Here is a 106046-nt window from a genome sequence, read left to right on the forward strand (position 1 = left end):
CTGCTTCGTGAGGGCTTATAGGAGAGGACGGCGACTGCGTCAAGGCGCGTGAAATGTCGGAGAGCTATCAAAATCCAGCAAAAACAACGCCTTGGATGAAAGGTATTATTTTACCACACCATCAATCCGCTTTGGCGGGATCGAATAGGTGCCCGTTGCGTGCGCCACGGTCTGTCCATCCGAGCCGGCGACGATGTCGATATCGAACACCATCAGGCTCTTGCCCAGCTTCAGGATGCGGCAATGGCCGTCGATCGGCCCGGCCTCGGCCTTGCGGACGAAATTGATGTTGAGGCTGGTGGTGACCGAAAGCGCATCCGGTCCGGCATGCGATAGCACGCAGACATAGCCGCCTATGTCGGCCAGCGTGAACAGCGCCGAACCCGACACGGTGCCGCCGGGGCGCAAATGGCGCTCGTCGGCATTGAGTCGCACGATACAACCGCCTGGAAACACCTCCAACGCCTCATAGAAGGTGAACTGGTCGTTGAGCTGCGGGAAAACGGTTGCCATCAGCGTGTTGATTTCGGCAGCCGTCAGCACCGGCTGGAGATTGCTTTGGGCAGGCATTTCAGTCTCCCGGTTTTGCGCCCTGCTTGTATGAACGCGACGTGGCGTTTCTTGCAACGGCCATTCATTAGGGCAGAAGCGGACGAGGGAGTTGGACGAAGCGAGACGGCATACTAGATTAGTTCATCACCGATCCGGAATCGCAGAGGAACGATTATGGCCGAAATCGTCGCCATCAAGCCTGCCGTTGCCGAAGGGCCGGTCGTCTCCAGGCTGGACAACGGCGTGCTGCGCCTGACGCTCGCCAATCCGCCGGCCAACGCTCTTTCGCTTGCAACGATGGCGGCGCTGACGGCGGAACTCGACCACGCCAAGGCCGACAAGTCCGTCCGCGTCATCGTGCTGGGGGCGACCGGCAAAGTGTTCTGCGCCGGGCACGACCTCAAGGAGTTGAGCGCGCACCGCGCCGATGCCGATCGCGGCAGGGCCTTCTTCGAAAAGACGTTTTCCGCCTGCGCTTCCCTGATGCAGGCGATCGTTCGCCATCCTAAGCCGGTGATCGCCGAAGTCGATGGCCTGGCGACAGCGGCCGGATTGCAGCTGGTCGCCAGCTGCGACCTCGCCATCGCCTCGCACGAGGCGACCTTCTGCACGCCTGGCGTCAATATCGGCCTGTTCTGCTCGACGCCGATGGTGGCGCTGTCGCGCAACGTCTCGCGCAAGCACGCCATGGAGATGCTTTTGACCGGCGAGACGATCGATGCGGTAACCGCCAAGGAATTCGGCTTGGTCAACCGCGTCGTGCCGCGCGAATATCTGAATCAAATCGTCACCAAATACGCGCAAACCATTGCCTCCAAATCGTCCTTGGTCGTCAAGATCGGCAAGGAAGCGTTTTATGAGCAGGCCGAGATGGGGCTGGCCGAGGCCTATGACTACACCGGGCGCGTCATGGTCGAGAACATGCTGGCGCGCGATGCGGAAGAGGGCATCGGCGCCTTCATCGGCAAGCGCAAGCCGGAATGGCCGGAGGAATAGGAGGCGGATATGGAACCGCGCGTCTCCATCATCACCATCGCCACGGACGATCTCGACCGCGCCGTGCGCTTCTACGAGGCGATGGGCCTGAAGCGCCATGCCGGGATCACCGAGGGCGTTGCCTTCTTCCAGATGGGCGGCGCCATTCTCGGCCTGTTCCCGCGGCAAAGCGCCGAAGAGGATTCGGGCGTTACCTTCTCCAAGGCGCCGTCGGCCGTCTATCTCGCCTACAACACCCGCTCCGACGCCGAGGTCGATGCAGTGCTGGCGATGGCCGAGAAAGCCGGCGGCCGTATCGTCAAGCCGGCTGGCCGCGCATTCTGGGGCGGCTGGTATGGATATTTCGCCGATGCCGATGGGCATGTCTGGGAAGTCGCGCACAATCCGGCCTTTCCGATTGCGGAAGACGGAACGATCTCGCTGCCCGGCTGACGAGGTTCCCCTCTGGCCCATTGCAAGCCACTTGCTCGGCTGTTGGCACCTCACTCCGAAGCGCTGTATGACGAGGCATGAACCACGACGCCTACGACAACGCCTATATCGCCGGCATCCTTAATTCGGTGAAGACCATCGCCATGGTCGGCGCGTCGGCCAATGACGTGCGGCCGAGCTACTTTGTGCTGAAATATCTGCTCGGCAAGGGGTTTTCGGTGTTCCCGATCAATCCCGGCCAGGCCGGCAAGGAAATCCTCGGGCGGATGACCTATGCCAGGCTGGCCGATGTTCCAGAGCCAATCGACATGGTCGACGTCTTTCGCGGCTCCGTGGCAGTGCCGGGCATCGTCGAGGAGGTGTTGCGGCTCGATCCGCTGCCGAAGGTCATCTGGATGCAGCTTGGTGTGCGCAATGACGAGGCCGCCGCGCGCGCCGAGGCCGCCGGCATCAAGGTAGTGATGAACCGTTGCCCCAAGATCGAATACGGCAAGCTGTCCGGCGAGATCGGCTGGACCGGCGTCAATTCCGGCGTCTTGTCGTCGAAAAAGCCGCTGATGCGCCCGGGATTCCAGAGCTTCGGCGTTCGCCAGAAATAATCTTCCAGTTCTGCCGTATTTTTCCGCCAGCCGCGCCCGCCGTTATCACGGGGAAGGGCATTTTCTTCTTTGCATTCGGAGCCGGGCTCCGCCAAGAATGCGGCGCGCTTTTCAGAAGGTTCCAAGGGAGGTTTTCGATGGCCCGCACGCCCGGTTTCAACACGCTCGCCGTCCATGCCGGCGCCAAGCCGGATCCGGCGACCGGCGCGCGAGCGACGCCGATTTACCAGACGACCTCCTTCGTCTTCGACGATGCCGACCATGCCGCCTCGCTGTTCGGGCTGAAGGCGTTCGGCAACATCTATACCCGCATCATGAACCCGACCCAGGCGGTGCTGGAAGAGCGCATCGCGGCACTCGAAGGCGGCACGGCAGGCCTTGCGGTCGCCTCCGGCCATGCCGCGCAGGTGCTGGTCTTCCACAATCTGATGCAGCCCGGCGACAATTTCGTTTCAGCGACAAAGCTTTACGGCGGCTCGATCAACCAGTTCGGTCATGCCTTCAAGAATTTCGGCTGGCAGGTGCGCTGGGCCGACACCAATGACATCTCGAGCTTCGAGAGCCAGATCGACGACAGGACCAAGGCAATCTTCATCGAAAGCCTGGCCAATCCGGGCGGCGTCTTCGTCGACATCGAGAAGATCGGCGACGTTGCCCGCAAGCACGGCCTGCCACTGATCGTCGACAACACGCTGGCCTCGCCCTATCTGCTGCGGCCGATCGAACATGGCGCCGACATCGTCGTGCATTCGCTGACCAAGTTCATCGGCGGTCACGGCAATTCCATCGGCGGCGCCATCGTCGACGGCGGCACGTTCGATTGGTCGAAGTCGGGCAAGTATCCGATGCTGTCGGAGCCGCGCCCCGAATATGGCGGCCTCGTCCTGCACGAAACCTTCGGTAATTTCGCCTTCGCCATTGCCGCCCGCGTGCTCGGGCTGCGCGATATCGGCGCGGCGATTTCGCCGTTCAATGCATTCCTTATCCTGACTGGCCTGGAAACCTTGCCGCTGAGGATGCAGCGCCACTGCGACAATGCGGCCGTAGTCGCCGGGTGGCTTTCCAACCATCCCAAGGTCGCCTGGGTGTCCTATCCCGGCCTGCCCGGCGACAATAACAATGCGCTGCAGAAGAAGTACTCGCCGCTTGGCGCCGGCGCGGTATTCACCTTTGGGTTGAAGGGCGGCTATGCGGCGGGCATCAAATTCGTCGAAGCGCTCGAATTGTTCTCGCACCTGGCCAATGTCGGCGACACCAAGTCGCTGGTCATCCACCCGGCATCGACCACGCATCGCCAGCTTTCCGACGAGCAGAAGATCAACGCGGGGGCAGGGCCGGACACGGTCAGGCTTTCGGTCGGTATCGAGGACGTCAACGACATCGTCGCCGATCTGGAACAGGCTCTCGCCAAGGTTTGATCGCCATGACCCCGCCGAAATTTCTTTCCGTCGGCGTCGACACCGTCGAACCGGAACTTGGCGCGCCGGCGCCGGATCGCCTGATTTCGGGCGATCCAAAATTCCGCACCTGGAATGTCGAGGAACAGGACGGCGGCCTTTATGCCGGCGTCTGGGAAGCGACGCCAGGCAAATGGCGCATCGAATATGATGAGTGGGAGTTCTGCCACATCCTGTCAGGGGTTTCGGTGATCGCCGAAGACGGCGGCGATGCGCGGACTGTCAGGGCAGGCGACAGCTTCGTGCTGAGGCCGGGCTTTAAGGGCAGCTGGGAAGTGCTTGAAACGACTCGCAAGGAGTATGTGATCAAGCTTTGATCACCCCTGCGGCTGAGCCTGCCGGACCGAATGCTCAAAAGCGCACGGCGAGCGTTTCCAGCCCATGGAAATGATAGGTGTCGCGCAAGCGCGGCTGTTCGGCAAGATGCAACTGCGGTAGCCGGTCGAACAGGGTTTTCAGCGACACCTGCAATTCGAGCCGGGCGAGCGGCGCGCCGATGCAGAAATGAATGCCGGCGCCGAACGATACGTTCTTCTGGTCGGCGCGGCCCGGCCTGAAGGCGAAGGGCTCGGCAAAGGCCGCCGGGTCGTGATTGGCCATGCCGAGCAGCAGACCGATCGTCTCGCCCGCCTGGACGACGATACCAGGCCCGGCCTCGACCTTCTGATAGGCGTAGCGCGTGAACATGTGCAGCGGCGCGTCGAAGCGCAGGCACTCTTCGACCGTCGCGGCTGTTGCTTCCGGCGAGGTGAAGAAGCGGCGTGGATCGCCGCCTTGTGCGAGGATCGACCGCACCGCATTGCCGGTCTGGTGGACGGTTGCCTCATGGCCGGCATTGAGCAAAAGGATGGCCGAGGATACCAGCTCGTCCTCCGACAGTTTCTGGCCGTCCTCCTGGGCCGCAATCATCAGCGACAGAAGATCCTCGCCCGGCCTCTTTCGCCGCTCGGCGACGTAGCCGCGCAAAAAATGCGAAAAGTCCCGCGCCGCGCGATTGGCGGTCTCTTCGGTCTCGCGGGTGCGGCCGTGCATGTACATGGCGACCATCCGATGCGACCAGTCGAGCAGCTGCGGCCCCATGTCGACCGGCACGCCGAGCATCTCGGCAATGATGGTGATCGGCAAGGGAGCGGCGAACGCCGGCAGCAGGTCGACTCCTCCTGGTCCTGGTTCAAAACGGTCAATCAATTCATTGGCCAGCGCCTCGACACGCGGCCTGAGCCGCTCGACCTGGCGCGAGACGAAGGCGCGGTTGACCAGCGTTCTGAGCCGTGTGTGGACGGGCGGCTCCAGCTCCAGCATCGAATTGGCCTCGACGCCGTCGAAGGCGCTGAGATGAGTGCGGTCCTGGCCGATGTCCCGGCTGTCCGGAATGCCGGCCGGGTTCTGCCGGCCGAAGCGGCGATCGCGCAACAGACGGTTGACGTCGTCGAAGCCGCCAAAGCACCAGAACCCAAATTCTTCCCAGAAGAAGGCGTTCGATGCGCCATGCAGGAAGGCGTAGGCTTGGTAAGGGTCCTGGAAAAAAGCCGGCTCGTGCGGATCGAGCCGCAGGCGACGCGTGGCTGGATCAAAGGCAAGGTAGGGCGGCTTCAATTCGGTCATGCCAGATCATTAGCGCGGCTTGCCAGTCTGGTGCCAGACCGTATGTTGCCCTCCCGTGAGGTGAGCCGCCCGAAGCGGTTGCGGAAGGACAGTTTTCATGAATGTGATCGTGGTCGGTGCAGGCATTGCCGGGCTTTCGACGGCGTGGTCTCTGGTCAAGGCCGGTCACCTTGTCTCGATCGTCGAGCAGGGATCGATCCCCAATCCGCTCGCCGCCTCCGGCGACCACCATCGCATTATCCGCCGCGCCTACCGGGCCGGAACGGGCTACGGCAGGCTGATCACCGAAGCCTACGAAGCCTGGGACGAGATGTGGGCCGATCTCGGCGAAAGCCATCTCGATCCGCGCGGCTTCATCTGTATTTCGCGGGAGCCGGGAGATGAGGCGGAGGAATACCGCGAGGGCATGGAAACGGGAAATTATCCGTTCGAATTGTTCGAACCGGACGCCGCGGTCGAACGCTGGCCGTTCCTACAGCCCGGTTCGTTCCGCTATGCGTATTTTTCGCCGGACGGTGGCGCGTTGCATTGCCGCAAGATCGCCTCGGGCCTCGCCCGATGGCTGCGCGCGAATGGCGCCAATGTCTACGAAAACAGCAAGGTGGTCGAGATCGACGCCGACGCCGGACATGTCGTGCTTGCGAGCGGCGAAACGATGCAGGCCGACCGGATCATCGTCGCTGCCGGCGCCTGGGTGCTAAAACTGTTCCCAGAGCTGGATGGCGAACTGAAAACCTGGCGCACCGCGCTCGCCTATGTCGAACCGCCGGCGGATTTGAAAGCAGCCTGGCAGGCAGCACCCGTTGTGCTCGACGTCGGCGGCACTGTCGACGGCTATGCTATCCCGCCCACAGGCGGGGCCGGCATGAAATTCGGCTCGGGCCTGCACAGGGTGCCGACCAGTGATGCCGACTGGAACCGGCAGCCGGTACCGGGCGAGGGTGAGGCGATCCGCAACCTGTTTTCGCCGCCGATTGCCCGCATCGAAGAGTACAAGGTCACCGAAGTGGTCACCTGCGCCTATACCTTCACCGCCGACGAGAAGTTCCTGGCCCACCGGAAAGGCAAATGCCTGGTCGTCTCGGCCTGCTCCGGCCACGGCTACAAGTTCGGCGCGGCAGTTGGCAAAAGGGTTGCGGCCTGCGTCGGCAATGGCGATGTCGACGGCCTGAAGAAATGGCTCAGGGCCGAGGCGGCCTGAGCGCCTAGTATCGGCAATGCCTCGGAATATGCACGCGCCGCCAGCTCGACGAACCCTCCCTGACCACCACGCGGCGAGCCACTGTCTGATAGGACGCCGGAACGTCGATGATGCGTCGCTGCTCCGGCCGCACCAGCACCTCTTCGGCGACGCTCTCGTATTCGGCGGGGAGGACAACGCGCCGCCGGCGTTCCGGCTCAACCACGACGATTTCGGCGACGCGTTCATAGCGCGCCTTGTGCTTGACCTTGCACAGCACCTTGCGGCCATGAATGATGCGCCATTCCCAGGAATAGCCGCCGTCAGCAACCCTCACGGTGCGGTAGATGGTGCGGGTGATGGCGGGCACGATCTCGTAGCTGACGCGCGCCGGTGCGATCTGCACCACGCGCTCGCGCGTCCCGTAGATTGGCGCCTCGTATTCCACCTGCTGGCCGGCCGGGCTGACGAGCACGTCCTCATAGACCGTGTCGTAGACGGCCGGCCGGTTGACCTGCTCGTAGCATTCGACCGCGCGTCCGCCGGCGGCCGTTTCGGACGCCATGCCGAGAACGGTGATGCCGGTAAGGGCCAAGGAAGCAGCTTTCCTGATCATTGCACTCCCCTGTTTGAACTGCGTGAAGCGAGTTCAACGTTGAATTGTAGGGTAAGCCGTGGCCGGAAAAAGCGGTTTCACCACTTTTCGTTAAGCGATGTGATTAAGAAACTGCTAAGAGCGCCCCGTCCCACGGCAGGAGAGGGGCTGCCGGCACGGCGACGGGCGAAACTTGCTTTGGAAACCTTGATTCGACTTAACCGGATGGCTAGGGGAGGCGGCCTTGCGCTAGGGTGAGCCGGCATCCTATTTACACAATAACGATCCAGAACCGATTCTGCCCGATTGCAAATCTCCGGCGCCGGAATCCCATCCTCAAAAAGGGATAGTCCATGAAGAACCCCGTCGAAACCTACATGAACCTCGTTCCGATGGTGGTCGAACAGACCAATCGCGGCGAGCGGGCCTACGACATTTTCTCGCGGCTCCTCAAGGAGCGTATCATTTTCATCACCGGCCCGGTCGAGGACGGCATGGCGACGCTGGTCTGCGCGCAACTGCTGTTCCTCGAGGCGGAGAATCCGAAGAAGGAAATCAACCTCTATATCAACTCACCCGGCGGCGTCGTCACCTCCGGCATGGCGATCTACGACACCATGCAGTTCATCAAGCCTGCCGTGTCGACGCTGTGCATCGGCCAGGCCGCATCGATGGGTTCGCTGCTCCTGACTGCCGGCCACAAGGACATGCGCTTTGCCACGCCGAACGCCCGCATCATGGTCCACCAGCCTTCCGGCGGCTTCCAGGGCCAGGCCTCCGACATCGAGCGCCATGCCCAGGACATCATCAAGCTGAAGCGCCGCCTCAACGAGGTTTACGTCAAGCACACCGGCAAGAGCTACGATGAGATTGAAAAAACGCTCGACCGTGACCATTTCATGACTGCCGACGAGGCCAGGGATTTCGGTCTCATCGACAAGGTCATTTCGTCACGTGAGCCGGTCGAAGGTATTGCCTTATAGGTCCGCGGTGGCCCCGCGGTGGCAATGAGTGGCGGGATCACGCGCTTTTGGCGCAGCTTGCGGCATTTCGGCCACAATTGGCTGTTCCCTCGACGGGTGCAATTGCCTACGTTAAGGCTATGTTGATTTTCGACGGCTTAGCTTTGCGTGGGGTTGTTCGAATCATTGCCCCGTTTTCCGATTTGTGTTTCGTACGGAATGCGTTGCGGGAGCCGGGGCACTGGCGGCAGCGGATTCCCGCGATAGATTGAATATGCGCCCTTTCAACCAGACCATCGGCGGGCGGCCATGAAAGGACAGGAAAATGAGCAAGGTCGGCAACAACAGCGGTGATTCCAAGAACACGCTTTATTGCTCGTTTTGCGGCAAAAGCCAGCACGAAGTGCGCAAGCTGATCGCCGGGCCGACGGTGTTCATCTGCGACGAATGCGTCGAACTGTGCATGGACATCATCCGCGAGGAGAACAAGACCTCGATGGTGAAGTCGCGCGAGGGCGTGCCGACCCCGCAGGAAATCCTCAAGGTTCTCGACGACTACGTCATCGGCCAGCCCTACGCCAAGCGCGTGCTGTCGGTGGCCGTCCACAACCACTACAAGCGCCTCGCCCATGCCGGCAAGAACAACGACGTCGAGCTGGCGAAGTCCAACATCCTGCTGATCGGCCCGACCGGTTGCGGCAAGACGCTGCTGGCGCAGACGCTGGCCCGCATAATCGACGTCCCCTTCACCATGGCCGATGCGACGACGTTGACCGAGGCCGGCTATGTCGGCGAGGACGTCGAGAACATCATCCTGAAGCTGTTGCAGTCGGCCGACTACAACGTCGAGCGCGCCCAGCGCGGCATCGTCTATATCGACGAGATCGACAAGATCTCGCGCAAGTCGGACAATCCCTCGATCACCCGCGACGTGTCGGGCGAGGGCGTGCAGCAGGCACTTTTGAAGATCATGGAAGGCACTGTCGCCTCCGTGCCGCCGCAGGGCGGCAGGAAGCATCCGCAGCAGGAATTCCTGCAGGTCGACACCGCCAACATCCTGTTTATCTGCGGCGGCGCTTTTGCCGGCCTGGACAAGATCATCTCGGATCGCGGCAGGAAGACCTCGATCGGTTTCGGCGCCATCGTCGCTTCGCCCGAGGATCGCCGCACCGGCGATGTTTTCCGCCTGGTCGAGCCTGAGGATCTCTTGAAGTTCGGCCTCATTCCCGAGTTCGTCGGTCGTCTGCCTGTCCTGGCGACGCTGGAGGATCTCGACGAGCCGGCACTGATCCAGATCCTGACCGAGCCGAAGAACGCTCTGGTCAAGCAGTATCAGCGGCTGTTCGAGATGGAGAATGTCGACCTGACCTTCCACGAGAACGCGCTGTCGGCGATCGCCAAGCGCGCCATCGAGCGCAAGACCGGCGCTCGTGGCCTGCGGTCGATCATGGAAGCGATCCTGCTCGACACCATGTTCGAGCTGCCGGCGCTGGAAGGCGTGCGCGAAGTGGTTATTTCGGAAGAGGTGGTGTCAGGCAACGCCAGGCCGCTCTACATCTATTCCGAGCAGAAGGAAAAGAAGGGCAACGTCAGCGCCTGACGTGAGCCGGCAATGGATTTTTCTGAAACGGCGCCGCAGGGCGCCGTTTTGCTGTCGCACACAGCCTACGGCGCCGCGTAATGGCCGCGGATTGGAGGGACGGACCGTGTTGACCCTTGATCTTTACCCCCTGTGCCTCCAACTAATGGCAGAAGGCCGTGGTGCCGAATTCTGTGCTGTAAAACTCCCGTCACAAACGGTGGTAGGCGGAACGATCCCCGGTCGTTAATATGAGATTCGCGGTTGGCCGATTGGCGGCCGCGACATGAAAGGTTGGACAATGGCCAAATTATCCAAGGCTCCCAGCGACGGCGTCTTCGCAGTCCTCCCACTGCGCGACATCGTGGTGTTCCCGCACATGATCGTTCCGCTCTTTGTCGGGCGTGAGAAATCGATCAAGGCGCTGGAAGAAGTGATGGGTCAGGAAAAGCAGATCCTGCTCGCGACCCAGATGAATGCCGCCGACGACGATCCGGAGCCCGATGCCATCTTTGACATCGGCACGCTCGCCAACGTGCTGCAATTGCTGAAACTGCCGGACGGCACCGTGAAGGTGCTGGTCGAAGGTGCATCGCGCGCGAAAATCGTCGCGTTCACCGACCGTCCCGATTTCCATGAAGCCCGTGCTGCGGCGCTGGTCGAACCGGATGAAGAAGAGGTCGAGGTCGAGGCGCTGGCGCGTTCCGTGGTCACCGACTTCGAGAACTACGTCAAGCTGAACAAGAAGATCTCGCCCGAAGTGGTGGGTGCCGCCAGCCAGATCGACGACTATTCCAAGCTCGCCGACACGGTCGCTTCGCATCTTGCTATCAAGATCCCCGAGAAACAGGAGATGCTCGCCACGCTGTCCGTCAAGGAACGGCTGGAAAAGGCGATGGGCTTCATGGAAGCCGAAATCTCGGTGCTGCAGGTCGAGAAGCGCATCCGCTCGCGCGTCAAGCGCCAGATGGAGAAGACGCAGCGCGAATACTACCTCAACGAGCAGATGAAAGCGATCCAGAAGGAGCTCGGCGAAGGCGAGGACGGCCGCGACGAGGCCGCCGAGATCGAGGCGCGCATCAAGAAGACCAAGCTCTCCAAGGAGGCCCGCGAAAAGGCGGAAGCCGAACTGAAGAAGCTGCGGACGATGTCGCCGATGTCGGCTGAATCGACCGTCGTGCGCAACTATCTCGACTGGCTGCTGTCGATCCCGTGGGGCAGGAACTCCAAGGTTAAGCAGGATCTGGCCTTTGCCCAGAATGTGCTCGATACGGATCATTTCGGCCTCGACAAGGTCAAGGACCGCATCGTCGAATACCTCGCCGTGCAGAGCCGCCAGAAGAAGCTGAAGGGGCCGATCCTGTGCCTCGTCGGACCTCCAGGCGTCGGCAAGACCTCGCTCGGCAAGTCGATCGCTAAGGCGACCGGCCGCGAGTTCATCCGCATGGCGCTGGGCGGCGTGCGCGACGAGGCCGAGATACGTGGCCACCGCCGCACCTATATCGGCTCGATGCCCGGCAAGGTCATCCAGTCGATGAAGAAGGCGAAGAAATCCAACCCGCTCTTCCTGCTCGACGAGATCGACAAGATGGGCCAGGATTTCCGCGGCGATCCGTCATCGGCTTTGCTCGAGGTGCTCGATCCCGAGCAGAACTCGACGTTCATGGACCATTACCTCGAGGTCGAATACGACCTGTCGAGCGTGATGTTCGTGACGACGGCGAACACGCTGAACATCCCTGCGCCCTTGATGGACCGCATGGAGATCATCCGTATCGCCGGCTACACCGAGGACGAGAAGATCGAGATCGCCAAGCGTCACCTGATGCCCAAGGTGATCCGCGACCACGCGTTGCAGCCGAAGGAGTTCTCCGTCGGCGAGGATGCGATCCGCGGCATCATCCAGACCTACACCCGTGAAGCGGGCGTCAGGAGCCTGGAACGCGAGCTGATGAAGCTCGGTCGCAAGGCGGTGACCGAGATCCTGAAGACGAAGAAGAAGACGATCAACATCACGGCGGACAATCTTGCCGATTACCTTGGTGTTCCGCGCTTCCGCTTCGGCCAGGTCGAGAGCGACGATCAGGTCGGCGTGGTCACCGGGCTCGCCTGGACGGAAGCCGGCGGCGAGCTGTTGACGGTGGAAGGCGTCATGATGCCCGGCAAGGGGCGCATGACGGTGACCGGCAATCTGCGCGACGTGATGAAGGAATCGATCTCTGCGGCGGCCTCTTACGTCCGCTCGCGGGCCATCGATTTCGGCGTCGAGCCGCCGCTGTTCGACAAGCGCGATATCCACGTCCACGTGCCGGAGGGTGCAACCCCGAAGGACGGACCGTCGGCTGGCGTGGCGATGGCGACGGCGATCGTCTCTGTGCTGACCGGTATCCCGGTCAGGGCCGATGTGGCGATGACCGGCGAGATCACGCTGCGCGGCAGGGTGCTGCCGATCGGCGGCCTTAAGGAAAAGCTGCTTGCCGCGCTGCGCGGCGGCATCAAGAAGGTGCTGATCCCGGAAGAGAACGCCAAGGATCTGGCGGAGATTCCGGAAAACGTGAAGAGCGGCATGGAAATCATTCCGGTCTCACGCGTTGGCGAAGTGTTGCGCCATGCGCTGGTGCGCATGCCGGAACCGATCCAGTGGGTGGAACCCGTTAATGCGCCGGCCGTGGTCGATGTCGGAGACGAGGCTGGTAAATCGCTGGCGCATTAGCACTTGCTAAAGTTGCAATGCACAAAGAGAGAGCCGGGCCTTGAGCCCGGCTTTTTCATGTGAAGAACCGCGGATTTCCGGGCTTTTTTCAACTTTCTTGGCGCTTTTCGACTTGGTTGCCGGGGCGCTTCTTTCTAAAGTCCGTTTCCTGCCGGATGAGTCGAGTGTTCCGGTTTTCTCATGGAAGGGAATTTTTATGAACAAGAACGAACTGGTATCCGCTGTCGCCGATGCCGCGAGTATTTCGAAGGGTGACGCGCAGTCGGCGGTTGATGCGGTGTTTTCCGTCATCACCGGCGAACTGAAAAAGGGCGGCGATGTCCGGCTTGTCGGCTTCGGAAATTTCACCGTGTCAAAACGCGCCGCGTCGACCGGCCGCAATCCGCAGACCGGTGCGGAAGTGAAGATCCCGGCGCGCACCGTGCCGAAGTTCTCGGCCGGCAAGGGCCTCAAGGACGCGGTCAACTAAGCGCCTCCTTAAGTCTTTCAGAGAAAAGAAAAGCCGGCATATCCGGTTTTTCTTTTCTGTTGGAAAAAGCGGCGCTATGCCGTCGGCGCGTCAGTGCGCATCAAGCCTTCCTTCTTGAGATCGGCCCACAGCGCCGATGGCAGCTTCGCGTCGAGCAGCGAGCGATTGCTTTCGACTTCGCCCGGCCGCTGGCCGCCGGGGATTACCGAGACGACGGAAGGATGCAGCAGCGGGAACTGCAGCGCCGCCTCGATCAGGCGCACGCCGTGGCGCTTGCAGACGGCCTCGATGCGAGCGACGTGGTCGATGATGTCCTGCGGCGCCTCCGAATAGTTGTAGTAGGCGCCGGGCTTGGGCCCGGTTGCCAGGATGCCGGAATTGTAAGGCCCGCCGAGAACGATGCCGATGCCGCGTTGCTGGCATAGCGGCAGGAAAGACTGCAGCGCTTCCTGCTCCAGCAGCGTGTAACGCCCGGCAAGCAGGAACAGATCGAAATCGCCGCGCTCGGCCAGCGTCTGGGCAACCTGCCACTCGTTGATGCCGCCGCCGAACGCCTTGATCACGCCCTGGTCGCGCAATGCCAGCAATCCGTAATAGCCGGAGCTCATGAATTCCTGGATCCGCTGGTCCGAGGCTTCCTTGCTGCCATGGGTGAAGATGTCGACATCGTGCACGAAGAGGATGTCGATGCGGTCGACGCCGAGCCGTTCCAGCGAGGCCTCGAAGGAGCGCATGACGCCGTCATAGCTGTAATCGTAGACCTCGCGGCGCGATGGGGTGTCGAAGAATTTGCCGATGCCGGTGCGCTGTTCCGGCGGGCAGGCGCGCATGATGCGCCCGACCTTGCTGGACAGCACGTAGTCGTCGCGCTTCTTCGAACGCAGGAACGGATTGAGCCGCGTTTCGGCTAGCCCCAGCCCATAAAGCGGCGCGGTGTCGAAGTAGCGGCAGCCGACCCGCCACGCCGCCTCCAGGGTGGCATTGGCATCCGCATCGGAGACGGCGCGGTAGAGATTGCCGAGCGGCGCAGTGCCGAAGCCGAGCTCGGTGAAGTTGATGCCGCCATTGCCGATGCGGTCGAAATGCCGTGTCTTCATATGCTGTCGTTTCCTCATTTGGATTTGCCGTGACACTATCACGGCTGCGGCGCATCAAAAGCACTGCGTGTCGTTGGACACCGATTTTCGCGGTGATAGCATGAATGAAAACAAGCCGTTCGGGGCAGATGTGACTGAGATATTCAAGTGGTTCTCCGGCACCTGCAAGCTGGTGCAAATGTGATGACGGACGCCGGCGATAACCTGTTTGGGATTGCGCTGAGCGAGCTTGGCACCGTGCTGGAGCGCATCGACGCAAGCCGCATCGACGCCGCTTGCGCCATCTTGGCCGGCGCGAAAAAGATCGTCACCTATGGCTGCGGCCGCGAGGTGCTGCAGGTCAAGGGTTTTGCCATGCGGCTCTACCATCTCGGTCTGCCGGTGTCGGTCGTCGGCGACATGACCACACCGCCGCTGGGCGCGGGCGATGTCTTCCTCGCCAGTTCCGGCCCGGGGGAGACGTCGACGGTGCTGACCTTGATGCGGGTCGCACGCGATGCCGGTGCCGCCGTTCTGCTGCTCACCGCGCAAGCCGACAGCACTGCCGCGAAGCTGGCCGACTTCACACTGCTTATCCCGGCTCAGACCATGGCCGACGACCAGGGCCCGGAAAAGACATCCGTGCTGCCGATGGGCTCGGTTTTCGAAGGCGCGCTGTTCGTCCTCTTCGAAGTGATGGTGCTGAAGCTCAGGGATCTGACCGGCGTCTCGCCGGAAGCGATGCGCGCCCGCCACACCAATATGGAGTAGGTGTCATGCGCTACGAATTGATGCTGCCGCATCAGATCCGCAAGGCGATCGCCGAGAACCGGCCGGTCGTGTTGCCGCTCGGTGTGCTCGAATATCATGGCGAGCACATGGCCGTCGGCATGGACACGCTGGTGGTGGTCAAGAGCCTGGAACTGTTCGAAAAAGAAGCCGAGATCGTCATTCTGCCGCCCTTCTATTACGGCGCGGCGAGCTATGCGGTTGCAGCACCGGAGGGCAGGGGTTCGGTGCAGGTCGGCGGCAATGTGCTGACGCCATTTGCGGAAGAACTGTTCTATAGCCTGCTGCGCATCGGCTTCCGCAACATCCACGCCATCATTCACCACCAGACCGAAAATTTTGCCGCCGGCATGCCAACCGATCTCGCCTTCAAGGCCGCCGGCCGGCAGGCGATCTTCCGCTTCCTGGAGAAAGAACGCGGTGAAGGCTGGTGGGGCTCTGCGGCGATGGCCGACTATTATGCCGAGCACGCCGAGGGCATCAATTTCTTCAACTGGGTGCAGGTGCATCCGCTGATGCCGGCTTCAATGCACAGCCGGTACCCGTTCGATCATGCCGGCATCGGCGAGACGTCACTGATGCTGGCGCTGTGCCCGGAAGCGGTCGATGCCGATCGCTTCGCCGACAACACCGGCTGGTACACGGCAAGCGCCTCCGAAGCCTCGGCGGAACTGGGGCAAAAAGGGGTTGCCATGATCCTCGAGCATTTGCGGGCAACACTTTCGGGTTAGCGCGCTTTTCCCTTCTCCCCTTGTTGTGGAGAAGGGAAGGCTGGCGCAATTACTTCACCGCGCCCGCGGTCATGCCCATGATCAGGTAACGCTCGAGCGCGATGCCGATGACGGCGAGCGGTGTGATGGCGGCGGTGGCAAGCGCTGCCATCGACCACCAGTTGATGCCTTGCGAGCCGGTCTGGCTCGCCACCATGACAGGAATGGTCTTGGCGTCGGTCGAGGTCAAAAGCGCGGCGAAGAAATACTCGTTCCAGCACAGCACCATCGCCAGGATGAAGGCGGCGACCATGCCCGGCAGCGCGATCGGCATGACGATGCGCAAGAACGCGCCCCAGATCGACAGGCCGTCGACGAGGGCTGCTTCCTCAAGCTCGACGGGAATGGAATTGAACTGGTCGCGCATGATCCAGATGACGATCGGCAGCACCATCAGCGTATAGAGCAGGATCAGCCCGACGCGCGTGTCGAGCATGCCGACTTCCCGGTAAAGCACGAGAAAGGGCAGCGCCAACACGACCGGCGGCAGGATCAGCTGCGACAGGAAGAAGAACGAGATGTCCTCGTTCTTGAACCAGGCGAAATGGTAGCGATAGCGGGTAAGTCCGTAGGCGGCGAGGCTGCCGATGATGATGGCGAGGCTCGATGCGCCGACCGAGGTGATCACCGAATTCATGAAGCGCTTGAGGAATTCCTCGCGCACGGTCGAGGTCTGGAAGATCGAGTCCGGTGAAAGGCCGAGCGAGCGCCAGCCTTTCCAATCCGGCTGGAAATCGACGAACGGGATCAAATGACCTTGAGTGACGTCGACCGCGGTCTTGAACGAGGTGGTTATCGTCCAATAGATCGGGAACAGGCAGATGAACGCCCAGAAGGCGAGCGCGCCGTAGATGAAGACGCGACTGGCGACGAAGCTCGCCGGCGAGCGGATCTCCGAGGCGACATATTCGGTGGTCTGGACGCTCATCTTGTTTCAATTCACCCGATCTTGCTTCAATTGACATTGCGCACGAAGCGGTTGGCAAATTTCAACAGCCACGTGACGAACACAATGATGATGACCAGATAGGCCATCGCCAGCATAGTGCCGTAGCCGACATTCGAGCGGTCGCGATACTCGCGATAGATGAAGCTCGACACGGAATCTGTCGCACCGCCCGGACCGCCGGACGTCACCGTGATGATGATGTCGGCAAGCTTCAGCTTGAAGATGATGCGCAGGATCACCGCCGTCACCGACACCGGCAGCATCAGCGGGAAAGTGACCTGCCAGAAGGTCTGCCAGGCGTTGGCGCCGTCGACCCGCGCGGCTTCGAGCACCTCGCGCGACATCGCCTGCAGCCCAGCCAGCAGCATGATCATCATGAACGGGATGAAGGTCCACGCGTCGAGCACCATGATCGAGATGCGGGCAGTGATCGGGTTGGAGAAGAAGGCCGGGTTTTCCCAGCCGAGATGCCGCGCCAGCGTCGCGGCCGGTCCGAAGCGGTACTCCATCAGCGATTTGCCGATCATCCACGACACCGCGACGGGTGACAGCATCAAGGGCAAGAGGAAGACAACGCGGAAGAATTTTCGCGCCCGGATCTGCGCGTTGAGCAACAACGCCAGGCCAAAGGCAATGATATATTCGACCGACACCGCCAGCACATAGAGCGCCATGTTGAACAGCGCGTTGCGGTAGTAGGGATCGCCCAGCATCTGCCAGAAATTGGCGAGCCCGTTGAACGTGCGGCCGCTGAAGGAACTGAGGTTCCAGTCGGTGAGCGCGATGTAGAAACCGAACAGGGTTGGGAAGATCACCATGGCGATGGTGAACAGCAGCGCCGGCAGCAGGAACAGGGCACGCTGGCCGTCCTCGCCGCGGGTCAGCACCTGGCCGGCGCCAATCGCCAGGCCCCACAGAACATAGGCATAGACGACGGGCCGCCAGGTCTCGAAGCCGATGGTGTCGGCTTCGGTCTTGTACAGGATCTCCAGCGCGATTACCGCCAGCAAGCCAAGCGTCGCAACGGCCATCAGCCCCCAGCCGAGCCGTTTGCGGCGAGGGGAAATCAGATCGGAAGGGACGGCATCCGCCGGCCACGGGTTTACGGTCGAAGTCTGGTCAGCCACAAATTTCGCCCGTTTGAAGGCTCATCGAGGAGCCGGAGCTGTCTGGGGTGGTCGGGCGGTGCCGCCGGACCACGGTTTCACATAGCCTACATGCCGAGCGAGGCCTTGTAGAGCTTGATCTGGTTGTCGCGGCCGATCTGGTCGGTCAGCTTCTCCCAGGCCGCCGCAATGGCATCGGCGCCTTCCTGTGCCTTCATCTTGCCGGCGAAGGTGTTGGCCAAAATATCCTCGGCGGCGCTGTAGTATTGGAAGATGCCGGGGATGCGTGGCTCGATCGCCGCGTTCGGATGGTTGTAGCTGTCGGATTCCGACTTGAGGTACGAGGTGATGAACGCCTCGTCGTAGCCGGCCGCCACCCACTCCGGAATATCGAAATGGCTGTTGCGGTAAGGCTGGAAGCCCGACGGATACGCCGCGCACCACAGTGACAGGTCCTTGCCGCCGAGATGGGCGGCGGCGGACCAGGCTGCCTTCTTCTTCTTCTCGTCGCTGTCGACGCGGGCCATGACATAGACGCCCCAGCCGAGATAGGCGCAGTTTGGCGCATAGTTCGGGCCGCTGGCGAGCTTGTCCCACTTGCCGGTCTTGGAATTATAGACATCGTCCGAGCCCGGCAGGATCGAGAAGCCTGTGACGTCGCCGACGACCGAGGAGTCGTTAGTCTTCGCATTCGAGCCAGCGTCTCCCCACCAAGCCAGCATCGAACCAGTGCCGCCCAGGAATTGGGAGAAACAGGTCTGGTTCGGGTCGGCATTGATTTGATCCTGCGGTTCGAAGGGCAGCGCGTCGATCACGTCCTGGATCGCCCGCACCCAAGCCGGGTTGTTGACGCGCGGCTTCATCGTATCGGCGTCGAACAGCCACGCCTTGTCATCAGGGTGCTTAGCATAAGCACTGGCACGGCTGCCGAGGAAGTAGAAGCCGAATCCACCCCATGCCTTGGGCGCGTCGAGGTAGCCGTAGACGTCCTGGCCCTTCATCTGCTTGCCCTTGAGGAACTTGGTCACGGCCTGCACCTGCTGCCAGGTCTTCGGCACGCCCCATTCCGTCAGGCCTGCCTTGTCGCCGCTATCGGCTTTCCAGGCTGCTGCCAGATCAGAGTCGGAGAACACGTCGGTGCGGTAGTTGAAGTTGTGCGCGTCTCCGTCGACGGTCACGCGATACTGCTTGCCGTTCCAGGTGCCGACCGGCGGCTTCAGATAGGCCACCAGATCGTCCATATCGATCTGCTTCCTTACCCAGTCGGGCATCTCGGAAGTGAGGCCCTTGCCGCAGACATCGCCTTCGAAAGGAGCGCCCATCTCGACGATATCAAAGTCGATTGTGTTCGTGGCGATAGCCTGCTGCAGGCGCGGATTGTAGTCCGCCTGTGCAAGGTCGATCCAGTTGATCTTGGCGCCGGTATAGGCCTCCCACGGCTTCAGGAAGCCGCGGAAAAGCACATTGTGCAGGTTCTGGTTGTTGAGGCCCATGAAGGAGAGCTCGACGCCGGCGAATTCGCCTTCCTTAACGTTGGCCTTGGTGGCTTCGAGGCAAAGCTCGCCGACCTTCTGGAAGTCGGCATCGGTCGGCTGACCTTTGCCGACGCCAGGGATCTGCAGGATCTTGGTGCGCAGCTCGCTGGCAGCCGAAGCCGGCCGCGTCAGTGCGCCGAGGCCGGCGCCGGATGCCGCGGCGATCGCGGCCATGCTGGCCGCCCCCTTCAGCACGTCGCGGCGGGTGGCCCCGGCGCGGACAAGTTGGTTATAAAGGCTGATTTTCATCTCGTTCCTCCCAGAAGGTCAATTGTGAATAGGTTCAGATGGTGGAGCGCCGATTATGTTCCCCAACGACAGCGACTCCCGTAAATAGCGGCCCGAATTCTCCCTCCCGCGACGCTTGGCATTCAGTGCCGGACAAGCGTACCGGTGCGCCCGGAACAGGGTCATAAGCCGGGCAGTTGTCACTATTCGCACAACGAAGTGCGGTGTCAACGTGAATGGGTTTTTTATCTATAAGAGACTGACTTGCCCTCGCCGTTTGCGTTGTTTAGCTTCACGGCAAATGAAGGGGGAATGATGGCTCAAGTCGCGATCCGCAATGTGGCCAAGGCGTTCGGAACCGTCAAGGTTCTGCACGATGTCAGCGTCGACATCGCCGACGGGCAGTTCGTGGTACTGGTCGGGCCTTCCGGCTGCGGCAAATCCACGTTGCTGAGGATGGTAGCGGGGCTGGAAACAGTCTCCGGCGGCACCATCGCCATCGGCGAGCGCGTCGTCAACCATTTGCCGCCGGCCAAGCGCGACATTGCCATGGTGTTCCAGAACTACGCGCTCTATCCGCACAAGACGGTCGAGCAGAATATGGCCTTTGCTCTCAAGCTGCGCAAAACCGACCCGGCGGTGGTCACTGAGCGGGTCAAACGGGCCGCCGACATCCTCGACCTCAATCCCTACCTCAAGCGCTATCCGCGCCAGCTCTCGGGCGGCCAGCGCCAGCGCGTCGCCATGGGCCGCGCCATCGTGCGCAACCCGCAGGTGTTCCTGTTCGACGAGCCGCTCTCCAATCTCGATGCCAAGCTGCGTGTCCAGATGCGCACCGAGATCAAGGAACTGCACCAACGACTGAAGACCACCACCATCTACGTCACTCACGACCAGATCGAGGCCATGACCATGGCCGACAAGATCGTGGTGATGCGCGACGGTCGCATCGAGCAGGTCGGCGCGCCGCTGGAATTGTTCGACCGGCCGGCCAACCTGTTTGTCGCCGGCTTCATCGGCTCGCCCTCGATGAACCTGCTCAAGGGCGTCGTGCGCAAAGGCGACAAGCCCGTCGTCGAGATCGCCGGGACGCGGTTCCCGATTGCTGCCAAGAGTGCCGTGGAAGATGGCCGCAATGTCGTCTACGGCGTGCGGCCCGAGCATCTCGAAATCCATCCAGATGGTGTTCCGGCGAAGATTTCGGTGGTCGAGCCGACCGGTTCCGAGACTTTGGTGTTCCTGCGCTTCGGCGAGGGCGAGATGGTGGCGCTGTTTCGTGAGCGCCACGACTTCAAGCCGGGCGACACACTGCACCTGAAACCGCGGCTCGACCAGGTGCATCTCTTCGACGCAGCGACCGGAAAGCGTCTCTGATTTCGCCCAGCAAACTTCGCGAGGAATACCATGCTCAAAGGAATCAATCCCCTGCTCAATGCCGATGTGCTGCAGGCGCTGCGGGCGATGGGCCACGGCGACGATCTGATTATCGCCGACACCAATTTCCCGTCCGATTCGGTGGCGCGCCAGACCGTGCTTGGCCGGTTGCTGCGCATCGATGCGTCGGCGGCCGACGTGGTCAAGGCGGTACTTTCGCTCTATCCGCTGGACACCTTCGTCGACGACGCGGCCGCGCGCATGGAGATCGTCGGCAAGCCGGACGACATTCCCGCCGTGCAGCAGGAAGTGCAAAAAGAGGTCGATGCCGCCGAGGGCAAGGCCTGGCCGATGATCTCGGTCGAGCGCTACGCCTTCTACGAACGCGCCAAGAAGGCCTATTGCGTCATCCAGACCGGCGAGCGCCGCTTCTATGGCTGTTTTGCCTTCCGAAAGGGCGTCGTGCCACCGGATGCGGAGTAGGGGCATGCCGGCGAAACCGATCGTCATGAAGCCGGTTGTCATATTGGGCGTCTTCGTCGCCGACACGGCCTACCGCGCCGCCCGCCAGCCGCGGATGGGCGAGACGATCCTGGGCACGTCCTTCACGCTCGGCCCCGGCGGCAAGGGCTCGAACCAGGCGGTGGCAGCCGGCCGGCTCGGTGCCGATGTCACCTTCCTGACCCGCCTCGGGGCCGACCCCTTTGCCGATATGGCGAGACAGACCTGGTCGCAGGCCGGAGTGAAGAGCGCCGTCATCGACACGCCGGAAAGCTACACCGGTGCCGCCTATATCTTCATCGAGGAGACGAGCGGCAACAACGCGATCATCGTCAGCCCCGGTGCGGCGATGCTGATCACGCCCGCCGATATCGAGGCAAATGCCGGCCTGATCCGCGCGGCCGGCGTCTTCGTCACCCAGCTTGAGCAGCCGATCGAGGCGGCGATGCGGGCGCTGGAGATCGCGCGCGGGGCAGGGGTGACCACCATTCTCAACCCGGCGCCGGCGGCCAAGCTTCCGGACCGCATCTATACACTTTGCGACTATGTGACGCCGAACGAGACTGAGGCCGAGGAACTGACCGGCATCAAGGTGTCCTCCATCGACGATGCCCGCCGTGCCGCCGACAGCCTGCTTGAGAAGGGCGTGGGCGCTGTCGTCGTGACGCTCGGCGAAAAGGGCGCGCTGCTGCACACGGCCGACCGTTCCGAGCATGTCGCAGCGGTCGCCGCCGGCCCGGTCATCGAGACCACCGGCGCGGGCGACGCCTTCAATGGCGGCCTGGCCGCCGCGCTGTCGAGCGGGATCGAACCCCTGCAGGCGGTGCGCTTCGCCTGCGCCGTCGCCGGCATCTCGGTCACGCGCCCGGGCACCGCGCCGTCCATGCCGACGCTGCAGGAAGTCGAGGCACTGCTCGCCAAGGGGTGAAGCCCGGCGCTGCGGGATGAGACTGTGAGCGGGAGCGAATGGGTTAGACCCGGCTCTTGTCCGAGAAGCTATTGTCTTCTGGCTTGACCACAAACAGGCGGGCAGGTCGATGGATGAGGATCAATGCCAGAATTCGAAAGGAATGGACCTGGACTGGGTCACGAAAGAAGATGATTTTTGACAAATCAACGTCGACATTTCTCCGACATCAAGGGCACGTGGCCCTAAGGAGAAATGGCGCGAGTGACGGGGCTCGAACCCGCGACCTCCGGCGTGACAGGCCGGCACTCTAACCAACTGAGCTACACCCGCGCATGGACGAGCACGTGTCAGCCGTGTTCGTCGTTGGGGCGGTGGATAAGGGGTAAGCCACCGGGTGTCAAGCGGACCCGGACAGCATAACAGCAAACAGGAGAAGGTTTTTTGACAAGCCGAACTTTGTTGCCGAAACCGACTCCCGGCCAAGCCACTCGCCGTTCATTTGGCCTTGCGAAGCCGGTCCTAACTGCTTAAAGGTCCGGCCCGGAGCGGGCGATTAGCTCAGTTGGTAGAGCGCTTCGTTTACACCGAAGATGTCGGCGGTTCGAGCCCGTCATCGCCCACCACTTTCCATCGACGTGTTCATTCAGGCATTGTCTTTTTGCAATGTCCGGTTCACACGCCTGCACCGTCGGAGAATCGTCCAACTGGCGGTTGGTAGACGCAACTATCTGGCATCTTATCATTTCTCCTTGATCGCCCCGCCGCATCGGAAAGAGGCGGCGGGCTTCTTCGTTGCCAGGCACTGGTCTTCGCGATAATGTCGGCATGGTTTGGAGGTCGGAGCGTGAAAGAATTCCCTCGGAAGCCCGACAATAACCAAGTAGCACGTGCTCGTCAGGCCACTGAACACGGAACCGCGCTGATTGAAGAGCTTCGCTACACGATCGCCCTATCGCGTCGGCTGATCGAGGCGTCACATTCACTGCTGAAGAGGTCGCAGAGCCAGGGCAGGCCTCTCGAGAGTGATGGTATCGAGATTGGCTAACAGGCACGTGGTCGGTCGACGGTAAGGTCCCGCCGCAGTGCACATGGACCCTTCGATACTGAGTTGTCCCGGCAAACAAACCAGCAATCGACGCAACTGGCGGTTTCGTGATTGTTGCGGTATCTCCGCTCCCAAACGCTTCGCGGTCCGGGGTGCGCGCATAGACAGTAGGACTTTGGTCTGATCGAACTGTCTTTCCCGTGGGACCTAAGTCTGATCTGCTGGCTCCCTGGGTGGCAAACGATTGCCGAAAGTTAAAGCTTACAGTAATTTAAGGGAGCACAAAAGAAAGCTAAAATCTTACTGCACATGGGCATGGGTGGGCGCGAAAATATTCCTGGATGGCTTGCGAGTCATCTTCCGGATGATGCGGTGATCGCAGGAGATCTCGCCGATAAGATATCTAAGGAGGCCGAAGGAAACCGGCTTCCGGGCGAACGGGTTGTGGAGACAACCCGTAGCGCAGAAGACACCTTCAAGAAGGAAAAAGGCGAACCGTATCGCCGCGCCACGATTGCGGGAATCTTGGCCAGCGGCTCATTCCTCGCGCTGTTGGTGTTAGCGATCTATCTGCTTTATGTGTTCTCGATCGTGGCCGGGGAAACGGTCGCGAATGTTCCCCTGCCGCCCACAGTGAACTAGTAGCCGCTCCGCCAACACTCGAATTAGCCCCGCACTGTGTTGATGCTGGTAACTTTCGTGTCTGCGGTGGACCACGCGAGGAAGGTTTCGTTCCCGCGGCAAAGGTGTTCACACGGGGCAACTGGCTGCTGCAGAACGGCAGCATTGTACTTCCATTGGCCTCCCGGTTCTTTGCAACTTAGGCGATTGGCTTGTCGCAGATCAGCGTGCACTCGCCGGAGCGTGAGCAATCAGTTTCGCCACATAAACACAATGCTTCGATGAATCAGCGTCCTGCACGACCTCAAATCCAATCGCCTTATAGAACTTTAGCGCACCATCGTTCTCCGGCATCACTTCGAGGTGAATGCCGGTCGAGCCGCTCGCGGCAAGGCGCTGCTCGAGGAAGGCCATCGCGCGCCTGCCGATGCCTTTCCCGCGCGCTTGCGGCAACAGGTCGATATGGCCATGCGACGGGTAGGCCGCCAGCGCAGGCGAAACAGCGAAATCGGGATGATGGACCCGGTGCCGCGCCCAGTCGCTGCCACGCCAGCGTGAGCTGTCGGGTCCCGGGTCTGCCACGCGCCGCTGTAGGTCCGGGTACCAGTCTGATGCCAGGCTGGCATTGAAAGCGGCTGTTTCGGCTGCGCCAAGCAGATAGCCGGCCGCACCTGTCGGGCTATCGATAATAAAGGCCAGATCGGGTTCGAGGGCCTGGTAGGGAATGGTGTAGAGCAGGCCGAGCAGGTCCGGGTCGTCCTGTCGGCCGCTGGCGTCCTTGCCAGCATCGCCGGTCTTGAGACAGATCATCGCAAGTGCCGGATGATCGGCGGCGGTCGCCCGGCGCAGGAAGAAACCGCCGCCGAAATCGAGGATCATGGCGGTAGCAGCCGGAAATCCTTGCCCTCGGGCAAAAGCTGCCCGCCGTCGACGATGATGGTCGTGCCGGTGATGTAGCCGGCGTCATCCGAGGCCAGGAACAGGAAGGCATTGGCCACATCGCGTGGGCTGCCGAGACGGCCGAGCGGGATGGCGTCTTCCATGTTCTTGATGAAGGCCGCACCGCGATGCTGCTCTATGCCTTCGGTGAGGATGTTGCCGGGCTCGACGCCGTTCACGGTGATGCCGTACCCCGAGAATTCGAGAGCCGCCGAACGGATGAGGCCGTTGATACCGGCCTTGGTCGCCGAATAGTGGCCATGACCGGGGCTGGTGACGTGCGGGCCGGTGATGGAGGAGGTGAACAGCATGCGGCCAAAATGCTGTGCCTTCATCGGCACCAGCGCCGCGCGTGCGGCGATGAAGCTGCCACGCAAGTTCACCGCCATGACCCGGTCCCAATCGTCGGGACTCGTGTTTTCCAGCAATTGCCAGGGATAGATTCCCGCATTCTGTACCATGATGTCGAGCCGGCCGTGACGGTCGAGCGCCAGTGCAACAGCAGCCTCGGCATCGGCCATCTCCGAGATGTCGGTGCGAATGAAGGCGGCGCCAAGCTCGTCCGCAGTCGCTTGCCCGGCCTCAACCTCGGTATCGGCCAGGACCAGCTTCGCGCCCTCCTCGGCAAAGCGCTGTGCGATCGCCTTGCCGATCCCGCGTGCGCTTCCGACGACCAGCGCGACCTTATCTTCCAGACGGCCGGTCATGCCAGCCTCTGGCGAATGGTCTGCTTGAATGCGTCGAGCAGCACGGCGGCGAGCACCAGCAGGCCGTGGATCACCTGGGTGAAGTTGGCCGGCAGGCCCATCAAATTGATCGCTGTGTTGATGGCGGAGAGCAGCAGCACGCCGGCATAGACGCCGGGCAAGGTGCCGACGCCGCCCTTCAGGCTGACGCCGCCGATGACGACCGCGGCGAAGGCATTGAACAACAGGCCGACGCCGAGATTGGCGGTTGCGCCGGAGGTGCGGATTGCCAGCAGCCAGCCAGCAAGACCGGCAATGGCGCCGGCGAGAACGAAGGCTATGACCAGGTTGCGGTTGACGCGGATGCCGGCGCGAAAGGTCGCAGTCTCGTTGCCGCCGATCATGACCAGGTGCCGGCCGAAGGGCGTCTTGGCCATGATCAGCGAGAAGACGATGAAACAGGCGATGGCGATCCAGGCGGTCAGCGGCAGGCCGCCCAGGCGCTGGATGGCGAACCAGCGGATTGCCGGCGCAAGGTCCTGTGCCGAGCGGCCGCCGGAAATGACCAGCACCAGGCCGCGCACCCAGATGTAGGAGGCCAGCGTGATGATGAAGGCACTCATCTTCACCTTGACCACCAGGTAGCCGTTGATGACGCCGATGAGGCCGCCGACGGCAAGGGCGATGAGCAGCGAAACCGGAACCATCAGCCATTGCGGCTGCAACTGGATGCCAAGGCCGATGCCCGACGAGCAGAACAGAATGCCGACCGCCATGGCGCTGAGCGCCGCCACCGATTCGACAGACAGGTCCATATGGCCGGCGATGATGACCAGCGCCAAGCCAATCGACATGACGCCGAGCACGCTCGACGCCTCGATGATGTTGGCGAAGATGCCGAGCTGAAAATAGTTCGGGATAAGGATGGAAAAGACCACCAGCACGAAGACCAGCATGAACCAGACGAGATTGTCGAGGATGAACTCGAGGGTTTGGCGCGTGCGGGGGTTCATCTCAGGGTCCGGTTGGCGCCGACGCCGAAAACCATTCGGTTTTCGGACTATCAGGCGCGGTTGAAAATTGCTGCAGCATTCCCGTGCGCGTCCGTTCGAACGCACCGCGGCTGCAGGGCTGGGCTCCGGGCCGGCATGGCCCGGAGCTTCTGGTGAGTTCGCTATTCGACCGGCTTTATGGTTTCGGTCGGCGGCTTCATGTTGCCCCAGAAGGCCGGGTTATCGACGTTTTCCTTGGTGATCGCAGCGCCGGGGATCTTGATGTTCGGCCCCCACGCTTCCTTGGTCAGGGTCGATTTCAGGCCAAGCACATCATATTCGCCTGGCTTGATCTCCTGCTTGTTGACCACCTTGTCCATGAACATCGCGACCGCCGCGGCCTGAGCGTAGAGCGGCTGCTCGACTTCGACATTGAGCCAGCCCTTGCGGATCAGGTCGAGGCCGACCGGAGCGCCGTTCGAGCTCATCAGCATGACGTCGCCCGGTTTCTTGCCGGCGGCCTCGAGCGAGGCAACGGCGGCGACCGAAAGATGCGCCGCATGGCTGAAGATCAGGTCGATGTCGGGGTTGGCGAGCATCTGGTCGGCAACGATGGTGCCAGCGTTACTGGCCTCCCATTGCATGGCCGGCAGCGAGATGATCTTGACGTCCGGGAACGCCTTCATCTTCTCCTCGAAACCCTTCTGGATGTCGAGCGTGTAGGGGTCGCCCGGATCGCCAAGCACCTGCAGGATCTTGCCCTTCACCGAGCCGTTTTTCGCGGTCAGGAGCTTTTGCGCCTGATCGGCGGCGACGTAGCCGATCTCGACGGTTCCGGCCACCGAGGTGAAGTCGGACGGGGTCGAGGTTATCTGGCGGTCGAACTCGACGACCGGGATGCCGGCGGCACGGGCCGCCTCGACCGACGGCTTCAGCGCATTGAAATCGACGGCGGCAAGGATGATCGCCGCCGGCTTCAGCGCGATGACGTCGTTCATCTGCGATTGCTGCGCGTCGGTCTTGTTGTCCGCGTTCAGCGTCTTCATCTCGTAACCGACCTGCTTCAGGAACAGTTCCAGCGCGCTCACCGAGCCGGTCTGGAACTCATCGAGCAATGTCGGCACCATGTAGTAGACGGTGCCCTTCGACTGAGCGAATGCCGGCGTGAGCGTGGCAAAGGCCAGTGCCAGGATACCGAAGACGGAAAGAAGTATTTTCTTCATGTCGTTCGCTCCTCTTGCGCCGGACCCCTCATTTGTCCCTCAGTTCGCCGGTCCGGCACCGGCGAGCGTCTCTCCGGTGATCATGTTGATCACCGCGTCGGGACTTGTTTTGTTGCGTGCGACGTCGCCAGCCACGACACCTTGCCGGATCACAACGATCCGGTCGGCGACCTGGAAGGCCTGTTGCATGATATGGGTGATGATGACGACGCCGATGCCCTGGCTCGCCACCTGGCGTATCATGTCGAGGCCGCGCCGCGTCTGCTCGACGCCGAGCGCCGCGAACGGCTCGTCGAGAAGCACCAGCTTGCCGCCAAAATGCACGAACCGATTGAGCTCGATGGCCTGCCGCTGGCCGCCGGAAAGATGCTCGACATTGGTGCGAAGCGAGGGAATGCGGGTGCCGGCGCTGGCCAGTGCCCTTTGTACCACCTGCTCCATCGCGCGCTCGTCGAGTACCGGAATGCCGAGAACCTTCCTGGTGATCTCGCGGCCCATGAAGAAATTGGCGACCACGTCGACGTTGGTGCAAAGCGACAGGTCCTGGTAGACCGTCTCGATCCCAGCGGCCTTGGCCTCGGCGGGAGATTTGGCCAAGAATTCCTTGCCTTCGAACAGCATGCGGCCGGAGGTCGGCTCGAGGCCGCCGGCAATGATCTTGACCAGCGTCGATTTGCCGGCGCCGTTGTCGCCCAGAAGCGCCACCACTTCGCCCTTGCCGATCGAAAAGCTGATGCCTTTCAGCGCTTCGATGGCGCCGTAATTCTTGGCGACGTTGTCGAGCACCAGCAGCGGTTCACTCATGCCGCGATCCCCTTGTTATGCAAGAGATCCCGACCGCGTTCGCGTTCGGCGGTGAATATCTGGCCGAAGCGCGGCGAAAGCACCCCCGAAACGGCAAGTGCGGCGGCGCCGCGCAACACCGCATGCTGGCCGCCGCGTGCGACGCTGACGCGGGGCGTCGTGCGATCGCTTCGCGCCGAGACCGAATTGGGCAGGTGCGCGGCCGCGCCGGCAAGCCTTTCGAGCAGGTCGGTGGACGCCAGCCCGCCGAGGATGATGGTTTCGGGGTCGAACAGGTTTTCGATGATGGTGACGGCGTTGCGGAAGATCGGCGCAATCTCGCTCACCCACGCGGCGTCGGCGATTTTGCGGCGCCGCAGCGCCTCGAGCGAGAGATACCGTTCGAGGCAGCCGCGATTGCCGCACGGGCACGGCTCGCCGCCCGGCACAGCGGGAATGTGGCCGATCTCGCCGGCATTTCCCCAGGCGCCGCGCAATGCGGCCCCATCATGCACCATGACGCCGCCGAGGCCGACACCGAAATAGAGATAGTAATATTCGGAATACGCCGTCCCGAGGCCGTAGAGGCGCTCGCCGATAGCCGCCGCCGCCATGTCGGTTTCGAAAAAGGCCGGCAGCCCGGTTGAGGCGGCCAGCCGCTCGCGCAGCGCCACATCCTTCCAGCCGGTCATGGTGGTAGGCCCCACAAAGCTCATGGACTCCACGCCGAACGGTCCGGGCAGCGCCATGCCGATGCCGAGAACGCGGCCACCGGGCCGCAATGCCGTCAATTCGAGCACCATGGCGCCGATCAGCTCGAAAGCGTGGTCGGGCGTTGCATTTGGGGCTTCGCGGTAGGTGCTCTCGATAACATCGCCGCTTAGGTTGATCAGGGCGGCATTGATGCCCAGCGGGGTGACGTGGATGCCGACGGCATAGCCGCCTTCCGGATTGATGCGCAGCGTCGCCGGTGGCAGGCCGCGCCCCTTGGGCTCTTCGCGGAGCGACAACACGTAACCGTGCTCTTCCAGCTCGCGAACGATAGTCGACACCGTCTGCACGGTGAGCCCGACGCGTCTTGCAATGTCGCCGCGGGCAATCGGTCCGTGAAGGCGGATGGATTCGAGCACGATACGCCGATTATATGGCCGCCCGAACTCCTGATTGGTTCCCCGCAGTGCCATGCCTTGTGCCCCCGAGAGAGGCTAGACTGGCACCGAAGATTTATTCAGTCAAATGGAATTCAAAAATAAAATTGACCAGCCCGTGCAGAGCGAATCTGGCGTCATGCCGAGCCCGAAGGGAGCAGCCCGGCTCCCTAGAGGTACCGCTCGACCTTCTTGCCGATGGTCAGAAACCGTAGCGGATCGATTGCCTCGCCGTTGTGGCGGACCTCGTAATGCAGATGCGGGCCGGTTGAGCGGCCGCTGTTGCCGGTCTTGCCGATGATGTCTCCGGCATCGAGCTTCTGTCCGACGGCGACGTCGATTTCGCTGAGATGCCCGTAACGCGTCACAAAACCGTTGCCGTGGTCGACCTCAATCATGCGGCCGTAGCCGCCGTTCCAGCCGGCCTTGACGACCACGCCGGCTGCCGTGACCTTGGCCGGCATACCGACCGGCGCCCTGAAATCCATGCCGGAATGCAAGGCGGCCGTGCCGAGGATGGGATCGGTGCGCACGCCGAACGGGCTGGTGACGCTATGGCCGGGCGCGGGGTTGGCGAGCGGCAGCCGCCGCGCTTCCTTTTTAAGATGATCCAGCGCGTCAAGAGCCTCGTCCAATTCCTTGACCTTGCTGTCGAAGATCAACGAGCTGTCGAGTGGTATCAGCGGGCCGCCGACGTCGCTCTTTTCGAATTCGCTGTCGACGGGCAGGCCTGCGGCCTCGAGCGCCTGCGAGATCGCGTCGGCGCTCTTGTAGGCATTGTCGGCAAGTGTGGCGATGCGGGTGAGCTGCTGGCTCTCGATGGCCTTCAGCGAGTTGTTGATCGAAACGAAGAGCTTGTCCGCCCGGTCGGCCGCACTTTCGCTCGGCAGCGGATCGGCGCGGGTCGACCACAGTGAGAACGGCCTGGTGTCGTCAACGCCCACAGGAGCCGCAAGGGGGGCAGCAAGGCTGGCGACGGAATAGGCCATCGGCTGGATGCTGCCGGTCGCGTCGGCATGTTCGTCCGGCTTTGCCGTCGGCACGGGCGGCGTTGCGACCTCGTTTTCGGCTCGTTCGAGGATCGGCCCGAGGCGGCCGTGACGCAGGCTGAGCTGGCTCTGCCGTTCCAGCAACTCGCTGACCTTGGTTTCCATCAGCTGCTGATCGAGTAGCTGGCGGCTGGTGATGCGGTCGACCTGGCTGCGCAGTGCCGAGATGCGGTCTTCGTAGGCCTGCTGCATGCGCGCCTGCCGCGCCGTCGTGGCGCCGATCAGGTCGTCGCGCAGCACCAGATAAGAGGTCGCCAGCAGGTAGCCGATGACGATCGCCGCCAGCGCCGAGCCGCAAAATGCCGCAAGCCACGGGCGTATGGTGAAATGCCTTATCTGGTCGCCCCGGGCGATGATGACCGTGTGGGGCTCTTTGCGTCTGCCGAAGACCGCTGACTGACTGGCTACGTTCACGGGACCAAGCTTTCGTTACGACACCAACGACGAGCCTGATTACACATTATTAGGGTTAACAAAGTTTTGTCGGATCGAACGAAGGCAAAGGTCTTCGCGTAAAACGGGCATCGCATTGCAACGGCCTGGCGCAGATCTCAAAGCGCGCGAACCGCCTCCAGCACCTCTTCGGCGTGCCCCTTGACGCGGACGTTGCGCCAGATCCTGGCGATGCGTCCGTCGCGGCCGATCAGGAACGTCGCCCGCTCGACGCCCATATAGGTGCGGCCGTAGAGTTTCTTTTCCACCCACAAATGGTAAGCCTCGATCACTTTGCGCTCTTCGTCGGCGACAAGATCGACGCTCAGATCGTATTTCGCCTTGAATTTGTCGTGTTTCTTGGCGCTGTCCGGCGAGAGCCCGATGACGACAGCGCCGGCCTTTTCGAACTCCGGCTTCAACTGCGAAAAGCCGATCGCCTCGTTGGTGCAGCTTGTGGTGTCGTCCTGTGGGTAGAAATAGAGTACGATGGGTTTTCCCAGCAATGCGGCGAGGCTGAGTGAACCGCCGCCGTCGCGCGGAAGATCGAATTGCGGCGCAACATCGCCCACGTCGAGGTCAGCCATACCGATGCCCTTGTTTGAAGTTACGCGCCAGGCTGCACCGATATAATGTCGAGCGGGGATTCGTCCACGATCGAATTCGTCTCAACGGAAGATTGCGTGGATCAGGAGCTACCGCAGCACGAGAAGATCAGGTTCAGGCGTGACGAGATCACCGACCTGGGAACCTTTCCGTCCGCGTGCCGCGTCCCGCCGCTCGGCCAGGCGTCGATCGGTCGCGGCGTCCGTTTGATGGCGCGGCTGTTTGCCGGCCTCGTCGCCCTTGTGCTGCTGGCTGCCGCCGGCGTCTACGCGATCGGCGTATCCGGCTTCGGCTCGGAGCGGCTTCGCGCGGAAGCCGAAACGGCAATCGAGAAGTTGGCAGGCTTCGATGTCGACGTTGCCGTCGGGCCGGCCCGGCTGACGCTTGACGGGTCGAGCTTCATTGCGCTGCAGGTCAGCGACGTCAGCCTCAAGACCGCCGACGGAAAACCGATGGCCGACGCCGGCCGGGTCCGCTTTGGCATCCGGCTGATCCCGTTGCTTTCGGGCGAGGTGCGGCTGACCAGTGCCCGGATTTCCGACGCGCACATCGTCATGGCGGCGATGCCGTCCGGTGGCGACTGGACGGCCGAGCTACGCAACCAGGACGGCCTCATCGATCCGGAAAAACTTTCCGCCGCCGTCTTCGCCAACCTCAACCGGGCGCTCGATGCGGTGCGCGAGGATTCGATGCGCCAGATCGATCTGCGCAACGTCGAGCTGGTACTGCCCGAGACCGGATCTGTCGAGTCGGTCACCATCGCCGACGCCTCAGTCTCGCAATCGGGACCGGGAAGCATGGAGTTTTCATCCAACGCGGATGTCGACGGCAGGGCGCTCACCATCGCCGCTTCCGCCACCCGCGATCCGGCGACGCGACGCATCACCACGCTGGACGCCAGCATCCAGGCAGCGGACGCCGACACTGCGGCAGGTGGCAAATTGGGTGCGATCGCCTTGAAGCTGGCGGGGTCGGAAGGAACCGGCGACAACGGTTCGCGGCTGACCGCTGCCCTGTCGCTGACCGGATCGGTGCTCGATCTCGGTTCGCGCGGCCTGCTTCCGGCCGATATCGATCTCGATGCGACGCTCGTCGCCGGGTCGAACAAGATCCAGGTCGACAGTTTGCTGCTGAAAACCGGCCGCTCGACCTTCGATTTCGCCGGTTCGATCGGGCCGAAGCCGGCTACCGGCACAGCCGGCGAGGAGCCATCCTATCGTTACGACCTCACCAGCGACGGTTCGACCCTGGCGCCTTCGGATTCGCCGGAGCCGGCGCTCAGCTTCATCGCCCGTATTGCCGGCGTCTACCAGCCGACGAGCCAAAAGCTGATCGCCGAGCAGATCGGCGTCCGGTCCGGACCGGGCAGCGAAGTGCTGGGCACGGCTTCGGTTTCATTCGTCGCCAACCAGGCGCCGGGCATATCGGTGGCGCTCAATGTCCACCACATGCCGGTCTCGCACGTCAAGCAATTATGGCCGTGGTTTTCGGCGCGCAATGCCAGGCTGTGGGTGCTTAAGAACCTGTTCGGCGGTCGCGTCGTCGATGGCAGCCTGCAGTTCCAGGTCGTACCCGGACGGCTCGGCAACGGCGTGCCGCTTTCCGCCAATGAAGTGTTCGGCCGGTTCCAGGTCGAAGGATCGCGCTTCGATACGGCCGGCCGCATTCCGCCGATCCGCGATGCCGTCGGCGTCGTCGGCTTCCACGGCAACGACGTCGACGTCGCGCTGTCGTCGGGCAGCGTCTATATGCCGAGCGGCCGCACCGTGGCGGCAAGCAACGGCACGCTCACCGTCAAGGCGGCGAACCATCCGCCGGTGATCGGCGCGCTCGACATCGATGTCGCCGGCGAGGCGCCGGCAATCGCCGAACTGGCATCGTTTGACCCGATCAACGCCATGCGCCATGTCGGCCTGCTGCCGGACGACCTGTCCGGCACGGTGACCGGCCACGTCAAGGCTGATATTCCGCTGCAGTCCGGTGTCGACTCGTCCAAACTCGATTGGCTGGTGGCGCTCGACTACAAGGACCTGTCGCTGGGCAAGCCGTTCGAGGGCCAGACGGTCAGCCATGCCGACGGCTCGATCACGGTCGCGCCCGACCGGGCGGTGATCTCGGCCAAGGCACTGCTCAACGGGATTCCGGCCGAGCTCGACCTGATTGAGCCGCTGAGGGATGGCGGCCCGCCGCGCAGTCGTAAAGTAGCGCTGTTGCTCGACGACAAGACGCGCGCCAGCGCCATGCCTGGCCTGTCGACGCTGCTTTCCGGAACCATCAAGGTGGCGATCGACAAGAGCGGCGCCGGCAACCAGAACGTATCGGCCGACCTGACCAATGCCAGGCTGGACATTCCCTGGGCCGGCTGGAGCAAGGGCCCCGGCATTCCCGCCAAGGTCGTCTTCGCCATGGCGAAGACCGGCGACACCACGACGCTGTCCAATTTCGAACTCGACGGCAAGACCTTCTCCATCGACGGCAGCGCCGTGCTGATTAACGGCGCCTTGTCCTCGGCCCGGTTCAGCAAGGTCACGTTGAACAGGGGCGACGACGTCGCCGTCTCGGTGAAGCGGTCGGGCAAGACCTATGCGGTCGAGGTCAGCGGCAGCGCGTTGGACGCACGCTCGCTGATCAAGCAATTCACGTCCGATGTCGATACCGCGACCAAGACCACCGGCGTCGATGCGATCTCGGTCAGCGCCGACGTCAGCTCCCTGACCGGCTTCCACGACGAGGTGCTGTCGAATCTGAAGCTCGACTACAGCGCCGCCGGCTCCAGAGTGAACGGGCTCAAGGTGAGCGCCACCGCAAGTTCGGGAGCCGCGATCACCGTCAGCAACACGACCGGCGGCGGCCTGCGAACGCTCAACATGAAGTCGGCCGACGCCGGCGCCATACTGCGCTTCCTCAACATCTACGAGCATATGGAAGGCGGCTCGATCACGTTGGCGCTCACCGGGGCCGGCGACGGGCCGATGAAGGGCCAGGTCGACGCCAGGAATTTCGTTGTCGTCAATGAGCCGAAGCTCGCCTCGATCGTGTCGACGACGCCGGCCGGCGACAGCCGCAGCCTCAACGAGGCGGTCAAAGGCAATCTCGACACGTCGAGGGTGAAGTTCGAGCGCGGCTTCAGCGAGATCGACAAGGGCAGTGGCTATCTGAAGCTGCGCAACGGCGTGCTGCGCGGCCCGCGCATCGGCACCACCTTCCAGGGCACGCTCTACGACCAGAACAACAACATGGACATGACCGGCACGTTCATGCCGGCCTACGGCGTAAACCGCATCTTCGGCGAACTGCCGCTGATCGGCGCGCTGCTCGGCAACGGCCGCGACCGCGGCCTGATCGGCGTCACCTACAGGCTCAAGGGCAACGCCAACAAGCCCAACCTAGAGGTCAATCCGCTATCGGTGATAGCGCCCGGGATTTTCAGGTCGATCTTCGAGTATCGGTGAGGTCAAAACCCAATTACCTCGAGCGACCGAGTTTTGATCTCAAGCGGCCGCTCGTCCGCCCGCGAATTCACGCCCATGATCCAAAGGCGACTGACGTCAGCCCGGGCTTAAATGGCCGCTTTGCGCCGCAATCTCGGCCATTGAGGTGACTGTTACCATTGCCTGACAGCAGACATAGTTGGTGACCATGATGGAGGTCGCAGTTGCGCCATTTCTGGACATTCGGAACTAGCCATAAAGCAGACGTCGGTGCGAGTTCAGGATCACTCCTCGCCAGCGTGCCTTCGAGGAACGGCATTCATGATGGCCCCCGCCAGTTCTTCGAGGACGGAGGTATCGCCGTTCGATGCGGCAAATAGCCTGAACTCCGCTTCTGGTAACTCTGGCAGACCGTGGCTTTCGGGTACCCTGACCAGGCCGTTTCTCAGCTGACTGGCGATCATCGGCGCTACAGCAAAGCCTGAGATGGCAGCCGCCCTCAGGCTGGAGTTGCTTGCGCAGATCATCACCGTGCGCTGGCTGATCCCGGCCTTGGCAAGCCGTTCAAGAGCAACTTCCCTGTAGGGGCAAGGTTCCGGCAACACCGCCAACGGCAGCGGGTCCGGAAGATTCACGCCGGTACGATCCCCCCATGCCCAGACAAGAGGCTCGCGCCACAGGAGGCGCCCCATCTCCTCACCCTCACATTGTGATCCGAGCACCAGTTCGATGTTGCCCTCCTTCATCTTCGAGAGGAGCGCACTCGGAATCCCGACTTGCACCTCGACCTGCAATCCGGGGCGATCAGCGCCGAATGCCTGCAAGGCGCGAAGGATGGGGACCTGTGCGAAGTCTTCCGAGAGGCCGACGCGAACCCTGCCGTGAAAGGGTGCCTGCGCCAGATCGGCCAAAGCATCCCGGTTAAGGGCGAGCATCGCCCGGGCATAGGCGAGCAGGCGCTCGCCATCGGGTGTCATCTCCAGCGAGCGCGTCGTCCTGTTGAGTAAGGGCTTTCCGACCTGCTCCTCGAGACGGCGCAGGTGCCCACTGACGGCCGACTGCGTAAGGTTTAGTCGCGCTCCTGCCCGACTGAAGCCGCCTTCGTCGAACACGGCGACGAACGTCCTGAGCAGGACCAATTCCAACATATATTCTGATCCATGATTAATATCGTCGATAATCTCAATTTCTATATCGAATTGAAATATGACGCAATGTGGTTCGTCACAATGAGCAAGGGTGATCCATGACCAAGCTACTGCATATCGTTTCCTCGCCCCGCAAAGAGCGTTCCGCCTCGCGTGAGGTCGCCGACGCCTTTGTTCAAAGCTATCGTGCTCGACGACCCGACTTGGAGATTTCAACGCTCGACCTATGGGATGTCGACCTCCCAGAATTCGGTGTGGACGCGATGTTGGCCAAATATGCGGGGCTCAGCGGCGCGCCGCTTACCCCTTCTCAACAGCAGGCATGGGCCACATTGCAAGAGTTGGCGCAACAACTGCACTGGGCGGATATTGTCCTGCTGTCGACGCCTCTGTGGAATTTCAGCATTCCCTACAAGCTCAAGCACTTCATCGACCTGGTATCGCAGAAGGACATCCTTTTCTCGTTCGATCCTGAACACGGGTTCGGAGGACTGCTCCGGGATAAGATCGCAGTGGTAGTCTACGCGCGAGGTCTCGACTATGCAGCGCAATCTATCACTCCGGCGCAGCGCTTCGATTTTCAAAAACCTTATATACAAGCGTGGTTGCGCTTCATCGGTATCGAAGATGTCCGCAGTCTAATCATCCAGAAGACCCTCTTTGGACCCGATATTGATCATGCGGCTCGCCAGGATGCGCGAGAGGCCGCGTCACGGCTGGCGGAAGACCTCCTGTCACGCACAACAGAGGCGATTGCATGATTATGAAGCGCTTGCTGCGGACAAGCGCGTTGATAACCCGTTCTGACCCCAGCTTGCACGTGCATCCCCGTCCACCCGGCGTAACAACTTTGGAGAACGGACGTCCGCAACGTCGCCTAAGCCGGGGCAGGCGCACCGATTCTACCTACGTCCGCTTTCAGGCAATGGATCAGTCTCGGCAAGGACCGTTTTGGATCAGATCAGGAGGCTGCTCGCGCGGAACTTAATGTCAGCTTGTATAGATCTCGTTTCTACGAGCAGGCGGTCCGCTTCCGGCCCCGAACAAGACGTTCATCGAAGCGCCGCAGAACGTCCCGCGCTACCTGCTCCTTCCGATCGATGAGACGAATGGCATCTCGGCCATTCTCGGGAGCTAGCTGATTAACCTCGGCCGTGATTCCGAACCTAAGGTCCAGCGCCGCAAGATGAAACCGGTTTCGGAAAAGATCTAACAGGAAGGGCGGGCCCTGGTCAGACCGGCCGCACCAGAACGTGCTTCTTCTTGCCGAGCGACAGCTTTGCGACGTTCTCCGGGCCAAGATCCTGCAGCGTCACGATCCTGCGGTCGTCTGACACGGGCTGGTCGTTAAGGCGCACGGCGCCGCCCTGGATATGCCGCCGTGCCTCGCCGTTGGACGCAGCCAGCCCGGCGGTGACGAACAGCGACAATATGCCGACGCCGGCTTCAAGATCGGCCCTGCCCACCTCGACTGTTGGCAGTGTTTCGGCGAGCGCCCCTTCTTCGAACGTCTTGCGCGCCGTTTCGCTGGCCTCCTCTGCCGCCCCGCGGCCATGCAGCATGGCGGTGATTTCGGTGGCGAGGATCTTCTTGGCTTCGTTGATCTCCGAGCCGCCGAGCCGTTCGAGGCGCGCGACCTCGGCGAGCGGCAAGGTCGTGTAGAGCTTGAGGAAACGGCCGACATCGGCATCCTCGGTGTTGCGCCAATATTGCCAGAAGTCGTACGGGCTCAACATCTCCGCATCGAGCCAGACCGCGCCCGAGGCCGACTTGCCCATCTTGGCGCCAGACGAGGTGGTGAGCAGCGGCGTCGTCAGCGCATAAAGCTGCGCGCCTTCCATGCGATGGCCGAGATCGATACCGTTGACGATGTTGCCCCACTGGTCGGAGCCGCCCATCTGCAGCCGGCAACCGAGGCGCTTGTAGAGCTCGACGAAGTCGTAGGCCTGCAGGATCATGTAGTTGAATTCGAGGAACGACAGCGACTGCTCGCGATCCAGCCGGAGCTTGACCGAATCGAAGGCCAGCATGCGGTTGACCGAAAAATGCCGGCCGACATCGCGCAGAAAATTGACGTAGTTGATATCCATCAGCCAGTCGGCATTGTTGATCATGACGGCGCCGTTCGGGCCGCTGCCGAATTTGAGGTAGGGCATGAAGTTGCGGCGGATGCCGGCGAGATTGTTCTCGATATCCTGCGGCGTCAAAAGCTTGCGGGCCTCGTCCTTGAACGACGGATCGCCAATCATCGAGGTGCCGCCGCCCATCAGCGCGATCGGCCGGTGGCCGGTCTGCTGCAGCCAGTAAAGCATCATGATCTGGATCAGCGACCCGGCATGCAGGCTCCTCGCGGTGGCGTCGAAGCCGATATAGGCGCTCACCGTTTCCGTGGCGAAAAGCTGGTCAAGGCCGGCATCGTCCGAGGTCTGGTGGATGAAACCGCGCTCGCTCATGGTGCGCAGGAAATCGGATTTGAAGGCGGACATTTTCTTTCCCGAAAAGCTTCCGGCCGAACGCGGCCCGGCTATGCATGAAGGCGGGCGTTTAGCACTCAAGCGCGATCAGCAAAAGTGGAATCCGGTTTTGCGTCCGATCACGCTTCGGATGGTTTTGCGCGATCAGCAAAAGTGGAATCCGGTTTTGTGTCCGCGCGGATAGCGTGCGGCCTGCTTGCGTCATTGTTTCGGCTGGCGTAATGAGGCGCCGCGCCAGCGGGGCTCTTCCTCTGGACCGCGCGGCATCGATCGAATGCCATATCCTGTGACAGAGTCGAGATGCCGGAGATATCCATCGTCATTCCTTGCCGGAACGAGGCGGCGAACCTGCCGCTTCTGCTCGACGAGATCGGCACTGCCATGGCCGGGCGGGACTTCGAGGTCATCGTCGTGGACGATGGCTCGACAGACGATACGCCTTCGGTGCTTGCAGCAGAGGCAGCGCTTCGCCGGTTTCCGCTGCGCCATCTCAGGCATGAAAAATCCGCCGGACAGTCGCTCTCGGTGCGCTCAGGCGCCTGGGCGGCGCGGGGCGATATAGTCGCCACCATTGACGGCGACGGTCAGAACGACCCCGGTTATATCCCAGTGTTGATCGACGCGCTGCGGCAGGCTGGTCCCGAAGTCGGGGCCGCGCAGGGACAGCGTCTGAAGCGCCGCGACAGCAAGATCAAGCAACTGGCGTCGCGTTTCGCCAACGGGCTGAGAAAAGCCATCCTGCACGACGAGACGCGGGATACCGGCTGCGGCCTCAAGGCGATTCACACCGACATTTTGCGGAAATTGCCCTTCTTCGACGGCACCCATCGCTTTGTTCCAGCGCTGGTCATCCAGGAGGGCTACCGCGTCGTCCATTGCGATGTCGTCGACCGCTCCCGCCGTCACGGCAAATCGAATTACGGCATCTTCGATCGCGGCCTTCAGGGCGTGCTCGATCTTGCCGGCGTCTGGTGGCTGCGCCGCAGGCGCCGCAGAATGCCCAAAGTAGAGGAAATCAGGCATGGGTAACGTGCTTCAGGAATTGGCGACCTGGCTTCACGATGTTTTCGTCAAGCAATTCGATGCCTGGGTGCTGCTCGGCTTCGTCGCCCAGTTCTTCTTCACCATGCGCTTTCTGGTGCAGTGGGTGGCGTCGGAAAAAGCCAAGCGCAGCGTCGTGCCGATTGCCTTCTGGTTCTTTTCGCTGTTCGGCGGCGGCCTGCTGCTGATCTACGCCATCCAGCGTCAGGATCCGGTGTTCATCGCCGGCCAGGCCATGGGCCTGTTGATCTATATCCGCAATCTCTGGCTGATCGCCAACGAGCGCAAGGCGGCGATGACCAAGGTCGATTGAGCCCGCCACCGGCCTGAACCGGTCGAGCAAGCAAGCAAGACTACTTGCCGTCCAGCCCGCCGTAGGACCTTACCAACTGGACCATGTCGGCCGAGTTGGCGGTCTCGCTCTCGAGCCCCTCGGCGACACCGACGCGGTCGCCGGCCGGGCGGTTCTGGCTGACTTTCCACTTGCCGCTGATTTCGGTGATTTCGATTTCCAAGCCGACGATGCCCTTGATCTGTGACTGGATGAAGGGTGCCGGCGCGTCGGTCACCGCCCACGGCGCCGGGCGGCTGCCCTCCTGCGACATCGTCAGATCGGAAATCTGCTCGGCCAGCCAATCCTGGTCTTCGATCACCGTGACGATGCCGCGCACCTGGACGATGGCGTAGTTCCAGGTCGGCACCACCTTGCCGGTTTCACGCTTGGTCTCGTACCAGGACGGCGTCACATAGGCGTCGGCGCCCTGGAAGACGACCAGCACCGGCACCAGGGGATTGTCGGCCAAAAGCCGCCATTGCGGATTGGCCTTGGCCAGATGGGCGCGCAGCCTGCCGTTCGGCGGCACATCCGCGTTGAGCAGGGAGGGCGCGTCTAGAAGAAAGGGAATTGCGTTGGCGATCGGCCCCTCGGTGCCGTTCGACACCAGCAGGCCAAGCGGATGCGCCCGGATCAGCCCGTGCAGGACGTCCGGCCGTGTTTCCTGGAAGTGAGGCGGTTGGTACATCGCCGATTATCTCAGCCGCTTCGGCCGTGGGTCGGACAGTTCCCCGGCCAGCCGGCGGTCAAGGTAGTCCGCGCATTCCTCGATCAGAAGCTCCGCATGGTTGGCAAAGAAATGGTTGGCGCCGGGCAAGGTCTTCTGGGTGATGGTAATGCCTTTTTGCGTGTGCAGCTTGTCGACCAGGCCCTGCACGTCCTTGGGTGGCGCGACCTTGTCGGCGTCGCCGTGGATGATCAGGCCGGACGACGGGCATGGCGCCAGGAACGAGAAATCATAGGTATTGGGCTGGGGCGCGACCGAGATAAAGCCCTCGATCTCCGGCCGGCGCATAAGAAGCTGCATGCCGATCCACGAGCCGAACGAATAGCCGGCAACCCAGCAACTCTTCGAATCGGGATGCAGCGACTGCACCCAGTCGAGCGCCGCCGCGGCGTCGGACAACTCGCCGGTGCCGTGGTCGAACTCTCCCTGGCTGCGGCCGATGCCGCGGAAATTGAAGCGCAGCGTGGTGAAATTGCGCTTCTGGAACATGTAGAAGAGGTCGTAGACGATCTTGTTGTTCATCGTGCCGCCGAACTGGGGGTGCGGGTGCAGGACGATGGCAATCGGCGCGCTCTTTTCCTTCGAGGGCTGATAACGACCCTCCAGACGGCCGGCCGGACCGGTGAAAATGACCTCAGGCATGAAATACTCCACTTGGCATAAATTGCGCGGCGCCCGGAACGACTTTTCCTCTGGCCCCAGTTTTCCCTAGGCCTTGACGCAGGGCGAGCGTCTTTCTAGAAGCTAGTTTAGAATTGTTCAAAACTGGGCGGCCAAAACTGTGGCTCGGCCACCCGCGCCGCAAGCCGCGTAAATAGGACGTCTTGCCTTGCAATTTCAAGGAAATAACGCGCTATCTTCGCGGAACGGCTTTTGAAGGGACCAGTTGGACGGAAATGGCCGGAGCACGCGCCTATCTCGACTACAATGCCAGCGCGCCGCTGCTTGCCGCCGCGCGCGCGGCGGTGGTCGCTGCGCTCGACGTCGCCGCCAACCCGTCCTCCGTCCATGCCGAGGGCCGCGCTGCGCGGCGGCTGATCGAGGATGCCAGGCGCAATGTGGCGCGACTGGTCAACGCCAGGGCCGAGCATGTCGTATTCACCTCCGGCGCGACGGAAGCGGCCTCGACGCTGCTGACGCCGGACTGGCAAATGGGGCGCGGTGCTGTCCGTATGAGCCGGCTCTATGTGTCTGAGGCCGATCATCCTTGCCTGCTGAACGGCGGGCGTTTCCCAGCGGCGCAGGTGATACGGATCGGCGTCGACGCCGACGGCGTCGTCAGGCTCGACGTTTTGGCCGAGGCTCTCGCCCAGCATGACAAGGCCGAAGGCTTGCCGCTGGTGGCCATCCACGCTGCCAACAATGAAACCGGCGTAATCCAGCCGGTCGGCCGCATCGCCGAAATCGTCAAGGCGGCGGGTGGCATCCTGGTCGTCGATGCCGTGCAGTCAGCCGGCCGCATTCCGCTCGATATATCAGAAGCTTACGCAGACTATTTTATTCTCTCGTCGCACAAGATCGGCGGCCCCAAGGGCGTCGGCGCCATTGTCGCGGCGTCGGACCTGATGATGCCAAAACCGCTGGTCAGCGGCGGCGGCCAGGAAAAGGGCCATCGGGGCGGCACCGAAAACCTGGCGGCGATTGCCGGGTTTGGCGCGGCCGCTAGCGAGGCGTCTGCCGGCTTGCATTCGATCGAAGCGGTGCGGCAGCGTCGCGACGAAATCGAGGCGATCGTTAAAACGCTTGTTCCGGACGCCGAAATCTTCGGGACCGGCGCTGCAAGGCTTGCCAATACCACATTCTTCGCTATTCCCGGCATCAAGGCCGAGACGGCGCAGATCGCCTTCGACCTTGCCGGTGTGGCGCTGTCGGCCGGATCGGCCTGTTCGTCGGGCAAAGTCGGGCCGAGTCACGTGCTGAAAGCCATGGGTTACGGTGACGGCCTTGGCGCGTTGCGCGTGTCCATCGGCCACGCGACCAGCGCTGAAGATATCGAGCTGTTTCGTTCGGCGCTGGCGTCGATCGTCGCGCGGCAAGCCGGTAAGGAAAAGGCGAACAGGGAACGAGCCGCCTGAGCGCGGCAGACGAAATGTAGGGCCTTGCGGCCTGGTAGAGCCGTGCGTTCGAATTTGGCCGGGTGAATTTCCGGCATGAACGCACTATATGAAACTTACGCCGCCTCAGGAGCCTGATGGGTGCTCGTTTGCGGTGCCATAGTTTGAAAACTGCCGGGCCTTGACCCCGGCGTGGATGGAGAACGCTGATGCCTGCTGTGCAGGAGACGATCGATCGAGTTCGAAAGATCGATGTCGACCAGTATAAATACGGATTCCAGACCGAAATCGCGATGGACAAGGCCCCCAAGGGCCTGAGCGAAGACATTATCCGCTTCATTTCGGCGAAGAAGGACGAGCCGTCCTGGATGCTGGAATGGCGCCTGGAAGCCTATCGCCGCTGGCTGACGCTGGACGAGCCGAAATGGGCGCGCGTCCACTATCCCAAAATCGATTTCCAGGATCTCCATTATTACGCGGCGCCCAAGAGCACGCCGGGTCCGACTTCGCTCAGCGAGGTCGACCCCGAATTGCTGAAGGTCTATGAGAAGCTCGGCATTCCGCTCAGGGAACAGGAAATCCTCGCCGGCGTGCAGAAGACCGATGCCTCGGAGCTCGAGGAAGCCAGCGACAACGTCTACAAGTCGGGCCGCGTCGCCGTCGATGCGGTGTTCGATTCCGTCTCCGTCGTCACCACTTTCAAGAAGGAGCTGGCGCAGGCCGGCGTCATCTTCTGCTCGATCTCGGAAGCGATCCGCGAGCATCCGGAGCTGGTGAAGAAGTATCTCGGCTCGGTCGTGCCGACCACCGACAATTTCTACGCGACGCTGAATTCGGCCGTGTTCACCGACGGCTCCTTCGTCTTCGTGCCCAGGGGCGTGCGCTGCCCGATGGAACTGTCGACTTATTTCCGCATGAACGAGAAGAATACCGGCCAGTTCGAGCGCACGCTGATCATCGCTGAGGAGGGGGCTTACGTCTCTTACCTCGAAGGCTGCACGGCGCCGCAACGCGACGAGAACCAGCTTCATGCCGCGGTGGTCGAGCTGATCGCGCTCGATGACGCCGAAATCAAATATTCGACGGTGCAGAACTGGTATCCCGGCGACGCCGAAGGCAAGGGCGGCATCTATAATTTCGTCACCAAGCGCGGCGACTGCCGCGGCCATCGCTCGAAGATTTCGTGGACACAGGTCGAGACCGGTTCGGCCATCACCTGGAAATATCCGAGCTGCATCCTGCGCGGCGACGATTCTAGTGGCGAGTTCTATTCGATCGCCGTCTCCAACGGCTATCAGCAGGTCGACAGCGGCACCAAGATGATCCATCTCGGCAAGAACACGTCGAGCCGCATCATCTCCAAGGGCATTGCCGCCGGCTTCTCGCAGAACACCTATCGCGGCCAGGTCTCGGCGCACCGCAAGGCGACCAACGCCCGCAACTTCACCAATTGCGATTCCCTGCTGATCGGCGATCAGTGCGGCGCACACACCGTGCCCTACATGGAAGCCAAGAATTCGACCGCGCAGTTCGAGCACGAGGCGACCACTTCGAAGATTTCAGAGGACCAGAAGTTCTACGTCATGCAGCGCGGCATCCCGGAAGAAGAGGCGATTGCGCTGATCGTCAACGGCTTCGTCAAGGACGTCATCCAGCAACTGCCGATGGAATTCGCGGTCGAAGCGCAGAAGCTGATCGGGATTAGTCTTGAGGGGAGTGTTGGGTGAGTTAACTGGAACGGCGATCATGGATTTGTTCAAGCGGATGGAAGGCTTGATATTTGCCGTTCTGATGCTCTTGCTGACATTGGCTGTTGGTGGTGCTGTGATGGCGTTGATAGGCGCAGTGTTTGGCTTGAGTTCGACAAAAACTATTGGTGGTTCGATTGCAGGCTTAAGCGCGGCTGGGTTTTTTGGCTGGATGTTGGTCACCAGCAAGTTTGTACGCGCTTTTCGAGCTTTTAGAAAAGTTCCGTCGCAGGCCGGGCACCGCGAACAAGAAAGTGGAAAATAATGCTTGAAATCAGAAACCTCCATGCCCGTATCGTCGATGACGGCACCGAGATCATCCGCGGCCTGAATCTTTCGGTGAAGGCCGGTGAGGTCGCCGCCATCATGGGGCCGAACGGCTCGGGGAAATCGACGCTGTCCTATATCCTCGCCGGCCGCGAGGACTATGAGGTCACCGAGGGCGACATCCTCTACAACGGCCAGTCGATCCTTGAAATGGATCCGGCCGAGCGCGCTACCGCCGGCATCTTTCTCGCCTTCCAGTATCCGATGGAGATACCGGGCGTGGCGACGATGGAATTCCTGAAAGTGGCGATGAACGAGCAGCGCAAGGCGCGCGGCCAGGAGCCGCTAAAAATCCCGGAATTCCTCAAGCGCGTGAAGGACGCGGCGGCCTCGCTCAACATGGACATGGCGATGCTGAAGCGGCCGCTCAATGTCGGCTTTTCCGGCGGCGAGAAGAAGCGCGCCGAGATCTTGCAGATGAAGCTTCTCGAGCCGAAGCTTTGCGTCCTCGACGAGACCGATTCCGGCCTCGATATCGACGCGCTGAAGATCGTCGCGGACGGCGTCAACACGCTGCGCTCGCCGGACCGCGCCATCGTCGTCATCACCCACTACCAGCGCCTGCTCCAATACATCGTGCCCGATACGGTGCACGTGCTCTACAGGGGCCAGGTGATCAAGTCGGGCGACAAGTCGCTTGCGCTCGATCTCGAGGCCAATGGCTATGCCGGCGTGATCGGGCAAGCCGCGTGAGATGCCAGCAGGCCCGGAAGGCAAGCCAAACAAGGCGATACTGATGAATATGCACACGACACCCCAGCGGACACCGGCCGAAACGGCGCTGATCGACGCCTTTGGCGAGCGGCTGTCGCTGCTGCCCGGCGACGGCGCGGTGATGCTGAAGCGCGACGACGCCATCGAGGCGATCAAGAGCGGCCTGCCGACGCGGCGCGTCGAATCCTGGCACTATACGGACCTGCGCCGGCTGCTGATCTCGGTGCCGGACTTCGATCCGGCAGCGGTCGCGAAAGCCGTTGCGCCGATCGTCGAGGGCTCCAGCGTTTTGCCGGTGCTGAACGGCGTTTCGAATATGAAACTGCCCGATATCGAAGGCGTTGCCGTGCAGCGCCTGTCGGAGAAGCTGACCGACGGCAGCGCAGCATCTGGGCTTGATTCTTATGGCAGCGACGACGCCATCGGCGCGCTCAACACCGCCTTTGTCGCCGACGGCTATTTCGTCGACATCGCCGACGGTGCTCAACTGGAGAAGCCGGTCGAATTGCAGAATTTGCAGGCCGGCGGACAGTCGCATGTGCGGCTGACCGTCCGCGTCGGCACCGGCGCCAAGGCTGTCGTCGTCGAGCGCCAGACGGGCGAGGGGGCGGCACTGGTCAGCTCGGTCAGCCAGCTTGTGCTTGGCGAGGGCGCCGAAGTGACATGGCTGGTCGTGCAGGAGCAGCCGGATACGGCAACGCATCTTGCCCAGTTCAAGGCGCATCTCGGCAAGAATTCGAAGCTGACGCTGTTCATCATGAATGCCGGCGGCAAGCTTGTCCGGCAGGAGGTCGTTGTGAAGACGACCGGCGAGGGCGCCGAATTCACCTTGCGCGGCATCAATCTGCTCGCCGGCGATACCCATACCGATGTCACTATGGTGCTCGACCACGCCGTACCGCACACAGCCTCGACCGAAGTCATCCGAAACGTGGTGACCGGCAAGGCGCGCGGCGTCTTCCAGGGCCGCATCAACGTCCACCAATATGCGCAGAAGACCAACGCCAAGATGGCCTGCAACACGCTGCTTCTGTCGGATGACGGCGAGTTCTCGACCAAGCCGGAGCTCGAAATCTTCGCCGACGACGTCGTCTGCGGCCATGGCGCGACCGTCACCGAGATCGACCACAGCCATCTGTTCTACCTGATGGCGCGCGGCATCGACGAGAAGACCGCGCGCGGCCTGCTGGTCAAGGCCTTCGTCGCCGAGGTGATCGAGGAACTGGACGACGAGGCCATCGTCGAGGCGCTGGAAGCGAGACTCGACAACTGGTTCGCGGCGCACGGGTAAAGGGGAAGGAACGCGGCAGCGCGGCAAGGACTTCGAGATGGACCAGAAAGTCGAAAACATCCCCTACGACGTCGAGGCGATCCGCCGCGACTTCCCGATCCTGTCGCGGCAAGTCTACGGCAAACCGCTGGTTTATCTCGACAATGGCGCCTCGGCGCAGAAGCCACAGGCGGTGCTCGACGCTATCCAGCACGCCTATTCCCAGGAATATGCCAACGTCCATCGTGGCCTGCATTTCCTGTCGAATGCCGCGACCGACGCCTATGAGAAGGCTCGCGAGACGGTGCGCCGTTTCCTCAATGCGCCGAGCACCGACAACATCGTCTTCACCTCGAACACCACGGCGGCGATCAACACGGTCGCCTATGGTTTCGGGATGCCGAATATCGGCGAAGGCGACGAGATCGTGCTGTCGATCATGGAGCACCATTCCAACATCGTGCCGTGGTATTTCATCCGCGAGCGGCAGGGCGCGAAGCTGGTCTGGGTACCGGTCGACGATCTCGGCGTCTTCCACATCGAGGAATTCGAAATGCGGCTGACCGACCGGACAAAACTGGTCGCCATAACCCACATGTCGAATGCGCTGGGCACGGTGACGCCGATCAAGGAGATTGTGCGCATCGCGCATGCCCGCGGCATTCCGGTGCTGGTCGACGGCAGCCAGAGCGCCGTGCACATGCCGATCGACGTGCAGGACCTCGACTGCGATTTCTTCGTCTTCACCGGCCACAAGGTCTATGGCCCGTCGGGCATCGGCGTGCTCTATGGCAAGAAGGATATTCTGGAGCGCATGCGCCCGTTCATGGGCGGCGGCGAGATGATCGAGGAGGTGACGCAGGACATCGTCACCTACAACGACCCGCCGCACCGTTTCGAGGCCGGCACGCCGCCGATCGTGCAGGCAATCGGGCTTGGTGCCGCGCTGGAATACATGGAAAAGATCGGCCGCGAGCGCATCGCCGCGCACGAGGCCGATCTGAAGGATTATGCGCATCAAAAACTGCGCGCCATCAACTCGCTGCGCATCTTCGGCGATGCGCCCGGCAAGGGCGCCATCATCTCGTTCGAGCTGCAGGGCATCCACGCCCATGACGTGTCGATGGTCATCGACCGGCAGGGCGTGGCGGTGCGCGCCGGCACGCATTGCGCCCAGCCGCTGTTGAAACGCTTCGGCGTAACATCCACATGCAGGGCGTCGTTCGGCATGTATAATACCAGGGCCGAAGTCGATGCTTTGGCCGATGCGCTGGAAAAAGCGCGCAAGTTCTTCGGGTGACGATCATGGATGATGCCGGCCATACCGCCGAGACCACTTCCGAAACGGCCACCAATGCGGTGGTCTCCGGATCGGCCATTCCGGCCGAAGAATTGGCGCGGCTGACCGACGACATCGTCTCGGCGCTGAAAACGGTCTACGACCCGGAAATCCCGGCCGACATCTACGAGCTCGGCCTGGTCTACAAGATCGACATCGAGGACGACCGCTCGGTCAAGATCGATATGACGCTGACCGCGCCTGGCTGCCCGGTGGCCGGCGAAATGCCCGGTTGGGTGGAGAATGCCGTCGGCGCCGTCGAAGGCGTCTCCGGCGTCGAGGTCAACATGACCTTCGACCCGCCCTGGTCGCCCGACCGAATGTCGGAAGAGGCGCAGGTGGCGGTTGGGTGGTACTAGCATCCGACCAGCCAGAGGCTGGCGCACTTGCGCCGGGTACAAAACTTCACCATTTTAGGTGAGGAATCATTCGGCAGGCCTTGAACCTGCGCGCAATGGAGAAGGAAAACATGGGACGCTTCGCCGTCATCACGATGACCGAAAAGGCCGCCGACCGGGTTCGCGAGATCGTTGCGACCCGTGAGAATGCGCATGGCATTCGCCTTGGCATCAAGAAGGGCGGCTGTGCCGGCATGGAATATACGGTCGATCTGGTGACCGAGCCGAACACCAAGGACGATCATATCGAGCGCGATGGCGCCCATGTCTATGTCGCGCCGGAGGCAGCACTTTTCCTGTTCGGCACCGAGATGGACTTCGAGCAGACGACGCTGCGCACCGGCTTCACCTTCCGCAATCCGAACCAGAGCTCGGCCTGCGGCTGCGGCGAATCGGTCGAGTTGAAGCCGGCCGATTTGAAGGCACTGGCCGAGGCGCGCGAAGCAAGCGCGGCTTAGCGTCTCTGGTGATGAGTGCCGAGGCATATCGCTGGCGGTGTGCCTGTTGCGGTCAGGAATATACCGGGCTTCCAACAGATATGGCGTTCGGTGCGCCCGTGGACACGGACACGCTTGACGATGCCGCTCGAGCGACCTTTCGTAAGAATGAAGATTTCTGCGAGGTGCGCCGTGCGTCGGGGGTAACCGATCGGTTTGTTCGTTGCTTGCTGCCTCTGCCAGTGCCTCAGCTATCCAGCGAGTTCTGTTTCGGCGTATGGATGTCGGTCTCGGAAAAAAGCTGGGATCTATACCGAGATGGATATGACAGTGGCCAGTATGAAGAAGAACTCTGTTTTGGATATCTGATGCACAACATTCCTGAGTATCCAGGCTCGTTGCATCTGCATGCCAATGTTGTATTTCAGCCCGGTGATCAGCGTCCGAAGGTGTTTCTGCATGATGCAGATCATCCCTTGGTTGCGGCCCAACGCAGTGGGGTGGATGTGGCGCAGATAGAGCGCTGGGTGGCTCTCACGCACCGACCTAAGGCCGGGAGCAGCTAATCCACCCACATCCCCGTTCGCTTGTGCCAGTCTGCGATCGACTCCTCCGGGTAGACGTCGAAGACCTTGTCGCCCTTGCCGATATCCGGCTCGACCCAATTCGCCTTGTATTTCAGCATCAGATGCACCTTCTCCGGCGGTTTCGGCAGGTCTGTGTCGACAGCCGAGGCGAACGGATGCACAAGCTCCGGCCAGGTCGGATCGTAGAGCCAGAGTGCCGTCCCGCATTTCGTGCAGAAGTTCCGCTCGCCCGTCGAGGTCTCGCGTTGCGGGTGCTCGTCGTCCTCGATCTCGGCGCGGTAGACGCCGAGATGGCGCTTGCCCTGGATTTTCAGCGTCTCGTAATCGGCGCCGAGATTGATGGCAAAACCGCCACCGCCCTGCTGCTTGCGGCAGATCGAGCAGTAGCACAGCATGAACGGCACCGGCGTGTGGCTTTCCACCTCGAAACGCACGGCATTGCACCGGCAGGACCCTTTGAGCAGAAGCGGCATGAGAAACTCCGACTAAAGTGATTTGCACTTTGTCAGGATGGCGCCGGTTGCGGCGATGACAAGAGGAAATCCGGATGACATGATCGCCGCATGGACAACGAGCGCATAGAAGAGCTTTTCGAAGGCCTCGGCCCGATCAGCATCCGCAAGCTGTTCGGCGGCAAGGGCATCTATTTCGACGGCGTCATCGTCGCCATCGTCATCGGTGGCGAATTGATGCTGAAGGCCGACGCCGAAAGCGCGCCCGATTTCGAAGCGGCCGGCTGCCGGCAATGGACCTATACCGGCTCGCGCCACGGCAAGCTCGTGTCGATGCCCTATTGGAGCGTTCCCGACAGCGCCTTCGACGATCCCGACGAGATGGCGATCTGGGCGCGCCGCGCCTACGAGGCAGGACGGCGCGCCGGCAAATAGGCTGCGTCATGCTTCGGCAATTCCGGGCCGCACTTCATGCCAGGTCCCGCGCCTCGGGCACGAGCGCCAGCGCTTCGGCAAAGCCAGCGCTGGTGAAGGCGGCACTCTCGACGACGAGCATAGCTGCGGCAATGCCTTCGCGCAGTGCCGCGCGCAGCGTCAGGCCGCGCAGCAGGGCAGCGATCGTGGCGCCTGCCAATGCGTCGCCGGCGCCGGCAGCATCGGTCCGCTTTTGCAGCGGCGGTGGCGAGATCGAGAACGCGCTCAATTCGTCGAAACCGAGCACTGGTTCGTCGCCGGCGGTGATCACGCCGCTTTTCAGCCCGGCGCGTCTCAGGCCGTCGACGATGCCTTGATCGATTTGGACGCCGGCGAGCACGCCGGCCTCGGGCCGGTTCATGAAGGCCATCGCCAGACGGTCGAGCACCGGCGTCAGCCGCGCCGCTTTGTTGGGCGAGACCGCAAGCGCAAACACCGGCTTGCCGGCGGCGAGTGCCGCCAGCCGCTCCAGCGCGGTCGACGGCAGGTTGGCGTCGCACAGCACCGCGTCGGCCGAACCGATCGCTTCCCGCACCTTGGCGCGGCGGATCTGCTTGGGAAGCGCCAGCTCGTAGAGCACCATGTCGGCAAGGCCGGCGATCAGCCCGCCGTCGCTGTCGATCAGCATCGTATGGCTTGGCGTTGCTCGGTCGAGGAACACCGCCGACAGGTCGGCAACGCCGGCCTCGGTGACGGCGCGTAAAACCGTGTCGCCCAGGGCATCGCCGCCGCGTACCGAAAGCAGCGAGGCCGAGACGCCGCGGCGCACGGCACAGCGCAAGGCGTTGAAGACGGCGCCGCCGACATGCTCGCGCATCGTGCCCGGATTAGACGCTGCTGGCACGAAGGCGCCGGCAACCCGGCCGCGCCGCTCGATATAGGCGCCGCCCACGGCCAGGATCGTCGGGGATTTGATCATGCCGTCAAAATGCCCTTTAGCTGTTGCCCGGGGAGACTAGGTCGCCGGGCGGAACCCTGCAATCGCGGGTCCGATTCGGTTGGTAACGGCAACGGCGCCGCATGCGAGGCGAGACACATCGGAAGCAATAATTGCGAAACAAAAATAGAACAAATAGGGATATGCATTATTTTTCAAGCCCTTGGTGCTCATTGACAAATGAGAACAAATGAGGTACATTCTTTTAAGGATTGCGGGATTGTCCGGCCTCCATTGACGACCACGGGGTGATGTATCATGGCTCAGAATTCTTTGCGGCTTGTAGAGGACAAAGCGGTGGACAAATCAAAGGCTCTGGATGCGGCGCTGTCGCAAATCGAGCGTGCCTTCGGCAAGGGCTCGATCATGCGGCTCGGCGCGAACGAGCAGGTCGTCGAGATCGAAACGGTGCCGACCGGCTCGCTTGGGCTGGACATCGCGCTTGGCGTCGGCGGCCTGCCACGCGGCCGCATCGTCGAGATCTACGGGCCGGAAAGCTCGGGCAAGACGACGCTGGCGCTGCACACGGTGGCCGAAGCCCAGAAGAAGGGCGGCATCTGCGCCTTCGTCGATGCCGAGCACGCGCTCGACCCGGTCTATGCCCGCAAGCTCGGCGTCGATCTCGAAAACCTGCTGATCTCGCAGCCCGATACCGGCGAGCAGGCGCTGGAGATCTGCGACACGCTGGTGCGCTCCGGCGCCATCGACGTGCTGGTGGTCGATTCGGTGGCGGCGTTGACGCCGCGGGCGGAAATCGAAGGCGAGATGGGCGATTCGCTGCCCGGCCTGCAGGCCCGCCTGATGAGCCAGGCACTGCGCAAGCTCACCGCCTCGATCTCGCGCTCCAACACCATGGTCATCTTCATCAACCAGATCCGCATGAAGATCGGCGTCATGTTCGGTTCGCCCGAGACGACGACCGGCGGCAATGCGTTGAAATTCTATGCCTCGGTCCGCCTCGACATCCGCCGCATCGGCTCGGTCAAGGATCGCGACGAGGTCGTCGGCAACCAGACCCGCGTCAAGGTCGTCAAGAACAAGCTGGCGCCGCCCTTCAAGGTGGTCGAGTTCGACATCATGTATGGCGAGGGCGTCTCCAAGACCGGCGAGCTGGTCGATCTCGGCGTCAAGGCGGGCGTGGTCGAAAAGTCGGGCGCCTGGTTCTCCTACAATTCGCAGCGTCTTGGCCAGGGCCGCGAAAACGCAAAACTGTTCCTGCGCGACAATCCCGACACGGCGCGCGAGATCGAGCTGGCGCTACGGCAGAATGCCGGGCTGATCGCTGAGAAATTCCTTGAGAACGGCGGCTCCGAAAACAGCGATGACGGTTTCGAGGACGACGCTGGGGTGATGTAGGGCAAGCGACGCCTCGCTGAGCCTCAGCCAGGTTTCGATTTGATGTTTTGATTGTGAGTTTGCGTAATCGATGCGTTTCGAACCGCCGGCCCAGGGCCGGCGGTTCGCGTTTGACGGCGAGGCAGACGCATTTCAAGGCGCTGGTGAAGGCCGGGATTTGAGCCCATTTGGTGTTTCTGGACAGGCTGCGGTGCGACCGCTAAAAGGCCATGTCTATTTTCCGCCGGCAGCCGGCGGTTCTCTCGAAAAGGCAGTATTCATGAGTGGCGTCAACGAGATCCGGTCGGCATTTCTCGACTATTTTCGCAAGGAAGGTCACGAGGTCGTCGCGTCAAGCCCGCTGGTGCCGCGCAACGACCCGACGCTTATGTTCACCAATGCCGGCATGGTGCAGTTCAAGAACGTTTTCACCGGTCTGGAGAAGCGGCCCTATTCGCGCGCCACGACTGCCCAGAAGAGTGTTCGCGCCGGCGGCAAGCACAACGACCTCGACAATGTCGGCTACACCGCGCGCCACCTGACCTTCTTCGAGATGCTCGGCAATTTCTCCTTCGGCGACTATTTCAAGGAGCGGGCCATAGAGCTTGCCTGGAACCTAATCACCAGGGAGTTCGGGCTGAAGAAGGACAAGCTGCTGGTCACCGTCTACCACACCGACGACGAGGCGGCTTCGTACTGGAAGAAGATCGCCGGCCTTTCGGACGATCGCATCATCCGCATCGCGACTTCGGACAATTTCTGGGCGATGGGCGACACCGGGCCTTGCGGGCCGTGTTCGGAGATATTCATCGACCGTGGCGAGCATATCTGGGGCGGCCCTCCCGGCAGCCCCGAGGAGGATGGCGACCGTTTCCTCGAATTCTGGAACCTGGTGTTCATGCAGTATGAACAGGTGACGAAGGACGAGCGCGTCGACCTGCCGCGTCCGTCGATCGACACAGGCATGGGTCTCGAGCGCATGGCATCCATCCTGCAAGGGGTTGAAAGCGTCTTCGAAACCGACCTGTTCCGCCACCTGATCGACGCTGCGTCTTCGGCGCTTGGCAAAGGTCCGGATGCGGGCACCGTCGCATCGTTCCGTGTCATCGCCGACCATTTGCGTTCGTCCTGCTTCCTGGTCGCCGACGGCGTGCTGCCGTCCAACGAAGGACGCGGCTACGTGCTTCGTCGCATCATGCGCCGCGCCATGCGCCACGCGCAGTTGCTCGGCGCCCGCGATCCGCTGATGTGGCGCCTGGTGCCGGCGCTGGTCCGCGAGATGGGCCAAGCCTACCCGGAACTGGTGCGCGGCGAACAGATGATCACCGAAACGCTGAAGCTGGAAGAGACGCGCTTCCGCAAGACGCTGGTGCGCGGCTTGGGCTTGCTTTCGGAGGCGACGGAAAAGCTGGCCTCCGGCGACATGCTGGATGGCGAGACAGCGTTCAAGCTCTACGACACCTATGGCTTTCCGCTCGATCTGACGCAGGACGCGCTGCGTCAGCGCAACATCTCGGTCAACCTTGCCGGCTTCACCGAGGCGATGGAGCGGCAGAAGGCGGAGGCGCGCAAAAGCTGGGCCGGCTCCGGCGACGTGGTGACCGAGACGGTATGGTTTCCGGTGCGCGAGAACGCCGGCGCCACCGAGTTCCTCGGCTATGAGACCGAGCAGGCGGAAGGCCTCATCCAGGCGCTGGTCAGGGACGGCAAGACCGTCGACAGCGCCGGCAAGGGCGACGCCGTTGCCGTGGTTGTCAACCAGACGCCGTTCTATGGCGAGTCCGGTGGCCAGATGGGCGACACCGGCGTCATTTCGGGCGACGGGTTCTCGATCGAGATATCCGATACCCAGAAGAAGGCCGATGGGCTTTTCGTCCATCTCGGCAAGGTGGCTAACGGCACGGTCAAGACGGGCGCGACCGTCGAGCTGAAGGTGGACCACGCGCGTCGCTCCAGGCTGCGCGCGAACCATTCCGCCACGCATCTGATCCATGAGGCGCTGCGCGAGGTGCTGGGTACCCATGTGGCGCAGAAGGGCTCGCTGGTCGCGCCCGAGCGTCTGCGCTTCGACATCTCCCACAACAAGCCGATCTCGCCTGACGAGCTCGAAGAGGTCGAGCGCATGGCAAACGAGATCGTCGTTCAGAACGGCCCTGTAACCACGCGGCTGATGTCTGTCGACGACGCCATTGCCGAAGGCGCCATGGCGCTGTTTGGCGAGAAATATGGCGATGAAGTGCGCGTCGTTTCGATGGGCACGGGCTTGCATGGCGCCAAGGCCAACCGGCCTTATTCGGTCGAGCTATGCGGCGGCACGCATGTCAGGGCGACCGGCGATATCGGCCTGGTGCGCATCGTGTCCGACAGCGCGGTCGCTGCCGGCGTACGCCGCATCGAGGCGTTGACCGGCGAGGCGGCCAGAAAGCATCTCGACGAACAGGACAAGCGGTTGAAGGCGGCCGCCGCCGCGTTGAAGATATCGCCGGCCGATGTGCCGGCCCGCGTCGAGGCGCTGCTCGACGAGCGCAAGAAGCTCGAAAAGGAGCTGATCGAGGCGCGCAAGAAGCTGGCGCTGGGCGATCGCTCGCCAGCCGGTGTGCCGGCGGAAAACGAAACCATTGCCGGTGTCGGTTTTCTCGGCAAGGCGGTATCGGGCGTCTCGCCAAAGGATCTTAAGCCGTTGGCCGATGCCGGCAAGAAGTCCCTCGGCTCCGGCATCGTCGTCTTTGTCGGCGCCGGCGAGGACAACAAGGCAAGCGTCGTCGTCGCCGTCACCGATGATCTGACCGGCCGCTTCAGCGCCATCGATCTGGTGCGCGTCGCCTCCGCGGCATTGGGCGGGCAGGGCGGCGGCGGGCGACCCGATATGGCTCAGGCCGGCGGCCCGGACGGCTCGAAGGCCGAAGACGCGATCGCTGCGGTGAAGGCGGCTCTCGAAGCGGCGTGAACCTGCACCGGGGCGGCACGGCCGAAATGGCGTGCCGCCCAGCGGATATCTTTGAGGGCCGATATGCCGACGCTGACGATGTATCAGGTCGATGCCTTTGCCGAACGGGCCTTCCAGGGTAACCCTGCCGCCGTTCTCCTTTTAGAGGAATGGCTATCGGAGCAGGTAATGCAGGCCATCGCCAACGAAAACAATCTTCCTGAAACCGCGTTTGTGCGGCCGAATGGCAAAGGTTGGGATTTGCGCTGGTTCACGCCGGTCCATGAAGTCGACTTCTGCGGCCACGCCACTCTTGCGGCCGCCCATGTGCTGGCTACGGAATACAATGGTCAGGGCGAAATGGCCTTCGCCACCCGGGTCGGCGAGCTGCGGGTTTCCCGGTGGGAAGGGGGCTATCAGCTCGATCTGCCTTGTTTTCCGCCGCAACCCGTCGAGGAAGAGCTGAACTCGGCGCTGCAAGCGATATTGCCTCAGCGGCCGGTTGCGAGCTTCCGCAATTTCGAGAACCTGTTTGTCGAGCTTGCCGACGAGACAACCGTGCGATCTTTCGTTCCCGATCTGCTCAGGATCGGACGTTTTCATCCTCTCGGCCTGGTTATTACCGCGCCTGGGCGAGCCCACGATTTCGTCTCCCGTTACTTCGTGCCTGGGGCGGGCATTCCCGAGGATCCGGTAACCGGCTCCATTCATGCGACGCTGGTGCCTTACTGGTCTGAAAAACTCGGCAAGACGCATCTGTCGGCATTCCAATGCTCGCAGCGCGGCGGGCATTTGCTATGCGAACTGGCCGGAGATCGCGTGCTGATCACAGGCCGTGCGAAGACCTTCATGAAGGCGGAGATCTACCTTCCCGATTGAGCGGCTTGCCAATTCGGTGGCTGCTTCGCCTGAGCCAGGTGTCCAGATCACGGTATGGCGTTAGGGCCGGGCGGCGGCCCGATGGCGCAGGGCAGTGGCCCCAAAGAGGCGGCGCTAGAACGGCATAGCGCTCATCAGAGATGCCTTGATGCCTTCAGGGCACGCGTCATTCGCGTCGAGTCCCCCCAGGTCGACAGCCAAATCAGGCAGTCGGTGGTAACGGAGATCGCTGCGCGCAGGCGGTTCAGCAACGGTCCAGGCGAGGTCAGCTGCTCTTCGGCGTGACGGAGATGGGCAAGCTCTTCTTCACGGATGGACAGGATGATGCCGTGCAACTCGTGATCGCGTCCGGTGAGAAAGAACAGCTGATCATCGAGATGGCGGTGCACCGCCGCTTCGACAGCTGCGGTGCAGGCCCAGACGCCTTGCGGGCCGAGCAGGGCAGTGAGGAAACCCAGCAGCCAGCCGCCCCAGCTCCAGAATTGCATCACGCGACACGGTCGGGAATTTCGCAGTGGCATGGCTGCATGGAAACACGCGCAATGGGTGCGCTCGTGCCCAAGCATCTCCGACAAAGACGGCACGCAGTCCGGCCAGAAACGCTTCGCGACAAGAATCTGTGCCGAATAGATTCTGATCGCGCCGTACTCGCCGGCGTGGTTGACTCTGACTATTCTGGCCACCGTCAGTGCGTCCTGGTGAGAGAGCTTGGCCATGAATGCGCTCGAGAGTTAAGTCAGCCTGCCGGCAACGCTCGCACGCGCCGCAATGCGGGTCCACCAATTCTGGATCTCGGCGAACTCGGCCAGCAGGGCTTGTCCCTCGGCGACCTTGACGAAATAGCCGATGATCGGTGCGGCGTGCAGGTCGGCCAGCGTCAGGTCCGTTCCCAACAGCCAAGGCCCTTCGGCTTTCAGCGAGGAGAGCGCCTGCAATGCCGTTCTTGCCTGCCGCAACCCGTTGGCGATCACCGCTTCGTCGGGCGGCGTTGTTTCCAGCCGCTCGACAGCGACATCCCAGACCATGGTCCTGTAGGCATAGGCGTCGAGCAGGCCGGTGATCTGGTTCATGCGTGCTCGAGGCCGGGCTTCGACCGGTTGCAGCGCCGGGCCGCCAAAGGCTTCGTCGACATAACGGGCAATCGCGCCGGTCTCGTAGAGGCGAAAGCCGTCATGCTCGAAGGCCGGGATGCGGCCGAACGGCTGGTGCTCGAAATACCAGCCGGGAATGCCGTCCGCGGCAAAGATGTCGACGGGCACGAGCTCGTAGCCGACGCCCTTTTCCTCCAGCACCAGCTGGACGATGCGTACATAGACGCTGTAGTCCGCGCCGTAGACGACGGGCTTGCCCATGCCGGTTGGGCTCAGGCCATCGCTTTCTGCAAATTCTCGTCGATCTTGTCGAGGAAGCCGGTGGTCGAAAGCCATGGCTGGTCGGGGCCGATCAGCAGCGACAGGTCCTTGGTCATGAAGCCGGACTCGACCGTCTGGATGCAGACCCTTTCCAGCGTCTCGGCAAAGCGCCTCAGTTCGGCATTGTCGTCGAGCTTGGCGCGGTGCGCGAGGCCGCGCGTCCAGGCAAAAATCGAGGCGATCGAATTGGTCGAGGTCTCCTCGCCCTTCTGGTGCTGGCGATAGTGGCGGGTGACGGTGCCGTGCGCGGCTTCCGCCTCGACGGTCTTGCCGTCCGGCGTCATCAGCACCGAGGTCATCAGGCCGAGCGAGCCGAAGCCTTGCGCCACCGTGTCGGACTGCACGTCGCCGTCATAATTCTTGCAGGCCCAGACATAGCCACCCGACCATTTCAGGCTGGAGGCCACCATGTCGTCGATCAGCCGGTGCTCGTACCAGAGTTTCTTCGCTTTGAATTCTGCTTCGAACTCCGCCTCGTAGACCTCCTGGAAGATGTCCTTGAAGCGGCCGTCATAGGCTTTGAGGATGGTGTTCTTGGTCGAGAGGTAGACGGGGTAATTGCGCAGCAGCCCATAGTTCAGGGAGGCGCGGGCGAATTCGCGGATCGATTCGTCGAGATTGTACATGGCCATGGCGACGCCGGCGCCGGGTGCGTCGAACACATCGTGCTCGATCACCTGGCCGTCCTCGCCGACGAATTTGATTGTCAGCTTGCCCTTGCCGGGGAAGCGGAAGTCGGTGGCGCGGTACTGGTCGCCGAAGGCGTGGCGGCCGACGATGATCGGCTTGGTCCAGCCGGGCACCAGCCGCGGCACGTTCTTCATGATGATCGGCTCGCGAAAGATGGTGCCGCCGAGGATGTTGCGGATGGTGCCGTTCGGCGACTTCCACATCTTCTTCAGCTTGAATTCCTCGACGCGCTGCTCGTCGGGCGTGATCGTCGCGCATTTCACGCCGACGCCGTATTTCTTGATGGCATTGGCCGAATCGATGGTCACCTGGTCGTTGGTGGCGTCGCGGTGCTCGATGCCGAGGTCGTAATATTCGAGCTTGAGGTCGAGATAAGGGTGGATCAGCTTGTCCTTGATGAACTGCCAGATGATGCGGGTCATCTCGTCGCCGTCGAGTTCGACGACCGGGTTCGCCACCTTGATCTTCGCCATGGAAAGAATGCCTCGCTTTTGGGGAACGGAACGGCCTTGCCCGCACGGCTGCCGGCCCTGGGATGCGGCCCGTATATCAAAGGCTTTTTGGCCGCGCAAACGGCGAACCGCGCCGTAGTGCCGGCATTCCTTGCGAAAGCTTCATTTTCGCCGCCAAATGTGGCAGGGGACTGCGAAATGCCGCAAACAGCAGTTCACTGACAACCATGGCCGCTACCCAGGATCCCGCCACCCCTCTTGCCTCCGGAACGCCAGCGTCCGGTCCGGCGATCATCCTGGTCGAGCCGCAGCTCGGCGAGAATATCGGCATGGTTGCGCGCGCCATGGCCAATTTCGGCCTTTCCGAGCTGCGGCTCGTCAATCCGCGCGACGGCTGGCCGAGCGAGAAGGCGCGTGCCGCCGCAAGCCGCGCCGACCACGTCATCGATGCCGTCAAGGTGTTCGATGACCTGGCCTCGGCGGTTGCCGATTTGAACTTCGTCTTCGCCACCACGGCGCGCGCGCGCGACAATTTCAAGCCGGTGCGCGGTCCGGTCGAGGCGGGCAGGGCAATGCGCGCGCGGCAGCGGGCCGGCCAGCGCACCGGCATCCTGTTCGGCCGCGAGCGCTTCGGCCTCTATAATGACGAGGTCGGCCTTGCCGACGAGATCGTCACTTTCCCCGTCGATCCAGCCTTCTCCTCGCTCAACATTGCCCAGGCGGCCCTGCTGATGTCCTATGAATGGATGAAGTCCGGCCTGGAAGACGAGACCAGGACCAACTTCTCCGGCCCCGAAATGCCACCGGCCACCAAGGAAGAATTGCACGGCCTGTTTGCGTATCTGGAAGGTGCACTGGAGGCGCGCGGCTATTTCCGCCCGGCAGCGAAGAAGCCGAAGATGGTCGACAATTTGCGCGCTGTGCTGACCCGCCCCGGCTTTGCCGAGCCGGAGCTCAAGGTGCTGCGCGGCATAATATCATCGCTGGACAGGTTCTCGCCGGCCATGCCGCGCGGCGACGGATCGCCCGGCGACGATCCAAGGCGGCTCCCGGCGGCCGCGGCACGCGCTGCGAGGGCGAAAGACAAAGACTAGGCGCGCAAATGCAGCTCTCTTACCAGTAACCGAATTTTATTTGGTTTGATCCATGGTTTTCGAAACGATGGATCTCGGATGTTTAGCTCAAATATCGGTCGTCTTCGCTTTTTCTTCTATTCCGTGGCTCTGCTGGTTGCGGAAATCGTGACCTTTGTGCTGTGTGTCGTGCTGACCATCGGCATCGAGGGCTTGGCCAATTCGAAACCAGGTCCTTCCAGGGAAGGGCTGGCCGCGGCCGTTCTCGTCGCCTCGCTGGTGATCGTTCTGTTCCGCGCGAATTTCGCCTGGCGTCGAAGCCGCGACGCGCAAGGGTCGGGTTGGATCCTTTGGTCGTATATCGTGTTCTCGACCCTGTTTGCGATTCTGCAGGCCGGCACTGTTCTTGTCGTAAAATTCGACGGCGAAGATTCGCATTCCGGTCTTAACCTGCTGGGATTAGCTCTTGTCGGGCTGTGGGCCGTCATCTTGGCGGCCAGGCCGGCGGGCGGTCGCTCTTCCGATATGGCGTCATCCCTGAGTTTCGACGATTTCGACCCGCCCGGGCCGCTGCGCGGCACCGCGGCGCTTCATTCAGCGTCAGCCGCCGGCGTGACGGCCCAGGCTCCGCCCTACGCCATGCGCGCCGCACCGGTGCCGTCGAACCATGCTGCATCTCAACCTGCATCTCCGGCAGCCGGCCGGCCGCGGGCCGGCGGCTTCGGCAAGCGGGGCCTTGTGTGACCCGTCTCGCCGCATCAAGGCCATGATGGTTCCACATAGAAGCGGCCGGGACAAAGCATCATTGGCCGAAGCAAAATGCATGGGCCGGCCTTCTCTCGTGATCTCGTTTGTAATTCCCCAGCCCTTAGTGTTTCCCAGCCCTTAGTGACTCAATGACCATGACCGATCCGTCGAGCGCCCGTCCGATCCTGATGTTCGATTCGGGCATTGGCGGCCTCACCGTGCTGCGTGAGGCGCGCGTCCTGATGCCTGACCGCCGCTTCATCTATGTCGCCGACGACGCGGCGTTCCCCTTCGGCGCCTGGGAGGAAACGGCGCTGAGAACACATATTCTGGAGTTGTTCGCCAGGCTGCTCGAACGGTTTTCGCCGGCCATTTCGGTCATCGCCTGCAACACCGCCTCGACACTGGTCATCGATGCGTTGCGCGAGCGGTTTCCCGGCCACCCTTTCGTCGGCACCGTGCCGGCCATCAAGCCGGCGGCGGAACGCACGCGCTCAGGCCTGGTTTCGGTGCTGGCGACGCCCGGCACCGTCAAGCGCCAGTACACGCGCGACCTGATCAGCAAATGGGCGCAGAAATGCCACGTCCGCCTGGTCGGCAGCGACAGGCTGGCTGGATTGGCCGAAGCCTATATGCGCGATGGTTTTGTCGACGAGGACGCCGTGCGCGCCGAGATCGCGCCGTGCTTCGTTGAGCATGACGGGCTGCGCACCGACATCGTCGTGCTTGCCTGCACCCATTATCCTTTTTTGGTCAACCGCATGCGCAAGACAGCACCTTGGCCGGTCGACTGGCTCGACCCGGCCGAGGCGATCGCACGCCGCGCGCTGTCGCTGCTTGCCGATACCGAGGCCGCTTATCGCAGAGAGGCACTGCCGGAAGGCGCCGACCTTGCGTTCTTCACCTCGAACAGCGCCGATCTTCCGACGCGCCGGCTGATGCAGGGATTTGGCCTGGTGATATCCTGACCGCAAGTAATTTTCGCTTTGGGAACATCACACCAGACAATGCGTTTTCCTCTCATCGGAAACGGGAGAAACCATCATGCCAGCCACCTCAAAAGCCCAGCAGAAAGCGGCCGGCGCGGCATTGTCAGCCAAGCGCGGCGAGACCAAGAAGGGCGCGCTCAAAGGCGCGTCGAAGGGAATGTATAAATCCATGAGCGAAAAACAGCTCGAGGAATTCGCCGAGACCAAGCGCAAGGGCCTGCCGGAAAAGAAGTCGAAGCACTGATCGACTGACCATTCTGGCAGCGGATGCCGGCCAACAAAAGGCCCGCGGCTGAGCCGCGGGCCATGAAGTCTCAACGGGCGAGGGCGAAAATTACCAGTTCCAGCCGCAGCGCCGCACTTTGTAGCGGATGACCTTGCGATGACCGTGGCGCCACACCACCTTCTTCTTGACCACGATGCGGCAGATCTGGTGATGCCTGTGCCCATGCCAATGCCGGGCCTGCGCTGGCTCGGGCACAACCGCCATCGTGCCGGCCATCACCGCGGCTCCTACCAACGTAAGGAAGAACTTCTTCATGCGAATTCCTGCTCCTCTGACTTCAGTCCCTTCCTGATGCCGCTGGCGCAACCTCCCGCCACATCCGGCACGTTCTACAACCGTAACACTATCCGGTTCGGCGACTCGCGCCAGCCAGAAGCTTGACAGCGGTTAAATCTCCGTTTAACCAGCCCACCAACACCGGGCCGCAATGCCCGGTGGTTTTCTTTATGTGTGCAAGACGTTTGGGAAGCCGGTTTTACTTTCCCTATGTCTTGTTTGAAATGACGTGTCCCGTGGGTTTTCCGTCGCGTTGCGTGGAAAACCCTGTCAGGTCTCGAAAACGGAGGCCAGAGGAGGGCGCGTTTCCTTCACACGGACCATAAGGTTCCGGGTGTGTTGTTTTGAAAGGGAATGCGATGAGCAAGCGCGAATCCGCGAAGTACAAGATCGACCGCCGTCTTGGCGAAAACATCTGGGGCCGCCCGAAGTCCCCGGTCAACAAGCGTGAATACGGCCCCGGCCAGCATGGCCAGCGCCGCAAGGGCAAGCTTTCCGATTTCGGCCTGCAGCTGCGCGCCAAGCAGAAGCTGAAGGGCCACTATGGCGACGTTTCGGAGAAGCAGTTCCGCAAGGTCTATGAAGAGGCGGACCGCCGCAAGGGCGACACCTCGGAGAACCTGATCGGCTTGCTCGAATCGCGCCTCGACGCCGTCGTCTACCGCTCCAAATTCGTGCCGACCATCTTTGCGGCGCGCCAGTTCGTCAATCACGGCCACGTCAACGTCAATGGCAAGCGCGTCAACATCGGCTCGTACCGTTGCAAGCCGGGCGATGTCATCGAAGTGCGCGAGAAGTCGAAGCAGCTGGTCATCGTGCTGGAATCGGTGGGCCTGGCCGAGCGCGACGTGCCCGATTACATCGAGGCCGACCACAACAAGATGACCGCGACTTTCACGCGCATCCCCGGCTTGGCGGACGTTCCGTTTGCCGTGCAGATGGAACCGAATCTGGTCGTCGAATTCTATTCGCGCTGATCGGCGCGTTCGTCACGACAAAACCGAAGGCCGCCCCTCCAGGCGGCCTTTTCTTTCTTCGTCCTTTTCAGGGACGTGAGTCGGAAATCGATTTCGATTTTCGATCCGATGCGCTACTGCGGGCGGCAACAGGACTTTAGGGCCGACGCGCCGTGAACATGCAGCCAGACGCCAAAACGCTTGACCCGATCGCCGACGCCGAAGGCGGCTTCCATCCGCTGTTTGCCGATGTGCCGTCCTCCGTCGAGTTCAACAAGCTGCGCAAGCGGCTGTTGCGGCTTGCCCGCCAGGCGATCGACGATTTCGCCATGGTGAGACCCGGCGACCGTTGGCTGATCGCTCTGTCGGGCGGCAAGGATTCCCACGGCTTGCTTGCCGTGCTGCTTGATCTCAAATGGCGCGGGCTGCTGCCGGTCGAGCTGTTGGCCTGCAATCTCGACCAGGGCCAGCCGAACTTTCCCAAGCACATATTGCCCGATTATCTCGACAGCTATGCCATTCCGCATCGCATCGAATATCAGGACACCTATTCGGTGGTCACCGACAAGCTGGCCGAGGGCAGCACTTATTGCTCGCTGTGCTCGCGGCTGCGGCGCGGCCATCTCTATCGCATTGCCCGCGAGGAGGGCTGCTCGGCGCTGGTGCTCGGCCACCACCGCGAGGACATACTGGAAACCTTCTTCATGAACCTGTTCCATGGCGGGCGCCTGGCCGCCATGCCGCCGAAGCTGCTCAATGACGAAGGCGATGTCATGGTGCTGCGGCCGCTCGCCTATTGTGCGGAAGCCGATCTCGAGAAATTCGCCGGCGCCATGAAATTCCCGATCATTCCGTGCGATCTGTGCGGTAGCCAGGAAGGTCTGCAGCGCAACGCCATGAAGGCGATGCTCGACGACATAGAGAAGCGCATGCCCGGCCGCAAGGACACGATGATCCGCGCCATGACCAATGTGCGGCGTTCGCATCTGCTCGACAGGAAACTGTTCGATTTCGCCGCCCTCAACGAAACCCTCACCACTAGGCGTCCCGATGACATTTGAAGATAGCGCGATCGACTGGCTTGCCGACCTTCTGTCGGAAGCCGCCGTCGCCGAGATCATGCCGCGCTTTCGCCGTTTGAGCGAGGGCGACGTCCGTCGCAAGACCTCGGCCGCCGATCTCGTCACCGAGGCCGACGTCAATGCCGAACGGCTCATCACCGCCAGCCTGCGCCAGCGTTATCCCCACGCAATGATCGTCGGCGAGGAGGCCTGCTCCGACGACCCGACGCTGCTCGACGGTCTCGGCGATGCCGAACTCGCCTTCGTCATCGACCCGGTGGACGGCACTTTCAACTTCGCCTCCGGCGTGCCGCTGTTCGGCGTCATGCTTGGCGTCGTGGTCAAGGGCGAGACGGTCGCCGGCATCATTCACGACCCCGTCGGCAAGGATTGGCTGATCGGCGTTAGTGGCGCCGGCAGCCATATCCGCCATGCCCATGGCAATCTGGAAAAGGTCCATGTCGCCAAACCGGCGCCGATGTCGGAAATGACCGGTGCGGTCTCATGGCACTATGTGCCCGAGCCGGACCGCTCACGTTTGGCGCGCAACCAGACCAAGTCGCTATCGCAGTTCAATTATCGCTGCGCCGCCCACGAATACCGCCTGCTGGCCAGCGGCCACGGCCATTTCGTCGTCTACAACAAGCTGATGCCTTGGGACCACTTGGCCGGCGTGCTGATCCACGCGGAGGCCGGCGGCCATGCCGCGCGCTTCGACGGCAGCGCCTATCTGCCGTCGCATGTCGGGGGTGGCCTGCTGGTCGCGCCGGACCGGGAGAGCTGGCGGGAGCTGCGCCGCGAGCTCTGGGCAGAATAGCTCTTCGCTGCCAAAGGTGTCCAATCTTGTGCGAAACCGGAGATCTCGAATGAAACCTCGGTCCGCAATTGTTGCAACGGCCTTTGCCTTTGCCTTGGTTGCCGGTGTCAATGAAGCAAGAGCTGGGGAACGCGCATGTCGCAGTCCCGACTCCGTCGACACCATAGACGAGATGTTCTCCGCGATCTTCGCCTGTTGGAAGCCGCCGCCCGGAACCGCGGGCATGACCCTGACGCTGCAGTTCTCAATTCGCCGAAACGGTACGCTTATTGGCAAGCCGCGCGCCACTTTCTCCCATCTAGGGGGCGATGGTCCGCTCAACCGGGCCTTTGTGGCCTCCGTCCTCGAGGCGCTCGACAAGGCTCTTCCACTGCCCGTTTCCGACAGTATGGGTGGAGCAATCGCAGGACGTACGTTGTTCCCTCGCTTCACCGCGGTCAGTGAGGGTGCATCCTAGGCGCACGCGCAATGTGCATTAAACCGGCGGGTTATGCGGCTGGAATAGTCTGCCGCGCTCGGCCAGCAGAATCATCAGCAGCGCCGCCACCGACACGCTGCAGAACCCGGCGGCCAGCGGCGTCACCGTGCCGTTGAAGGCTTGGCCGATCAGCGTGCCGAGAATGCCGCCAAGAAATGTCTGCATGAACCCAAGGATCGACGACGCAGTGCCGGCCAGGTGCCCCAGCGGCTCCATAGCGAGCGCGTTGAAGTTCGCGCCGAGCGCGCCGAACGGGACCATGGCGCAGGCAAAGAAGGCAATGAAGAGCCAGAGCGGCATCTTCATTTCGATGGAAACGACCAGCCAGGGCAAGGCTGATTGCCAGAAACAGCAGCAGCGCGCTTTGCGACAGGCGGCGCATGCCGATACGGCCGACGAGGCGCGAATTGAGGTAGTTCGAAAACGCAAGCACGCCGGCAACCCCCGCGAAGATGACCGGGAACATCTCACCGACATTGAACACGCTGACATAGATCTGCTGGGCCGATGCGATGAAGCCGAACATGGCGCCGAAGATGAAGGTGCTGGCGAAGGCGTAGCAGAGCGCGATGCGGTTGGTGAGAACGATGCGGAAGCCGCCGATGACGGAGGACAGCGTTAGCGGCCGGCGATATTCGGGGTGTAGTGTCTCGGGCAGGCGCAGCAGCGACCAGGCGGACACGATCAGCGCGCCGGCTGCCATGGTGACGAAGATCACATGCCAGGTCGCAAACAGCATTATGAACTGGCCGATACCGGGCGCGACCACCGGAATGGCCATGAACACCATGAAGATCAAGGACATGACTTCGGCCATGCGCCTTCCGTCGAACGTATCGCGCACGATCGAGACGGCAATGACGCGCGTCGCCGCCGCGCCGACGCCTTGCACGGCCCGGCATAGCAGAAGCGTGGCGAATGACGGGGCGATTGCCGCAGCGCCGGCCGCCACGACGTAGATCACCAGCCCAGCGACAAGAGGCGCGCGGCGCCCGAAACGGTCCGAGATCGGCCCGAAGAACAGCTGTCCGCCCCCAAAGCCAAGGATATAGGCGGTGACCACATATTGCCGGTGGTTTTCATTTTCGACGCCAAGCGAAGCGCCGATCTGCTGCAGCGCCGGCAAAATAATGTCGATGGCCAGCGAATTGAGCGCCATCAGCGCCGCGCACAGCGCAATGAATTCCCAGCGCGGAATGGGCAAGGTGCTTGCCTTTTGCTGCGCTTGTGCTTGCTGATCCACGGCCAGTCCGATCCTCAACGAAAATGCGCCGGCTGGCCGACGCATCCATTCGTTGATTGCCCCGATGTCGGGCAGAACTTTTTGCCAAGGTGGGGGCTGCCCCGGCGCTTATCGCTTGACCCCCGAAAATCGCAGTCAGAAGGTCATACGCAGAAACAGAAATCAGGCGGCGCCTTTGACGCTGACGCCTTTTTCGACGAGGAAGGTCTGCAATTCGCCCGCCTGGAACATCTCGCGGATGATGTCGCAGCCGCCGACGAACTCGCCCTTGACGTAGAGCTGCGGGATGGTTGGCCAGTTGGAGTAGTCCTTGATGCCTTGCCGCAGTTCGGCCGACGTCAGCACGTCGACGCCCTTATAGTCGGCGCCGATATAGTCGAGGATCTGCACGACCTGGCCGGAAAATCCGCATTGCGGAAAGCCGGGTGTGCCCTTCATGAAGAGAACGACGTCGTTGCCCTTCACTTCATTGTCAATGTAGTCGTTGATGCCGCTCATGGAATACCCTTTCATGCCTGTGGGAGTCAGGCTCGAACATTACCCTTCAAATAAACCCATGGGTTGCGCGAAACAAGATGTTTGCCGCCTTGCCATGCAAATGGCGCAAAGGAAGGTCTGATCTTGGGCCAAGCCGTTGGCCACCATTCGTCCCGAGGCGCGATGAAAAGACGATATCTCGCCGGGGTCGTCCTCGCCGTTCTGTTCGCCGCACTGTCCTTGATCTGGTGGGCCAAGTCGCCGAGGCAGCCACCTCTCGTCGTTGGCGGTGAATTACCGGCGCCGTGCCGCGACGCGAGCTTCGAGGCGGTCGCCTATTTCGTCTGCGAAATCGATCTGCGCCGCTATGAAATCGGTGTGTTCCACGCAGGCATTGACGGCAAGGCTTTCGGTTCACTGGACAAATTCGACAAGGCGATGGCGGATCAGGGCCGGCCGGTGCTGCTCGCCATGAACGCCGGCATGTATCACCAAGACCTGACTCCGGTCGGCCTTCTCGTCGAGGACGGCCGGGAGAAGGCGCCGATCAACCTCGCCGACAGCGAAGGCAATTTCTTCCTGAAACCGAACGGCGTCTTCCTGGTCCGGAAGGATGGCAAGGCGGCGGTCATCGAGACAAGCGCCTATGTTGCGACCAGACTGGACGTGATGTTTGCCACGCAATCCGGCCCGATGCTGGTGATCGACGGCCGGCTTCATCCCCGCTTCGAGCAAAACGGCACATCGCGCTATATCCGCAATGGCGTCGGCGTGCGTGACGAAAACACTGTCGTGCTGGCGATCTCGCGCTCTGAGGTCAGCCTCGGCAGCTTCGCCCGACTGTTTCGAGACGCGCTCGATTGTCCCAACGCGCTTTTCTTCGACGGGGCCGTTTCGGCGCTGTCGAACGGCGAGCGGATGATTGTGGGTGGAAACTATCCAGCCGGGCCGATCATTGCCGTTTCGGCGAAAAGGTGAGGCAATATTTGTGCGCACGCACGCATATGAATGCAGGCGCCAAACTCAGTTCGGCAAAATGCCTGGGGTCGACCATTTCCATCTCAGGCGCGGGAAGTGGCTCGACGAAGCGGTCGAGCGTCCAGCCTGTATCGGCAAGGCCATTGAGGATATCGCCGAGCGGTCTTCGATAGGACTCGACATAGGGATTGGGCTCCCCAAAACCGCCCCAATGCATGCCCCAGCGGTTGATTTCAAAATAAGGTTTCGTTCCGCGCGTGCGTTCGTCCTGCCAGTCGCGCATTGGGTGGCCCATGGAGAACACCAATTTGCCTCCAGGCCTAGCAACGCGATGAAATTCGGCGAATACCGGCGCCAGCCGTTCGACATAATCGAGCGCCAGCGAACAGATTATGCGGTCGAAAGTGCCGTCTGCGAGCCAGTCGAGAGGCTTTTCGAGATCGCCGAGCCGGATATCGACTTCCAATCCCCCGCAGCGCTCGCGCGCCAAAGTCAGCATTTCCGGCGTGATGTCGAAGGCACTTACCCGCGCACCCGAGCGAGCCAGCTTCTCCGAGCAGATGCCGGAGCCGCAGCCCGCGTCCAACACATCCAGTCCAGCAACCTCGCCCAGCAATTCGAACGAGGCCGGACGTTCATAGAGGGCGTTGTGCGGCTTGGTCGGCGCCAGCGCATCATAGCGCTTGGCGAAGGAAGCATAGGCACTGACTGCAACCGGATCGCTGTCGCCTTTGGCCATGACTTCCCGCTTGCGTAGAATTAGTCCGGCACGCTGGTCTGCAGGGCAAGCGCGTGCAGCACGCCGCCCATGTTGCCCTTCAGCGCGTCATAGACCATCTGGTGCTGCTGGACGCGGCTTTTCCCGCGAAAGCTTTCGGCCACAACCTCAGCCGCATAATGGTCGCCGTCGCCGGCCAGGTCGCGAATGGTCACCTTGGCGTCCGGAATGCCTTCCTTGATCAGCCGTTCGATGTCGTGGGCGTCCATTGCCATATGAGGATTCCTTGTTCAGGTCGTGATCTCATAGATATGGTCGAAAAGGCGGATGAACCACACCGAAACGGCCCCGCTTGATCACATCACGGGTCCACGACCTCATTTGCCATGAAGCGAGGGAACCAGGATTCGTGGGCGGCGGTCAATTCGCTGACCGGTATCGCACGCGCCTCGCCCAGCTTCAATTCGCTGCCGCCGGTCGAGCCGATCCACGGTGCAAAAATGCCGAGTTTGCTTTGTTGTTCGCGAATGGCGTCCCATTCCTCGCTCTGCGGATCGATCGACAGCGTCAGCAGGTAGCGGCCCTGATCCTCGCCGAACCAGACGGGGATCGGATCCGTACCGATCAGGCCAGGAATGGTCGCGCCGATGCCGGAGGCCATCGCCATCTCGGCCAGCGCCACCGCGATGCCGCCGTCGGAAACGTCATGCGCCGCGCTAACGACACCGGAACCGATCAGCGCCCGCACATGGTCGCCGACCCGCTTCTCGTGGTCGAGATCGACCGGCGGCGGCGGGCCGTCGGCGCGGCCATGGATGTCGCGCATATAGGCGGACTGGCCAAGATGCGTGCCCCACATGGTCGGCGCGCCGACCAGCACGATCATCTGGCCTTCGGCGGCAAAGCCGATCCGCACCATTTTCGACCAGTCGGCAATCAGCCCGACGCCGCCGATGGTTGGTGTCGGCAGGATGCCTTGGCCGTTGGTCTCATTGTAGAGGGAGACGTTGCCGGAGACGATCGGAAAGCCAAGCGCCCGGCAGGCATCGCCGATGCCTTTCACGGCACCAACCAGCTGGCCCATGATCTCCGGCCGTTCCGGATTGCCGAAATTGAGGTTGTCGGTGGCCGCGAGCGGCAGAGCGCCGGTGGCGGTAAGATTGCGCCAGCATTCGGCAACGGCCTGTTTGCCGCCCTCGTAAGGGTCGGCCTCGCAATAGCGCGGCGTCACGTCGGAGGAGAAGGCGAGCGCCTTAGTCGGGTGGCCATCGACGCGCACGACACCGGCGTCGCCGCCGGGAAGCTGCAGGGAATTGCCCTGGATCAGCGTGTCGTACTGCTCCCACACCCAGCGGCGTGAGGAAAGGTCCGGTCCCCCCAACAGCTTGAGCAGTGCGTCGGCCACATCGGCTTGAGGTGCATCGCCGGCCAGCGGCGCCGGCTTCTTCGGTTCGACCCAGGGACGGTCATATTCCGGCGCTTGATCGCCGAGATCCTTGATCGGCAGATTGGCGACCTCATCGCCCTGGTGCAGCACGCGGAAGCGCAGATCGTCGGTGGTCTTGCCGACGATGGCAAAGTCTAGGCCCCATTTGTGGAAGATCGCCTCGGCCTGTTTTTCCTTTTCGGGGCGCAGCACCATCAGCATGCGCTCTTGGCTCTCCGAAAGCATCATCTCATAGGCGCTCATGCGCTCTTCACGCACCGGCACCTTGTCGAGATCGAGCTCGATGCCGAGGTCGCCCTTGGCGCCCATCTCGACCGCCGAGCAGGTGAGGCCGGCCGCACCCATATCCTGGATGGCGATAACGGCGCCGGACGCCATCAGTTCGAGGCAGGCTTCGAGCAGGCATTTTTCGGTGAACGGATCGCCAACCTGGACGGTGGGGCGCTTCTCGTCGATCTTGTCGTCGAACTCAGCCGAAGCCATGGTGGCGCCACCGACGCCGTCGCGCCCGGTCTTGGCACCGAGATAGACGACCGGCAGGCCGACGCCCTTGGCCTCGGACAGGAAGATTGCGTCTGTCTTTGCGAGGCCTGCGGCAAACGCATTGACCAGGATGTTGCCATTGTAGCGGGCGTCGAAATTGACCTCGCCGCCGACCGTCGGCACGCCGAAGGAATTGCCATAGCCGCCGACGCCGGAAACGACGCCGGCAACGAGGTGCCTTGTCTTGGGATGATCAGGCGCGCCGAAGCGCAGCGCGTTCATCGCCGCGATCGGTCGCGCGCCCATGGTGAAGACATCGCGCAGGATGCCGCCGACGCCGGTCGCAGCGCCCTGATAGGGCTCGATATAGGAGGGGTGGTTATGGCTCTCCATCTTGAAGACGACGCAGTCGCCGTCGCCGATGTCGACCACACCGGCATTCTCACCCGGGCCCTGGATGACTTGCGGCCCGGTGGTCGGCAGCGTGCGCAGCCACTTCTTCGAGGATTTGTAGGAACAATGCTCGTTCCACATCGCCGAAAAAATACCAAGTTCGGTAAAGCTCGGTTCGCGCCCGACCAGGTCGAGGATGCGCTGGTACTCGTCGGGCTTCAGCCCGTGCGCGGCAATGAGTTCAGGAGTGATCGGCACGGAATTGGAAATGGTCATGATCGGCAATTGTGTCCTGGGGATCGAGTCCCGTCTTATCGCAAGCTTTGCAGCCGATACACCCCGTCGGATGACTAAAACGATGGAAAGCAACAGCTGACGGCAAGTAGCGAAAGATCGCCACTCGACCCGCCGGTTTCAAGCCGGTTCAGGAAAAGCTGTCGTAGCCGGCGCGGCCCTCGTCCAGAAGCCGCCGGATCACCGCGACGCCGTGCGCGATATCGTCCCGCTGTCGCGGCTGCGAGATGCCAAACCGCACGCCGTGAAAGGCCTGTTCGGAACGCCCTGCCTTGAACTCATCCTCGTCGTCGATGAGCACGCCATGTTCGAGGCAAGCCTGTTTGAAGGTGCCGGAAAGCCACGGGTCGGGCAAAGTGAGCCAGACGAACGGCACATTGTCCAGCGCCTTGAAGTCGAAGCCGTCGAGTGTCTCGCGCACGATCGCGATGCGCGCACCGATCTCGGCAATGCTGCGCTTGCGCATCTCGGCGGCCTGACCGGACAGCACCAGCCGGCTGCCCACCTCCGCCAGCAGAAAGGGCAGGCCGCCCGTCATCATCTTATGGGCGACCCGGATGCGGTGACGGTAGGCCGGCGGGCAAGCGAGCCAACCGCCGCGAACACCCGCCGCGACCGATTTCGACAGGCCGCCGGCAACGATGGTCCGTTCGGGAGCATATTCGGCCATTAAAGGCGTTGGGTCATCGGTCAGTCCACCATAGAGATCGTCCTCGATCAGGACGACGTTATATTGACGGGCGACATGCGCGATTGCTTCGCGGCGCGATGCCGACAGCGTTGTCAGCGTCGGGTTCTTCGCCGTCGGCATTAAAAAAATCATCTTCGGATGCTTTTGTGCGCAGACGCGCTCGAAATCCTGGGGATCTATGCCCTCGTCGTCAGCCGCCACCAGTGCGGTCCGGCGACCGATCAGGCCGGCACTGCGGGAGATCTGCGAATAGGTGAGGTGCTCGAAGACGACATAGTCGCCGGGGGCGGTGAGTCCCGCAATGGTTGCCATCACCGCGGCGTGGGTGCCGAGCGTGGGAACGATTGCATCCGCCGCCGGGCGATAGGAATTGCGCGACAGCCAGCGTCTGCCCGCTTCCAACCAGCGGTCCGGGAAATCACGAGTATAGCTTGAAATCTCATGCGGATGGTCTTGCGCCGTGCGTGTCAACACGTCGGCGACGATGGCACCCTGGCCGACATCCGGTGCGGCCGTGCTATCGAAGCGCAGCTTGTCGCCGGGCGCATCCATATAGCGTGTGCCTTGTTCGACCGGCCCTAGGAAATCCGGCTTTGCGCTCTCCGACTGTTGAGCGATAACATAGGTTCCGCGGCCGACCTCGCCGCTGACCAATCCCCGCTCGCGCAGCAATTGATAGGCCCTGCCGACCGTGCCGACGGTCGTGCCAATGTCGTATGCCAGATCGCGCTGCGGCGGCAGCTTTGCCCCTGCACCGATCAGGCCGCGGTCGATGTCCGTCTCGATGGAATCGGCAAGCCGCTGATAGAGCGGGCCGGTGCGGGCGGTCAGGTCTGGAAGCCAAGTTGTCATGGTGACAATTTTTTACATTGCACCGAAATGAGAGTCAATACATATGAAGCGGGCCGCACGAAAGGCACAATGCAATCTTGGCAGAAAGACAATGGGTACAATAGAGACAATCCGCTACGCGGCAGTTGAATTGACCGGAAGCCGCTCGTCGGGCCGGAGATCCTATGTTCGCCGGATCGCGCAAGTGGTCACGTCATTCGTCCGATGGATCGACGGTCTGCTGGAGCGCCGGCGCAGTCGGCTGGTCCTGCTCGAGATGACCGACGATCAGCTCAAGGACATCGGTATCTCGCGCTGCGATGCCCATCGTGAAGGTCTGAGGCCGTTCTGGGACTGATGCGTTCGAGCGCTTCAGCGGACGCTCGCCGTCCTGAGCCGCGCGACGCCGCGGTCCACAAGCACCGCCACAATACATAGCACGAAAAAAAGCCCCGTGATGGCCACGGCCGAGACGGCGACGCTGGTCGCGCCGTTCTTGGCGAGATCTAGGAACGGGTAGGGCACTTCACCGGCAATCGGCGCCCGCAGCAGCGCGTAGGCCAGATACGCGATCGGATAAATCATCCACCAGGAGATGTCACGCCACCGCGTCGAGCCGTCGGCGCCCGCCACAAGCCACCACAGCACGAACAACACCGGCGTCACATAGTGCAAGAGCACATCGCAGAGCAGGAACAGCCCTCGCGGCTGCCAAAGCTGCGCCAAGACCGTTGCATAAACGATGAGAACCAGCGTTATGGCGACGGCTACGCCCGCCCGCATCCGTGGGGCGGCAAAAGCCGGAAACCAGGCATAACCCGTTGACGACAGCAACGAGGCATGGACGAGCACCGCGCCGATATTGGTCTGGATGGTGAAGAAGCTGAAATAGAAGACCAGCGAGCCGACAAAGCCGCGGCCGGCTTCCATTGATGCCGGGACGGTGATGCAGAGCTGCAGGACGAGCCCGGCCAGGCCGACGACCAGACCGGTGATCTGCAGCAAGCGACCCATTGGGCTAGGCAGCAGCGCCACAGGCCGGATTGCCCGTCTGCCAGCGGGCAATGTCCGAGCCGATGCGGGCGCCGAGCGGTTCCGCCATCAATGGGCCGAATACGTCGACGCGGCTCGACTTGCCTTGCGCCTGCACGACCAGCAACGGCTTTCCGCCATAGTGTTTGGCCGGCACCAGCAGGAAGCGCGGCGTGCCGCTGAACGAATTCAGTTCGTTGGCCATCTGGTAGGATTTGAACGCAGGGTCCTTGCTGGCGATCCAGCATTTGTGGGCAGCTATTGCCACCTGCTCCATGGCAAGCAGTGACGCGCTCTTGCCCGCCGGCGCTGGCGTGCTCTTCGGGCCTGACTGGCAGGAGGCGAGTACAAGACCGGCGGAAGCGGCGAGGGCGAGGCGGGCTAGTGTCGATCGCATGGTCAAGCGGCGCCCATCTCGAGTTCGGACAGAAAGATCTTCAGACCGTCTGTCATCTCACCCCAGACGCGCGACAGCGCCGGATGCTGCAAGGCGATTTGCTCATAGGCATCGAATTTCGGATAGGCATCAAGCAGGTCGGGGCGGCCGATCGTCGCCCTGAAATTGTTGAAGACGAAGCGGGTCGGCGTCAGCCACGCATCGGCGAATGAGATGTCGTCGCCGAGCGCGAACGGGCCATGCGCCATGCGGGCCTCGATTGCCGCAAGCCCGTGATGCAGTCGGGCGAACTGTGTCTTGATCTCGGCCTCGTTGCGCTGCGGTACGAAATAGAGCTCAAACAGCTTCATCGTGGGGGCGAGCACGTCAAGGTCGGTGATGCGAGCGAACATGCGCACCAGTGCCCGGTCCTTCGAATCCTTGGGCAGCAGCGCTGGCTCGGGAAAGCGCTCCTCCAGATACTCGGCAATCACCACCGATTCGACGATCGTTTCGCCCGAGCCGGTGATCAGCACCGGAATCCGGTTCAGCGGCGAGATGGCACGAAATGCCTCGGGGATGGGAAACCCAGGCGGCGGTGCAATGACCTTGAGCGGCACGTTCTTGATGTAGGCCAGCGCCCGCACGATCGACGAATAGGGCGACAACGGCCGCGAATAGAGTTTCATGACCGTCGCTCCAGGAGGAAAATTGAAGGCATCAAGCGGCGATGCCCAGGGCGCTTTCGAACAGCGCCCGGCCGTCGCTGCCGCCATGCGCCACTTCGATCAGGTTCTCGGGATGCGGCATCAGGCCGAGCACGTTGCCCCGCCCGTTGACGATGCCGGCAATGTCGTTGATCGAGCCGTTGGGATTGGTGCCTTCGGCATAGCGGAACACCACCTGGCCTTCGCCTTCGAGGCGGGCCAAAGTTTCGGCGTCGGCAAAATAATTGCCGTCATGGTGCGCCACCGGCGCGCGGATGATCTGGCCCGGCTGGTAGCGGCGGGTGAACATCGTGTTGGCATTGGCGATCTGCAGCTTCACCTGGCGGCAGACGAATTTCAGCGAGGTGTTGCGCATCAATGCGCCCGGCAGCAGGCCGGCCTCGACCAGGATCTGGAAGCCATTGCAGACGCCGATGACCGTGACGCCCTTGGCCGCCTTTTCGGCGACAGCCCGCATTACCGGCATGCGCGCGGCAATGGCGCCGCAGCGCAGATAATCGCCAAAGGAAAAGCCGCCGGGAATGGCGATCAGGTCGACATCGGGAATTTCGGTGTCCGTCTGCCAGACGGTGACCGGCGGCGCGCCGGAAATCTTGGTCAGCGCCGCGATCATGTCGCGGTCGCGATTGAGGCCGGGGAGCAGGACGACGGCTGATTTCACCTCAGGCGATCTCCACCGCGTAATTCTCAATCACCGTATTCGCCAGAAGCTTGTCGCACATGGCTTTCAGATCGGCCTCAGCCTTGGCCCTGTCGCCCTCGGCAAGCTCGACATCGAAAACCTTGCCTTGCCGCACCTGGCCGATGCCGCCGAAACCCATTGCGGACAGCGCATGCTCGATTGCCTTGCCTTGTGGGTCTAGCACTCCGTTCTTGAGGGTTACGGTAATGCGGGCCTTGATCACGCTGGACATGCTCCTGTTCACCTGTTGAGCGGGCAAGCCATCAGTGCGGCTTGCCTTTGACACCGTCGGTCGATGCGACCAGCACCGGCCCGGCCGGACGCGGAGGTTCGTTCTCGTTCATGATGCCGAGACGGCGGGCAACTTCCTGATAAGCTTCGACCAGCCCGCCCATGTCGCGGCGGAAGCGATCCTTGTCGAGCTTGTCCTGCGTCGCCACATCCCACAGCCGGCAGGAATCCGGCGAAATCTCGTCGGCGACGACGATGCGCATCATATCGCCTTCGAACAGGCGGCCGCATTCGATTTTGAAATCGACGAGCTGGATGCCGACGCCCATGAACAGTCCCGAAAGGAAGTCGTTGACCCGAATGGCCAGCGCCATGACATCGTCGATCTCCTGCGGGCTCGCCCAGCCGAAGGCGGTGATGTGCTCTTCCGAGACCATCGGATCGTCGAGCGCATCGGCCTTGTAATAGAATTCGATGATCGAGCGCGGCAGCACGGTGCCTTCCTCGATGCCGAGACGCTTGGCCAGCGAGCCGGCGGCGACGTTGCGCACCACCACTTCGAGTGGAATGATCTCGACTTCCTTGATCAGCTGCTCGCGCATGTTGAGCCGGCGGATGAAGTGGGTCGGGATGCCCATCCGGTTGAGATGATTGAAGATGTGCTCGGAAATGCGGTTGTTGAGCACGCCTTTGCCATCGACGATTTCATGCTTCTTCTTGTTGAAAGCGGTAGCGTCGTCCTTGAAGAACTGGATCAGCGTGCCAGGCTCCGGTCCCTCATAAAGGATCTTGGCCTTGCCTTCATAAATGCGGCGGCGATTTTTCATCTGATTTTTCTCTGGATTTGCGGGCAGGCGGCAAGCGACCAGTTCCTGTCCGTCTGCCTAAAATAAGATGGCGACGGTGGGGTTCAATGCCGGTGTCTATCCCAATCGCACTGTTTGCTCAATCGGCAAATCCTTTCAATCAACCGCTTTCGGGGACCGAAATGCCGCAGCGCAGCAAGCAATGTAGCATATTGACCGGCCGGCGCCCTTTTGGTTTGTGCTCCGGCAACACATATTGGCACGACGAATCGGATTTCACGGAGGGATGCCATGAGCAGCATGAAAGACCGCGAAGAGGGCTTTGAGCGCAAATTCGCATTCGACGAGGAACTTCGGTTCAAGGCCGCGGCACGCCGCAACAGAGCGCTCGGCCTGTGGGCTGCCGAAAAGCTCGGCAAGTCAGGCACCGATGCCGACGCTTATGCCAGGGAAGTGGTCGTCAGCGACATTGAGGAAGCCGGCGATCACGACGTTTTCCGCAAGATACGCAAGGATTTCGATGCGGCCGGCATTGAGCAGTCGGACCATCAGATCCGCCGCACCATGGATGAATTGATGGCGCAGGCGATCGAGCAGATCAAGAACACCTGATCCTTCTCGATACCGATCGAATGCTGGACCAATCGACCGCTCGGCCCAACCGGGCGGTTTTTCTTTGCCTTTGCGGTCATTTCCGGCTGAATTGTTGCAACCAAAGAGGAAATCGCCAATGTCCCTGAAGTCACGCCTTGCGGCCGACGAGACACTGTTCACCGCATGGTCAGGCGTGCCGGATGCTTTGACGGTCGAGATACTGGCCAGACAAGGATTCGACGCGGTTACGCTCGACATGCAGCATGGTGGCCATCACGAGGACAGCGTGCTGCGCGGGCTTGTGCCGGTGCTGGCCGCCAACAAGCCGGCTTTGGTGCGCATCCCGGTCGGCCGCTTCGACATGGCCAGCCGCGCGCTCGACTTCGGCGCCGAGGCTGTGATTGCACCGATGGTGAATTCAGTGGCGGACGCAAGGCTGTTTGCCGCCGCCATGAAATACCCGCCGCTCGGCGAGCGCTCCTGGGGCCCCACCTATGCCTTTCCGCGCCATGGCAAGGGCGATCATGCCGACTGGCTGCGCGACAGCAACCAGCGCACCATGGCGTTCGCCATGGTCGAAACGCGCGCCGCGCTTGCTGCACTCGACGGCATTCTCGACACGCCGGGTATCGACGGCATCTTCCTCGGCCCGTCGGATTTCTCGATCGCCTGGTCGAAGGGGACCACCGTCAGTTCGACGCTGGAGAGCATGATGGAGACCGTCGCCTCGATCGCCGAGCGCACCCGCAAGGCCGGCAAGCATGCGGCGATCTATGTGATGGAACCGGCCATTGCCGGTCGTGTGGTGTCGATGGGTTACCGGCTGCTGGCGATGGGTTCGGAGCATTCTCTGATTTCGCTTGGGGCAAAGACCCTGCTGAGCAGCGTCAGGGATTCGATCGCTTCCTAGAGATCCGTCAGGAATTTCGCGAACGTCATCGAACCTTCGGGCCAGGGGCCGAAGCCGGAATCCGCGTTGAGATGACCGGCATCGCCGGCGTCGATGAACAGCGAGCCCCAGGCCGCGGCAATGTCCTCGGCGACGCCAAAGGCGCAGAACGGGTCGTTGCGGCTGGCGATCACCACCGACGGAAATGGCAGAGGATCGCGCGGATAGGGACCGAAGGTCATCAGGTGCCTCGGCTTTATCTTTGGATTGGCGACATCGGGCGGCGCCACGAAGAAAGCGCCGGCGACCGGTCGCTCGAACCGAGACAATGCCTGGATGACCGCGGCGACGCCAAGCGAGTGAGCGACAATGACGACCGGCCGCTCGGCCTCGTTAACCGCCTTGGCGACACCGGCCGTCCAATCCTCGCGCACCGGTTTCGACCATTCCGTCTGTTCGACGCGGCGCGCTGTCGATAGTTTCGACTGCCAGCGGCTCTGCCAATGATCGGGGCCGGAATTGGTGTAGCCCGGCACGATGAGAATATCTGCTTCCCTGACTTTCATGGCGCGCATGTAGCGAGAGGCGCTGTCGGGTGCAACCGGGTATAAACTCATTAGCGACATGCAAACGCACCTCTCATGAGCCCGGTCTGCTCGCTATTGTGAACACCTTGTTCGCTTCTTGCGCTCTTGTGTGAACGATACCGATCGACGATCTGTCGCCAGGAAAGAATGGCTGTTCCGAGATTTTGGCACGGACACGGCGTAGAATGATTGATGGCGCCGGGTTCCTCCCTTGGAAGCTTGTCGAGCGCCGGCTGAACGGAGCACTTTGATGAGCGAACTGCCTTTTGCCGCAACGACCCCGGTCAGCGTTGCCCGCGTCGGCTTACGGGCGCGCGATGCAGAAAATCTCGCTGCCTACTATCGCAAAGTCGTCGGTTTGCAGGAACTGAGCCGCGCCGGCGGCACGATTACGCTCGGCGCAGTCAATCGCCCTTTGCTCGACATCGAAGCGGATCCGGCTGCGAAACCCGATGACCCGCGCAGCGCCGGTCTTTTCCACACCGCCTTCCTGCTCCCTAGCCGGGTCGATCTCGGCCGCTGGATCAACCACGCCATCGCCGGCAAGATTGGCATCGAGGGCGCGTCCGATCATCTGGTCAGCGAGGCGCTTTATCTTACCGACCCGGAAGGCAACGGCATCGAGATCTATGCCGACCGCCGCCCCCAGGATTGGAAATGGAATGGCGACAAGATCGCGATGGCGACGGAGCGGCTGAACATTCCGTCGGTCATTGCCGAAGTGCCGGCCGGTGATGTCGGCTGGCAGGGCGCGCCGGAAAACAGCATTATCGGCCACGTCCATCTGCGGGTCGGCCGACCGGAAGAAGCCGAAGCATGGTGGCATCAGGAGTTCGGTTTCGACACCGTGGCAAAATACGGTGGCGCGGCGGTGTTCTTGTCGTCCGGCGGCTATCATCACCACATTGGCGCAAATGCGTGGCAGAGCGCGGGTGCCGGCCGCCGCGATCCCGCCCGCTCCGGCTTGGCCTGGGTCGAGATGCGTTCGGACAATGTGGCTGATGCAACGACCCGCGAGGATCCGTGGGGCACGGTGATCAGGACCGTTCCCGGCAAGGCGTAGTTCGGTTAGAGCTTCGCCTTTTCAAGCAAGCGGCCAAGCATCAGCAGGCCCGCCGGCCACAGGCCGAGGCCGGCCTCGTTTCCCATATGGCCGAGATCGCCGGCATCGGCGATATCCGCGCCCCAGGCTGCGGCAAAAGCGGTCGCCTTGTCGAAAGTGACGCGCGGGTCACTGCGGCTCGCCACCACCAATGCCGGGAAGGGCAGGCGCTTCAGCGGCATCGGCGCGAACGGGCGCACCGCGTCGAATGAGGGATCGGTATCCTCGACATTGGTCGCGGCAACCAGGAATGCCGCCGCGACCTTGTCGAGTTGGCTTTGACTGGCACTAGCAGCCCACTTCACCGCCGTCGCCACCGCCAGCGAATGCGCAAGTAGCACGACGCGGCGCGGTGCGGCGGCCACCGCCGCATCCACCTGGCCGATCCAGTCCCCGGGCTTAGGCCGGTCCCACTCGGCCTGCAGCACGCGGCTCGAATTGGGGAACACCCGGCACCAATGCGACATCCAATGATCCGGCCCGGAGTTGCCGCGCCCGGGCAGGGCAAGGAGATCGAAATCTCCGGCCGACGAAATCATCAGGCCTCTCCAAACACCCGCCTAAAGATCGTATCGACGTGCTTGGTATGATAGCCCAAGTCGAATTTCTCGCGGATCTCGGCCTCGGGCAAGGCTGCGACAACGTCCTTGTCGGCCAAAAGTTCCTCAAGAAAATCAGCGCCTTGCTCCCACACCTTCATCGCGTTGCGCTGCACCAGCCGGTAGGCGTCCTCGCGCGAAACGCCAGCTTGCGTCAGCGCTAGCAGCACGCGCTGCGAATGCACAAGGCCGCGGAATTTGTTCATGTTCTTCAGCATGTTGTCGGGGTAGACGAGCAGTTTGTCGACAACGCTGGTCAGCCGTGAGAGCGCGAAATCGAGCGTCACCGTCGCGTCGGGCCCGATCATGCGCTCGACCGAGGAATGCGAGATGTCGCGCTCGTGCCACAGCGCCACATTCTCCATTGCCGGCAATGCGAACGAGCGCACCATGCGGGCAAGGCCGGTTAGGTTCTCGGTCAGCACCGGGTTGCGCTTGTGCGGCATCGCCGACGAACCCTTCTGGCCGGGTGAAAAGTACTCTTCTGCTTCGAGTACCTCTGTGCGCTGCAGATGGCGCACCTCGATCGCCAGCCGCTCGATCGACGAGGCGATCACGCCGAGCGTGGCGAAGAACATCGCGTGGCGGTCGCGCGGGATCACCTGCGTCGACACCGGCTCCGGCTTCAGTCCGAGTTTCTTGGCCACGTATTCTTCGACATATGGGTCGATATTGGCAAAGGTGCCGACCGCACCGGAGATGGCGCAGGTGGCGATGTCCTTGCGTGCGTGCACCAGCCTCTCGCGGCAACGCGAGAATTCGGCGTAGGCCTGCGCCAGCTTGACGCCGAAGGTGGTCGGCTCGGCATGGATGCCATGGCTGCGGCCGATTGTGATCGTGTCCTTGTGCTCGAAGGCGCGGCGCTTGAGCGCCGCAAGCAACCCGTCAATGTCGGCCAGCAGGATGTCGCTGGCACGGGTGAGCTGCACGGCAAAACAGGTATCGAGAACGTCGGAGGATGTCATGCCCTGGTGGATGAAGCGGGCATCCGGCCCGACGAATTCGGCAAGATGGGTGAGAAAGGCGATGACGTCATGCTTGGTGACGCGCTCGATCTCGTCGATGGCTTCGACATCGAATTTCGCCGCCCCGCCTTTCTCCCAGATGGTCTTGGCGGCCTCCTTCGGGATGACGCCGAGCTCGGCCAATGCGTCGCAGGCGTAGGCCTCGATCTCGAACCAGATGCGGAACCGGGTTTCGGGCGACCAGATGGCCACCATTTCCGGCCGGGAGTAGCGAGGGATCATCAGTCGGTCCTGACTTGCGAGAGCATTTGCCCGCGTCCTAACAGAGGCAGGCAAAATGCTCAACGTTGCTGGCGCGCAAACCAGACACTGGCGACAGCGAGCGCAATGAAACCGAGCGGAAAATACAGCCGGATGCCAAGGACGACGAACTGGTAGAGTGCCGTCAACATCGTAAACACGAACTGGAAAACCCAGGTGATGGTGAACGCGGGCGCATGCCATTGGACATAGTAGGAGCGGTATTGCAGCCCAAAGAGGCCGCCGGTGAAGACAATCGTCGCTGCGAGAAGGCAGACGAAGGCGGCGGCGAGGGCGATCTCCCAGTGGCGTCCGAGCGAGACGAGCCGCGCCAGGAACAGCCCAATCGGGAAGCGAGCGCACCGCCGGCTGCATAAAGCAGCGAGACGAAGCGGATCTTTGCCGAGGTCTCCCAATTGTACTGCAGCAGATTGAGCAGCGCGCTGGCGCCCATCGCCATGGCCCACAGCAAGGCACCGGCAAATGCCGTGCGCAGCGACGGCAGAGCGCGGCGGAGACGATACAGGGCGCGATAGCGCATGGCGGGGAACGTCAATTCCTATCACGATGCCGTCAAAAGATCGTGCTGACTGAAACACAAAGTCGATGCATCCAATCCGGCTGTCGTTTGTTATTGTCGGCAGCTTCACCGCATCGTGCCTTCCGAAAATCAGGATCGATTTCGGAAGGTACGGCGCATTGATTCAAAATGCTTTAGAGCGTCCTTTGCGCGTTCAAAAGCGCGCGGCGCTATAAGGGAGACCCCCATGACAGATGCAGCCAAGATTCGCGAACGTATGGAAGTGATCGGCGCCGACGGGGTCCATGTCGGTACCGTCGACAAGGTTGACGGAGATCGCATCAAGCTGACCAAGCGCGACAGCGGTGAGGGCGCTCACAGGGGTCATCACCACTTCATTCCTCTCAGCCTTGTCGCCGAGGTCGAGGGCCAAAAGGTGCGGCTGTCGGCAAACTCCGACGTTGCGGTCACGTTCGAGGAAGAAAAATCCGACCCCACTTGATCATAAGTCCAGTCCGGTTATGGCAAATCCGAATGAGCCCTGCGCGGTCAGCGCGACGACCAGACCGGGAACAGATCGCCCTCGGCCGGCGTCGCGGCAAAGACGCCGCGGCTGATGGCGCGCGCCATCGTGGCGCCGGCGGCGGCGTAGAGATCGATCGCATCGTTGGGCCTGAGCTCGATGCCGCTCTTGCCCGTTGCCAGCGCAAAGACCAGATCGCCGTCTGCGGGCGTGTGCGTCGGCCAAATGGCACGGACAAAGCCGTCATGCGCTGATATCGCCAGGCGTTTGGCGGCGGCCTTGGTGAGTACCGCATCGGTGGCGATCACGGCGATGGTCGTGTTGGCGCCGGTTTCCGCCCGCTCTGCGGCATGCTTGTCACGGAACTTCAGCAGGATCTTTCTGGCATCGTCAGGCATCGGGTGAGGAAAGCCTAAGCCGCCGAACTCGTCGCCGATCTCGAACGGCGCCGCCCAGAAATGGCGGGTCCCGGCGACCGTCACCGAGCCCGTCGGGTTGACGGCGGCGAGCGCGCCGATGGTGACGCCGCTGTCCAGCACTGTCGAGGCCGAGCCGAGCCCGCCCTTCAGGCCGGAGCTCAAAGCCCCACTACCTGCGCCGGCAGTGCCGAGCGCAAAGTCGATCGCGGCGGCTTGCGCGGCTTCGTAGCCAAGGTCGCGGTAAGGCGGATACCGGCCCCAATCCTTGTCGCCGCCATTGCGCAGGTCGAACAGGATCGCCGCCGGCACGATCGGCACCCGAAAGCCGCCGACCTCGACGCCGATGCCTCTTTCGCGCAAGGCCGCCTGCACCCCTGACGCGGCGTCGAGGCCAAAAGCCGAGCCGCCGGAAAGCACCACGGCATGGATGGCGTGGATCGAATTGTGCGGCTCGAGCAGGTCGGTTTCGCGGGTGCCTGGCGCACCGCCCAGGATTTGCACGCCGGCCACCGCCGGTTCGTCGCAGATGACGGTGGTCACGCCGGATTTCAGCTTCGCATTCGCCGCATTGCCGACACGCAGGCCGGCGACGTCGGTGATGAGATTGCGTGGACCCGTACGGAACATCCCCGTGCTGGACATCATTGGCTCTCCGCCGGCACGAAACGGCCGCCGTCGAAACGGTAGGCTCGATAAGGATTTTGCGTCAGGTCACCCTTTTCGTCAAAGCGGATCGGTCCGATCGCCGTGGTGAAGTCATGCGCGGTCAGCACGTTGGCCAGTCTCTCGCCTGAGCTTTGCGTCAATGCCGAAGCCGACTTGGCGATCTCGACCGCAGCATAGGCGGGCAGGGTGTAACCTTCCGGCACGATGTTTTGTGCGGCAAAGCTCTGCAGCACCTTGGGGTCGGCGACATCGGCCCATTCGGGCGGCGCGATCATCAGCGTGCCGATGGCATAAGGCACATCGCCGAGCGGCGCGCGCAACGCTTCGCCGCCGGCAAACACTATGCCGGTATTTAGCTGGCCAGCATCCCGGCCCATAATGGCGACATCATCGCCGTCGCCGCCGGCAAAGACATGCGTTGCGCCGGCTTTCTTAAGTCGGCCGATCAGGCCGATCTGGTTGTCGAGCTGCGGCCGGAACGTGTCGACGAACACCGGCTTCAGAGCCGCTTGCTCGGCGGCTGCCCGAAACGTCTCGGCCATTTCGCGGCCATAGATCGTGCCGTCGTCGACGATGGCGAACAGCTCGGTCTGCCATAGGCGGGTGAGAATGGCGGCGACGGCATTGCGCTCGTCGTCGCCGCGCGGCCCGAGACGATAGATCGGCCATCCCGTCTTGGCGCGTCGGTCGGTCAGGCTTTCCGTGCGAACGCCGACTGTGATCACCGGTATGCCGGCATCCTTGAGGATCGGCAGAGCCGCCTCGATTGCGTCGGTGCACAAAAACCCGATGACGACGTTGACCTTGGCCGCGGTGAACTCCCGCGCGGCGGCGGCGCCACCATCGGCCGTGCAGGCGTCATCGATCGTCGTGATTTCGGCGTCGTTCGCTTCAGCCGCCATTGTCGCGCCTGCCTCGATCTGTTTGCCTAGGATCGCCGACGGCCCCGACAATGGTGCCGCGACGCCGACCAGCAGCGTCTCGGCGCTCGCACTACCGGCGACCGAGAGCCAGGCCAGCACCGCTATTGTGGTTGTCCAAGGTCGCATGCGAGCGAAGAATTCCTCCGCGCCGGTCGCGTGTTCTGCCGGCGCCAATGCCGTCAAGACCTAAAGGCTGGCCAGCTTTGGCGCAACACGGGAATCCAGGATATACGTCAAGCACTTCGCTTGTGGGCTGCAATATCCCCCCATATATAACGGTTGGTTCTGACTAGTGGAAAATCATCGGTGCTGAAGAAGAATGACATCGGGCCGCAGGCCTACCGCGACGCGATGGCCCATTTTGCCGGTCATGTGCATGTAGTCACCACCGATGGCCCCGCCGGCAGGCGCGGCGCGACGGTGATCGCGGCCTGCTCGGTGTCGGACACGCCGCCAACCATCCTGGTCTGCCTCAATCGCGAAAATCCCAAGAATGAGCCGTTCGTGGAAAACGGCAAATTTGCCCTGAACACGCTGGCTTCGGATCAGGAGCCGCTGTCGATCGGCTTTTCCGGCATGACCGGCCTGCCGGTCGAGGAGCGTTTCGCGTTGGCCGAATGGGATGTGATCTCGACTGGTGCGCCGACGCTGAAGGGCGCGCTCGCCGTCTTCGACTGCGAACTGATCGACTCCAAGGATCTGGCCACCCACCGGGTGCTTTTTGGCAAGGTTACAGGTTTGCGCATGGGCGATAACTTGCGGCCGCTGATCTATCACAACCGCGGCTACCACGCTTTGTAGAGGCTTTCAGATGGCCGCGCCCGCGGAGACAGAATGACCGAGTGGAAAACCGCGTCCGGCGCCGCGGATGATCGACGAGACGCTCGATCTGTTGACCCGTGCGGATTATGTGGCGGACCGGTCGCTGGCAACCGTGCTGTTTTTATGGGTTCGGTCGACCCGCGCCGGCGGATCGAGGCTGGCGTGAAGCGCGTCGCGTAACCACATGTCTCCCAAGGAGGAATCATGGAACGCAGTATCTATCTCGATGAGGCTCGCGACCCGCTAATCATCGCGGAGGGCTGGATGAAGGACGGCAAGGATGTCGCCATTGCCACCGTGGTCGAGACCTGGGGCTCGGCGCCGCGGCCGGTCGGCAGCCACCTGGTCATCGACGCCGAAGGCAATTTCCACGGCTCCGTCTCGGGCGGCTGCGTCGAAGGCGCCGTAGTCACCGAGGCGCTCGAGGTTATCGATAGCGGCAAGGCCAAAATGCTCGAATTCGGCGTCGCAGACGAGACCGCCTGGCAAGTCGGCCTGTCATGCGGCGGCCGCATCAAGGTCTATGTAGAAAGATTGGGTTGATCTCGAATGGATCCCTATGCGCTGAAGACACTCAACGCCGAACGCCGCGCCCGCCGCGCGGCAATCCTGGTCACCGATCTCGGCGACGGCCGCGACCGTGTCGTGCGCGAGGGAGACCGGGTAGCCGGTGAACTCGGGGCGGCCGTCGCCAAGGCATTTCGCACGGGCAATTCCGGTTCGGTCGAAGCTGAGGGGCGCACGTTCTTCCTCAACGCACATCTGCCGCAGCCGCGCCTGGTGGTGATCGGCGCCGTCCACATCAGCCAGGCGCTGGCACCGATGGCCAGGATCGCCGGCTATCCTGTCGAGATCATCGATCCGCGCACGGCCTTTGCCACGCCCGATCGTTTTCCCGATATCGCGCTGCATGCCGAATGGCCACAGGATGTGCTGACGCGTCAGCCGCTCGATAACTATACGGCGCTGGCTGCTCTCACCCACGATCCGAAGATCGACGATTTCGCGTTGAAGGCGGCGCTCGACGCCGGCTGCTTTTATGTCGGCGCGCTCGGCAGCCGCAAGACCCACGCCAAACGTGTGGAACGCCTGCTGGCTTCGGGGGCGACAGCCGACCAGATCGCCCGCATTCATGCCCCGATCGGCCTCGACATTGGAGCTGCCAGCCCGGCCGAGATTGCCGTCGCGGTGTTGGCGCAAGCGATCCATGCCTTTCGCTCCCGCGGCCTCGAATCCAAAGGCGCGGTCGCGTGAAATTTGGTCCCGTTGCGATCGATGCGGCCGAAGGGGCAGTGCTTGCGCACGCCACTACAGCCGGAGAGCGCCGCTACCGCAAGGCGCACCGGTTAAGCGCCGGGGATGTGTCCCTGTTGAAGGCCGCTGGCATTTCCGAGGTCGTCGCGGCGGTGTTGGCGCCCGATGATCTCAGCGAGGACCTCGCCGCTGAAAAGATCGCCGCATGTATGATCCATCGCGACATCGAGGCGAAGCCTGCCGCGACAGGTAGGGTCAACCTCCACGCGCAGGCTGCCGGCATGTTCACCGTCGACGCGGCGATGATCGACGCCATCAACGCCGTCGATCCGACGATCACCATCGCCACGCTCGCGCAGCATGCGCCGGTCGAAAAAGGTCAGATAGTAGCAACGGTGAAGATCATTCCGTTTGCGGTCGCCTCCGCTTTGGTCGATGCGGTGGCAAGGATCTGCGCGAGCGGCGAGATCTTTGCGGTCAACGCCTATCAGCCGGTGCGCGTCGGCGTCATCCAGACGGTGCTGCCCGGCATCAAACCCAGCGTGCTCGACAAGACGCTGCGCGTCACCGAAGCACGCCTGGCGCGTTCGGGCGGCAGGCTGACGGCGGAGCGTCGAACGCCGCATGAAATTATCCCCGTCGCCGAGGCTGCGGCCTCGCTGATCCGCGACAACGATATGGTGGTGATCTTCGGCGCTTCGGCGATGGCCGATTTCGGCGACGTCGTTCCTGCTGCGATCGAAAGGGCGGGCGGCACTGTCATCCGCGCCGGTATGCCGGTCGATCCCGGCAATCTGCTGGTGCTCGGCACACTCGGCGGCAAGCGCATCATCGGTGCGCCGGGCTGCGCCCGCAGTCCCAAGGAGAACGGCTTCGACTGGGTGCTCGACCGGCTGATCGCCGGTCTCGACGTGACCGCCAGGGATATTGCCGGCATGGGTGTCGGCGGGCTGTTGATGGAAATTCCGACGCGGCCGCAACCGCGCGAGCCGTTGCCGGCCAAAGCCGAACCAAAGGTCGAGATTGTGCTTCTGGCCGCCGGCCGCTCCAGCCGCATGGGCGGGCCGAACAAGCTCTTGGCACTGTTCGATGGCAAGCCTCTGGTCCGCCGCACCGCCGAACGCGCGGTCGGTTCGAAAGCCGCGGCCACCATCGTCGTCACCGGCCACCAGAGCGAGCGCGTGCGCAGTGCACTGTCTGGCCTCGATGTGACCTTCGCCGACAATCCGGATTTCGCCGAGGGTCTGTCTTCGTCGCTAAAGGCCGGCATCGCCAAGATTTCCGGCGACGCCGCCGGCGCTATGATTGTCCTCGGCGATATGCCCGGCGTCGCCTCGGCCGACCTCGACAGGCTGATGGAGGCGTTCCGCAGGTCCGAAGGCCGATCGGTGGTGCGGGCCTCGCACGCTGGGCGGCGCGGCAATCCGGTGCTGCTGCCGCGTTCGCTGTTTGCCGCGATCGCTCACCTCCAAGGCGATACCGGCGCCCGCCATCTGGTCGAGGCCGAAGGGCTCGACGTCATCGATGTCGAGATCGGCGAAGGGGCAGCGATCGATGTCGACACGCGCGAGGCGCTGGAAGGCGCCGGCGGCGTGCTGCAGGATTGACAAACCGAAGCCGAAAAACGCATGGCTGAGGGATGGCCTTTCGTTCCTGCTTCCGGTTCCGCTTGCCCCCCTCGGGCCTCCCGGCCCTGCTGATGGCGATTCTTTTGCAGCTCTTTTGTGTCGCCTATGCCAACGCTCTCGAACTCAAACCCTTCAAGGACGATCTGTTCGCCTATCCGGTCACCCTCTCGTCCGAGAGCAACGGCGCCTATACGGTGGTCGATTATCGTGAGCTGCGCGACATCAACGCTCGTGACGAAGTGCCTGAGCGTCGTGTGCACGCGCAATACACCGAAACCGGCGTGCGCAAGGTGCAGCAGGATCTCTTGCTGAAGACCGACGCCGGCGATGTCCGCCACATTGCCGTCGGCAAGACCGGGGGCGCCAGCATCATCGTGCTTTATCTGCACGGGCAGGGCGGCAGCCGTAAGCAGGGCACCGACGACTTTACCTTCGGCGGTAATTTCAATCGCATCAAGAACCTGATGGCGGGCAACGGCGGTCTCTATCTATCGCCGGACTTTTCCGATTTCGGCGACACAGGTGCCGCCCAGATCGCCGCGCTGATCGACCACTATGCCGAACAATCGCCGAGCGCAAAAATCTTCGTCGCCTGCGGCTCGATGGGCGGCTCATTATGCTGGAAGCTGGCCGCCCGCAATGATACCGGCCGGCGCATCGATGGGCTGCTGCTGCTCGGCTCGCTATGGGACGAGAGTTTCTTCTCAAGCCCCGCCTTCAAGCGTCGTGTGCCGGTCTTCTTCGGCCAAGGCAGCAAGGACCCGGTGTTTCCAATCGAGAAACAGGAAGCCTTCTTCCGCTCCATCCTGGCCAAATCAAAGAGCTATCCCACACGCTTCGTCCGCTTCGAGACCGGCACGCACGGCACGCCCATCCGCATGACCGACTGGCGCGGCACGCTCAACTGGATGTTGTCGAAGGCCCCTTAAGGCGCGGTGTTGTAGTCGACGACCGTCTGCGGATTTTCCTCGCCGTCATAAGACGCGTCGACGTCGTACTGGACCAGGGAAAAATCGCCGTTGCGAAACAGATAGGTCCCCGACGAAGAGGCATCGCCGATGCCACGCCATTTGTTGAAGGTGGTGATCGTCTTGGTCTCTTCGTCGTAATCGGAATTGGTTGCCCAGCCGGAGGTCTGGAAGCCAACTATGGTCATGCCCAGCAATTTGCCGTCGCTGTCATTGTTCTCGTAGCGGATGTCCATTTCAGGTTCGGCGAACTGCAATTGTCTTACGCCAAGCACGTCGTCGCTCATGTAATAGATCGAGTTTTCGTTGTAGGCCGCGGCCGAGCAGGCGAAATGGAAAAGCCGCGTTTCGCTTTCGGGATCGCTGGCAGCCGCATCCTTGTCCTTATAGTGGATCGAGAAGATGTCCGGCTTCTGCGGCAAAAGATCCTTGTCGCACTGGTCGCCATAAGTCGCGGCAAACGCCTTGTTGGCCTGCTCAAGCGCTGCGTCCTTCTTCGGCGGCGGCGGTCCTTCGCCGCAGCTTGCCGGCACGGCATCCTCGAAATCGGCCTTTGAGGGTTTCAGCGCACCCTTGTCGATGAAGATCGACCGAAATGGCGGTTCCTGGATCGAGGCGTTGATCTGGCGCAGCGTATAGCAGCCGGCAAAGACATTCTCGCTGCCGTCCTTGGCCGTCGCCCGGATGGCGACCGGAACGCTGTAGTAGATGCTGCCGGCAGCCCCGTCTTCGGATACGCCACCGGTTTTGACTTCGACCGTGTCCGTGCCGTCATAGCCTTTGACGAAGGAATTGAAATCCCTGGCCGGCTTGGTGTCGCCGAAATAGTCCCAGGCGCGCGCGAATTCGTGCCGGCTGATGGCACTATAAAGCGACCGGATCACCGCTTCGGCATTCGACCTGTCGTCGATATAAGGCGCGTCTGCGGCGGGCGCCGATTGGCCGGCAACGGCAAGAGAGATAAAGGCGGTCGCTGCAAAAAGGGCGCGTCTCATCGGGAACCTCCACTCGATAAAAAATCCTATCATATCGATTGCGGCGACGTGGTGGCGCTTGAACAATCGCCTGCGAAAGCGCTACCTCTCGCCATAGGCAGTAGGGCCGCGTGGAGATTTCTTGTGACCATATCAATGTATGAAGCATCCGTGCCGGTATTTTCGGCGAGGCTGAAGTCACTAGCCAATGTGCTGAACATTGCCGAGCAAAATGCGGCTGATCGCAAGATCGATCCGCAGGTGTATCTGACGGCGAGGCTGGCGCCGGACATGTTTGCGCTGACCAGGCAGGTACAGATTGCCACCGATCACGCGAAGGGCGCGCCGTCGCGGCTTGCCGGGCGTGAGGTGCCAAAATACGAGGATAATGAGACGAGCTTCGTTGATCTGCAGGCCCGCCTTACCAAGACGCTCGACTATCTCGCGACGTTTTCGGCGGCCGAATTCGATGGTTCAGATGACAGGATGGTCGAACTGCGGCTTGCGGGGCGCGAGGTTTCGATGCCGGGAATGCAGTATCTGCTGCATGCCGCCATGCCCAATTTCTACTTCCACCTGACCACCGCCTACGACATCCTGCGCCACAACGGCGTGCCATTGGGCAAGTCGATCTTCCTCGGATTGCGTTGAGATCAGGTTGTGAGATATACCGCTGCGGCGGGATATCTCACGGCGCGCTGTTTAGCGTACGGACATTTCCCGAGCGATGCGCGGGAAATCGGCCGGCTTGACGCCGATATCGGCGCGATCGGCATTGCTCATCGAATGGAGCAGCGCCAGTGCCGCACGATAACGCAGCTGTTCCCGCGGACGCGGACGGGCGAACATTTCAGTGAAGAATCCCATGATTCAAGCCCCTTATTGAACCTCCACGGCCGTCAATATAGGCAGATCATGACAATTGTGCAGTGCAGCATTCGCATGGCAGCCATGCTGCCCTGATCTTTTTTGACCTAATTCGGCTGTTCCGGCGAAACTTCTGCGGTGCTTCGACCGTAGGCCTCAGTCCCGGCACTTGGCCGGTTTTTTGTTGGCCGCAGCGAAAAACTCCGTTCGCCGGCATCCGGGAAAGTCGCCTGGCCTGCCGTCGGTGGGCTTGGAAGCGGGCGGCGCTTTCCTGTATGCTATTGCTTCCCCCTCGCGCAGCCGCGCAAAATTCCCGCCGGAGAAACTCCATGCACAAACGCCGTCTCGGCCAGACCGATCTTTTCGTGTCGCAAATCTGCCTCGGATCGATGACTTGGGGCCAGCAGAACACCGAGGCGGACGGTCACGCCCAGATGGATCTGGCGTTTGCTCGCGGCGTCAATTTCATCGACACCGCCGAACTCTATCCGATCCCGCCCAAGGCGGAGACACAAGGCCGTACCGAGGCAATCATTGGCAATTGGATGAAGGAGAAGCGCAATCGGGACCAAGTGATCATCGCCTCGAAGGTAGTTGGTCGCACCGCCAACACTTGGTTTCGCGGCGACCGCCCGTCTAAACTGGTGCGCGCCGATATCTTCGACGCTATTGATAAGTCACTCGCCAGGCTCAACACCGATTACATCGACCTATATCAGATCCATTGGCCGGAACGCGACGTGCCGTGGGGCGCCAATCCGAACCGCATCGGTACCTTGCCGCGACGCTCCGATGCCGCGGGCGTGCCGGAAGGCGAGACGCCGATCGCCGAGACGCTTGCCGTATTTGATGAACTGGTGAAGGCCGGCAAGATCCGCCATTTCGGCCTGTCGAACGAGAATTCCTGGGGCGTCATGCGTTTCATTGCCGAAGCCGACAAGGGCCTCGGCCCGCGCGTCGCCTCGCTGCAGAACGCCTATAATTTCGTCAATCGCACCTTCGAGGTGAACCTTGCCGAAGTCTGCGAGCGCGAGCAGGTGTCGCTGCTTGCCTATTCACCGCTGGCGCAAGGCTATTTGACCGGCAAATACGATCATGGCGCGCGGCCGCAGGGCTCGCGCTCGCAGTTGTTCAACCGCGGCCAGCGCTACGAGACGCCGAATGCTGCCGAGGTGCAGCTCGAATACAACCGGTTGGCGCGCACCTTCGGCATGGAGCCGGCGCTGTTTGCCAATGCCTATGTCTCGAACCGGCCCTTGGTCACCTCGAACATCATCGGCGCCACCACCATTTCGCAACTCGAAATGGCGCTCTCTTCCGCCGACGTGGTCTGGACCGAGGACATGCAGAAAGCCGTTGATGCGATCCACCAGCGTGTCGGCAATCCGTGCCCTTGACGCGTCGGGACGTGGTTGTCCGATTGTCATAAGGAGAGGGGAACAGCCATGGGCTTCCGGATCGACGCGGTGCGCGCGAAATTTCCGGCTTTGTCGCTGACCGACAAGGGCCGCCAGCGCATCTATCTCGACAATCCTGCCGGCACGCAGGTCCCGCAGTCGGTGGCGGACGCGGTGTCACGCTGCCTGCTGACCACCAATGCCAACCTCGGCGGCTTCTTCGAGACCACCATTGCGGCACAGGACATTGTCGACGAGGCCCATCTGGCGATGGCGGATTTTCTCGGCGCTGCGAGCCCGCAGGAAATTATCATCGGTGCCAACATGACGACATTGACCTACCACATGTCGCGAACGCTCGGCCGCACGATGAAGCCGGGGACGAGATCATCCTCACCCGCATGGACCATGAGGGCAACGTCTCACCCTGGCTGCAACTGGCTGAAGACCTTGGCCTTGTCGTGCGCTGGCTGCCTTTCGACCAGCAGAGCTGGCAGATCGAGGAGGCGGCGCTCGCCGCGTTGCTTTCCGAGAGGACGCGGCTCGTCGCGCTCAACTACGCCAGCAATCTCACCGGGTCGATCAACCGGGTGAAGGCGTTGACCGGCATCGCCAGGCGGGCTGGTGCGTTGGTCTACATCGATGCCGTCCAGTTCGCGCCGCATGGTCTGATCGACGTCCAAAACCTCGGCTGCGATTTCCTGATCTGCTCGGCGTACAAGTTCTTCGGCCCGCATATGGGAATTTTGTGGGGCAGGCTGGACGTTATCGATGCGCTTAAGCCGTATAAATGCCGTTGCTCGTCCAATGCCTTGCCGGAGCGCTTCGAGCTCGGCACGCCGCAAATTGAATTGATGGCCGGCCTGTCGGCGGCTGTCGATTATTTTGCCGAGTTGGGAGCGGCAGCTGGCGCGCAAGGATCGCGTCGGCGGAAAATCGCCAAGGCCTTCGAAGTCTCAATCGCTTACGAGAACCCGCTAACGCCACAGTTGATCGACGGTCTGTCGGATATTGCCGGCCTGACCATCCACGGCATCACCGATCCGAAGCGGATCAATGAGCGTGTGCCGACGGTGTCGTTCACTGTCGAAGGCATAGCGCCGGAGACGATCGTGCGGCAGATGAATGCGGAAAACATCTTCCTGTGGTCCGGCCACAACTACGCCTGGGAGATCGTCCACCAGCTCGGCATTCCGGCCGAGCAGGGCGTGGTGCGCATCGGCATCGCGCATTACAACACTGCAGCCGAGATCGACGAGACGCTGGAGAGCGTGCACCGCGTTGTCGCCATGCTGAGGCAGGAGCGATCCTGAGCGGGCCACGCCGACGGATCATCGCTTGTGGGCGCCGCCAAAACTGGTGAGGAAGGCGGTGAGATTGTCGCCGAGCTCGTCGCACAGATAACCGCCTTCCTGGACGATGACCGTTGGCAGGCCGAGCCGGGCGATCGCCTCGCCAATGCGCGAAAAACCAGGCGTGCTCACCGTCAGCCCGCCGAACGGATCACCTTCGAAGGCGTCTAGCCCCAGCGCGACCACAAGCGCATCGGGCGAGAAGGCGTTGATGCGCTGGAACGCTGCCGCCAGCGCTTCGAGGAAAGCCGCATCGCCGGATTTTCGCGGCAGCGGCAGGTTGAGATTGTAGCCGAGGCCGGCGCCTTCGCCGCGCTCGTCGGCATGGCCCCAGAAAAACGGATAGAACCGCACCGGGTCGGCATGCAGCGACACGGTGAGCACGTCCGGCCGGGCATAGAAGATGCCTTGCGTGCCATTGCCGTGATGCAGGTCGACGTCGAGGATCGCCACCCGCGCCGCCTGCTTGCGCAGAACCTGTGCGGCGACCGCCGAATTGTTGATGAAGCAGAAGCCGCCGGCGACGTCGGCAAAGGCGTGATGGCCGGGCGGCCGGCACAGCGCATAGGCGGCCGGCGCCCCCGACATCACCGCCTCGGCGGTTTCAACCGCGCTCCAGGCGCTCCAAAGCGCGCTCTGCCACGTCTCGCCGGAGATCGGGCAGGCGGTGTCGGCCATGTGGTAGCCGGCTTGGCCGACCGCCGAGGCCGGATAGGAGCCGTTCCGCGCGATCGGATGGATATTGGGGATGACCTCGGCCGAGGCGCCCTCGATGCGCTGCCAGCGCGCGGAGATATGGTGAAGGAAATCGAGATATTCCGGCGTATGTACCGCGGCAATCGGGCCGAGTCCGTGATCCCGCGGCCGTTCGATCGTGCAGCCGGCAGCCTTTGCGCCGGCCAACAATCGCTCGACCCGTTCCGGCTTTTCCGGATTGGGCTGCGGCGCGCCGCTGGAGAGGAACGCCTTCGGGTCGTGGCGCTTCTGTTCTTCGGCATAGAAGACTTTCATGTTGGCTCCTCCGGTGCATCGGCGAAGGCGAAAAAGGCGTCGCCGACGATCTTCTGCACCTGCTCGTAGCTGGACCAGGCAATGCCCAACCGTTCGTAAAAAGCCTTGGCGGTCTCGTTGTCGGTATCGACGGACAGCTTGAGATAGACGCCGCCGTCCTTCCGGCATTGCGCCGCGACCCGGCGCAGCAGGCGCTCGCCGATCCTGCGGCCGCGAAAACGGTCCTCGACATAGAGGTCCTGCACATAGACGCCGGGCCGTCCCATCCATGTCGAGAAGATTGGAAAATGCAGGCAAAGCCCGGCAAACTCACCGCCGACCTCGGCGATCAGGGTCGAGAAGGCAGGCTTCTCGCCAAAGCCATAGGTGCGGAGATCCCGAGCTGTCGAGGTGATCTCCTGATGTGCGCCGACATGCGCGCCGAGCCGTAGGAGCGCGGCGTGGATGGTTTCGACGTCCTCCACCCGGCCGGCGCGGATGACGATGTCTCTTGACGGTGGGTTGGTCACGGCCGCATCTCAGAACGCCACACGGTCGCCGCCCTTGAGCGCCAGCATCTGCCGCGCCTCGGCCGGCGTCGCGACCTCCAGCGACAATCCGTCGAGCACGCTGCGGATGCGGCGCACCTGGTCGGCATTGGACTTGGCGAGTTGGCGCCCGTCGTAGAGGCTGTCCTCCAGCCCGACGCGGACATTGCCGCCCATCGCCCCCGCAATCGAGATCATCGGCATCTGGTGGCGTCCTGCGGCCAGCACCGAAAATTGGTAGCTGCCGCCGAACAGTTTGTCGGCGATGCGCTTCATGTGGATCAGGTTTTCTGGATCGGCGCCGATGCCGCCAAGGATGCCCAAAACAAACTGGATGAACAAAGGTCCAGACACCAGCCGACGATCGCGAAAATGCGCCAGCGAATAGAGATGGCCGACATCGTAGCACTCGAATTCGAAGCGCGTGCCGCAACCGCGCCCGAGCTTCTCGAGCACCGTCTCCATGTCGGCAAAGGTGTTTTTGAAGATCGTGTCGCGGGTGGCCTCGAGCAGTTTCGGCTCCCATTCGTGCTGCCATTCCCGCGGCCGCTCGAGCATCGGGAACAGCGCAAAGTTCATCGAACCCATATTGAGCGAACACATTTCCGGCTCGGCCCTGAGCGGCGCGGCCAGCCGCTGGTCGAGCGTCATCAGCGACGATCCGCCGGTGGTGATGTTGATCACCGCATCGGTCGCCTGCTTGATGCGCGGCAGGAACTGCATGAACACCTCGGGGTCGGCGGTCGGCCGCCCATCCTTAGGGTCGCGGGCATGAAGATGCAGGATCGAAGCGCCGGCCTCGGCGGCGGCGATTGCGTCTGCGGCGATCTGGTCCGGCGTCACTGGCAGATGCGGCGACATCGACGGGGTGTGCACCGACCCGGTGACGGCGCAGGTGATGATGACTTTGCGCGGTGCCATGGTTCGTTCCTCAGCCTTCGACCGGCAGGTCGAGCTCGCCGGCCAGCACCTCGAGCGCGTCACCGATGATGGATATGATCTCGCCGATCTGCGCGGCGGTGACGATCATCGGCGGCGCGACCATGAAATTATCGCCGTCGACACCGCCCTTGACCTTGCGTCCGTAGATGATCAGGCCGCGCTCATAGGCGAGGTCGAGCAGGCGCTGAGTGGCCTTTTTCGCCGGCTCGATCGGCCTCAGCGTGTCCGGATCGGCGACCATTTCGGCACCGGTGAGCAGGCCCTTGCCGCGGACGTCGGCGATGAACGGAAACCGCTTCGCCAATCCCTTCAGCTCGGCCATCAATAGCTCGCCCATGACAGCCGCGTTCGCGATCAGGCCGAGACGGTCCATCTCGCCGAGCACGGCGAGCCCGGCGGCGCAGGCGAGCGGATTGCCGGCATAGGTATGGCCGTGCTGGAAGCCGCCCGACGCGAGCAATGGCTGCACCAGCCGCATCGGTGCCACCAGCGCACCGAGCGGGGCATAGCCCGAGCCCAGCCCCTTCGACAGCGCGACGATGTCTGGCTTGCAGTTCCAGTGGTCGCCGCCAAGGAATTTTCCGGTGCGGCCGGCACCGCTCATCACTTCGTCATGGATGAGCAGGATGCCGTAGCGATCGCAGATCTCGCGGATGCGCGGATAATAGCTGTCGGGCGCCACCAATGCTGCCGTGGCAGCGCCGCCGACCGGCTCCATAATGAAGGCGAGCACGCTCTGCGGTCCCTCGGCGAGGATCTTTTCCTCCAGCATGTCGGCGTAGCGGGTGCCGCGCTGTTCCATCGAAAGATTGTCGCGGTCGCGCCAGGCGGCAGGCGCCGGCACCGTCGGCATGACCTGCATCATCGGCGCAAAAGTTTCGGCCAGCGCATCGTCGCCGGTGACGGCGAGCGCGCCGAGCGTGCCGCCATGATAGGACGGAAAGCGCGTGATCACCTTCCAGCGGCTGGGCTGGCCGATGGCGACTGCCCATTGCCGCGCCAGCTTGACGCAGGATTCCGTTGCCTCCGAGCCACCGGAGACGAAAAAGATGCGGTCCAGGCCCTCGGGGAGTTTGGCCGCCAGTTGCCGCGCGAGCTCCTCTGCCGGTTCGTTCTCGAAATGCAGGCGGTAGGCGAAGGTGGCGCGGTCCATCTGCCGTTTCATCGCATCAAGCACGTTGCGATTGGAGTGGCCGATATTGGCGACCATCGGGCCGCTCGATCCGTCGATGAAGCGGCGGCCATCCTGCGTCCACATGTAGATGCCTTCGGCGCGGTCGATCAGCGGCCGGCGCAGGCTGGACAGGTAGAACAGATGCGAGGCTTCGCGGGCTTCCGGGGCAGGGGACTTCAGCATGTCATGACTTTCCGAGATAGCGGTCGAGGACATTTCTGGTAACACGCTCGACCATCGCATCCTGCCTTAGCAGGCCGGCAACCCATTCGCAGCTTCCGGCGTGAAACACCTCGCCTTTGCCGCGCCGGAAATTGACGATCATGCCGTTCCCGCGTTTGACCTTGTCCAGATTGGCGTCGCTTGCCTCGCCGAACAGCGTTTCGGCGGTGAAGCGGCCGTCCTCGTCGCCGAGGAACTGGTCCTCGAACGGGATGTCGGCGCTTTCCTCGACCTGGGCAGCCATGCCGACCGCGAGCACCTGCAGGCCGTTCGGTGCGCCGCTGTCGGGCGTCGGGTAGGGCAGGCCGCCGCGGATCTCGAAATCGAGCCCGTCGACCTCATAGCCATAGACATGGCTGTCGGCGCCGAGCAGGTCGCCATAGTAGATGCCGGTACCGGCGAAGGCCCAATGCTCCGGCCGGTAGACCGGAAAGCCACGCACCCCGCGCGGCGCGCAGCCGCCCCAGCCGGCATAGACGCCTCTTGTCGCGTTGAGGCCGAAGGTCGCCGCACCCGGCCGGCCGATTTCCGGCGCTTCCCAGGAATTGGTGGCGCGCTTCATATCGCCGCCGCGATAGGCCGGGTCCTCGGCGCGGGCGCGGTATTTGTAGCAGACCTGCCGGCGGCCTTCGTCCTCCAGCCTGGTCTGCCACATGAAGTTGCCGGCAAAGCGCGCCGCATTACCGCCGCGCTCGACATAGGTGTCGACCGCATCGCGCATTTCCCAGGTCCAATATTCGTCGTGGCCGACGAAGACGACGCAGTCATAGCCGTCGAGAATGTCGGGCGAAAAATGCAGATCGTGCTGGCTGGCGAGATCGACGGCGTAGCCGGCACGCTCGGCGAAGCGGAAGAAATGGCTGTCGTAGCTTGCCCAGCCGGCTGAGGCGTATTTCTTCGAATGGCCGGTGGCAAAGGCCCATTCCATGTGCGGATAGCGCGGCACGGTTTTCGGCGGCACCGCGACTTCGAGCGGCACGCGCGGCGCATCCTTGGGCAGCACGACGAAGCCGCGGCACCAAGGCCGCTGCGTCGACACCATTCGTGCATACTGGTCGCGGGCCGGCCCGGTGATGCCTTCGTAATGGTTGGAACCGCCCCATGTGTTGTAGGCGAGCCAGGTGCCGGTGGCCGCGACCTGCAGCACGCGGCCGGGTTTCTTGCCGGGCTGCGGCGAGACGATGAAAAGGTGATGACAGCGGATCGGCTTGCCGTCGCGACCGTCCGCTTCAAGCGTGACGCGATAGGCGCCGGATGGCCAGTCGTCGCCGATGCGAAACTCGAACGAAGCTTGCCAGCCGCAGCCTTCGACCGAACATTGATCCGGCGTATCTTGCCAGCGCGCCGCAATCCCGGTCCTTTCGAACATTGTCGTTTCCGCGCCGCCGTCGCGGATGATTGCGATGCCGAAACCGGCGGCCGTCGAACTGACATGCAGCGCCACCATCTCGCCGGGGCGATAGGAAAAACGGTCGCTGTAGCACCAGATTTCGCCGCGCCTGCCATCCATACCGGGCCATTCCCAGTAATGGCTGCGCACCGCCTGGCGTCGCTGCTCCGGCGTCAGTCCGAAATCGGGAAACTCGGTCGGCAGATGGTTCATGGACACCGCTAAGGTCGAAGGCCGCCATTTCGGCCATCCGCCGGCCAAGCGTCAATTGGAAACGATCGGGCCAGCCGTTGCCGGGCGCTCCCTTGGCCTTGCCGGACAAACAGACTATCTCACAAAGGGCGGCCTTGTCCGCCACGGGAGCCGATATGCTGAGAGTGCAAAAGGTCAGGGTCAACGATATCTACGTGCCAACGGCGCGCAAGAAGACGCTGCATCCCGAGACCGTCCGCCATCTGGCCGAGGACATTCTGGAAAACGGCATGAAGATGCCGATCCAGGTGCGCCATGACGGCAAGCGCCATATCCTGGTCGAAGGGTTGCATCGGCTGGAAGCGGCCAAGTGGCTCGGCGAGACCGAGATCGACGCCTATCTGGTGCAAGCCAAGCGCCACTGAAGCCACTCAGTTCCCTCATTCGAATCTCCTGTCCCGCGGATTTTTTCGCGGGCCGTGTCGGCTTGCGTCGTGTCGATTCGTCCTAGACACGGAAGCCAAACCGAAATGTGAGGAAACACCATGACCACCAAGCTCGACGTCGCCCCCAACTCCGATCGCGAGCTGGTTCTCGCCCGCATCATCGATGCGCCGCACGAGAACGTCTATCGCTGCTGGACCGAGCCAAAGCTGTTGACGCAATGGTTCTCGCCGAAGCCGTGGATGACGCCGCGCGCCGAAATGGATGTGCGGACCGGTGGCTCCACCGTTGTCGTCATGGCCGATCCCGACGGCAAGGAGTTCCCGAATCCAGGCATCTTCCTCGAAGTCGTACCGGGCAAAAAGCTCGTCTTCACCGATGCCTATACGAAGGCGTGGGAGCCGTCCGAAAAGCCGTTCATGACGGTCGTGCTGACCTTCGAGGACGAGGGCGAGGGCAAGACGCGCTACATTGCCCGCGTCGCGCATTGGTCGGTCGCCGACCGCGAACAGCACGAGAAAATGGGTTTTCACGACGGCTGGGGCCAGTGCGCCGAACAGCTTGAGGAGGTCGCCAAGCGACTTTGATGCAAACGGGAGAGGGAGACTGATGTCCAGATCGATATTTTTCGCCATTTTCGCCTCGGCCGCCGCGCTGTTTGCCGCGCCGGGCACCATCAACGCAGAGGAGGCCAAGCCCGCCATGACGACCGCAACCACAACACTGCCGACGCCGGAAAAATCCGGCCTGCTGCCGATCAACGGCCTGAACTATTATTACGCCGTCTATGGCAAGGGCGAGCCGCTGCTTCTGCTGCATGGCGGTCTCGGCACGACCGACATGTTCGCGCCGATCCTGCCGAAGCTTACCGAAAACCGCACCGTCATCGGGGTCGACCTGCAGGGCCATGGCCGCACCGCGCTCGGCGACCGGCCGCTCAGCCTGGAGGCGATGGGCGACGACATGGCGGCGATCGTCAAGGCGCTCGGCTACGACAAGGTCGACGTGATGGGCTATTCGCTGGGCGGCGGCGTCGCCTTCCGCATGGCCGTCCAGCATCCCCAAACGGTGCGCCGCCTGGTGCTGGTCTCGACTGGCTACGCCGCGGACGGCTTCTATGCCGAGATGCGTGGCCAGCAGGCACAGGTCGGCGCGGCGATGGCCGACATGATGAAGGACACACCGATGTACAAATCCTACGTCGCGGTTGCGCCGCATCCGGAGGATTTTCCGAAACTGCTCGACCAGCTCGGCGCCTATATGCGCAAGGACTACGACTATTCGGCCGACGTGCCGAAGCTGAAAATGCCGGTGATGCTGGTGTTCGGCGACAGCGACATGTACCGGCCCGAGCACGAGATCAAATTCTATCAGATGCTCGGCGGCGGGTTGAAGGACGCCGGCTGGATGCGCGAGAACCTGTCGCAGAACCGCCTGGCGATCGTGCCGAACCGCACCCACTACGATGTGTTCTTCGCGCCGGAACTGACAGCTGCCGCGCTGCCGTTCCTCAATGGCCAGACCAAGGTCAAGACCTGGGACGAGGTCGTCAACGAAACGAACTGACGCCCAGTCAATTGTCTGCCGGCCGTCTTCCGCGAGATGGCCGGCACGTCGCCCATGGGGCCTTGGCCCGGCGCATCGGCCAATCGTGTATTGGCCGCATCACAGCTATAGATGGCGCCATCAAAGCTTTTCAATTGACGCTGCCACGCCTATCGATAGGTATGCCGCCTATCCTCACAGGGCAGGGACGCGGGTGATGGCAAGATATCAGGGCGGGTGTTTGTGCGGCGCGGTGCGCTACCGCGCCGAGGCGGCACCGATCAATGAGCGCGTCTGCCATTGCCGGTTGTGCCAGAAGGCGCTGGGTGCCGCCTTCAACGCGCGCGTGCTGTTCCGCATCGATGATGTGACGGTCGAGGGACCGCTGGCGACGGTGAATTCCTCGCCCGATCTCAAGCGCGGCTTTTGCCCGTGCTGCGGCACGACGATGTTTTCCCGGCGCGATTCCGCCGGCATTATCGGCATCACCACCGGCTCGCTCGATGATCCCTCGTTGTTTAGGCCTGAGATGCATATCTGGACCGCCTCGAAGCAGCCCTGGGTGCAGATCGACGACGGCCTGCCGCAGTTTGAAGGCGCGCCACCTCCGATTTGAGGTGGAATCTGGACAAAATTTAATCCGAAGCGACACGAGATAGCCGGCAAAGCGTCATTGGCGGGCCATCATTGCTGCCTATCTATTGGCGTGCGGGCAGGCAGTCGAGGAGGCGACGGATGAACGACAGCATCAACACCCTGGATGAACTCTTGAGCGATCCGATGATCATGCTGGTAATGGAGCGCGACCGCGTGCAACCGGCACAACTTCGCACGTTGCTCGAAGAAAAGATCCGCCGGGTAGACGATGATGCGCCGGTCAACGATCGTTTTGTACCGCCGGCCCACCTGATGGCCACGACCTGCCACAAGCTGTGGCTGTGCGGCTAGGGTCTTGAAGCGGTCAGCCGGAATTTGCCGGCAAATAGCTGTAATGGCTGCGGAAATAGGCAAGCTTGAAGCCGAGGCGTGCATAGTTGCGGTAGGCTGGCCCCTCACGTTCGGCTCGCGGCGCCTCGATATCGGCCACGAACAGTTTTGCACCGGCCGCAAGTCCGTCGCGCACCATCGCTTCGCCGAGCATTGCATCGAGGTCGAAGCTCGGCGCCATGATGCCGGGCACCGGCGCGTCGATGCCGCTCCAGGCCATGCCGTCGGCACCGATGAACATCGAGCGCACCGCCGCCACCGCGCCGTCCCGCCGCAGCATATAATGATGCCAGCCGCGTCGGCCGGCCAGCGCTAGCAACCATGGTGAGGTCGGCAACCGATATTGGCTGTCGATGAACCCAGCCCATTCCCTTGCCGTTGCCGACGTCACCCGCTCGACCGAGACATCCTTCGACGGGAAAAGCGGCTCCGTTGGCAATGGCGTGGCGTCGCGAAAGATGCGTTCCCAACCGCCCTGACGCTGCAGGCCGCGTGCCTCGAGCCAGCAGCTGAGCGTCGCGGGCTCGGTATGCGGATTGGTGTAGAACCAGGGCCGCAGAATACCGGCCTCGCGATAATGCGCCAGAAGCGCGTCGAGCCGGCTCTCGGTGGCAGCGCTATCGACACCGAGATTCTTGACGCAGTTGAAATGGATGAACGGGATCGTCGTGCAGGTGGTCCAGACGAGATCGCCATCTTCGGCGATGGCAAGGCCTTGCCTTGCGGCAAAGTCTGCCGGGGCGGCGCGATAGAGATCGAGCCAGGCATTGACCTCGGCGCGTTCGATAACGCGGCTGAGATCGCGCGATATTTCGTCGATCCCGATGGCGGGCGAGCGTGGCTCGGGCGGGGCTACGGGCTGCAATTCTGATAGGGCGGCGGGCTGCATGACTTCCTCCCAAGTATGGCCTTACACCGTAAGATTAGTGGAGACTAATCTCATGCCGTGAGTTGTCAAGCGGGATTGCGAGGCAGCCACGTGGTCGAACGTTGGGGGATGGCGCACCCCCGTCCGGGCGAACGTTCCGATGCAAACCCCCTAACAATTCGATTCAAACTTTGTTGGTAGTTTCTTGTTAGGAATCCAGCTTGGTTTGTCCGACGGCGTTGTCCTGCCTTCGGTCTGTTGTGTTTTGCGTACAGGTCCAGATGCGGTTATCAGGCGTCGTCATCTTTTCGATCGCAGCGCTGTGCCTTGCCGGCTGCACGTCGACCTCCGGCGTCGATGCGCTGCAAGTGCCGTCCGGCGAGACCACCAGCTCGGTTGTGCGGCCACCCGCGCCGGTGGCATCCGTGGCGAAGACTGATGCTGCGCCCGCTTTTGCCGAACAGGAGCACGACGAACAGCCGGTCGCGATGAACGTGCCCGATCAGGACATCGAACCGCCGGCCGAGGTCATCGCGCTGATGTCGCCGCCGAAGCGGCTGACACGCGCAGCACCGGCGATGCTTGCCGAGCCGGTCACGCGCTATGGTTTTCGCGACGCCAAGCCGATCAATTTCGGTAAGTCCTCCTCGCCGAGGCGCCTTGCCGTCCATGGCGTCGACGTTTCGCGCTGGCAGGGCAATGTGAACTGGCAAAAGCTGCGCGCCCAGGGCGCCAACTTCGCCTACATCAAGGCGACCGACGGCGGCGATCATATCGACCCGATGTTTACCAGGAACTGGCGCAATGCCGACGCCGCCGGCCTGAAGCGCGGCGCCTATCACTTCTTCTACTGGTGCCGCACCGCCGGCGAGCAGGCCGACTGGTTCATCCGCAACGTGCCGAGGGTCGAGGGCGCGCTGCCGCCGGTGATCGACGTCGAGTGGAACGGCGAATCCAGCTGCAAGCGCCGCCCGTCGCGGCAAAAGGTGCTGGAAAAGATGCAGGTGTTCATGGACAAGCTCGAGCGCCACTACGGCCAGCGCCCGATCATCTACACCGCGCCCGATTTCTACCGTGACAATCTGCGCGGCGCCTTCCCCGATTATCCATTCTGGCTGCGCGCCGTGGCCGCGCATCCGTCAAAGGTCTATCCCGGCCGCAAATGGCTGTTCTGGCAATATTCCGGCTCCGGCCTGTCGCACGGGGTGAGGGGCCGCATCGACCTCAACGTGTTCCATGGCGATGAGCGGGCATGGCGCGACTGGGTTGGCGGCCGGCAGATGGTAGCGGAGGCGGAGTAGCGGCAGCTCTTGCCTTCTCCCCTTGTGGGCCTGTTGCGTAATTCGCTGATTGTGATTCTCTGAGACGAAGCTCGGAGGGAATCGCGATGGCAGTGAAGCAGATGGGCCAGTTGAGCTTGGCGGAGGCTTTTCTGGGCGGCAAGTTGGCTGGCGGTTCTTCACCGCTTGATCGATTGTCGGGTCTGGTGAAGTGGTATCGCTTCGAGAAGCTGCTCAACCCGCTGCGCGATGGCGGACCCGGACGGGCAGCTTGGCCACCGCTGGTTCTGTTCAAGGCGCTTTTGCTGCAGTCACTCTACGGCCTGTCGGATCGCGAACTTGAGGAGGCGCTTGGCGACCGGCTGTCGTTCCGGCGCTTTGTAGGGCTCGGGTTGGAGGAGAGCGTTCCCGACCACACGGTGCTTTCGCGTTTTCGCAATCTGCTTGTCAGCGAAGGGCTGCTGGAGAAGCTGTTTGGCGAACTGGACCGGCAGTTGGAGAAAGCCGGTGTTATCCTGAAGCGGGGAACGATGCT

Annotated in this window: 110 protein-coding genes, 2 tRNA genes and 6 pseudogenes; 66 read left to right on the forward strand and 52 right to left on the reverse strand. The window is 62.3% G+C overall.

What is annotated here, in order from left to right; genetic code table 11:
• Window positions 1–105: 105 nt before the first annotated feature.
• Window positions 106–570 carry a PaaI family thioesterase gene (locus tag NKH50_RS22510; protein WP_352881068.1) on the reverse strand — a complete coding sequence of 155 codons (465 nt, stop codon included), beginning with the start codon at window positions 568–570 and terminating at the stop codon, window positions 106–108.
• A 156-nt stretch (window positions 571–726) separates the two neighbouring features.
• Between NKH50_RS22510 and NKH50_RS22515 the strand changes: the two genes are divergently transcribed.
• The 5 genes from NKH50_RS22515 (at window position 727) to NKH50_RS22535 (ending at window position 4353) form a co-directional block, all read left to right on the forward strand.
• Window positions 727–1548, forward strand: a complete 822-nt coding sequence (locus tag NKH50_RS22515) for an enoyl-CoA hydratase (protein WP_352881070.1) — start codon at window positions 727–729, stop codon at window positions 1546–1548.
• A gap of 9 nt (window positions 1549–1557) precedes the next feature.
• On the forward strand, window positions 1558–1980 hold the full coding sequence (locus tag NKH50_RS22520) for a VOC family protein (protein WP_352881072.1): 423 nt from the start codon (window positions 1558–1560) through the stop codon (window positions 1978–1980).
• Between the two features lie 77 nt (window positions 1981–2057).
• Window positions 2058–2579: a CoA-binding protein gene (locus tag NKH50_RS22525; RefSeq protein WP_254817595.1), complete on the forward strand. Its 522-nt coding sequence runs from the start codon at window positions 2058–2060 to the stop codon at window positions 2577–2579.
• Between the two features lie 137 nt (window positions 2580–2716).
• Entirely contained in the window at window positions 2717–3997 is a 1281-nt protein-coding gene (locus tag NKH50_RS22530; protein WP_352881074.1) for an O-acetylhomoserine aminocarboxypropyltransferase, read from the forward strand.
• Between the two features lie 5 nt (window positions 3998–4002).
• Window positions 4003–4353: a cupin domain-containing protein gene (locus NKH50_RS22535; protein ID WP_352805003.1), complete on the forward strand. Its 351-nt coding sequence runs from the start codon at window positions 4003–4005 to the stop codon at window positions 4351–4353.
• Window positions 4354–4387: 34 nt separating this feature from the next.
• Here the strand turns inward: NKH50_RS22535 and NKH50_RS22540 are convergent, their stop codons facing one another.
• Window positions 4388–5641, reverse strand: a complete 1254-nt coding sequence (locus NKH50_RS22540; protein WP_352881076.1) for a cytochrome P450 — start codon at window positions 5639–5641, stop codon at window positions 4388–4390.
• Window positions 5642–5738: 97 nt separating this feature from the next.
• On the opposite strand from NKH50_RS22540, the gene NKH50_RS22545 reads away from it, so the two are divergent.
• Complete coding sequence (locus NKH50_RS22545; RefSeq protein ID WP_352491901.1) at window positions 5739–6842, forward strand: NAD(P)/FAD-dependent oxidoreductase; 1104 nt, start codon at window positions 5739–5741, stop codon at window positions 6840–6842.
• Between the two features lie 4 nt (window positions 6843–6846).
• Here NKH50_RS22545 and NKH50_RS22550 read toward each other — a convergent pair whose 3' ends face one another.
• Window positions 6847–7437 carry a hypothetical protein gene (locus tag NKH50_RS22550; protein WP_352491902.1) on the reverse strand — a complete coding sequence of 197 codons (591 nt, stop codon included), beginning with the start codon at window positions 7435–7437 and terminating at the stop codon, window positions 6847–6849.
• Window positions 7438–7769: 332 nt separating this feature from the next.
• Between NKH50_RS22550 and NKH50_RS22555 the strand changes: the two genes are divergently transcribed.
• From NKH50_RS22555 to NKH50_RS22570, 4 genes are all read left to right on the forward strand, one after another.
• Window positions 7770–8399, forward strand: a complete 630-nt coding sequence (locus tag NKH50_RS22555; protein WP_023674655.1) for an ATP-dependent Clp protease proteolytic subunit — start codon at window positions 7770–7772, stop codon at window positions 8397–8399.
• 304 nt (window positions 8400–8703) lie between these two features.
• Window positions 8704–9978, forward strand: coding sequence for an ATP-dependent Clp protease ATP-binding subunit ClpX (gene clpX, locus NKH50_RS22560; RefSeq protein WP_006332719.1), 1275 nt, complete (start codon window positions 8704–8706; stop codon window positions 9976–9978).
• Between the two features lie 280 nt (window positions 9979–10258).
• Window positions 10259–12670 carry an endopeptidase La gene (lon, locus tag NKH50_RS22565; RefSeq protein WP_352881079.1) on the forward strand — a complete coding sequence of 804 codons (2412 nt, stop codon included), beginning with the start codon at window positions 10259–10261 and terminating at the stop codon, window positions 12668–12670.
• 196 nt (window positions 12671–12866) lie between these two features.
• Window positions 12867–13139 (forward strand): HU family DNA-binding protein, encoded by a 273-nt coding sequence (locus tag NKH50_RS22570; RefSeq protein ID WP_006201846.1) that lies wholly within the window; start codon window positions 12867–12869, stop codon window positions 13137–13139.
• 74 nt (window positions 13140–13213) lie between these two features.
• On the opposite strand, the gene NKH50_RS22575 is transcribed toward NKH50_RS22570, so the two are convergent.
• Window positions 13214–14236, reverse strand: coding sequence for an aldo/keto reductase (locus tag NKH50_RS22575; RefSeq protein ID WP_352491904.1), 1023 nt, complete (start codon window positions 14234–14236; stop codon window positions 13214–13216).
• Between the two features lie 183 nt (window positions 14237–14419).
• Here NKH50_RS22575 and hxlB point away from each other — a divergent pair, with 183 nt between their 5' ends.
• Together hxlB and NKH50_RS22585 are read left to right on the forward strand one after the other, a co-directional pair.
• Window positions 14420–14986 (forward strand): 6-phospho-3-hexuloisomerase, encoded by a 567-nt coding sequence (gene hxlB / locus NKH50_RS22580; protein ID WP_352491905.1) that lies wholly within the window; start codon window positions 14420–14422, stop codon window positions 14984–14986.
• A gap of 5 nt (window positions 14987–14991) precedes the next feature.
• A complete protein-coding gene (locus NKH50_RS22585) occupies window positions 14992–15735 on the forward strand; it encodes a creatininase family protein (protein WP_352491906.1) in 744 nt (247 codons plus the stop codon).
• A 49-nt stretch (window positions 15736–15784) separates the two neighbouring features.
• On the opposite strand, the gene NKH50_RS22590 is transcribed toward NKH50_RS22585, so the two are convergent.
• The 3 genes from NKH50_RS22590 to NKH50_RS22600 form a co-directional block, all read right to left on the reverse strand.
• Entirely contained in the window at window positions 15785–16702 is a 918-nt protein-coding gene (locus NKH50_RS22590) for a carbohydrate ABC transporter permease (protein WP_352491907.1), read from the reverse strand.
• A gap of 26 nt (window positions 16703–16728) precedes the next feature.
• Window positions 16729–17850, reverse strand: a complete 1122-nt coding sequence (locus tag NKH50_RS22595; RefSeq protein WP_352491908.1) for a carbohydrate ABC transporter permease — start codon at window positions 17848–17850, stop codon at window positions 16729–16731.
• Between the two features lie 86 nt (window positions 17851–17936).
• Window positions 17937–19613, reverse strand: coding sequence for an ABC transporter substrate-binding protein (locus NKH50_RS22600; protein ID WP_352491909.1), 1677 nt, complete (start codon window positions 19611–19613; stop codon window positions 17937–17939).
• A 294-nt stretch (window positions 19614–19907) separates the two neighbouring features.
• Here NKH50_RS22600 and NKH50_RS22605 point away from each other — a divergent pair, with 294 nt between their 5' ends.
• Genes NKH50_RS22605 through rbsK form a run of 3 tightly spaced genes read left to right on the forward strand, consistent with a single transcriptional unit; the run spans window position 19908 to window position 22395 of the window.
• Entirely contained in the window at window positions 19908–20966 is a 1059-nt protein-coding gene (locus NKH50_RS22605; RefSeq protein ID WP_352881083.1) for an ABC transporter ATP-binding protein, read from the forward strand.
• Between the two features lie 30 nt (window positions 20967–20996).
• Complete coding sequence (locus tag NKH50_RS22610; RefSeq protein ID WP_352881085.1) at window positions 20997–21449, forward strand: RbsD/FucU family protein; 453 nt, start codon at window positions 20997–20999, stop codon at window positions 21447–21449.
• Window positions 21450–21453: 4 nt separating this feature from the next.
• On the forward strand, window positions 21454–22395 hold the full coding sequence (gene rbsK / locus NKH50_RS22615) for a ribokinase (RefSeq protein WP_352506461.1): 942 nt from the start codon (window positions 21454–21456) through the stop codon (window positions 22393–22395).
• A 235-nt stretch (window positions 22396–22630) separates the two neighbouring features.
• Here rbsK and NKH50_RS22620 read toward each other — a convergent pair.
• Window positions 22631–22707: transfer RNA gene (locus NKH50_RS22620), tRNA-Asp, on the reverse strand.
• A 217-nt stretch (window positions 22708–22924) separates the two neighbouring features.
• Between NKH50_RS22620 and NKH50_RS22625 the strand changes: the two genes are divergently transcribed.
• Window positions 22925–23000: transfer RNA gene (locus NKH50_RS22625), tRNA-Val, on the forward strand.
• A 737-nt stretch (window positions 23001–23737) separates the two neighbouring features.
• Window positions 23738–24064 (forward strand): hypothetical protein, encoded by a 327-nt coding sequence (locus tag NKH50_RS22630; RefSeq protein WP_254817609.1) that lies wholly within the window; start codon window positions 23738–23740, stop codon window positions 24062–24064.
• Window positions 24065–24265: 201 nt separating this feature from the next.
• Here the strand turns inward: NKH50_RS22630 and NKH50_RS22635 are convergent, their stop codons facing one another.
• From NKH50_RS22635 to NKH50_RS22670, 8 genes are all read right to left on the reverse strand, one after another.
• On the reverse strand, window positions 24266–24922 hold the full coding sequence (locus NKH50_RS22635) for a GNAT family N-acetyltransferase (RefSeq protein WP_352881088.1): 657 nt from the start codon (window positions 24920–24922) through the stop codon (window positions 24266–24268).
• The gene (locus tag NKH50_RS22640; protein WP_352881090.1) at window positions 24919–25689 is read right to left on the reverse strand and encodes an SDR family oxidoreductase; all 771 of its coding nucleotides are present in this window, start codon (window positions 25687–25689) and stop codon (window positions 24919–24921) included. The genes NKH50_RS22635 and NKH50_RS22640 overlap by 4 nt, the downstream gene beginning before the upstream one ends.
• Window positions 25686–26681, reverse strand: a complete 996-nt coding sequence (locus tag NKH50_RS22645; protein ID WP_254817612.1) for an ABC transporter permease — start codon at window positions 26679–26681, stop codon at window positions 25686–25688. The genes NKH50_RS22640 and NKH50_RS22645 overlap by 4 nt, the downstream gene beginning before the upstream one ends.
• Window positions 26682–26842: 161 nt before the next feature.
• Complete coding sequence (locus NKH50_RS22650; protein ID WP_254817613.1) at window positions 26843–27883, reverse strand: sugar ABC transporter substrate-binding protein; 1041 nt, start codon at window positions 27881–27883, stop codon at window positions 26843–26845.
• Window positions 27884–27922: 39 nt separating this feature from the next.
• Window positions 27923–28687, reverse strand: coding sequence for an ATP-binding cassette domain-containing protein (locus NKH50_RS22655; RefSeq protein WP_254817614.1), 765 nt, complete (start codon window positions 28685–28687; stop codon window positions 27923–27925).
• On the reverse strand, window positions 28684–29850 hold the full coding sequence (locus NKH50_RS22660; RefSeq protein ID WP_352477331.1) for an ROK family transcriptional regulator: 1167 nt from the start codon (window positions 29848–29850) through the stop codon (window positions 28684–28686). The genes NKH50_RS22655 and NKH50_RS22660 overlap by 4 nt, the downstream gene beginning before the upstream one ends.
• 134 nt (window positions 29851–29984) lie before the next feature.
• A complete protein-coding gene (locus tag NKH50_RS22665; RefSeq protein ID WP_352881094.1) occupies window positions 29985–31277 on the reverse strand; it encodes a M23 family metallopeptidase in 1293 nt (430 codons plus the stop codon).
• A gap of 137 nt (window positions 31278–31414) precedes the next feature.
• Window positions 31415–31882 carry a peroxiredoxin gene (locus NKH50_RS22670; protein WP_352649106.1) on the reverse strand — a complete coding sequence of 156 codons (468 nt, stop codon included), beginning with the start codon at window positions 31880–31882 and terminating at the stop codon, window positions 31415–31417.
• A gap of 96 nt (window positions 31883–31978) precedes the next feature.
• Here NKH50_RS22670 and NKH50_RS22675 point away from each other — a divergent pair, with 96 nt between their 5' ends.
• A complete protein-coding gene (locus NKH50_RS22675) occupies window positions 31979–35353 on the forward strand; it encodes an AsmA-like C-terminal region-containing protein (protein ID WP_352881096.1) in 3375 nt (1124 codons plus the stop codon).
• 263 nt (window positions 35354–35616) lie between these two features.
• Here the strand turns inward: NKH50_RS22675 and NKH50_RS22680 are convergent, their stop codons facing one another.
• Entirely contained in the window at window positions 35617–36480 is an 864-nt protein-coding gene (locus NKH50_RS22680) for a LysR family transcriptional regulator (RefSeq protein ID WP_352881098.1), read from the reverse strand.
• A gap of 98 nt (window positions 36481–36578) precedes the next feature.
• Between NKH50_RS22680 and NKH50_RS22685 the strand changes: the two genes are divergently transcribed.
• Window positions 36579–37241, forward strand: a complete 663-nt coding sequence (locus tag NKH50_RS22685; RefSeq protein ID WP_352689357.1) for an FMN-dependent NADH-azoreductase — start codon at window positions 36579–36581, stop codon at window positions 37239–37241.
• A gap of 471 nt (window positions 37242–37712) precedes the next feature.
• On the opposite strand, the gene tyrS is transcribed toward NKH50_RS22685, so the two are convergent.
• Entirely contained in the window at window positions 37713–38966 is a 1254-nt protein-coding gene (gene tyrS / locus NKH50_RS22690; RefSeq protein ID WP_352703045.1) for a tyrosine--tRNA ligase, read from the reverse strand.
• Here tyrS and NKH50_RS22695 point away from each other — a divergent pair.
• From NKH50_RS22695 to NKH50_RS22705, 3 genes are all read left to right on the forward strand, one after another.
• On the forward strand, window positions 38953–39138 hold the full coding sequence (locus NKH50_RS22695; protein WP_352649116.1) for a hypothetical protein: 186 nt from the start codon (window positions 38953–38955) through the stop codon (window positions 39136–39138). The two genes, tyrS and NKH50_RS22695, sit on opposite strands and share 14 nt — an antisense overlap.
• Before the next feature lie 116 nt (window positions 39139–39254).
• Entirely contained in the window at window positions 39255–39983 is a 729-nt protein-coding gene (locus tag NKH50_RS22700) for a glycosyltransferase family 2 protein (RefSeq protein WP_352477338.1), read from the forward strand.
• The gene (locus NKH50_RS22705; RefSeq protein ID WP_023674681.1) at window positions 39976–40308 is read left to right on the forward strand and encodes a lipid-A-disaccharide synthase N-terminal domain-containing protein; all 333 of its coding nucleotides are present in this window, start codon (window positions 39976–39978) and stop codon (window positions 40306–40308) included. The genes NKH50_RS22700 and NKH50_RS22705 overlap by 8 nt, the downstream gene beginning before the upstream one ends.
• Before the next feature lie 40 nt (window positions 40309–40348).
• Here NKH50_RS22705 and NKH50_RS22710 read toward each other — a convergent pair whose 3' ends face one another.
• Both NKH50_RS22710 and NKH50_RS22715 read right to left on the reverse strand, forming a co-directional pair.
• Window positions 40349–41017 (reverse strand): FMN-binding negative transcriptional regulator, encoded by a 669-nt coding sequence (locus tag NKH50_RS22710; RefSeq protein ID WP_352703043.1) that lies wholly within the window; start codon window positions 41015–41017, stop codon window positions 40349–40351.
• A gap of 6 nt (window positions 41018–41023) precedes the next feature.
• A complete protein-coding gene (locus NKH50_RS22715) occupies window positions 41024–41698 on the reverse strand; it encodes an alpha/beta hydrolase (protein WP_023674683.1) in 675 nt (224 codons plus the stop codon).
• Between the two features lie 254 nt (window positions 41699–41952).
• Here NKH50_RS22715 and NKH50_RS22720 point away from each other — a divergent pair, with 254 nt between their 5' ends.
• The 9 genes from NKH50_RS22720 to NKH50_RS22760 all read left to right on the forward strand — a co-directional run bounded on the left by NKH50_RS22720 (window position 41953) and on the right by NKH50_RS22760 (window position 49909).
• Window positions 41953–43131 (forward strand): cysteine desulfurase family protein, encoded by a 1179-nt coding sequence (locus NKH50_RS22720; RefSeq protein ID WP_352881101.1) that lies wholly within the window; start codon window positions 41953–41955, stop codon window positions 43129–43131.
• Between the two features lie 188 nt (window positions 43132–43319).
• Window positions 43320–44837 carry a Fe-S cluster assembly protein SufB gene (gene sufB, locus NKH50_RS22725; protein ID WP_352881103.1) on the forward strand — a complete coding sequence of 506 codons (1518 nt, stop codon included), beginning with the start codon at window positions 43320–43322 and terminating at the stop codon, window positions 44835–44837.
• Window positions 44838–44856: 19 nt separating this feature from the next.
• Complete coding sequence (locus NKH50_RS22730) at window positions 44857–45123, forward strand: hypothetical protein (protein ID WP_352820843.1); 267 nt, start codon at window positions 44857–44859, stop codon at window positions 45121–45123.
• On the forward strand, window positions 45123–45878 hold the full coding sequence (gene sufC, locus NKH50_RS22735) for a Fe-S cluster assembly ATPase SufC (RefSeq protein ID WP_352506445.1): 756 nt from the start codon (window positions 45123–45125) through the stop codon (window positions 45876–45878). The genes NKH50_RS22730 and sufC overlap by 1 nt, the downstream gene beginning before the upstream one ends.
• 43 nt (window positions 45879–45921) lie before the next feature.
• A complete protein-coding gene (gene sufD / locus NKH50_RS22740; protein WP_352881105.1) occupies window positions 45922–47190 on the forward strand; it encodes a Fe-S cluster assembly protein SufD in 1269 nt (422 codons plus the stop codon).
• A gap of 37 nt (window positions 47191–47227) precedes the next feature.
• Window positions 47228–48469 (forward strand): cysteine desulfurase, encoded by a 1242-nt coding sequence (locus NKH50_RS22745; RefSeq protein WP_352881107.1) that lies wholly within the window; start codon window positions 47228–47230, stop codon window positions 48467–48469.
• A 5-nt stretch (window positions 48470–48474) separates the two neighbouring features.
• Entirely contained in the window at window positions 48475–48867 is a 393-nt protein-coding gene (locus tag NKH50_RS22750; protein WP_023674690.1) for an SUF system Fe-S cluster assembly protein, read from the forward strand.
• A 110-nt stretch (window positions 48868–48977) separates the two neighbouring features.
• On the forward strand, window positions 48978–49364 hold the full coding sequence (gene sufA, locus NKH50_RS22755; RefSeq protein WP_352474720.1) for a Fe-S cluster assembly scaffold SufA: 387 nt from the start codon (window positions 48978–48980) through the stop codon (window positions 49362–49364).
• An 11-nt stretch (window positions 49365–49375) separates the two neighbouring features.
• Complete coding sequence (locus NKH50_RS22760; protein ID WP_352750708.1) at window positions 49376–49909, forward strand: DUF2199 domain-containing protein; 534 nt, start codon at window positions 49376–49378, stop codon at window positions 49907–49909.
• Here NKH50_RS22760 and NKH50_RS22765 read toward each other — a convergent pair.
• Window positions 49906–50403 (reverse strand): GFA family protein, encoded by a 498-nt coding sequence (locus tag NKH50_RS22765; protein WP_023674692.1) that lies wholly within the window; start codon window positions 50401–50403, stop codon window positions 49906–49908. The two genes, NKH50_RS22760 and NKH50_RS22765, sit on opposite strands and share 4 nt — an antisense overlap.
• A 90-nt stretch (window positions 50404–50493) precedes the next feature.
• Here NKH50_RS22765 and NKH50_RS22770 point away from each other — a divergent pair, with 90 nt between their 5' ends.
• Window positions 50494–50817, forward strand: coding sequence for a TfoX/Sxy family protein (locus NKH50_RS22770; RefSeq protein WP_352881109.1), 324 nt, complete (start codon window positions 50494–50496; stop codon window positions 50815–50817).
• Between the two features lie 34 nt (window positions 50818–50851).
• Here the strand turns inward: NKH50_RS22770 and NKH50_RS22775 are convergent, their stop codons facing one another.
• Entirely contained in the window at window positions 50852–51775 is a 924-nt protein-coding gene (locus NKH50_RS22775; protein ID WP_352881111.1) for a PfkB family carbohydrate kinase, read from the reverse strand.
• A 276-nt stretch (window positions 51776–52051) separates the two neighbouring features.
• On the opposite strand from NKH50_RS22775, the gene recA reads away from it, so the two are divergent.
• The 3 genes from recA (at window position 52052) to NKH50_RS22790 (ending at window position 56933) form a co-directional block, all read left to right on the forward strand.
• Window positions 52052–53149, forward strand: a complete 1098-nt coding sequence (gene recA / locus NKH50_RS22780; RefSeq protein ID WP_352881113.1) for a recombinase RecA — start codon at window positions 52052–52054, stop codon at window positions 53147–53149.
• 259 nt (window positions 53150–53408) lie between these two features.
• Window positions 53409–56075 (forward strand): alanine--tRNA ligase, encoded by a 2667-nt coding sequence (alaS, locus tag NKH50_RS22785; RefSeq protein WP_352881115.1) that lies wholly within the window; start codon window positions 53409–53411, stop codon window positions 56073–56075.
• A gap of 63 nt (window positions 56076–56138) precedes the next feature.
• Window positions 56139–56933, forward strand: a complete 795-nt coding sequence (locus NKH50_RS22790) for a PhzF family phenazine biosynthesis protein (protein ID WP_352834882.1) — start codon at window positions 56139–56141, stop codon at window positions 56931–56933.
• Window positions 56934–57067: 134 nt separating this feature from the next.
• Here NKH50_RS22790 and NKH50_RS22795 read toward each other — a convergent pair whose 3' ends face one another.
• From NKH50_RS22795 to NKH50_RS22805, 3 genes are read right to left on the reverse strand one after another with little or no spacing between them, the layout of a single operon-like run.
• Entirely contained in the window at window positions 57068–57649 is a 582-nt protein-coding gene (locus NKH50_RS22795; protein WP_352819650.1) for a demethoxyubiquinone hydroxylase family protein, read from the reverse strand.
• A gap of 15 nt (window positions 57650–57664) precedes the next feature.
• Complete coding sequence (locus NKH50_RS22800) at window positions 57665–58285, reverse strand: glutathione S-transferase family protein (protein WP_352881117.1); 621 nt, start codon at window positions 58283–58285, stop codon at window positions 57665–57667.
• Between the two features lie 11 nt (window positions 58286–58296).
• Window positions 58297–59508: an NADP-dependent isocitrate dehydrogenase gene (locus tag NKH50_RS22805; protein WP_292659842.1), complete on the reverse strand. Its 1212-nt coding sequence runs from the start codon at window positions 59506–59508 to the stop codon at window positions 58297–58299.
• Window positions 59509–59714: 206 nt separating this feature from the next.
• On the opposite strand from NKH50_RS22805, the gene NKH50_RS22810 reads away from it, so the two are divergent.
• From NKH50_RS22810 to NKH50_RS22825, 4 genes are all read left to right on the forward strand, one after another.
• A complete protein-coding gene (locus NKH50_RS22810; RefSeq protein ID WP_352881119.1) occupies window positions 59715–60581 on the forward strand; it encodes an RNA methyltransferase in 867 nt (288 codons plus the stop codon).
• A gap of 78 nt (window positions 60582–60659) precedes the next feature.
• Window positions 60660–61304 (forward strand): DUF805 domain-containing protein, encoded by a 645-nt coding sequence (locus NKH50_RS22815; RefSeq protein ID WP_502906899.1) that lies wholly within the window; start codon window positions 60660–60662, stop codon window positions 61302–61304.
• 158 nt (window positions 61305–61462) lie between these two features.
• Window positions 61463–62275 carry a glutamate racemase gene (gene murI / locus NKH50_RS22820; protein ID WP_352881123.1) on the forward strand — a complete coding sequence of 271 codons (813 nt, stop codon included), beginning with the start codon at window positions 61463–61465 and terminating at the stop codon, window positions 62273–62275.
• A gap of 76 nt (window positions 62276–62351) precedes the next feature.
• A complete protein-coding gene (locus NKH50_RS22825) occupies window positions 62352–62540 on the forward strand; it encodes a DUF3008 family protein (protein WP_023674705.1) in 189 nt (62 codons plus the stop codon).
• A 90-nt stretch (window positions 62541–62630) separates the two neighbouring features.
• On the opposite strand, the gene NKH50_RS22830 is transcribed toward NKH50_RS22825, so the two are convergent.
• A complete protein-coding gene (locus NKH50_RS22830; RefSeq protein ID WP_352881125.1) occupies window positions 62631–62837 on the reverse strand; it encodes a hypothetical protein in 207 nt (68 codons plus the stop codon).
• 380 nt (window positions 62838–63217) lie between these two features.
• On the opposite strand from NKH50_RS22830, the gene rpsD reads away from it, so the two are divergent.
• The 4 genes from rpsD (at window position 63218) to NKH50_RS22850 (ending at window position 66149) form a co-directional block, all read left to right on the forward strand.
• Window positions 63218–63835 carry a 30S ribosomal protein S4 gene (rpsD, locus tag NKH50_RS22835; protein ID WP_254817640.1) on the forward strand — a complete coding sequence of 206 codons (618 nt, stop codon included), beginning with the start codon at window positions 63218–63220 and terminating at the stop codon, window positions 63833–63835.
• 152 nt (window positions 63836–63987) lie between these two features.
• On the forward strand, window positions 63988–64875 hold the full coding sequence (gene ttcA / locus NKH50_RS22840) for a tRNA 2-thiocytidine(32) synthetase TtcA (RefSeq protein WP_352881127.1): 888 nt from the start codon (window positions 63988–63990) through the stop codon (window positions 64873–64875).
• Window positions 64865–65692 carry an inositol monophosphatase family protein gene (locus tag NKH50_RS22845; protein WP_254817642.1) on the forward strand — a complete coding sequence of 276 codons (828 nt, stop codon included), beginning with the start codon at window positions 64865–64867 and terminating at the stop codon, window positions 65690–65692. Before ttcA ends, NKH50_RS22845 begins: the two co-directional genes overlap by 11 nt.
• A 49-nt stretch (window positions 65693–65741) precedes the next feature.
• On the forward strand, window positions 65742–66149 hold the full coding sequence (locus NKH50_RS22850; RefSeq protein WP_352881129.1) for a UCP034077 family protein: 408 nt from the start codon (window positions 65742–65744) through the stop codon (window positions 66147–66149).
• 18 nt (window positions 66150–66167) lie between these two features.
• Here NKH50_RS22850 and NKH50_RS22855 read toward each other — a convergent pair.
• Both NKH50_RS22855 and grxD read right to left on the reverse strand, forming a co-directional pair.
• Window positions 66168–67329: pseudogene (locus tag NKH50_RS22855) on the reverse strand (multidrug effflux MFS transporter).
• Between the two features lie 246 nt (window positions 67330–67575).
• Complete coding sequence (gene grxD, locus NKH50_RS22860) at window positions 67576–67911, reverse strand: Grx4 family monothiol glutaredoxin (RefSeq protein ID WP_023674712.1); 336 nt, start codon at window positions 67909–67911, stop codon at window positions 67576–67578.
• A 162-nt stretch (window positions 67912–68073) separates the two neighbouring features.
• Here grxD and NKH50_RS22865 point away from each other — a divergent pair, with 162 nt between their 5' ends.
• On the forward strand, window positions 68074–68868 hold the full coding sequence (locus NKH50_RS22865) for a phosphodiester glycosidase family protein (protein WP_352881131.1): 795 nt from the start codon (window positions 68074–68076) through the stop codon (window positions 68866–68868).
• Here the strand turns inward: NKH50_RS22865 and NKH50_RS22870 are convergent.
• From NKH50_RS22870 to NKH50_RS22885, 4 genes are all read right to left on the reverse strand, one after another.
• Complete coding sequence (locus NKH50_RS22870) at window positions 68843–69607, reverse strand: class I SAM-dependent methyltransferase (protein ID WP_352881133.1); 765 nt, start codon at window positions 69605–69607, stop codon at window positions 68843–68845. The two genes, NKH50_RS22865 and NKH50_RS22870, sit on opposite strands and share 26 nt — an antisense overlap.
• Window positions 69608–69627: 20 nt before the next feature.
• Window positions 69628–69861: a BolA/IbaG family iron-sulfur metabolism protein gene (locus NKH50_RS22875; protein ID WP_023674714.1), complete on the reverse strand. Its 234-nt coding sequence runs from the start codon at window positions 69859–69861 to the stop codon at window positions 69628–69630.
• A gap of 86 nt (window positions 69862–69947) precedes the next feature.
• Entirely contained in the window at window positions 69948–72185 is a 2238-nt protein-coding gene (gene purL / locus NKH50_RS22880) for a phosphoribosylformylglycinamidine synthase subunit PurL (RefSeq protein WP_254817645.1), read from the reverse strand.
• A 148-nt stretch (window positions 72186–72333) separates the two neighbouring features.
• Window positions 72334–73746, reverse strand: a complete 1413-nt coding sequence (locus NKH50_RS22885; protein WP_352506428.1) for an aminotransferase-like domain-containing protein — start codon at window positions 73744–73746, stop codon at window positions 72334–72336.
• Between the two features lie 91 nt (window positions 73747–73837).
• On the opposite strand from NKH50_RS22885, the gene NKH50_RS22890 reads away from it, so the two are divergent.
• Window positions 73838–74083 carry a DUF1127 domain-containing protein gene (locus NKH50_RS22890; RefSeq protein WP_254817647.1) on the forward strand — a complete coding sequence of 82 codons (246 nt, stop codon included), beginning with the start codon at window positions 73838–73840 and terminating at the stop codon, window positions 74081–74083.
• A 14-nt stretch (window positions 74084–74097) separates the two neighbouring features.
• On the opposite strand, the gene NKH50_RS22895 is transcribed toward NKH50_RS22890, so the two are convergent.
• The 6 genes from NKH50_RS22895 to purC are packed head-to-tail and all read right to left on the reverse strand — an operon-like array spanning window position 74098 to window position 77601.
• Window positions 74098–74739: a Pr6Pr family membrane protein gene (locus NKH50_RS22895; RefSeq protein WP_352881183.1), complete on the reverse strand. Its 642-nt coding sequence runs from the start codon at window positions 74737–74739 to the stop codon at window positions 74098–74100.
• A 4-nt stretch (window positions 74740–74743) separates the two neighbouring features.
• The gene (locus NKH50_RS22900) at window positions 74744–75154 is read right to left on the reverse strand and encodes a hypothetical protein (protein WP_352881136.1); all 411 of its coding nucleotides are present in this window, start codon (window positions 75152–75154) and stop codon (window positions 74744–74746) included.
• A gap of 2 nt (window positions 75155–75156) precedes the next feature.
• The gene (locus tag NKH50_RS22905; RefSeq protein ID WP_352649164.1) at window positions 75157–75822 is read right to left on the reverse strand and encodes a glutathione S-transferase family protein; all 666 of its coding nucleotides are present in this window, start codon (window positions 75820–75822) and stop codon (window positions 75157–75159) included.
• Window positions 75823–75853: 31 nt separating this feature from the next.
• Window positions 75854–76522, reverse strand: coding sequence for a phosphoribosylformylglycinamidine synthase subunit PurQ (purQ, locus tag NKH50_RS22910; RefSeq protein ID WP_352881138.1), 669 nt, complete (start codon window positions 76520–76522; stop codon window positions 75854–75856).
• A gap of 1 nt (window position 76523) precedes the next feature.
• Window positions 76524–76766, reverse strand: a complete 243-nt coding sequence (purS, locus tag NKH50_RS22915) for a phosphoribosylformylglycinamidine synthase subunit PurS (RefSeq protein WP_254817733.1) — start codon at window positions 76764–76766, stop codon at window positions 76524–76526.
• A gap of 40 nt (window positions 76767–76806) precedes the next feature.
• Window positions 76807–77601: a phosphoribosylaminoimidazolesuccinocarboxamide synthase gene (gene purC, locus NKH50_RS22920; protein ID WP_023674725.1), complete on the reverse strand. Its 795-nt coding sequence runs from the start codon at window positions 77599–77601 to the stop codon at window positions 76807–76809.
• A gap of 270 nt (window positions 77602–77871) precedes the next feature.
• Here purC and NKH50_RS22925 point away from each other — a divergent pair, with 270 nt between their 5' ends.
• Together NKH50_RS22925 and NKH50_RS22930 are read left to right on the forward strand one after the other, a co-directional pair.
• Entirely contained in the window at window positions 77872–78192 is a 321-nt protein-coding gene (locus NKH50_RS22925; protein WP_352506423.1) for a DUF1476 domain-containing protein, read from the forward strand.
• A gap of 118 nt (window positions 78193–78310) precedes the next feature.
• Window positions 78311–79084 (forward strand): HpcH/HpaI aldolase family protein, encoded by a 774-nt coding sequence (locus NKH50_RS22930; RefSeq protein ID WP_352506422.1) that lies wholly within the window; start codon window positions 78311–78313, stop codon window positions 79082–79084.
• On the opposite strand, the gene NKH50_RS22935 is transcribed toward NKH50_RS22930, so the two are convergent.
• Window positions 79081–79629 (reverse strand): RBBP9/YdeN family alpha/beta hydrolase, encoded by a 549-nt coding sequence (locus NKH50_RS22935; RefSeq protein WP_352477510.1) that lies wholly within the window; start codon window positions 79627–79629, stop codon window positions 79081–79083. The genes NKH50_RS22930 and NKH50_RS22935 overlap by 4 nt on opposite strands.
• Window positions 79630–79900: 271 nt before the next feature.
• On the opposite strand from NKH50_RS22935, the gene NKH50_RS22940 reads away from it, so the two are divergent.
• Window positions 79901–80713 (forward strand): VOC family protein, encoded by an 813-nt coding sequence (locus NKH50_RS22940; RefSeq protein WP_254817653.1) that lies wholly within the window; start codon window positions 79901–79903, stop codon window positions 80711–80713.
• A 5-nt stretch (window positions 80714–80718) separates the two neighbouring features.
• Here the strand turns inward: NKH50_RS22940 and NKH50_RS22945 are convergent, their stop codons facing one another.
• From NKH50_RS22945 to NKH50_RS22955, 3 genes and pseudogenes are all read right to left on the reverse strand, one after another.
• Window positions 80719–81291: an RBBP9/YdeN family alpha/beta hydrolase gene (locus NKH50_RS22945; RefSeq protein WP_352881141.1), complete on the reverse strand. Its 573-nt coding sequence runs from the start codon at window positions 81289–81291 to the stop codon at window positions 80719–80721.
• Window positions 81291–82598, reverse strand: a complete 1308-nt coding sequence (gene purB / locus NKH50_RS22950; RefSeq protein WP_352881143.1) for an adenylosuccinate lyase — start codon at window positions 82596–82598, stop codon at window positions 81291–81293. Before purB ends, NKH50_RS22945 begins: the two co-directional genes overlap by 1 nt.
• 59 nt (window positions 82599–82657) lie before the next feature.
• Window positions 82658–83157, reverse strand: a pseudogene (locus tag NKH50_RS22955) (hypothetical protein).
• A gap of 226 nt (window positions 83158–83383) precedes the next feature.
• Between NKH50_RS22955 and NKH50_RS22960 the strand changes: the two are divergent.
• Entirely contained in the window at window positions 83384–83638 is a 255-nt protein-coding gene (locus NKH50_RS22960; protein ID WP_254817658.1) for a DUF2171 domain-containing protein, read from the forward strand.
• Between the two features lie 47 nt (window positions 83639–83685).
• Here NKH50_RS22960 and NKH50_RS22965 read toward each other — a convergent pair whose 3' ends face one another.
• Both NKH50_RS22965 and NKH50_RS22970 read right to left on the reverse strand, forming a co-directional pair.
• Window positions 83686–84705: a P1 family peptidase gene (locus NKH50_RS22965; protein WP_352881185.1), complete on the reverse strand. Its 1020-nt coding sequence runs from the start codon at window positions 84703–84705 to the stop codon at window positions 83686–83688.
• A 14-nt stretch (window positions 84706–84719) separates the two neighbouring features.
• A complete protein-coding gene (locus NKH50_RS22970) occupies window positions 84720–85793 on the reverse strand; it encodes a branched-chain amino acid ABC transporter substrate-binding protein (RefSeq protein ID WP_352881145.1) in 1074 nt (357 codons plus the stop codon).
• A 180-nt stretch (window positions 85794–85973) separates the two neighbouring features.
• Between NKH50_RS22970 and NKH50_RS22975 the strand changes: the two genes are divergently transcribed.
• From NKH50_RS22975 to NKH50_RS22995, 6 genes and pseudogenes are all read left to right on the forward strand, one after another.
• On the forward strand, window positions 85974–86468 hold the full coding sequence (locus tag NKH50_RS22975) for a flavin reductase (RefSeq protein ID WP_254817660.1): 495 nt from the start codon (window positions 85974–85976) through the stop codon (window positions 86466–86468).
• Window positions 86469–86535: 67 nt separating this feature from the next.
• Window positions 86536–86631: pseudogene (locus NKH50_RS29010) on the forward strand (AAA family ATPase); the annotation flags it as partial.
• Window positions 86632–86693: 62 nt separating this feature from the next.
• A complete protein-coding gene (locus NKH50_RS22980) occupies window positions 86694–87032 on the forward strand; it encodes an XdhC family protein (RefSeq protein WP_352506414.1) in 339 nt (112 codons plus the stop codon).
• A gap of 6 nt (window positions 87033–87038) precedes the next feature.
• Window positions 87039–87743 (forward strand): XdhC family protein, encoded by a 705-nt coding sequence (locus NKH50_RS22985; RefSeq protein WP_352506413.1) that lies wholly within the window; start codon window positions 87039–87041, stop codon window positions 87741–87743.
• Window positions 87740–89350 (forward strand): NTP transferase domain-containing protein, encoded by a 1611-nt coding sequence (locus tag NKH50_RS22990; protein ID WP_352881148.1) that lies wholly within the window; start codon window positions 87740–87742, stop codon window positions 89348–89350. The genes NKH50_RS22985 and NKH50_RS22990 overlap by 4 nt, the downstream gene beginning before the upstream one ends.
• A 92-nt stretch (window positions 89351–89442) precedes the next feature.
• Window positions 89443–90300 (forward strand): alpha/beta hydrolase family protein, encoded by an 858-nt coding sequence (locus NKH50_RS22995; RefSeq protein WP_352506411.1) that lies wholly within the window; start codon window positions 89443–89445, stop codon window positions 90298–90300.
• Here the strand turns inward: NKH50_RS22995 and NKH50_RS23000 are convergent.
• The gene (locus NKH50_RS23000) at window positions 90297–91334 is read right to left on the reverse strand and encodes a DUF1176 domain-containing protein (protein WP_352881150.1); all 1038 of its coding nucleotides are present in this window, start codon (window positions 91332–91334) and stop codon (window positions 90297–90299) included. The genes NKH50_RS22995 and NKH50_RS23000 overlap by 4 nt on opposite strands.
• A 123-nt stretch (window positions 91335–91457) precedes the next feature.
• On the opposite strand from NKH50_RS23000, the gene NKH50_RS23005 reads away from it, so the two are divergent.
• Complete coding sequence (locus NKH50_RS23005; RefSeq protein WP_254817666.1) at window positions 91458–91964, forward strand: DUF1993 domain-containing protein; 507 nt, start codon at window positions 91458–91460, stop codon at window positions 91962–91964.
• A gap of 51 nt (window positions 91965–92015) precedes the next feature.
• On the opposite strand, the gene NKH50_RS23010 is transcribed toward NKH50_RS23005, so the two are convergent.
• Window positions 92016–92180, reverse strand: a complete 165-nt coding sequence (locus NKH50_RS23010; protein ID WP_352506409.1) for a hypothetical protein — start codon at window positions 92178–92180, stop codon at window positions 92016–92018.
• A gap of 329 nt (window positions 92181–92509) precedes the next feature.
• Between NKH50_RS23010 and NKH50_RS23015 the strand changes: the two genes are divergently transcribed.
• Complete coding sequence (locus NKH50_RS23015) at window positions 92510–93577, forward strand: aldo/keto reductase (RefSeq protein WP_352881153.1); 1068 nt, start codon at window positions 92510–92512, stop codon at window positions 93575–93577.
• 48 nt (window positions 93578–93625) lie between these two features.
• A pseudogene (locus NKH50_RS23020) lies at window positions 93626–94890 on the forward strand (cysteine desulfurase-like protein).
• 18 nt (window positions 94891–94908) lie between these two features.
• Here the strand turns inward: NKH50_RS23020 and NKH50_RS23025 are convergent.
• From NKH50_RS23025 to NKH50_RS23045, 5 genes are read right to left on the reverse strand one after another with little or no spacing between them, the layout of a single operon-like run.
• A complete protein-coding gene (locus NKH50_RS23025) occupies window positions 94909–95940 on the reverse strand; it encodes a histone deacetylase family protein (RefSeq protein ID WP_352881155.1) in 1032 nt (343 codons plus the stop codon).
• Complete coding sequence (locus tag NKH50_RS23030; RefSeq protein ID WP_352881157.1) at window positions 95937–96449, reverse strand: GNAT family N-acetyltransferase; 513 nt, start codon at window positions 96447–96449, stop codon at window positions 95937–95939. Before NKH50_RS23030 ends, NKH50_RS23025 begins: the two co-directional genes overlap by 4 nt.
• Window positions 96450–96458: 9 nt before the next feature.
• A complete protein-coding gene (kce, locus tag NKH50_RS23035) occupies window positions 96459–97388 on the reverse strand; it encodes a 3,5-dioxohexanoate:acetyl-CoA acetone transferase (protein ID WP_352881159.1) in 930 nt (309 codons plus the stop codon).
• A 10-nt stretch (window positions 97389–97398) separates the two neighbouring features.
• Window positions 97399–98766, reverse strand: coding sequence for an aminotransferase family protein (locus tag NKH50_RS23040; RefSeq protein WP_352881161.1), 1368 nt, complete (start codon window positions 98764–98766; stop codon window positions 97399–97401).
• Between the two features lies 1 nt (window position 98767).
• Window positions 98768–100408, reverse strand: a complete 1641-nt coding sequence (locus NKH50_RS23045) for a N,N-dimethylformamidase beta subunit family domain-containing protein (RefSeq protein WP_352881163.1) — start codon at window positions 100406–100408, stop codon at window positions 98768–98770.
• Between the two features lie 155 nt (window positions 100409–100563).
• Here NKH50_RS23045 and NKH50_RS23050 point away from each other — a divergent pair, with 155 nt between their 5' ends.
• The 5 genes from NKH50_RS23050 to NKH50_RS23070 all read left to right on the forward strand — a co-directional run bounded on the left by NKH50_RS23050 (window position 100564) and on the right by NKH50_RS23070 (window position 103324).
• Window positions 100564–100812 (forward strand): ParB N-terminal domain-containing protein, encoded by a 249-nt coding sequence (locus tag NKH50_RS23050; protein WP_023674751.1) that lies wholly within the window; start codon window positions 100564–100566, stop codon window positions 100810–100812.
• A gap of 120 nt (window positions 100813–100932) precedes the next feature.
• On the forward strand, window positions 100933–101418 hold the full coding sequence (locus tag NKH50_RS23055; RefSeq protein WP_352702439.1) for an SRPBCC family protein: 486 nt from the start codon (window positions 100933–100935) through the stop codon (window positions 101416–101418).
• Between the two features lie 22 nt (window positions 101419–101440).
• Window positions 101441–102397, forward strand: coding sequence for an alpha/beta fold hydrolase (locus tag NKH50_RS23060; protein WP_352881164.1), 957 nt, complete (start codon window positions 101441–101443; stop codon window positions 102395–102397).
• A 196-nt stretch (window positions 102398–102593) separates the two neighbouring features.
• A complete protein-coding gene (locus NKH50_RS23065; RefSeq protein ID WP_352881166.1) occupies window positions 102594–102992 on the forward strand; it encodes a GFA family protein in 399 nt (132 codons plus the stop codon).
• A gap of 119 nt (window positions 102993–103111) precedes the next feature.
• The gene (locus NKH50_RS23070) at window positions 103112–103324 is read left to right on the forward strand and encodes a hypothetical protein (RefSeq protein ID WP_352881168.1); all 213 of its coding nucleotides are present in this window, start codon (window positions 103112–103114) and stop codon (window positions 103322–103324) included.
• Between the two features lie 13 nt (window positions 103325–103337).
• Here NKH50_RS23070 and NKH50_RS23075 read toward each other — a convergent pair whose 3' ends face one another.
• Entirely contained in the window at window positions 103338–104252 is a 915-nt protein-coding gene (locus tag NKH50_RS23075) for a hypothetical protein (RefSeq protein ID WP_352881170.1), read from the reverse strand.
• 260 nt (window positions 104253–104512) lie between these two features.
• Between NKH50_RS23075 and NKH50_RS29015 the strand changes: the two are divergent.
• From NKH50_RS29015 to NKH50_RS23085, 3 genes and pseudogenes are all read left to right on the forward strand, one after another.
• A pseudogene (locus NKH50_RS29015) lies at window positions 104513–104656 on the forward strand (glycoside hydrolase family 25 protein); the annotation flags it as partial.
• A gap of 90 nt (window positions 104657–104746) precedes the next feature.
• Window positions 104747–105532: pseudogene (locus NKH50_RS23080) on the forward strand (glycoside hydrolase family 25 protein); the annotation flags it as partial.
• Window positions 105533–105618: 86 nt separating this feature from the next.
• A partial coding sequence (locus NKH50_RS23085) for a transposase (protein WP_352881172.1) occupies window positions 105619–106046 on the forward strand: 428 nt, incomplete at its 3' end.

The sequence above is a fragment of the Mesorhizobium sp. M1027 genome, assembly GCF_040318745.1.
Taxonomy (GTDB): Bacteria; Pseudomonadota; Alphaproteobacteria; order Rhizobiales; family Rhizobiaceae; genus Mesorhizobium.

Bases quoted from the DNA above. Each gene is read 5' to 3' on its own strand.
- NKH50_RS22510 (WP_352881068.1), bottom strand. From the start codon at position 570: ATGCCTGCCCAAAGCAATCTCCAGCCGGTGCTGACGGCTGCCGAAATC.
- NKH50_RS22515 (WP_352881070.1), top strand. From the start codon at position 727: ATGGCCGAAATCGTCGCCATCAAGCCTGCCGTTGCCGAAGGGCCGGTC.
- NKH50_RS22520 (WP_352881072.1), top strand. From the start codon at position 1,558: ATGGAACCGCGCGTCTCCATCATCACCATCGCCACGGACGATCTCGAC.
- NKH50_RS22525 (WP_254817595.1), top strand. From the start codon at position 2,058: ATGAACCACGACGCCTACGACAACGCCTATATCGCCGGCATCCTTAAT.
- NKH50_RS22530 (WP_352881074.1), top strand. From the start codon at position 2,717: ATGGCCCGCACGCCCGGTTTCAACACGCTCGCCGTCCATGCCGGCGCC.
- NKH50_RS22535 (WP_352805003.1), top strand. From the start codon at position 4,003: ATGACCCCGCCGAAATTTCTTTCCGTCGGCGTCGACACCGTCGAACCG.
- NKH50_RS22540 (WP_352881076.1), bottom strand. From the start codon at position 5,641: ATGACCGAATTGAAGCCGCCCTACCTTGCCTTTGATCCAGCCACGCGT.
- NKH50_RS22545 (WP_352491901.1), top strand. From the start codon at position 5,739: ATGAATGTGATCGTGGTCGGTGCAGGCATTGCCGGGCTTTCGACGGCG.
- NKH50_RS22550 (WP_352491902.1), bottom strand. From the start codon at position 7,437: ATGATCAGGAAAGCTGCTTCCTTGGCCCTTACCGGCATCACCGTTCTC.
- NKH50_RS22555 (WP_023674655.1), top strand. From the start codon at position 7,770: ATGAAGAACCCCGTCGAAACCTACATGAACCTCGTTCCGATGGTGGTC.
- clpX (WP_006332719.1), top strand. From the start codon at position 8,704: ATGAGCAAGGTCGGCAACAACAGCGGTGATTCCAAGAACACGCTTTAT.
- lon (WP_352881079.1), top strand. From the start codon at position 10,259: ATGGCCAAATTATCCAAGGCTCCCAGCGACGGCGTCTTCGCAGTCCTC.
- NKH50_RS22570 (WP_006201846.1), top strand. From the start codon at position 12,867: ATGAACAAGAACGAACTGGTATCCGCTGTCGCCGATGCCGCGAGTATT.
- NKH50_RS22575 (WP_352491904.1), bottom strand. From the start codon at position 14,236: ATGAAGACACGGCATTTCGACCGCATCGGCAATGGCGGCATCAACTTC.
- hxlB (WP_352491905.1), top strand. From the start codon at position 14,420: ATGACGGACGCCGGCGATAACCTGTTTGGGATTGCGCTGAGCGAGCTT.
- NKH50_RS22585 (WP_352491906.1), top strand. From the start codon at position 14,992: ATGCGCTACGAATTGATGCTGCCGCATCAGATCCGCAAGGCGATCGCC.
- NKH50_RS22590 (WP_352491907.1), bottom strand. From the start codon at position 16,702: ATGAGCGTCCAGACCACCGAATATGTCGCCTCGGAGATCCGCTCGCCG.
- NKH50_RS22600 (WP_352491909.1), bottom strand. From the start codon at position 19,613: ATGAAAATCAGCCTTTATAACCAACTTGTCCGCGCCGGGGCCACCCGC.
- NKH50_RS22605 (WP_352881083.1), top strand. From the start codon at position 19,908: ATGGCTCAAGTCGCGATCCGCAATGTGGCCAAGGCGTTCGGAACCGTC.
- NKH50_RS22610 (WP_352881085.1), top strand. From the start codon at position 20,997: ATGCTCAAAGGAATCAATCCCCTGCTCAATGCCGATGTGCTGCAGGCG.
- rbsK (WP_352506461.1), top strand. From the start codon at position 21,454: ATGCCGGCGAAACCGATCGTCATGAAGCCGGTTGTCATATTGGGCGTC.
- NKH50_RS22630 (WP_254817609.1), top strand. From the start codon at position 23,738: ATGGGTGGGCGCGAAAATATTCCTGGATGGCTTGCGAGTCATCTTCCG.
- NKH50_RS22635 (WP_352881088.1), bottom strand. From the start codon at position 24,922: ATGATCCTCGATTTCGGCGGCGGTTTCTTCCTGCGCCGGGCGACCGCC.
- NKH50_RS22640 (WP_352881090.1), bottom strand. From the start codon at position 25,689: ATGACCGGCCGTCTGGAAGATAAGGTCGCGCTGGTCGTCGGAAGCGCA.
- NKH50_RS22645 (WP_254817612.1), bottom strand. From the start codon at position 26,681: ATGAACCCCCGCACGCGCCAAACCCTCGAGTTCATCCTCGACAATCTC.
- NKH50_RS22650 (WP_254817613.1), bottom strand. From the start codon at position 27,883: ATGAAGAAAATACTTCTTTCCGTCTTCGGTATCCTGGCACTGGCCTTT.
- NKH50_RS22655 (WP_254817614.1), bottom strand. From the start codon at position 28,687: ATGAGTGAACCGCTGCTGGTGCTCGACAACGTCGCCAAGAATTACGGC.
- NKH50_RS22660 (WP_352477331.1), bottom strand. From the start codon at position 29,850: ATGGCACTGCGGGGAACCAATCAGGAGTTCGGGCGGCCATATAATCGG.
- NKH50_RS22670 (WP_352649106.1), bottom strand. From the start codon at position 31,882: ATGGCTGACCTCGACGTGGGCGATGTTGCGCCGCAATTCGATCTTCCG.
- NKH50_RS22680 (WP_352881098.1), bottom strand. From the start codon at position 36,480: ATGTTGGAATTGGTCCTGCTCAGGACGTTCGTCGCCGTGTTCGACGAA.
- NKH50_RS22685 (WP_352689357.1), top strand. From the start codon at position 36,579: ATGACCAAGCTACTGCATATCGTTTCCTCGCCCCGCAAAGAGCGTTCC.
- tyrS (WP_352703045.1), bottom strand. From the start codon at position 38,966: ATGTCCGCCTTCAAATCCGATTTCCTGCGCACCATGAGCGAGCGCGGT.
- NKH50_RS22700 (WP_352477338.1), top strand. From the start codon at position 39,255: ATGCCGGAGATATCCATCGTCATTCCTTGCCGGAACGAGGCGGCGAAC.
- NKH50_RS22705 (WP_023674681.1), top strand. From the start codon at position 39,976: ATGGGTAACGTGCTTCAGGAATTGGCGACCTGGCTTCACGATGTTTTC.
- NKH50_RS22710 (WP_352703043.1), bottom strand. From the start codon at position 41,017: ATGTACCAACCGCCTCACTTCCAGGAAACACGGCCGGACGTCCTGCAC.
- NKH50_RS22715 (WP_023674683.1), bottom strand. From the start codon at position 41,698: ATGCCTGAGGTCATTTTCACCGGTCCGGCCGGCCGTCTGGAGGGTCGT.
- NKH50_RS22720 (WP_352881101.1), top strand. From the start codon at position 41,953: ATGGCCGGAGCACGCGCCTATCTCGACTACAATGCCAGCGCGCCGCTG.
- sufB (WP_352881103.1), top strand. From the start codon at position 43,320: ATGCCTGCTGTGCAGGAGACGATCGATCGAGTTCGAAAGATCGATGTC.
- NKH50_RS22730 (WP_352820843.1), top strand. From the start codon at position 44,857: ATGGATTTGTTCAAGCGGATGGAAGGCTTGATATTTGCCGTTCTGATG.
- sufC (WP_352506445.1), top strand. From the start codon at position 45,123: ATGCTTGAAATCAGAAACCTCCATGCCCGTATCGTCGATGACGGCACC.
- sufD (WP_352881105.1), top strand. From the start codon at position 45,922: ATGAATATGCACACGACACCCCAGCGGACACCGGCCGAAACGGCGCTG.
- NKH50_RS22745 (WP_352881107.1), top strand. From the start codon at position 47,228: ATGGACCAGAAAGTCGAAAACATCCCCTACGACGTCGAGGCGATCCGC.
- NKH50_RS22750 (WP_023674690.1), top strand. From the start codon at position 48,475: ATGGATGATGCCGGCCATACCGCCGAGACCACTTCCGAAACGGCCACC.
- sufA (WP_352474720.1), top strand. From the start codon at position 48,978: ATGGGACGCTTCGCCGTCATCACGATGACCGAAAAGGCCGCCGACCGG.
- NKH50_RS22760 (WP_352750708.1), top strand. From the start codon at position 49,376: ATGAGTGCCGAGGCATATCGCTGGCGGTGTGCCTGTTGCGGTCAGGAA.
- NKH50_RS22765 (WP_023674692.1), bottom strand. From the start codon at position 50,403: ATGCCGCTTCTGCTCAAAGGGTCCTGCCGGTGCAATGCCGTGCGTTTC.
- NKH50_RS22770 (WP_352881109.1), top strand. From the start codon at position 50,494: ATGGACAACGAGCGCATAGAAGAGCTTTTCGAAGGCCTCGGCCCGATC.
- NKH50_RS22775 (WP_352881111.1), bottom strand. From the start codon at position 51,775: ATGATCAAATCCCCGACGATCCTGGCCGTGGGCGGCGCCTATATCGAG.
- recA (WP_352881113.1), top strand. From the start codon at position 52,052: ATGGCTCAGAATTCTTTGCGGCTTGTAGAGGACAAAGCGGTGGACAAA.
- alaS (WP_352881115.1), top strand. From the start codon at position 53,409: ATGAGTGGCGTCAACGAGATCCGGTCGGCATTTCTCGACTATTTTCGC.
- NKH50_RS22790 (WP_352834882.1), top strand. From the start codon at position 56,139: ATGCCGACGCTGACGATGTATCAGGTCGATGCCTTTGCCGAACGGGCC.
- NKH50_RS22795 (WP_352819650.1), bottom strand. From the start codon at position 57,649: ATGGCCAAGCTCTCTCACCAGGACGCACTGACGGTGGCCAGAATAGTC.
- NKH50_RS22800 (WP_352881117.1), bottom strand. From the start codon at position 58,285: ATGGGCAAGCCCGTCGTCTACGGCGCGGACTACAGCGTCTATGTACGC.
- NKH50_RS22805 (WP_292659842.1), bottom strand. From the start codon at position 59,508: ATGGCGAAGATCAAGGTGGCGAACCCGGTCGTCGAACTCGACGGCGAC.
- NKH50_RS22810 (WP_352881119.1), top strand. From the start codon at position 59,715: ATGGCCGCTACCCAGGATCCCGCCACCCCTCTTGCCTCCGGAACGCCA.
- NKH50_RS22815 (WP_502906899.1), top strand. From the start codon at position 60,660: ATGTTTAGCTCAAATATCGGTCGTCTTCGCTTTTTCTTCTATTCCGTG.
- murI (WP_352881123.1), top strand. From the start codon at position 61,463: ATGACCGATCCGTCGAGCGCCCGTCCGATCCTGATGTTCGATTCGGGC.
- NKH50_RS22825 (WP_023674705.1), top strand. From the start codon at position 62,352: ATGCCAGCCACCTCAAAAGCCCAGCAGAAAGCGGCCGGCGCGGCATTG.
- NKH50_RS22830 (WP_352881125.1), bottom strand. From the start codon at position 62,837: ATGAAGAAGTTCTTCCTTACGTTGGTAGGAGCCGCGGTGATGGCCGGC.
- rpsD (WP_254817640.1), top strand. From the start codon at position 63,218: ATGAGCAAGCGCGAATCCGCGAAGTACAAGATCGACCGCCGTCTTGGC.
- NKH50_RS22845 (WP_254817642.1), top strand. From the start codon at position 64,865: ATGACATTTGAAGATAGCGCGATCGACTGGCTTGCCGACCTTCTGTCG.
- NKH50_RS22850 (WP_352881129.1), top strand. From the start codon at position 65,742: ATGAAACCTCGGTCCGCAATTGTTGCAACGGCCTTTGCCTTTGCCTTG.
- grxD (WP_023674712.1), bottom strand. From the start codon at position 67,911: ATGAGCGGCATCAACGACTACATTGACAATGAAGTGAAGGGCAACGAC.
- NKH50_RS22865 (WP_352881131.1), top strand. From the start codon at position 68,074: ATGAAAAGACGATATCTCGCCGGGGTCGTCCTCGCCGTTCTGTTCGCC.
- NKH50_RS22870 (WP_352881133.1), bottom strand. From the start codon at position 69,607: ATGGCCAAAGGCGACAGCGATCCGGTTGCAGTCAGTGCCTATGCTTCC.
- NKH50_RS22875 (WP_023674714.1), bottom strand. From the start codon at position 69,861: ATGGCAATGGACGCCCACGACATCGAACGGCTGATCAAGGAAGGCATT.
- purL (WP_254817645.1), bottom strand. From the start codon at position 72,185: ATGACCATTTCCAATTCCGTGCCGATCACTCCTGAACTCATTGCCGCG.
- NKH50_RS22885 (WP_352506428.1), bottom strand. From the start codon at position 73,746: ATGACAACTTGGCTTCCAGACCTGACCGCCCGCACCGGCCCGCTCTAT.
- NKH50_RS22890 (WP_254817647.1), top strand. From the start codon at position 73,838: ATGGGTACAATAGAGACAATCCGCTACGCGGCAGTTGAATTGACCGGA.
- NKH50_RS22895 (WP_352881183.1), bottom strand. From the start codon at position 74,739: ATGGGTCGCTTGCTGCAGATCACCGGTCTGGTCGTCGGCCTGGCCGGG.
- NKH50_RS22900 (WP_352881136.1), bottom strand. From the start codon at position 75,154: ATGCGATCGACACTAGCCCGCCTCGCCCTCGCCGCTTCCGCCGGTCTT.
- NKH50_RS22905 (WP_352649164.1), bottom strand. From the start codon at position 75,822: ATGAAACTCTATTCGCGGCCGTTGTCGCCCTATTCGTCGATCGTGCGG.
- purC (WP_023674725.1), bottom strand. From the start codon at position 77,601: ATGAAAAATCGCCGCCGCATTTATGAAGGCAAGGCCAAGATCCTTTAT.
- NKH50_RS22925 (WP_352506423.1), top strand. From the start codon at position 77,872: ATGAGCAGCATGAAAGACCGCGAAGAGGGCTTTGAGCGCAAATTCGCA.
- NKH50_RS22930 (WP_352506422.1), top strand. From the start codon at position 78,311: ATGTCCCTGAAGTCACGCCTTGCGGCCGACGAGACACTGTTCACCGCA.
- NKH50_RS22935 (WP_352477510.1), bottom strand. From the start codon at position 79,629: ATGAAAGTCAGGGAAGCAGATATTCTCATCGTGCCGGGCTACACCAAT.
- NKH50_RS22940 (WP_254817653.1), top strand. From the start codon at position 79,901: ATGAGCGAACTGCCTTTTGCCGCAACGACCCCGGTCAGCGTTGCCCGC.
- NKH50_RS22945 (WP_352881141.1), bottom strand. From the start codon at position 81,291: ATGATTTCGTCGGCCGGAGATTTCGATCTCCTTGCCCTGCCCGGGCGC.
- purB (WP_352881143.1), bottom strand. From the start codon at position 82,598: ATGATCCCTCGCTACTCCCGGCCGGAAATGGTGGCCATCTGGTCGCCC.
- NKH50_RS22960 (WP_254817658.1), top strand. From the start codon at position 83,384: ATGACAGATGCAGCCAAGATTCGCGAACGTATGGAAGTGATCGGCGCC.
- NKH50_RS22965 (WP_352881185.1), bottom strand. From the start codon at position 84,705: ATGTTCCGTACGGGTCCACGCAATCTCATCACCGACGTCGCCGGCCTG.
- NKH50_RS22970 (WP_352881145.1), bottom strand. From the start codon at position 85,793: ATGCGACCTTGGACAACCACAATAGCGGTGCTGGCCTGGCTCTCGGTC.
- NKH50_RS22980 (WP_352506414.1), top strand. From the start codon at position 86,694: ATGGAACGCAGTATCTATCTCGATGAGGCTCGCGACCCGCTAATCATC.
- NKH50_RS22985 (WP_352506413.1), top strand. From the start codon at position 87,039: ATGGATCCCTATGCGCTGAAGACACTCAACGCCGAACGCCGCGCCCGC.
- NKH50_RS22995 (WP_352506411.1), top strand. From the start codon at position 89,443: ATGGCGATTCTTTTGCAGCTCTTTTGTGTCGCCTATGCCAACGCTCTC.
- NKH50_RS23000 (WP_352881150.1), bottom strand. From the start codon at position 91,334: ATGAGACGCGCCCTTTTTGCAGCGACCGCCTTTATCTCTCTTGCCGTT.
- NKH50_RS23010 (WP_352506409.1), bottom strand. From the start codon at position 92,180: ATGGGATTCTTCACTGAAATGTTCGCCCGTCCGCGTCCGCGGGAACAG.
- NKH50_RS23015 (WP_352881153.1), top strand. From the start codon at position 92,510: ATGCACAAACGCCGTCTCGGCCAGACCGATCTTTTCGTGTCGCAAATC.
- NKH50_RS23025 (WP_352881155.1), bottom strand. From the start codon at position 95,940: ATGAAAGTCTTCTATGCCGAAGAACAGAAGCGCCACGACCCGAAGGCG.
- kce (WP_352881159.1), bottom strand. From the start codon at position 97,388: ATGGCACCGCGCAAAGTCATCATCACCTGCGCCGTCACCGGGTCGGTG.
- NKH50_RS23040 (WP_352881161.1), bottom strand. From the start codon at position 98,766: ATGCTGAAGTCCCCTGCCCCGGAAGCCCGCGAAGCCTCGCATCTGTTC.
- NKH50_RS23045 (WP_352881163.1), bottom strand. From the start codon at position 100,408: ATGAACCATCTGCCGACCGAGTTTCCCGATTTCGGACTGACGCCGGAG.
- NKH50_RS23050 (WP_023674751.1), top strand. From the start codon at position 100,564: ATGCTGAGAGTGCAAAAGGTCAGGGTCAACGATATCTACGTGCCAACG.
- NKH50_RS23055 (WP_352702439.1), top strand. From the start codon at position 100,933: ATGACCACCAAGCTCGACGTCGCCCCCAACTCCGATCGCGAGCTGGTT.
- NKH50_RS23060 (WP_352881164.1), top strand. From the start codon at position 101,441: ATGTCCAGATCGATATTTTTCGCCATTTTCGCCTCGGCCGCCGCGCTG.
- NKH50_RS23065 (WP_352881166.1), top strand. From the start codon at position 102,594: ATGGCAAGATATCAGGGCGGGTGTTTGTGCGGCGCGGTGCGCTACCGC.
- NKH50_RS23070 (WP_352881168.1), top strand. From the start codon at position 103,112: ATGAACGACAGCATCAACACCCTGGATGAACTCTTGAGCGATCCGATG.
- NKH50_RS23075 (WP_352881170.1), bottom strand. From the start codon at position 104,252: ATGCAGCCCGCCGCCCTATCAGAATTGCAGCCCGTAGCCCCGCCCGAG.